Source organism: Actinomadura sp. 1N219 (genome assembly GCF_044326405.1).
Classification (GTDB): domain Bacteria; phylum Actinomycetota; class Actinomycetes; order Streptosporangiales; family Streptosporangiaceae; genus Spirillospora.
On record NZ_JBIRAY010000013.1, the window covers coordinates 170,134 to 281,476 of the forward strand.

The window sequence follows — 111,343 nt, forward strand, 5'->3', positions numbered from 1 at the left end:
CGCGCTCCTTCGGGACGGCGGACTCCCAGACCCCGAGCACCCGCACCGGATCGTGGAGCCCCCAGAACATCTCGCCGTACGGCTTCGGCGCGTGGACGCCGCGCGCGACGAGGTCGTCCGCGAACCGCTCGAACGTGATCGTGTGGCCGTGCCGGAGCTGCTCCTGCCAGTCCAGGATCAGCTGCCAGCCGAGGTCGCGGGTGGCGAACACCACGTGCACGTCGGCCGGTTCCAGTGCCGCCACGGCCCGCTTGACCTGCTGCTCGGTCGCTCCGCCCAGCAGGCCCTGGGAGAAGACCACCGCGGGGCCGTCCCACTCGCGGGCACGTTCGGCCATCCGGCCCCAGGCGCCGTCCCAGCTCGGCTCGCGCCGCCCGCCCCAGCTCATCTCGCGCAGGTCCATGACGGCGGCGAAGTGCTCCTGCGGACCGGCGACCGGGTAGTGGACGCCGGCGTCGGCGAGGCGGCGCCGGTTGTCCCACAGGGCCCGGTGGAGGAAGTCGGTCTCCGCCGCGGGCGCCCCGACGTGCAGGTAGACGGCCTTCCCGGGCTCCCCGCCGGCCACCGCGTCCACCTCGTTCACCTCGTTCCCGTCCCGGCGTCGGACCGGCCCGTCCCGCTCCGGAATCTCCGGTAGGCGCCGTGCAGCCGCCGTGCCGCCGGGTAGCGGTCGTTCACGTTCCGCACCGCCCGCTCGGTGAGCGGCGCGGCGTCGTGCGCGAGCCGGCCGGTGGTCTCGGCCAGGCCGGCGGAGCCCCTCCGCAGCAGGTCGACTTGATCGCGGAGCGGCAGCTCCGCGCCGGGCACGGCGTCGGCGCGATCCTCCCCCTCCAGGACGCGCCGCAGCAGCGCCGAGATGGCATCGACGCCGACATCGGCCATCTCCGCCCAGCGCGGCTCGTCGGGAGGGTGCGCGGGCACGGTCCCGAGGGCGGGGCCGGACGCGGCCGTGGGCATCAGCTCGTACAGGTCGCCCACCACGTTGTAGCCGGCCGCACGCAGGTCCTCCGCCATCTCGACGGCTCGTTCGGCCGCCCATGGGACGTGCTCGGCGGGCAGCTCGATCCGGACGGGCGACGGCCGCGCCGCGAGCACGTGCTGGGCGAGGAAGAGCTTGACGTCGTCGTTGTAGGCGTGCCAGCCGACCCGGTCGCCGAGCGCCTCGTTGAGCCGCAGCAGGAACTGGGTCTCCGGCAGGCCGAGCGAGGGGTTCGCGAACGTGGTGGACAGGTCGTAGTCGTCCGGGACGAGGCCGGTCGCGGTGCAGAAGCGCCGCCAGAGGAGGTCGTGCGGAGCGCCGGGTTTGGGCAGCGTGATCACGTGGACGCGCTCAGGCGGCAGGCCCGCGCCCCAGCGTCCGAGCACCGCGACCGGGTCCTGGAGGCCCCAGAACAGCCGGGCGCTCTCGAACGTGCGCCAGTTCCGCCGCCGCAGGGCCGCCACGAACTCGGAGAACGGCGTGGCGAACCGGTTCTTGACGTCCTCCTGCCAGTGCGCCGGGATCTGCCGGCCGAGGTCCCGCACGGTGAAGACCACGTGGACGTCGGCGAAGTCGAGGTCGGCCATGGCCTGCCGGACGTTGGCGGGCCGGGCGGGCGCGAACAGCTCCTGCGAGACGATCACGTCGCCGGGCCAGGCGCGGGCCTCGTCCACCAGCGCCCGCCACGCCCCGCGGGTCCGCGGGTCGGATGCGCCGGAGAAGAACGTCCTGCGCAGATCGAACGCCGCCCTGACATGGGCCGCGATGTCCTCGCCCGGGTAGAGGACGCCGCGCTCGCGCAGCCGGTCCCGGTTGTGCCACAGCACGTGCTGGAGGAACGTCGTGCCGCTCTTGGCGGCCCCGACGTGCAGGAAGACCGCGGGGCGCGGACTCTGCGCCGCACCACGCGCCGCACTGCGGGAAGTGGATGGGGCCACCGCGATCCCTGGACTCCTGCGCCGGTATCGATCGAACCCCGGGTATCTTAGCTGCATCCGGTACATACAGACCGGCCGGCGCCGGGTGCGCGGCCAGGTCTTCTCTCTCCCCCCGCACGGGATGGACGCCGTCCAGTGAATGTTGATCTCGTGGTGGCCGGTTCCGGCTTCTTCGGGCTCACGGTCGCCGAGCGCTGCGCGGCCGGACTCGGGCTGCGCGTGCTGGTGCTCGACCGGCGCCACCACATCGGCGGGAACGCCTACAGCGAGACCGAGCCGGAGACGGGCATCGAAGTCCACCGCTACGGGGCGCACCTGTTCCACACGTCCAACGAGCGGGTCTGGGAGTACGCGAACCGGTTCACCGCCTTCACCGGCTACCGGCACCGCGTGTACTCCACGTTCAAGGGCCGGGTCTACCCGATGCCGATCAACCTCGGCACGATCTGCGCGTACTTCGGCCGCGCCTTCACCCCGGACGAGGCACGCGCGCTGATCGCCGGGCAGGCCGCCGAGGTGAGGGACCCGGCGAACCTGGAGGAGAAGGCGATCTCGCTGATCGGACGCCCGCTGTACGAGGCGTTCATCCGCGGCTACACCGCGAAGCAGTGGCAGACCGACCCGCGGGACCTCCCGGCGGAGATCATCACCCGGCTGCCGGTGCGGTACACCTTCGACAACCGGTACTTCAACGACACCTACGAGGGGCTGCCGGCCGACGGCTACACGGCCTGGCTGGAGCGGATGGCCGACCACCCGAACATCGAGGTCAGGCTGAACACCGACTTCCTCGACCTGCGCGACGACGCCGTCGGCAACGTGCCCGTCGTCTACACCGGGCCGCTGGACCGCTACTTCGATTACGCGGAGGGCGAGCTCGGCTGGCGCACCCTGGACTTCGAGCTGGAGGTCAAGCCGACCGGCGACTTCCAGGGGACCCCGGTCATGAACTACGCCGACGAGGACGTCCCGTACACGCGGATCCACGAGTTCCGCCATTTCCATCCCGAGCGGGACGGCTACCCGTCCGACAAGACGGTCATCATGCGGGAGTTCTCGCGGGCCGCCGAGCGCGGCGACGAGCCGTACTACCCGGTCAACGCCGCCGCCGACCGCGCCCGCCTGCGCGCCTACCGGGAGCTGGCCGCGCGCGAGGACGGCGTCCTGTTCGGCGGGCGGCTCGGCACCTACAAGTACCTCGACATGCACATGGCCATCGCGAGCGCGCTCGGAATGGTCGACAACAAACTGCGTCCCCATTTCGGCGGTGGTTCGCGTCTAACCAATGCGCGTCTGACCGATGCGCGTCTGACAAAGGCAAGGCCCCGGGGGTCTGGGGAGTCGTCTTCCCAGAAGGAACATGGAGGTGTGGACGAGTGAGCCGATCCGCCGAGGCGGCCGAGCCGGGGGGCGCCGCCGGAGACCTGCGCGTCCTGCAGCGGGTCGTGATGCCCGTGGACCGCGACCTGGACGTCCTCAAGCTGTACGTGGAGGGGGACATCGTCCGGGGCGCGGAGGCGCTCGCCGCCGAGGCCGCCGTCGAGGCCGGTCTCCTGTCCGGCCCCGCCGACATCGTCGGCCGCCGCAGCGTGGTGGTGCCGGTGGGACGGCGGGCGTCGTTCGCCACCTACTTCAACGCGTTCCCGGCCAGCTACTGGCGGCGGTGGACGACGGTGCAGGAGGTGGTCCTGCGGGTCCGGCTGCGCGGCCAGGCCAGCGTGATCGTCTACCGGTCCAGCGCGAAGGGCCACATCGAGCGCGTCGACTCCGTCCGGATCGACTCGGAGGACTCCCGCGAGGAGACGATCCGGCTGACGCTGCGCCCGTTCATCGACGGCGGCTGGTACTGGATGGACGTCGTCGCCGGCGAGGGCACCGCCGTCCTGGAGCGGGCCGACTGGTGCGCGGACCTGAGCGCGGCCGGCCGCGTCCGGCAGGGGCGGGTCAGCCTGGGCATCACGACGTTCAACCGGCCTGGCTACTGCGTCGACCAGCTCGTCGCGCTCGCCCAGGCGCCCGAGGTCCTGGACGTGGTGGACGAGATCTACGTCGTCGACCAGGGCGCGCAGCGCGTCCGCGACGACGGGAACTTCGCGCGGGCGGCGGAGGCGCTCGGGCCGCGGCTCCGCCTGATCGAGCAGGGCAACCTCGGCGGTTCGGGCGGCTTCTCCCGGGCGATGGACGAGACGGTCCGGGCCGGGAAGAGCGACTACGTCCTCCTGCTCGACGACGACGTCGTCACCGAGACCGAGGGCGTGCTGCGCGCGGTCGCGTTCGCTGACTTCGCCCGTACGCCGACCATCGTGGGCGGGCACATGTTCAACCTGTTCGCCCGCTCCCAGCTGCACGCCTACGGCGAGACCATCGGACGGTACCGCTGGTGGTGGGAGGAGGCCCCGCACACCAAGCGGGAGCACGACTTCGCCGTCCCGCCGAACCCGTTCCCGGTCCTGAACCCGGACACGAACCGGCGCGTGAAGAAGAGCTCGGGGAGCCTGCGGCAGACGACGTGGCTGCACCGGCGCGTGGACGTCGACTACAACGGCTGGTGGATGTGCCTCATCCCCACCGACGTGGTCCGCAAGGTCGGCCTGTCCATGCCGATGTTCATCAAATGGGACGACGCCGAGTACTGCGTCCGCGCGGGCGAGGCAGGCTTCCCGACCGTGACCCTTCCCGGGATGGCCGCCTGGCACGTCCCGTGGCAGGACAAGGACGACGGCATCGACTGGCAGGCGTACTTCCACGAGCGCAACCGGCTGGTCACGGCGCTGCTGCACTCCCCGTACGAGCGGGGCGGCAACCTTCCCAAGGAGAGCTTCATCCTCTCGGTGAAGCACGCCCTGTCGATGCAGTACTCCACCGCCGAGCTGATGCTGTCGGCGATCGAGGACGTGCTCACAGGGCCGGCGCACCTGCACGCCGGGATCGCCACGAAGCTCCCCGAGATCCTGTCGTTCCGCGCGGCCTTCCCGGATTCGCAGAACCGCGGCAGCCACGAGGAGTTCCCGCAGGTCCGGATGACCAAGCCGCCGAAGCGGGGACGCGGGTTCAAGCCTCCGAAGGGGACGGTGAACGTGCTGGCGAGCGCGATGCTCGGCACCGTGCGGCAGCTCCGTCCCGTGGACGCGGCGGCGCTCGGCAACCCGCAGGCGGTGGTGCCGAGCATCGACCGGCACTGGAGCCTGCTGGCGCAGCTCGACAGCGCGCTGGTCTCGTCCGCCGACGGCACGAAGGTGGCCTGGTACCAGCGCGACCCGGAGCGGTTCAGGGCGCTGCTGAGGCGGACGTCGGTGCTGCACGCGCGGCTCAGCCGGGAGTGGCCCGAGCTGAGCCGCCGGTACCGGGAGGCCATGGCCGAGCTGACCTCGCCGGAGGCGTGGCGCGCGACGTTCGACGCGTCGCCGCCCGGCTCGGCGGCCGCTGCGGGCTCCGCGACCGCCGCCGACACCGCGACCGCCGCCGACACCGCGGACGCCGCCGGCTCCGGAGGCGGACGGGAATGACGGTCACGCCGATCCGCGCGGACGCGGGCCTCCGGCCGCCCGGACGCGACGGCGGGCTCCGGCAGACGTTCCGGAGCAAGTACCTGCTGCGGCTGCTGGTCCGCCGGGAGCTGCGGGCCCGCTACAAGGGGTCCCTGCTGGGCCTCGGCTGGTCCTACGTGCGGCCGGCGGTGCATTTCGCCGTCTACTACTACGTCATCGGCGTCTTCCTCGGCCTGGACCAGCTGATCGAGCACTTCCCCGTCTACCTGTTCTCGGGCATGGTGCTGATCAACCTGTTCACCGAGACGCTGCATTCGGCCACCCGCTCGGTGACCGGCAACGCCGCGCTCGTCCGGAAGGTGTTCCTGCCCCGCGAGCTGTTCCCGACGGCGTCGGCGCTGGTGTCGCTCGTGCACTTCCTGCCGGGCCTGACGATCCTGCTCGGCGCGGCCGTCGCCACCGGGTGGCGGCCGTCGCCGGAGGGGCTCGCCGCCGCCGCCCTCGGGTTCGCGATCATCGCCGTCCTCGGGCTCGGTCTCGGGCTGCTGTGCGCGGCCGTCAACGTGTTCTTCCGCGACCTGGAGCAGGTCGTGGACATCCTCATGATCGTCATCACCTGGTCGGCGCCGATGATCTACCCGTGGACGCACGTCCGGGAGCACGCGCCCGGCTGGGTCCTGGACGTGTACCTCGCCAACCCCCTCGTCAGCGCCGTGTCCCTGTTCCAGCGGGCGTTCTGGTTCCCCGGAACCCGCGGCGACTTCGCGTTCCCGCCCGACCTGTACGCCCGCGCGGGCATCTCCCTCGCCGCCAGCGCGCTGGTGTTCGCCGCCGGGCACGCGGCGTTCGCCCGCATGCAGAAGCGTTTCGCGCAGGAGCTGTAGCCGTGACCCCCTCGATCGTCATCGACCGCGTCACGAAGAACTTCACGCTGCGGCACGCGCGCTCGATCAAGGAGATGAGCGTCCGCGCGTTCCGCCGGCAGAGCCTCTCGGACCGGTTCCGCGCCCTGGACGAGGTGAGCCTCACGATCGGCCAGGGCGAGACCGTCGCGCTGATGGGCCTGAACGGGTCGGGCAAGAGCACGCTGCTCAAGCTCATCTCGGGCGTCATGCAGCCGGACGAGGGGTCGGTGCTCGTCCGGGGCCGCGTCGCGGGGCTGATCGACGTGGGCGCCGGGCTGCATCCGGAGCTGACCGGACGGGAGAACGTCTTCCTCAACGGGGCGATCCTCGGCATGTCCCAAGCGGAGATCACCCGGAAGTTCGACGCGATCGCGGAGTTCTCCGGCGTCGAGGACTTCCTGGACGACCAGGTGAAGTTCTACTCGTCCGGCATGTTCATGCGGCTGGCGTTCTCGATCGCCGCGCACACCGAGCCCGACGTGTTCCTGATCGACGAGGTGCTGGCGGTCGGCGACCCGCCGTTCCGGGAGAAGTGCCTCGACCGCATCCGCGAGCTGCGCGGCGAGGGCCGCACGATGGTCATCGTCGCGCACGACGTCCGGATGCTGGTCGGGCTCTGCGACCGCGGCGTCACGCTGCGCCAGGGCCGGGTGATCTTCGACGGCGCGACGGAGGAGGCCGGCCGGCTGGTGACCGAGGACCGTGCGGCGCGCCGTGCCGCCGCGGCGGGAACCGCGGTCCGGTCAGGCTTCACGAGCGGGCCCGCACACGGAGAAACCGGTGGATAGGGTGTCCCGAGCCGCGGCCGGGGGGCCGCGCGCGCCGGTGCGGGACCAGGGGAGAGATGCGGTGTTGACCAAGCAGGAGTCCGCGTGTCCGTTGCTCGACGACGTCCATCGCATCGTCGCCGACCGGGCGTGCTCCGTGCTGTCCCTGGACATCTTCGACACGGTGCTGTGGCGGCGCGTCCCGCGCCCGACGGACGCGTTCGCGCTGCTCGGCTCCCGGCTGCGGGACGCGGGGCTCTGCCCGCCCTGGGTGACGGACGCGACGTTCCGCCGGATGCGGATCGCCGCCGAGGAGGCGGCCCGCCGCGGACGCGACGCCCTCGGCACCGAGGTGTCCCTGTTCGACATCTGGCGCGCCATGCCGGCCGGGATCTTCGGTTCCGCGCCGCTGGAGCAGCTCGTCGGGGCGGAACTGCGGCTCGAGCGCGAGCTGACCGTCGTGGACCTCGACGTCGCCGAACTCGTGAAGGCCGCACGGAAACAGGACGTCCAGGTCGTCCTCGTCTCCGACACCTACTTCACCGAGGACCAGCTCGCGCACCTGCTCGACCGTCCGGAGCTCGGCCCGCTGGAGGACGTGCGGATCTTCCGGTCGAACCAGCACGGCGCCGCCAAGGCGTCCGGCCTCTGGGAGATCGTCCTGCGCGACCTGGGCCGCAGCCCGGAGCAGGTCGTGCACGTCGGCGACCACGAGGTCGCCGACCATGAGGTGCCGTCCGAGCTGGGCGTCCGCACGGTCCACTACCGCCGGTTCGACGTGCCGCACCTGGACGTGCTGAAGCGCGAGCGCGAGCCCGTCGAGCCGTTCGGCGACCACGCCCCCGACCTGGACGACCGGCACGGCGACTTCGGCCTGACCAGCCTGCGCGCCAAGGCCGTCCATTCGGGCGTCCCGTTCACCACGTCCGCGCTGGACGTCGCGTGGCGGTTCGGCGCCGGCGTGCTCGGCCCCGTGCTGACCGGCTTCGCCGAGTGGGCCGCGGCGAAGGCGCACGAGGCGGGCACCCGCAGGCTCTGGTGCTCGATGCGCGAGGGCGAGCTGCTGTCCCGGCTGATCAACGAGGCGGCGCGGGCGCGCGGCTGGGACGTCGAGGCCAAGCCCGTCTGGCTGTCGCGGTTCGTGACGTCGCTGGCGGCCCTCGACCCGCACGACACCGACGCGGTGCACGCGTTCATCCGCACCGGCTACCGGCTGACCGTCCGGCAGACGCTGTCGGTCCTGGAGCTTCATCCCGGCGACGTGCCGGGCCTGGCGACCGAGCTCGACACCGTCATCGACAACGGGGACGTCGCCGGCCGCGTGGCCCGCGCGCTGACCGAGACGCCGCACCTGTCCAACCGGCTCGCCGTGACGGTCACCGCCGCCCGCGAACGCATGATCAAGTCGCTGCGGGACGCCGGCGCGCTCGACGGCGCGGCGGCGCCCGGCCGGGCCGGCGACGCCGGTGAGCTGACGCTCGTGGACCTCGGCTGGGGCGGCACGATCCAGCGGCAGCTCGCCGCGGCCCTGAAGATCGCGCGCATCGGCGTCCGGGTGTCGGGCCTGTACCTGGCGACCGACGACCGCGCCGAGCGGGTGTACCTGGCCGGGCTGCGCGCCGAGGGATACCTCGCACAGGCCGGGCACCCGGCGCACATCGCCGCGACCGTCACCCGCAGCCCGGAGATCGTGGAGCAGTGCGTCAACGCGCTGTGCGGGTCGCTGATCGGCTTCACCGAGGACGGCGGGCCGGTCCTCGGGGAGACGTCCGACTCGCCGTCCCAGAACGCCGAGCGCCGGACGGTGCAGGACGGCATCCTGGCGTTCCAGCACATCTGGAACAGGTACGTCGCCGCGTCCGGCGGCGCCTGGCCGGACCTCACCCGCCCGGGGCCCGGCCGCGACCGGCTGGCGAGGATCCTGGTCGCCGCGCTGGAGTCGCCGACCGCCGACGAGGCCGCCGTGTTCGGCAACTGGACGCACGAGGACAACTTCGGCTCCTCGCTCGTCACGACCCTGCTGCCCGCCGACCTGAAGCCCGCCGTCCCGTACCTGTCGCCCGGCGACCTCGACGACCTGCACATGCGCGACTCGTTCTGGCCGGCGCTGATCGCCGCGTCCGACACCGGGCTCGGCGCCATGGCGCGGGCCATCGCCGACGGCGCGATCGACGCGGAGGCGTTCGAGCCCGCCGGCGAGCCGTACGAGACGCGGCTGCGCTACCGGACGGCGGACGGCCAGTGGCACGACCCCGTCCGCCGCCGCGTCAGGATCAACCACAACGGGCTGTCGTTCGCGCGGCTCGCGTTCGAGCACCACGACACCGTCGACATCTCCCTGGCGATTCCCGGCCGTCCCGCGATCGTGCGGGTCGACTGGATCGAGGCCAAGGTCATCGCAGGCGGCCGCCGCCGCGAGCAGGTGCTGCGCTGGGACCGGCCGGAGGACTTCGTCGGCCTCCACTACGCGGACTGCCGCTACCTCGGCGGCAACCTGATGGAGTTCGACGCCCCGTACGCGGCGGTGTGGCTTCCGCTCGCCCGCCGTGCCGGGGTCCCCGCGGTGTCGTCCGGGCAGGTCACCATCGCGTTCGCGGTGCTGCCGCAGTCGATGACCGGCATGGCGCCGCGGATGCCGGTCGACCGGAGGGCCGAGCGGTCCGCGCGGGCCGCGCGGCTCACCGAAAGGCTCCGCGAGGAGTACCGGACGGCCGGCGTCAAGGGCGTCGCGGTCGGCGCCGGACGAGTGGCCAGGAGGAAGCTCGGTGACACCCGATGAGTTCACGCGCGCGTCAGGCGCGGACCGGCCCGGGCATCAGGTGACCGGATCCCGCGAGGACCCGCACGCGCAGGCCCGCGCCGCCCGCGCGCAGCCGCTGCTGCTGCACTCGATGTCGCTGTTCCGGGAGCTGTTCGAGACGATCTTCGCGCACCGCGAGATCGCCACGGTGATCGAGGTCGGCGTGGAGTCCGGGCAGGTCAGCTCCGTGTACGCCGATCTCGGCGCGACGGTGCACTGCGTCGAGCCCGCGCCGGGCGACGAGCTGCGCGCCGCCCTCGCCGAGGACCCGAGGCTGAACCTGGTCGAGGGCCTGTCCCCGGCGGTGCTCGGCGAGCTGCCGGTCGCCGACCTGTACGTCCTGGACGGCGACCACAACTATGCGGTCACCCGCGCGGAACTCGCGTGGATCATGGCGAACGCCCCGGACGCGGTGGTCGCCATGCACGACGTGCTGTGGCCGTGGGGGCGCCGCGACCTCTACTACCAGCCGTCCCCCCTCGCGCCCGAGGACGCGCACCCCGCCACGACGGACGGACCGACGGTCTGGCACGACGACCTCACCCCCGCCGGATTCGTGGGCGACGGCGTGTTCACGGCCGCCGTGGACGCCGGCGGGCCGCGCAACGGCGTCCTCACGGCCGTCGAGGACGCGCTGGCCGATGCCGCCGCCGATGCCGATGCCGACGCCGCTGGCGGCTGGCGGTTCACGATCGTCCCCGCCGTGTTCGGGTTCGGCGTCCTGATGCGGACGTCCGCACCCGGCGCGGAGGAGATCCTCGAGGCGCTGCGTCCCCTGACGTCCTCGAACCTTCTCGCCGCCCTGGAGAACAACCGGATCGCGCTCTACACCCGCGTCCTGCAGCTGCAGTACGAGGCGGCCGCCCGGACGGACGAAGCGGACCGCCTGACCGAGACCGTCAACGGGCAGCAGCAGGAGATCGCGGGCCTGCGGGCCGAGCTCGACCGGGCCAGGGCCGAGAACGCGACGAGGCGTCAGGAACTGGACCGGTTGCGCGCCGCCTCCGTCCCGCAGCCGGTCCGGGAACCGGAGCTGAGCGAGGCCGTGTCGCACCTTGGACGGGCCCTGTCCGCCCGTATCCGCAAGCCCCCCGGGAGCGCGCGATGAAACCCGAGTCCGTGCTCCCCGAGAGGCGCCTCCGGCTGGTCGCGCTGCTCGCCTTCCTCGGCTTCTTCGCGGTCGGCGGCGGATGGGCGATCGCGATGCCGTGGGACGGCGGGACGGACGAGCAGCCGCACGTCACCCGGGCGGCGGGCGTCGTCAGCGGCGGGATGTTCGCTCCTCCGGAGGAGATCCGGGTGCCGAACATCAAGGATCCGATTCCCGGCGTCTTCCAGTCGGTCCCGGCGGGTGTGGCGCGTCAGTCGCCGGCCTGCTTCGCGTTCGATCCGAAGAAATCGGCCGCCTGCCTGGAGGACACCGCCACGGATTCGCCGCACGACCAGGTGAGGGTGTTCACCTACACGGGACGCTATCCGCCCACCTACTCCTTGGTCGTCGGGTGGCCGTTGAAGTGGTGGCCGAGCGAGACCGGACTCCTGCTGGCCCGGCTGATCAGCGCCGCGCTCTCGGCCGCGTTCCTCGCCGCCGCGGTGTACAGCGTGCTGGCGTGGTCCCGCAGGCCGTTCCTGCTCGCCGGGCTGCTCGTCGCCACGACGCCCATGACGATGCAGCTCGCGGGCATGGTCAACCCCAACGGCCTGGAGATCACCGCCTCCATCGCCATGTGGACGGCGGTGATCCCGCTCGTGCTCGGACGCGGCCCCGTCGATCGGCGGCTGCTGATCCTCTTCGCCGTCTCCGCCGTGACGGTCGCCTGCATCCGGCCCGCCGGTCCCATGGCCGTGGCGGTCGCGCTGGCGGTTCTGCTCGGGACGGCCGGCCGCGCCCGCCTCGGCGGGCTGGCACGCGACCGGCGCGTATGGGTGGCGGGCGGCGTCATCGCGGCCGCGTGCGCGGCCTCGGCGGTGTGGACCCTGGTCATGCACGCGACCGGGCTCGTCCCGACCCCCTACGAGTCCGGGCACGATGCGCCCGACGCGCTCAAGGTCATCGCCGTCTGGCGGGTCGCGTTCTACTGGAAGTCGATGGTCGGCATCTTCGGGTGGACGGACGTCGAGTTGCCGGACTCCTTCTACGCCCTCTGGTTCGCCGCGACGGGGTTCCTCCTCATCGCGGCGCTGGCCGCGGGGCGGCGCAGCGACCGGCTCCGGCTGGGACTGATCGTCGTGGCGGCCTTCGTCCTGCCGGTGGTGATGGACACCGTGGGCTCCAAGACCATGGGGATGATGGCGCACGGCCGGTACATCCTGCCCGTCGCCGCCGGGGCCGCCCTCATGGCGGCCTACACCGTCGACCGGCGCGGCCTGCTCGCGCCGCGCGTCGCGGGGTCGGCGGCGGGCTGGCTGGCGGTCGTCCTGCTGCCCGCGCACCTGATCGGGCTGGCGTGGACGATGGTCCGGTACCAGCACGGCTTGTACACCTGGGTCGTCCCGCCGGTGAACCCGCTCTCCGGTGACTGGCGGCCGCCGCTCGGCTCGGCCACGGCCCTGGTGACGGCGGTGGCCGGGCTCGCCGCGCTCGGCGCGATGGTCCGGCTGGCCAACGCCCCGGCGACCGCCGACACGGCGGCTCTGAGAGAAGGATCTGAAAATGACGGACTACGTCTCGACCGTGGCGATGCAGCGGGACACGTGGGGAACCTTCCTCGACCCTGATCCCCGCCTGGCCGACGCCGAGAATCCGCATGAGGCGCTGGAGATCCCGATCCAGGGCGGGCACCACGCCGACCTGGAGACCTTCGCCGGCAAAAACGCGATCTTCGACCGGACGGCTGCCAGGATCCGGGGCGTGGACCTCGCCTACGAGGACCAGTGCAGCGCCTACCACTACTTCGACCTCTTCGGCCGTGTCGAGCGCTGCCACGGCGAACTGTCCAGGCTGGTCGACGTGGGCGTCTTCATGGGCGGCTCCGCGGCCGTCCTGGCCGGCTGCGTCGAGCCCATGGGGCTGGAACTCGACCTCGTCGACGTCAACGACGCCTACCTGCAGTTCACCTACGAGCGCCTGCGCCGCGCCTTCCCGCGCGCCATGACCCGTGTCCGCATGTTCCACGGGGACCTGCCGACCTACGCGGCCGTCGTGCTCAGCTCCCAGCCGCAGACGCGGGCGCTCGTCCACCATGACGGGGCGCATGGCTTCGACCAGGTCATCCGGGACTTGAGCGCGCTGTTCTTCGTCCGCGACCGGGTGCACGGCCTGGCGATCCAGGGCACCCACCTGCGCGGCGACATCAGGTATCTCAACTTCGTGGACGCCGCCGTCTACGCGATGTTCGGCGTCGGCGTGAAGTACGAGCCGCTCGGCGCGAACTTCCCCGTGGACGCGCCGGTGACCGTCCCGAACGAGTGGGACGGGAACTACTTCCTGGCCGGGCAGCCCGAAGGCATGTACGTGCCGTTCGACGGAGTGGAGTGGAGGTACCCGCACCCGACGATGGAGCTGGACGACTTCCTCCCCGTGAAGGCCCCACCCGCCGGCTGACCGAATGTGGCCGGATGTGGACATAGGGGTGGAGAGGGTTGTCCGATCTTTCCCGCAGGTTGACCTGGTGACCGATTTGGCGAGGAGAGTCACGCATCTGGGGGCCTGTTCCATTGAATGAGACGCGGGGATGCCGCAAGCTCTTTACCCTGTGCTGTGTAGGCAGATGTAGGAAACCAACCCGGCCACCCCCAGGCGTTCCATACACTCCCGCGACTCCAGGGGTCTCTCGACGTGACGGACATGGCGAGCGGGTCCGCGATGGCGCGGCTCACGAAGCCCGACCGCGTCTATGTGGGCTGGCGCTACGCGCAGGTGCACCCCGATCCGGGGCCGCCTCCAGGGCGCCCCGAGCGGCCCGAACGGGCCCCGGCGGCGGCTTTGGCGCGGCGGCCGGGCGAGCACATGGCGGCGAGCCCGCTGCGGATCGTGTTCGGCGGGGCGCTCGTCTGCGTCGTCCTGTTCCTGCTGTGCGGCGCCGCGGGCGTGATCCCGTGGGCGTTCGCGGCCGTCGCGCTGCTGGCCTTCGCGATCGTGCTGGGCATCACCGGCGGCGCGCTGTGGCGGGACGAGCGAAACGTCCGTGAGCGGATCGCGCACGAGCGGGACATCGAGGAGCGCGAGCGGGCCGTCCGCGAGCGGGAGCTGGACGCGGCCGAGCAGGCGTATGCGAAGGCCCGCTCCGACTGGGAGCGCCGCAGGTCGGCCTACGAGGGGCAGCGCGAGTGGTATCCGGTCGCCGTCCCGCCCGGCGTCGACCGGGTGGACGTCGTCGGCGGGACGCTCGCAGGGTGGTCCGCGGCCGTCACGACGATGGGCGCGGCCCGGCTCGCGGTGGGGGCGCGGCTCACCGTCATCGACCTGTCGGAGGGCGCGGTCGCGCACGACCTGCTGCGGCTGGCCGCCGACCGCGGCGACGACCCGCTCGTGTGGGTCCTGCCCAACGACCTGCCGCGCCTGGACGTCACCCGCGGCCTGAACCCCGAGGCGCTCGCGGACGTGCTGTCGCTGGTCGTCAGCGCGGGCGAGGAGGAGGGCGGCACCCGCGACCTGTCGTTCGACAACTCGATCCTGGAGCGGATCATCGACGTCCTCGGCCCGGACGCGACGATCCCGCGGATCACCGCGGCGCTGCGCGTGCTGGCCCAGGTCGGCGACCCGCGCGACGATCTGCGCAAGGGCCTGCTCACCGACGACCAGCTGGAGCGGATCGCGACCCTGTTCGGCCGCGACGCCACCGACCGCATCGTCGTCCGCCGCGCCTGGGCCCTAGAAGCACAGCTCCGCAAGCTGGAGAAACTCGCCACCGAACCCGTGGGGCTACCGCCGTCCCGCCTGCACGTCGTCTCCATGGACAGGCGGGCGGGCGTCTTGACCAACCGGATCCTCGGGACGTACGTCACGACCGCGCTCACCCACCGGATCAGGGAGGCCCCGCCTGGTGGCCGCTGGGACCACACGCTGTTCCTCTGCGGCGCCGAGAAGCTGCGCGGGGACGTCCTGGACCGTCTCATCGACGCCTGCGAAGCCACCGGAACCGGACTCGTCCTGATGTACCGGTCGATCCCGGACCACGTCCGCGAGCGCCTCGGACGCCGCGGCCACGCCGCGGTCGGTTTCATGCGGCTCGGCAACCCCGAGGACGCCCGGGTCGCCGCCGAGCACATCGGCGCCGGCCAGCCGCTCCTGGTCGCGGAGATCACCGATTCGGCCGGTGAGACGCTGTTCGACGTCGCGGGGGAGAGCTACGCCAGCACGGTCGCCTACGCCCGCCCGACCGGCGACGGCCTCACCGACCCGGTCTGGTCGCCGCTCCCCGCCCCCGCCGCCGACGACTCGGCACTCGTCGAGGGCATCAGCTCGGCCACGGCATGGGGACGCACCGTCGCCGACCACCGCGACGACGGCGACACCAACGGCAAGCAGCGTTTCCGCGAGCTCATGGTGGAGCCCCCACAACTCCAGGAGTTGCCGCCGACCGCAATGGTCTTCACCCATTCGGGCACAACAGGCCGCCGCATCCTCCTCGTGGACGCCAACCCGGGCATCATCACCCTGCCGACCGCCCATTCAATGGAATTCGAGGAGTACCTCCGCGAACAGGAGACACACTCCCAGCCCGACGACGAGGCCGAAGTCGACGCCGAAGTCGACGCCCCGTCTCCCGCGCCCGTCCCCGAACCAGCGCCACCGGCAGCGCCGCCGGCCGCCCCCGCTCCGCGCCTCCTCCAACCCTCCCGCGCCCGCCACGCCCTCCCACGCGGCGCCGCGGCCCCTCGCCCCGTCCGGATAGTCCCACCTCTAAAGCCGAACGGCCGCCACAAAGCCGACCCCCCGTCCTCCCCCTGACGGCCCCATTCACGCCAGCGCGCAAGCACACGAGACCGCCCACCCGAGAGCGCGGCTGTGGTTGATCGTGGGGCTCGGCCAGGTGGGGGTGATTGGTCGACTCGGTGTCGGCGGTGGGGTGGTGGCCGGTTTCGGGTGGGCGGTGGCGGTGGGAGCTTGTGGCGCGGAAGGATGTCGGGGTGACGCCGTCTGCTGGTTCGCCGCCTCCTGGAATGCCGCCGTACCGGAGGGGGTCGGGGTCGCCGCCGATGGGGATGCGGGCGTCCGGTGGGCGTGGGGTTCCGGACGTGCCGGCTGGGGGGCGGGGGCAGGTATCGGGGGACGAGGCCGTCCTGCCGGGGCCCTGGTATCGGATTCAGGCCATACCGGCGCCGCAGCGGGACGCTTCGGCTGAGTGGGACTTTGTGAGTGTGCTGCCCGCGGCGTTGTCGGCGGCGCGGTTGGGGCGGCCGTTCGTTGTGGGGTGGTTGTCGGCGGGGGGTGGCGCGCCGCTTGAGCTGATCACCAATGCGGGGCCGATCAGCGGGGTGGGGGACGGGCTGCTGTTCCCGAGCGGTGCGCGTGGCGTGCCGATCGGGGACGGGTGGTTGCGGCAGGCCGAGCGGATGGCGTGGACGCGTTGCCCAGGGCGGCTCGCTCCGCAGGTTGGGCGTGCGGACGCCGGGCCTGGGTTGTTCGAGGCGACGCTTGTCACGTTGATGGAGCGGCCGTTCGGATGGTTCGTCGTCGCGGATCCGTGCGATGAGCGGTTGATCGATACCGAGATGCGGGAGCTGCATCACGAGTTGCGGATGTTGCGGCGGGGCGAGGACGAGCAGGCGCGGCTGGCGGTCGCGCGGGCCGATCAGCGGCTTGCGGAGTTGGACGCGTTCCGCGAGGCCGGGCTCTGGCGGGTCAGGGTGGTGGCCGGGGCGGCATCGCAGGCTGAGCTGGGGCAGATCGCGCCGGTGCTCGTCGGGTCGATGGAGCTGGGGCACCATCCCTACCGGTTGAGGTCGGGGCAGGGCGGCGGGTCGTTCGCCGGGACGTTGCGGCCTGGGGCCGAGGCCGCTCCGGCGCGGTCGGTCGTGGAGCCGGACGAGCGGTTCCCGTTCGTCGCCACTGCGGGGACGCTGGCGGCGCTGGCGGGGTTGCCTCGCAGGGAGGTTCCGGGGCTGCGGGTGCTGGACGCCGGGTACTTCGATGTGACGTCCGAGACCGATGGGCAGCCGGCCGAGAGGGCGGAGGACGCGCAGATCGAGCTGGGCGCGATCCTGGACGGGCAGGATCGGCAGGTCGGGCGGCTCACGGTCCCCCGGTCGACCATCAATCGGCATGTGTTCGTGACGGGGGCGACGGGCGCCGGCAAGTCGCAGACCGTCCGGCATCTGCTGGAGCAGCTGACGCGTGCGGGCATTCCGTGGCTGGCGATCGAGCCGGCGAAGTCGGAGTACGCGGCGATGGCGGGGCGCATTCAGGATCTCGGCGGGCCGGTCACCGTGGTGAATCCGTCCGACCCCGACTCGGTGCCGTTGTCGGTGAATCCGCTTGCGCCCGAGCCGGGATATCCGGTGCAGGCGCATATCGACATGGTGCGGGCGCTGTTCCAGGCCGCGTTCGACGCCGAGGAGCCGTTCCCGCAGATCATGGCGCAGGCGCTGCAGCGGGTCTACGAGAACAACGGGTGGGACGTGGTGACGGGCGCGGGCGTGCCCGGGTCGTTGATCGAACCGGCCGTCCCGACGTTGGAGCAGTTGCAGAACGCCGCGCTCCAGGTCATTTCCGATGTCGGGTACGGGCGGGAGCTGATGGCCGACGTCCAGGGTTTCGTGGACGTCCGGCTTCGCTCGTTGCGCATCGGCTCGGCGGGACGGTTCTTCGAGGGCGGCCATCCGGCCGACATCGGCGGGATGCTCCGCGACAACATCGTGCTCGCGATCGAGGATGTCGCGAACGATGAGGACAAGGCGTTCCTCATGGGGACGCTCATCATTCGGATTGTTGAACACTTGCGCATGCGGGAGCGGCGCCGCGACCGGACGGACGGGCCCGCGCTGCGGCACGTCATCGTGATCGAGGAGGCGCACCGGCTGCTGCGCAACCGCGGCCCGGAGCGCACCAGTTCGCATGCCGTCGAGCTGTTCGCCGGGATGCTCGCCGAGATCCGCGCGTACGGCGAGGGGATCATCGTCGCCGAGCAGATCCCGACCAAGCTCGTCCCGGACGTGATCAAGAACACGGCGCTGAAGGTCGTGCACCGGCTGCCCGCGTTCGACGACCGGCACCAGGTCGGCGCGGCGATGAACCTGGACGACGACCAGTCCCGCGAGGTGGTGTCGCTGCGTCCGGGCGTGGCGGCGGTGTTCGCGGACGGCATGGACCGTCCGCTGCGGGTCCGCGTCCCGCTGGGCGAGGGCCGCGAGTCGGAGCTGCCGGGCCCGCCGCCGCCCGTGGACGGCCGCCGGTCGGCCGCGTGCGGCTGCGAATGCCGGTCCGGACGGGCCTGCACGCTGTATGAGCTGCGTGAGGCCGACCTCGTCGCCGGGCATGCCGATTGGGCGTGGCTGCGGCTGTGGGCCGACACGCTGGTCCTCGCCCATGTCGTGAACCGTCCGATGCCCGCCGTCCCGCTTGAGCTGGGACGCGCCTGGTCGCGGCTGGCTCCGCGGCTGCGCGAATGCGCGCTCGCGACGGTGGTGGAGCGCGCTGTGTCGCGGCGGTCGCGGGCGCTGCGGACCGCGTACCCGCCGTCCGAGCTGACCGCCGCCGTCGCGAAGGTCGCCGGACGGCTCCTCGGCGGCGAAGCACCCGGGACGGCGCCCGGCCCGAACTGGGTCGTCCCGCAGGTCAGATGGCTGCACGAGCTCGACCGCCTCTTCCCCTACGGGGACGACCGCGTCCCGGACAAGCACGCGTCCGCCCCGCCGCTCGACTACCAGCTTCCCGGCCTGAAGCAGCCGCCGGACCCGAAGCTCGGCCACCGCCTCCGCGCGCTGCGCCGCCACCCGCTGTCGATGGAGCTCGAACGCAACCGTCCCGTCGCGCTCACCGCCCTCTACGGCGACGACGACCAGGCGGGCTTCTACCAGGACCTTCCCGTCGTCGCGATCGGCTTCGACGAGGAGGAGCAGATCGACCACGTCGCCGAGACGATGCGCGTCGGCGAATGGCTGGAGCCCGTCCTGAGCTGGTTCGACCGCTTCGTCGCCCCGTTCGAGGACCCGTCCGCCGGCCTTCCCTTCCTCGGCCGCGGCGCCGGCGCGGACGCAGAGTGACCGGACGAATCAATCACGTTCCGGAATAAACCCACAGGTTGCTACGATTGGGCGCTAAATTCTGCCCCGCACGGATCGTTCTGACCTCTGTGGAGGGACCGGCGTTGGACGTGCAGACCGGCAGCCCGCCGAGCACCGCGCTCTTCCACCACGGGCCCGGCGGGGACCCGCGGACCGGCCCCATGCAGAACCTCACCCGCTACTTATCTGCGGCGATGTACCTCGACAAGGGCATGTGCGACGCGGTCCTCAAGGAGTACGTGTACGAGTCGTACCGCGCGGTCGTCCCGTCCCACGGGTTCGACCTCGAACCGGTCATCAGGCATGCGCGTCAGGCCCGCCGGATGCGCATCGTCCGCGACGTCCTCATCGTCGGGCTCTGGCCGGCGCTGCTGACCCTGTCGCCCCTCTACGTGCTCTTTCACCTGGGAGTGCTGGGCTATCTGACCGCGCTGTTCCGCGTCCCGTGGCGGCGCCTGTCGTGGCGGGCGCGGATCGGGCTCGCCGTCGTCGTGCCCGCGCTCATCCTCGTCGCCGGACTGGCCCTGACCGCCGCCGCGCTCCAGCCGGGGGCGTCCGCGTCGGCGGGCGAATGGCTGGGCTTCCTGGTGGGCGGCCTCATCATCCTCGCGTTCGCCTCGGCCATGACGTCCGGGCTGTTCGCGGTCGTGGTCATCGGGCATCTGACGATCGTCCTGCGGCGGCTCGCCCGGAACCTCGGGCCGGGCGCGCGCGGCCCCGGGCCGGACGTCGGCGGCAGCGCCCGGTTCGGGCACGCGCTGGCGCACGTCCGGGCGTCCCAGGGCGGCAACATCACCCTCTACGCGGGCGACAACCCGTTCATCGGCGCCGGGCATCCGCACTCGCCGGACGCGAGGATCTGGTCGGTCGCCGTCGAACTGGACAGGAAGGCGGCGAACCCGCTCGGCACGCCCGCGCCGTCCGGCGCGGATGCGCGGCCCGCGATCGTCGATCCCGTGGTGATGCACGACCGCATCCGCGCCAAGCTCCATGAGATGCGGGACGAGCCGCCGCAGCACGGCGGCCACGGGCAGCGGTCGGCCGGCGACGACGGTGAGCGGCCGCTACCGCCCAACGAGCGCATCAACGGGCTCGTCACCGGCTGGCATGTCGTGGCGCGCGGCCGATGCGTCCAGCACCAGCGCCCGGTGGACGACTTCACCCCCGGCCACTACTCCGGCCACCCGCTCGTCGACCCGCATGGGCGCGTGCCCTTCTCGACGGCGTCCCAGGCGGCCGTCGAGGCGGCCGTCCGGCATCCGCAGGGCGGAATCCGCTGCTTCCAGCGCGTGTCGATCGGCGCGCAGGGCCAGTCGATCAGGACCCCGGACGGCGGCGTCGTCGCCCCGGCGGAGGACCAGGACGCCGTGATGTCGGCGTTCGTCCACCTGGCCGTCGAAGGACGGATGCTGTACGGGATGTTCGCCGCGACCGTGCTGCCGCCCGTCCACCCCGTCTTCAAGGTCGTGGACGAGCTGCCCGGCTGGAGCGGCGGGAAGGTGCTGTGGAGGGCGTTCCGCATCGGCCTCCCCAGCGTGTTCGTCGCGCCGCTGCTCGCCCCATCACGGCTTGCCGCCGCCTTGTGGCGGATCGCGCGGGAGACGTTCACCGCCGAGACGGCGCCCGATCCGGCGACCGAGTTCGCCCACGACTACGGGTCCCGGATCAGCGTCCGCGAGCTGGCGGCGAACGCCGACTTCGAGGATTTCGTCCAGGAGCTCGACGTCGACAAGTACACGCGGCTCGTCGAACGCCGCGTCAACGAGGCGCTGCTCGACTACCTGGGCGACGAGTGCGGCATCGACGTGTCCGCGTACCGGACGCAGGCCGGAGTCATCATGAACGAGGGCGTCATCATGACCGGCGGGACCGTGCACGGTCAGGTCGCCGCCGGGCAGCGCGTCCAGCAGCGGCAGAGCGGCACCGGCGGCGGCACCGGCGGTGGTGGACGCGGCGGCCGCATCAACCCGTGACCGAAGCGGAGGACGGCATGACCGAGCACGGTGACCGGGGCATCAGCATCGGCGGCAACGCCAATGTCTCCGGGCAGGTCGCCGCGGGCGACAGCGTGACCCAGAACCAGCAGATCAACGCCGCCGGGACGGCGCGGGAAGCGGCGGAGGCGTTCGCCCGCGTCGAGCGGCTGCTGGACGACCATGGCGCGGACGTTCCCGAACTCGGCCGGGCCCGGCGGGATCTCGCCGACGTCCAGGAAGAGGCGGAGAGCGAAGATCCGGATCCCGAGCGCATGGAAGGGGCCCTCGAACGCCTCGGACGGCGGGTCGGCGGCGTCGCGGTGCTGGCGGACGCCGTCCGGCAGCTCGGCGCCGCCGTGGGCGTCGGAGGCTGACCGCCGCCGACCGCTGCTTTTGGAGGCTGACCGGGGCTAGATGTCGTCGGCGGTGCGGGCGGGGAGGCCGGCCTGCTGGGCGATCGGCGTCCAGTAGCCGATGAACTCGTTCTTGGCGTCGCTGGCACGCTGGTTGACGTCGATGACCTCGCTGTCGGACGGGCAGCCGGGCGCGACGTCCAGGTAGCGCCGATTCGACTCGGAGGACGCCTCCAGCGCGCGGACCAGCGCGTCCTTCATCTGCTCGCCGTTGTCGAGGGCGGTCACGTCCAGGGCGCGGGCCTTCTCCAGCTGCGCGCGGCGGGCGTCCAGGATGCGTTGCAGGCCGCTCCGCTGGCAGCCGCCGACCACCACCGAGCCGAGGTCGGACCGGGTCGTGCCCATCTCGGCCAGCAGGGCGTCGACCGCCTTGGCCTGCCCGTCGAGGTCGCCGCTCGGCGTCCCGCTCTCGGGGACGACGTCCTGGGTCTGCTGCGCGGACGGTCCGCCGCCGCCGCTCGCGGGATCGGCGGACGTGCCCGACCCGCTCGGCCAGAACACGATGCCGAGCGCGAGCCCGAGGAGGAGGACGACGCCCGCCGCCACCAGGAAGTACGGCACCCTGCTCGTCTTCGGCGGCGCGGGCGGCTGCCAGATCGCGGGCTCGGACGACGACGGCCCGACCGGCGGCACGGCCCACGGCTCGGGCGAGAGCAGCGTCGACGTCTCATCGGACGACGGCGGCATCGGCGTCGTGTACTCGGGCGGCGGCGAGCTGGGTGGCGCGCTGGGCGGCGGCTGGCCGGGAGGCAGCTGGTCGGACGGCCCCTGGGCCTCCCACAGGACGGGGCCCTGCGGCGACGACGTCCACGGAGGCGCCGGGGGCTCGTCGGGAGTCGTCGCGTCACCGCCCGGAGGCGTCGCGCTGAGCGGCGCGTTGCAGCGTGTGCACCGGGGCAACGCCGACGTGGTGTCGCTTCCGCAGCCCGGACACCGCATGAGGGCCCCCTACCCATCGAATTCGACGGTGCCAAGATACTTGCGCGGTCACCGGTCGGGAACCGTCAGTATGAAGGTCGCAACCGGGTCGTGACCGGCCGTCACACCCTGCGCCAGCTCCGCAGCGGCTGGCCGGTCTTCTTCGCGACCGGGTTCCACAGGACGACGAACCGCTTCTTCGCCGCCGTCGCGCGCTGCTCGCTGGCCGCGCGTCCGGGAACCTGCGCGGCGCTCGGACGGGGCTTGCCGCGGCAGTTCGCCTGGTTCTGCTGCGCCCACCGCAGCAGGACCTGGTCGACCTGGAGCGACGCCGTCAGCGCCTGCGTCAGCGACCTGCGGAGACGCTCGCCGTTCGCGAGCCTGTCCACCTGGAGGTCGCGGGTGCGGGCCAGCTGGTTCTGGCGGTGCTGCGCGACCGTCTGGAAACCCTGGATGGCCTGCGGCAGCGTCTCGCACTTGCCGGCCCTGCCGAGCGCCCCGGCGAGGACGCGGCGCGTGCCGACGCTGTCGTTCAGCACCGCGTTCATCGCGGCGGCCTGCTCCTTCGTCGCCGCCGGGATCGGGTTCTTCTCCGCGACCTGCTTGTTGGACGGCGTTGGACTCGGGTCGCTGGGGGTGGCCGAGTCGTCCCCGGACGGCCACGCCACGAACACGATGGACCCCACCGCGACCGTGACCAGCGCGGCGACGGCGGCGATGAGCGGCTTGCTCGGCCCGCCGCCGCCCGGACGGCCGTCCCCCTGACCTGGCGGGTAACCGCCGTACGCGGGGCCGCCCGGACCGCCCTGCCCCATCGGCCCCATCTGCACGCCGCCGCTCTGGCCCATGTGCGGCGCGCCCATGGGAGGGGTGCCCATGTGGGGCGGGCCCATTTGAGGCGGGCCCAGCTGGGACGCGGGGTCCATCCGCGTCTGGCCGGGGTTGGCGCCGAAGCCCATCGGGGTCGGTTGCGCGCCGGGCATGCCGGGATTCATCGTCCCGGGGTTGGGCGCGTACTGGGTCGCGTCGGCGTCCAGCATCGTGGGCGGCTGCCCGCCGACCACCTGCGTCGCGTCCGCCTCCGCCTCCGCCGGGTCGGGCTTGCGCGGCCGCGCGAACCACGAGTCCGGGACGATCGGCTCATTGCGTTCTGGCAGCGGCTCCATCCCGAACGCGCTGGGTGCAGGGCCCGACGGACCGAACGCGTTGGGCGACGACTCGGACGGACCGGCGGCGGGCGGCGCGGGCGGGCTCGCCGACCAGGCGGGCGGCGCGGGCGCGTCGAAACCGCCGGAGGGATCGTCGTCCTCGTCGGGAACGAACGTCCAGGCCGCGGTGTCCTCGGGGTCGACGGGCGGCAGCGACCCGGCCTGCCCCACCGGCGCCGGCGGTGTCGAGGGCGTCGACGGCGTTGACGGCTCCACCGAAAGTTGAAGCGGCGGCGGCGCGGCGGCCGGGGGCTCGGGCGCCGTCCGCTGCGCCGACTGGGGCGGCTGGGTGGGCTGCGACTGGACGGGCTGCGGCTGCGCCGGCATGGCGAGGTCGGGTGTCACGGGCGGTGGCTCGCTCGGGGCCCAGGACGGTGTGGGCGGCGGCACCATCATCGTCCGCTCCCCGAACATGTCGGCCGTCCCGGCCGCAGGAGCCGCCGGGGCTGCCGGAGCGTCCGCGGGCGGTGCCGACAGGGGGACGACGGGGCCGACCGAGTACACGTCGATCGGCGCCTCACAGTGCGAACACTTGCCGAGCGTCCCGGGCGTGTCATTACCGCACGTCGGACACTGCATCGCTCAGACCTCGCCTTTTAGCCGCTTTGCCCACGCCTGCGAACGGATCCGCCGTCGCGGCGGGCGTCGCGTCCCCGCGAACCAGCAGGGCTCCCGACAAAAGTAGTGGGTGACGCCGTTCTCGGACGCGTGGTTGGCAATCTGGCGCACCGCAGTCGGAGGACGCACCGAATCACGACATGTCGGCACAGGTCAAGATTGTCCGGATTGGTTTACCGGCTCCGCTGTGATGATGGTCACATCATGCGCGGCCGCGTCCGGGCAGGCCCCGTAACCCGGGCGGCGAGCCCTGTCCGGTGCGCGCAGCGGCTAGGCTCGGAGCGGTTTCCCGGCGCATCCAGGAGAAGACGGAGTCCATGAGCGATCTTCCGCTGCGTTCGCAGCTGGCCGTCGCGCTCGGTCGTACGGCCGCCAAGATGTCCCGAATGGCGGGCCGCGGGGACGGCTCGGTGATCGGCGGGAAGGTCGGCCTCCGCCTCGACCCGGAGCTGCTGACCAGGCTCGCCAAGGACCGCAAGCTCGTCCTCGTCAGCGCCACCAACGGCAAGACGACGACGACCCGGCTGATCACCTCGGCGATGACGCCGCTGGGGGAGGTCGCCACCAACGCGTTCGGCGCGAACATGCCGACCGGCCACGTGTCCGCGCTCGCGGCGGCGCCGACGGCCCGCTACGGCGTGCTGGAGTGCGACGAGAAGTACGTCCCGATGGTCCTGCGGGAGACGGGCGCCAACATCGTCGCGCTGATGAACCTCAGCCGCGACCAGATGGACCGTGCCGCCGAGATCTGGTTGCTCGCCGGCAAGTGGCGCCGCGCGCTGGAGGCGTCCCCGCAGAGCCACGTCATCGCGAACTGCGACGACCCGCTCGTCACCTGGGGCGCGTCCACCGCGAAGAGCGTCACCTGGGTCGCCGCGGGCCAGCACTGGCGCGAGGACTCCTGGTGCTGCCCCGAATGCGGCGGCCCCCTCGACCGGCAGGACACCGACGAGGACAGCGACTGGGCCTGCCGCCAGTGCCAGTTCCGCCGCCCCCGCCCCGACTGGACGCTGCAGGGCGACCTCGTCACCGCGCCGGACGGCCGGACGTTCGGGCTCACCGACCTGTCCCTGCCCGGCCGCGCGAACCGCTCCAACGCCCTGATCGCGCTCGCGGTCGTCGCGCAGTTCGGCGTCCCGCCCGAGCAGGCGCTCCCGCTGCTGTCGCAGGTCACGTCCGTCGCGGGCCGCTACACCACGGTCGAGCACGAGGGCCGCTCGATCCGGCTGCTGCTGTCGAAGAACCCGGCCGGCTGGCTGGAGGCGTTCGACGTCCTGCAGCCCGCGCCCGGCCCGGTCGCGCTGTCGATCAACGCGCAGGGCCCGGACGGGCGCGACACGTCCTGGCTCTGGGACGTCGACTACCGCATCCTGCGGGGCCGTCCCGTCTGGGTCACCGGCGAGCGCCGCGTCGACCTCGCCGCCCGGCTGGAGGCCGCCGAGGTCTCGTTCACCGTCGTGGACGACATCGACCAGGCGGTGATGGCCGTCCCGCCGGGGCACCTCGACGTGATCGCCAACTACACCGCCTTCCAGTCCATCCGAACGAGGTACGGCCGTGTCGTCTGACCGAATCAAGATCGTCTGGATCTACCCGGACCTGCTCAGCACCTACGGCGACCAGGGGAACACGATCGTCCTGGAGCGCCGCGCCGCGCTGCGCGGCATCCCGACCGAGACGGTCAACCTCCGCTCGGACGAGCCCGTCCCCGCCGACGGCGACATCTACCTGCTCGGCGGCGGCGAGGACCGGCCGCAGATCCTCGCGGCGCAGCGCCTCGCGGGCGACGGCGGCCTCGCGCGGGCCGTCCAGTCCGGCGCGGTCGTCTTCGGCGTCTGCGCGGGCTACCAGCTCCTCGGCCACGAGTTCGGCGGCGAGGAGGGCCAGCCCGTCGCGGGCCTCGGCATCCTCGACATCCGTTCCGGACGCGGCGAGCAGCGCGCCGTCGGCGAGATCGTCGGGGACGTCGCGGGCGAGCTGGGCGTGCCGCGCATCACCGGTTTCGAGAACCACCAGGGCGTCACGCAGCTCGGCCCCAACGCCCGCCCGTTCGCGAAGGTCCTCCACGGGACCGGCAACGGCGACGGGTTCGAGGGCGCCTACAGCGGGCGCGTCCTCGGCACCTACATGCACGGGCCGGCGCTCGTCCGGAACCCGGGCCTCGCCGACCTGCTCCTGCGCTGGGCGGCCGGCCGCGACCTCCAGCCGCTGGACGACTCCTGGGCCGGCCGCCTCCGCGAGGAACGCCTCAACGCCGTCGCCGGCGGCTGATCCGCGCGCGCTTCATTCGGCGTCCGGCCGGCCGACCGGTCGCTCGCGAGCCGAGCGTGAGCGATGAGTTCGGGAGGTCGCGCGAGTCGTCACTCACACACCGAGTGAGGAGATGCTCATGGACTTTCCGCAGGGCGACGTACGCCTGCTCCAGACCGATGTCGCGCAGCGCCTGCTGCGCTCGACGATCCCGGCCCGCCTCGCCTACAACGCGACCGACGGGACGCCCCGCGTGATGTCGACGTGGTTCACCTGGACGGGCGACGAGCTGGTGATGGCGACGTACCTCTACTGCCCGCCGATGGGCATGCTGCGTCCGGCGCGCCGGGTGAAGGCCCTGCGCGAACGTCCCGACGTCGCCGTCACGATCGACACCGAGCCGCAGCCCCCGGAGGTCCTCCTGTTGCGCGGCCGCGTGTCGATCACCGAGGTGGACGGGATGGTGCCCGAGCAGGCGGAGTCGGCCCGCCGCTTCCTGGGCGAGGAGGGCGGCGCGGCCTACGTGGCCGGGGCCGAGCACCCCGAGACGCGCATGGCCCGCATCGCCCTGCGCCCCACCTGGGTGGGCGTCCTGGACTTCCAGACCCGGCTGCCCGACATCATGACCACCTGACGCGAAGCCGCCGCCCCCGCCGCCCGGCCGTTCCCGCCGTCCCCGGCGGTGGTCAGCCTTGCTGCTGCCAGGCGGCGAGGCCCTTTCGCAGGTCGTCCGCGTTCATCACCGGCTCGATCTCGATCTTCGCGCCCAGCTCCTGGAAGAGCGGCTCCCCGATGGTCGGCAGCATGGAGCTGTCCTGCATGTCGAAGACGAAGGTGCAGCAGCGTTCGCCCCGGTTGGGGCCGAAGTAGGCGGCCTCCGGATTGAGGCGTGCCATCAGCGACTCCACGACCTCCGCCAGCTTGCCGTTGGTGATCGCCTCGCTCGCCGTTGCGGCGTCCAGATGTGCTCTGAGCATGACTCTCATCGCGTTGCCCCCGTGCGGGCCGGGCCGAGCGCGGCACGTCCGCGCTCGCCGGAACCCGGCGCCGTTCCGGGTGAGTCCTCCCCGTGTGCGCCAGGCAAAACATCACCGGCCCATGCCGCGGGCGGACGGAGTAGTAGCAGGTCAGACACGCTCCGATGCCGCCTGTGTGTAGTGTCCGGCGTACGGAACGCGACCAGAGGGGTTCCTCTACGACTTCGTATTTGTTTTCATATACGGAGCTCCCCAGCAAGGCGCGCTTACCGAGGAGGCGCATCCGGATGCCCCGTCCCCCCGAACCCCCGCCCACCGGACCGGACACCGCCGAACACGACGCCGTGATCCAGCGGCACAAGCGCGTCGTGCTCGGCGCGGCGGCGGTCACCATCGTCGTCTTCATGGCGTTCCCGATCCTGGCCTCGTTCACCGGCGTCCTCGGCAGCGTCGCGGGCGGGGTCGGCGCCGGTTACGCCGCCGGCCTCGCCGTGATCCTGCTGCCCCTCGCCGGCGCGGTCGCCTACCGCCGCTGGACGTCCCGGATCGAGGACGGTGAGCGGCGGTGAACGGCACGGCCGTCGCGATCGTCGGCGCGCTGATCGCGGTCACGCTGGCGCTGACGACCTACGCGTCCCGGCGGAACAAGAGCACCGCGGAGCACTACGTCGCGGGCGGACGGATCGGCGGCCTCCAGAACGGGCTGGCGCTCGCCGGAGACCAGCTGTCCGCCGCGTCCTTCCTCGGCATCACCGGCGCGGTCGCGCTGACCGGGTTCGAGGGCTTCTACCTGGCCGTGGGCGTCCCCGCCGCCTACCTGCTGATGATGCTCGTGATCGCCGAGCCGCTGCGCAACCTCGGCCGGTACACCCTCGCCGACGCCGTCGCGGCGCGCTTCGACGGCCGCGGGCTGCGCGCCTCGATGGCGGTGGCGAGCCTGGTGATCAGCGTCATCTACATGGTGATCCAGTTCGTCGGGGCGGGGCTGCTCGCGCAGCTCCTGCTCGGCGTGGACTTCCCGGCCGCGGTGATCGTCATCGGCGCGCTGATGACCGTCTACACGATCCTCGGCGGGATGGTCGGCACGACGTACATCCAGGTGTTCAAGGCCGCCGTGCTGATCGTCACCGCGCTGGCGCTGCTGGTGCTCGTCGTGGCCGACAGCGGCGGCGACCCGCTCGGACCCATGCGGGACGCCGCCGACCGCTTCGGCGACGGGGTGATCGCGCCGCAGCAGGGCGGCCTCACCGCGTCGCTGGACACGGTGTCGCTGACGATGGGCCTGCTGCTCGGCATGATGGGCCTGCCGCACGTGATGGTGCGGTTCCTCACCGTCCGGGACGGCCGGGCGGCCCGCGACTCCGCCCAGGTCGCGATGTGGATCTTCGCCGCGTTCTTCGCGGCGCTGCCGATCTTCGGGTACGCGGCCCTGAACGAGGTGGGCAAGGCGTCCATCGTCGCCGACAACAAGGCCGGCAACCTCGCCGCGCCCCGCCTCGCCGAGGCCGTCGGCGGGAACCTGCTGTTCTCCATCGTCGCGGCGGTCGTGATGGTGACGATCCTGGCGGTGCTCGCTGGCCTGGCGATCGCCACGTCCGGCGCGATCGCCCACGACCTCTACACCGTCGCGCTCAAGCGCGGGGACGTCCCGCCCCAGCGGCAGCTCCTGGTCGGACGGTTCGCGGGGGCGGGCATCGCGATCGTCGCCATCCTGATCGCCCTGTGGGCCAAGACGCTCAACATCGCGTTCCTCGGCAACGTGGCCTTCGCCGTCGCCGCGAGCACGACGATGCCGGTCCTGGTCCTGACCATCTACTGGCGGCGCTTCAACCGGACCGGCGCGGTCGCGGGGCTGCTCGGCGGGCTGGCGGCGTCCATCGGGCTGGTGCTGGTCGGCCCGGACGTCATGGGCGACGCGCACCTGTTCCCGCTGACCATCCCGGCGCTGGTGTCGGTGCCGTTCGGGTTCCTGTGCGCCTGGGCGGGCAGCCTCGCAGGTCGCGGCAACCCCGACGCCGCGGGCCATCCGTACGACGAGCTGGCCAGACGCGCGTTCCCGGTGGGCGGACGGAGCCGTCCCGTCAGCGAGGCCCCTGTCTGACCGCTGGGGCGGGAGGCGGTCTCGCCCGCGGTTTGTAAGATCGCGAAATGAGCGTCGACCTGTTCGCGGGGATCCCGGTGGCCGACTACGCGGCCGCCCTGGCCTGGTACGAGCGGCTGCTGGGCTCCCGCCGACGTTCGTCGCGAGCGACACCGAGGCCGTGTGGGAACTCGCGGAGCACCGGTCGCTGGCCGTCGAGCACCGGCCCGAGCACGCCGGCCACGCCATGGTCACGGTCTTCGTCGGCGACTTCGACGCCCGCGTCGCGCGGATCGCCGACCGGGGGCTCGAACCCGCCGAGCGGGAGACCTACCCCAACGGCGTGCGCAAGGCGATCTACCGCGACCCCGAGGGCAACGAGATCGGGTTCGGCGGCGCGCCCGTGCAGGCCGGCTGATCAGCCGGCGGCGTCCCGCGGGGCGGCCGGCCGGTTGACCTGCTCCCTGGACGATCCGGAGACCTGGGCGTAGCCGGTGACGACGGCCTCCAGCGCGGCGGGGTCGATCACGTCCTCCAGGCGGGTGAAGCCGCCGGGGGCGCGGCGCTCGACCTCGTCGATCACGTTCTCCGGCCCGCCCTTCCGGTTGCGGAGCACCACCTCGGCGGTGATCGGCAGGCGTTCGTCCTGGTACGCCCTCAGCGCCTCGGCGGGGTCGGCGGCGTGCCGGGCCAGGTGCTCGCTGAGGCTGACGGCGTCCATGATGGCCTGGCCCGCGCCGTTGGAGCCCATCGGGTACATCGGGTGGGCCGCGTCGCCGAGCAGGGTCACGCGTCCTCGCGTCCAGTGGGGCAGGGGGTCGCGGTCGCACATGGGCAGCTCGTAGCAGTCCCGCGTGGACGTGACGAGCCCGGCGTGGTCGACGAGCGGCGTCCGGAAACGGGCCGCGTGCCGGCCGAGCAGGGACGGGTCGGCGCGGCGGGACCAGTCCTGGCGCTGCGGCGGCGGGTCGCCGGGCCGCCCGGTCCGCAGGCAGATCGCCCAGTTGGTGAGCCGCGTGCCGGGACGCTCTCCCGGCGCGATGGGATAGACGACCAGCTTGGCGTCGGTGCCGCCCGCGATGACCACCGAGCCGCCGGTGCCGAACTCCGGCCAGTCGGTGGCTCCCCGCCACATCATCACGCCGTTCCAGCGGGGCGGCCCCTCGTCCGGAAAGAGAATGGAGCGGACGGTCGAGTGGATTCCGTCGGCGGCCACCAGCACGTCGCCGTCCGCGGAAGCTCGCGGGTCCCCGGCGCGGTCGGTGAAGTGGGCGCGGACGCCTTCGGCGTCCTGCTCGAAGGCGGTCAGCCGGTGCCCCGTCCGGACCGCGCCGGGGCCGAGCCGCTCGCGCACCGCCCGCAGCAGGACGCCCTGGAGCCGCCCGCGATGCACGCTGAGCTGCGGATAGTCGAACCCCGCGTACCTGCCGCAGGGCCTGCGCGTGATCTCCTGCCCCAGCCGGTGGGCGTAGATGAGTTCGCGGGCCTGGATTCCCTCGTCCTCCAGCCGGTCGAGGAGCCCCACCCCGGCCAGTTCCCGCACCGCGTTGGGCAGCGTGTTGACCCCGACGCCCAGCTCGCGGATCTGCTCGCTCTGCTCGTAGATCTCGCAGCCGATGCCCGCGCGGTGCAGCCGCAATGCCGTGATCAGCCCACCGATTCCCGCGCCCACGATGACGACCTTCATGGCACTCCCGCCCGACCGGATTTCGGCTCTATCAGCCAAGTGCGCCCGCCTTCTCCCGGCAAGAGATGCCATTAGGGAAATGGTATGGGCATTTGATATGTGCATTGCGAGCCTTTATAAGGCTACGCTCCATCAGGTCGGCGTTGTCAAGCGCCGGCGGAACGGGGGGCAACCGGTTCACCGCAGCCTACGGGAAGGATCCGGAGTTGTTCCCAACCAGATTGATCGCCGCTGTTCTCGGCGGCATTGTCGCGCTCGTACTGGTCGGTGCTCCCAGCGCTGCCGCCGCCCCGCGGCGGACGGCCGCGCAGACGACGATCTACTACGACTCGACCCGAGCGGCCGAGCTCGCCCCCCTTGTCGATGAGGCGGCCGAGATCTGGAACACGCGAGTCACGAGCGTCAAGCTGGTGAAAGGGCCGGCCGGCATCACCGTGACCACCGCCCAGAACGGATCGGCCCCCGGGACGGCCAGCTGCGTCGGCTGCACCCGCGGGCAGATCTACTTCTACCGCAACCAGATCCAGTCGTCCGGCGCGGCGCCGCTGCGCGTGATCGTCCACGAGTTCGGGCACATCCTCAGCCTGCAGCACCCGCCGGACATCGGGAACTGCGACAAGGTGATGGCCGGCGGACGGTGTGAGAACGCCATTCCCAGCGCCGAGGAGATCGCGGCCGTCGAGCGTTTCTGGGCACGCGGCCAGCGTCCCGCCAAACCCGCCCCCCACCCCGCCGAAGAGCGCGAAATCTTCGGAGCTCCCGCCCTTGTGACCAGGTAACCGGTCACATCTTCCAGCACACGTGGCCGGGCCAGGGCAGAAAATCGCCCTGCCCGGCCACGCACGCGCTGAGGTGGAGCACCGTGGGGCCAGGTTCCTTGAAAGGCGCCGCGAACGTCTTCGTTGAAGGCGAACGAACCGTGGTCTTATCTGCCGATCGCCATTTTCGCGTGCTGATGTCGAACCACTGGACCCGGTATGTGCCCGGGGCGAGGGCGACGTCGATGTGGGGCGACTTCTCGGGCTGCAGGATCACGTACTCGCGTCCCGGACTTGCGAGCGCGTACCGGGTGGACGTGAGGTCGCCGCGCGGCTCCATTGCGAGAAGGTCCATCCGGCGTGCCTGAAGCGCGGCATCACCCTGGGCGTACCTGGCCGGTTCGAGGAAATCGAAGGCGGGATCGGGACGGGCCGGATCGCCGATGCCGCAGTCGAGCTGGCTTGAGTTCAGGCCGCGGGTGAACGACTTCCAGGCCCAGACGGCGTCGACGGCGCACGGCGCGTAATGGTCGGTGTCGGAGACGACGACCTTGGCCCCGGTCGCGGCGGGCGGGTCATGGAGGTAGTGGCCCGCGGCCGGAAAGCCCGGCATGATCCAGTCCGCGGGCGACGCGAACAGCCAGTCGTCGTTTCCGTCCGGCCAGATGGCGGACATGCCGACGGGGTGAGCGGAGAAACGCCTCGCGGCCTCGTACCGCTTCACATATCTGATCACGTCGTACTGCCAGGAGACCGAACCGTGCCACGATTCGTTGGCCACCTCGTACAGGACGTTGTCGAGGTCGCCGACGGTGTCGATCACCTTGCCGACATAGGCGCGCTGAAGCGCCAGGACGGCCCGCGGAACGGAATCGGACTGGTAGTCCCGGATCGAGTCGACGTCGATCCCGTTGACGTTGTTCCGGCCGTCGAACGGGTGCCCGGCCGTGATCGTCGCGGTGTCGCACATATGCGCGCAGAAGCCCTCGAAGAGCATGACGGAGACGTACATCCCGCGCTCGCGCGCCTTGACGACACGCGTCCGGAGGCGGTCGAAGTACGCCTGGTCGAAGGTGGAGAGGTCGAACTTCGGTCCACCGTCGTAGGCCTTGCCGGCGCCCGTCCGGGGCCACGGCTGAGGTGACACGCAGTAGGGGCCCGCGGTGTCGAGGTCCGGCGGCAGCCTGAATTTGAAATGCTCCCATCGCCAGGCGCGGATGAAGTTCAGCCGGCGGGATTTCAGGAAATCCAGGTACGCGGTCCAGTCGAATTCGGGTCCGGGACGGTCGCAGCCGCGGAAGCCCGCTCCGTCCTGCACGTTGTTCCACAGATTCGTCCCCGCGAGATAGACGGGCCTCTCCCGCCCGCCCCTCTTGACGGAGAAGTAGCGCGGGTTCACGGACGAAACGGCCAGCGGCCCGGCGGCAGCGCCGCCGGGATCGGGCGTTTCGGCTCGCGCGTCCGATGTGATGCCGCTGAAGCAGGAGACGGCGAGAACGGAAAGCGCGGCGATCCGGACGCGACGCCCGGCCACCACCTCTCGAATGGACTTCATCGGCCTCTTCTCTCGAATTCTCTCGAAGCAGCGCCGCCCGAGAACAGACTGGCCTCCGGGCTCCGGCCGCGACACCGACGAAAGTCGTGATGACCCGCCGCAGCGGGGCAGAATGGAGGGGTGGGGCAGGTGCATTCCGTGCTGGTGCGGGTGGGGACGGAGCGGTGCGCGTCGGTGGTCCGGCCGGCCGCGCCGTGGCTGCGTCCCTACGTCGCGGGGTACGGAGGCTTTCGCGCAGGGGCGACGGCGGACGTGGAGTCCCGCAGGGTGCTGCCGCTGAATCTGGTGACGCTGATCGTCGACTTCGAGGGATGCGGCTCGCTGGCCTTCGGGGCGCGGGCCGCCCCGGAAGTGCGCGAGGAAGCGGGCTGGCGGCGTGGGGTCACGATCGGGCTGACGCCCGCGGGGGCGCGGGCCGTCCTCGGCGTTCCGATGCGTGTGCTGACCGGGGCGACCGGCCCACTGGACGACCTCCTCGGACGCCGCGCCGACGAACTGGCGGAGCGGCTGGTCGCGGCACCCGGCTGGGGCGCGAGGTTCGCCGTCCTGGACGAACTGCTCACCCGATGGCTGCGTCCCGAAACGGGGCCGGACGACGAGGCGGGGCGCGGCTGGTGGCGCCTTCAGGAGACGGCGGGCCGGATCAAGATCGGGCAGCTGGCCGCCGACCTGGACGTCGGCCGCAGGCGGCTGGAGAGCGGCTTCCGGCGGGAGATCGGGCTGAGCCCGAAGACGGTGGCGCGCGTCGCGCGGTTCCAGCGGGCGGCGCAGGTGCTCAGCGCGCCGGCGGGCACGTTCGGCGCGGCGGCCGCCTGCGGGTTCGCCGACCAGCCGCATTTCAACCGCGAAGTGCGGGCGATGGCGGGGGTCACCCCGGGGGAGCTGCGCGCATTTCTTCAATACGCGGACCGGCTGAGCGACTAGCGTTCGGAGCCATGACGCTCAACGGGAAGAGCGCCCTGGTCACGGGCGGTTCACGCGGCATCGGGAAGGCGATCGTCCGGCGGCTCGCGCGGGACGGCGCACGGGTCATCTTCAGCTACCGGGAGAACAAAGACGCCGCCGACGCGCTCGCACGGGAGGTCGCGGGCGCGGTCGCCATCCGCGCCGATCAAGAGGATCTGGCGAGCCTGGACGCCCTGTTCCAGCACGTCGAAGACGGGCTGGACATTCTCGTCAACAATGCCGCCGTCAACCCGCCGACCGCCATTCGCGACGTCACCCCGGAACTGTTCGACCAGGTGATGACGGTGAACGCGAAGTATCCGCTGCTGGCGATGCGCCGGGCCGAGCCGCTGCTGCGCGACGGCGGACGCGTCGTCAACGTCTCGACGCTGAACACCGTCCTGCCGATGCCGGGCCTGGCGCTGTACTCGGCGAGCAAGGCCGCGCTGGAGCAGTTCACCGCGGTCGCCGCCCGCGAGTTCGGCGCGCGGGACATCACGGTCAACACCGTCTCGCCGGGCGCGACGGAGACCGACCTGCTGCGCGGCACCAACCCGCCCGAAGCCCTGGAGCAGACGACGGCGTTCACGGCGCTGGGACGGCTGGGCACGCCCGAGGACATCGCCGACGTGGTCGCGTTCCTCGCCGGGCCGGACGGACGCTGGATCACGGGCCAGAACATCCGCGCCACAGGCGGTCTCGTCCTCTAGGCAGCCTCTAGGGCGATCTCTAGGCGGTGTCCGACCTGGACCGAGATGTCACGTCGGCGAGGGCTATGTCGTCCTTGGCGTATGAGCATGGCAGCTGACACGGGGGCCGGGTCGTGAACGAGCTCGCGCAGGCCTTCGAGATGGAACGGCCGCGGCTGGTCCGCGTCGCGTACGCGACGCTCGGATCGCTGGCCGAGGCCGAGGACTGCGTCCAGGAGGCGTGGCTGCGGCTGCGCGGCCTGGACGACCCGGGGGAGATCCGCGATCTCCGCGCCTGGCTCGTCCGGACCGTCGGGCGGCTGGCGCTGGACGCGCTCGGCAGCGCGCGGGCCCGCCGGGAGCGCTACGTCGGGACGTGGCTGCCCGAACCCCTGGTCGGGGACGCCGCGCCCACCGCCGACCCGGCCGACCGGGTCACGATGGACGAGCAGGTCAGCATGGCCATGCTCGTCGTCATGGAGAGCCTGTCGCCCGCTGAGCGGACGGCGTTCCTGCTGCACGACGTGTTCGGGCTGCCGTTCGACGAGGTCGCGGAGGTCGTCGGACGGTCGACGGTGGCGGTGCGGCAGCTCGCGTCCCGGGCCCGGCGGCACGTGGCGGAGGGCCGGCCGCGCTTCCCGCCCGCGCCGGACGAGCAGCGGGCGCTGGTCACGGCGTTCCTGTCCGCCTGCCAGAACGGCGACCTCGACGGGCTCATGGACGTCCTGGCGCCCGAGGTCGTGCTCCGCGGCGACGGCGGCGGCAAGGTCAGCACGGTGCCGCGCGTCCTCCGCGGCGCGGACGAGGTGGCCGCGGCGATGCTCGCCTTCAGCGGCGCCCCGATCGCCGGGCTGCGGGTGGCCACGGTCAACGGATCGCCGGGGGTCGTCGCGCGCGGGATCGACGGCAACCTGTCCGTGGCGGCGATCACCGTCGACGCCGGACGGATCGTCGCGATCGACGTCGTCCGCAACCCCGACAAGCTCACCACCGTCCAGGAGCCGCACGCCGGCTGACCCTGCCCACCCGGCCCACGCTGCTCCACCGGTGATCCCGCACGCCCGCGTTCAACTACTGAGAGTAATCAACTGTGAGGGAAAAGTCATGACACTTACGGAGGAAACGCCGACCGAGGCGGTGCGCCCGCCCGCGGGGGTCTTCGCCCGCGTCGCCGGATTCGCTCATCGGCGGCGCTGGCTCGTCCTGGTGCTCTGGGTCGCCGTCCTCGCCGGGGTCTGGGGCGCCGCGTCGGTGACCGGCACCGACTACCGCAACGACTACTCGCTGCCCGGCACCGAGTCCCAGGAGGCCGCCGACCTGCTGGCCGAGCACGGTCTCGGCCGGGCGGGCGACACGATGCAGATCGTCCTGAGCAGCGACGCCGGGCTGAACGACCCCGCCACCAGGCGGCAGGTCGAGGCGATGCTGGCCGAGGTCGCCGCGGTCCCGAAGATCGCAGAGGTGCGCAGCCCGTACGCCGACCCGTCCGCCATCGCGCCCGGCGGCCGGATCGGCTACGCCACGGCGGTGCTGGAGATCCCGTCCAAGCAGATGACCAAGCCCGACAGCGAGCTGGTGTACGAGGCGGCGGCGAAGGCGTCGCGCGACGGGCTCCAGGTCGAGCTGGGCGGCGAGGCCGCGCGGCTGCTCGCCGCGAGCGAGGGCGGGGCGGCCGAGGGCGTCGGGCTGCTCGCCGCGATGGTCGTCCTGGTCCTGATGTTCGGCACGTTCATCGCCGCCGGGCTGCCGATCATGACCGCGGTGTTCGCCGTCGGGTCGACGCTCGGCGCGATCGTGCTGGCGTCGCACGTGTTCACGATCGCCGAATGGACGCCGTACGTGATGATCCTCGTCGGGCTCGGCGTCGGCATCGACTACGCGCTGCTCGTCTTCGCCCGGTATCGGGGCGAGCTGGTGAAGGGCACCCCGCCGGGCCAGGCGGCCGTCGCCGCGCTGGACGTCGCGGGCCGGACGGTGTTCTTCGCGGGCTGCACCGTGATCCTCGCACTGCTCGGGCTGGTGGCGCTCGGCCTCGGGTCGCTGCAGGGCATGGCGCTGTCGGTGGCATTGACGGTGCTGGTGACGATGCTCGCGTCCCTCACCCTGCTGCCCGCGCTGCTCGGCGTGTTCGGGAAGCGGTTCGCGCGCCAGTTCACCGAGCGGGCCGCGCGGCGGGCCGCCAAGGGCAAGGCGGAGGAGGGTGCGCTGTGGCGGCGCGTCGGCGTCCTGGTGCAGCGGCGTCCGATGGCGGCGCTGCTGGTGGCCGGCGTGCTGCTGGGGGCGCTCGCCGTCCCGGCGCTGGGCATGCGGTTCGGGTTCGCGGACGCCGGCAACGACCCGCGCGACACGACGAGCCGCGAAGCCTACGACCTGCTGTCGCAGGGGTTCGGGCCCGGATTCAACGGGCCGCTCCTGCTGGTGGTGCAGGGCGGCGAGGGAGGCCCCGCGCAGGCGGGCGCGGCGGTCTCGCAGGCGCTCCGGGACGTCGGCGGCGTCAAGGCCGCGGGCGCGCCGGTCGCCGCGCCGGACGGGCGGATCGCCACCATGCTCGTCTTCCCTGCCTCGTCCCCGCAGGCGGAGGAGACGACCGAGCTCGTCTCGGCGCTCCGCGACGACGTCCTGCCCGGGGTGTCGGCGCAGACCGGCGCGAACGTGCTCGTCGGCGGGGCGACCGCCGCGGCCGAGGACTACTCGGCGAAGGTCGCGGACCGCATGCCGCTGTTCATGGCGATCGTCGTCGGGCTGTCGGTCGTCCTGCTGATGGCGGTGTTCCGGTCCGTGCTGATCCCGCTGAAGGCGGCGCTGCTGAACCTGCTGAGCATCGGCGCGGCGCTCGGCGCGATGAAGCTGGTCTTCCAGGACGGGCGGTTCGGCGCCGACGCCGCGCCGATCGAGGCGTACCTGCCGGTGATGGTGTTCGCGATCGTGTTCGGGCTGTCCATGGACTACGAGATCTTCCTGGTGTCCCGGATGCGGGAGGAATGGCTCCGGACCGGGGACGCGGCGCACGCCGTCCGCGAGGGGCTGGCCCACACCGGGTCGGTGATCACCGCGGCCGGGGCGATCATGGTCGTCGTGTTCGGCGCGTTCATGCTCAGCCCCGAGCGGCTGCTGCAGCAGACCGGCTTCGGGATGGCCGTGGCCGTCTTCGTGGACGCCGTGATCATCCGCTGCCTGATCGTGCCGGCGGTGATGCGGCTGCTCGGCCGGCACGCCTGGTGGTTCCCGCGCCCACTGGACCGCCTGCTGCCCAACGTCCAGGTCGAGAAGGCCTGACAGAACGGGCACACGAGCCCGCCGCCCGGACGCGTCACCGGGTGGCGGGCTCCTCCTCTTCGCGCTTCTTCTCGCGGCGCTTGCGCAGGGTCCCGGGGCGGGCCTTCTCCTCCGGGTGGTGATGGACGCGGACGAGGCTGGCCCCCGTGGTGAACAGCAGGATCGCCAGGATCACGCCCAGCGACAGCGGCGTCGGGATCTCCGGGATCGACTCGGTGACGTCCTCGTGCAGGAAATGCAGGATCAGCTTGACGCCGATGAACCCCAGGATCGTCGACAGCCCGATCGTCAGGTAGACGAGCCGTTCCAGCAGCCCCTCGATGAGGAAGTACAGGGCTCGCAGGCCGAGGAGGGCGAACGCGTTGGCGGTGAAGACGATGAACGGCTCCTTCGTCACGCCGAACACGGCGGGGATGGAGTCGAGCGCGAACAGGACGTCCGTGCTGCCGATCGCGACGAACACCAGCAGCAGCGGCGTCGCCACGCGGCGGCCGTCCTCGTGCGCGAGCATCCGGCCGCCGTGGAAGTCGGTGCTCACCGGGAACAGCTTGCGGGCGCGCCGGACGAAGAAGGTGTCCTCGACGTCGGGCTCCTCGTTGCGGTGCCGGACGAGCTGGACCGCCGTCCAGATCAGGATCAGCCCGAAGAGCAGGAACGTGAACGAGAACAGGTTGATCGCCGCAGCGCCGACCGCGATGAGAATGGCCCGCAGGATGAGCGCCGCCGCGATGCCGAACAGCAGCGTCTTCTGCTGGAACTCCGCGGGCACCGCGAACCGCGCCATGATGATCACGAAGACGAAGAGGTTGTCGACCGACAGGCTCTTCTCGACGACCCAGCCGGAGAAGTACTCGGTGCCCGCCGTCGTCCCGGCGAGGATCCACACGGCGAGGCCGAACAGCAGCGCGACGGTGATGTAGAACACCGACCAGAACGCGGCCTCCCGGAGCCCGACCGCGTGCGGGCGCCGGACGGCGACGAGAAGGTCGAACACGAACAGCGCGATGATCAGGGCGATCGTCGCGCCCCAGGCCCATGCGGGTATGTCGACCATCCGGCGGCTCCACTCGGTAGGGGCGTCGGCTTCCCGAGACCGCGCCCTCGGAGGGCGCGCCCTCGCCTCCGTCCAGTGGATCTATATCCGTTCTGCGGCGCTTATACCTTCGCCCCGGCCGCCCCGGCACTCACGCGGATCTGAGTATCCGCGCCGATGCGGCCGCCACCTGCGGACGGTCAGGATGCGGGCATGAACACGTCCCGATGGCTCCCCTTCGCGCTCCTGGCCAAGGCGGCCCTGGCCGCCCTGCTCGCCCTCGCCGTCGCCTTCCCCGAATGGGACCGGTTCGCGGACAAGGCGATGGGCGCCCGCGTGGCCGCCTACCCCGCCGCCGTCATGCTCGTCACCCTGATCTGGGCGCTGCGCGGACGGGCCAGGGCGTTCCCGTGGGACGTCGACCTCCTCGTGACCGCGCCGTTCCTCATCGACGTCGCGGGCAACGCCGCCGACCTCTACGACACCATCGGATGGTTCGACGACGCCTGCCACTTCACGAACTGGGCCCTGCTGTGCGCCGCCGCCGGGCTGGCCCTCCGCCGCTCGGGCGGCCTCACCGGCTGGACGCTGGCGCTGACCTGCGCCGGGACCGGCGCGATCGCGGCGATCGTCTGGGAGTTCATCGAGTACGGCGTCTTCATCCTCGACACCCCCGAGGCCGTCACCGCCTACCGCGACACCATCGGCGACCTCACGCTCGGCCTCAGCGGGGCCGTGGTGGCGGGCCTGGCAGTCGCCGCCTCCACCCGCAGGGGCGGGTCAGTAGACGAGCGCCTGTCAGTAGACGAGCGCCTGGACGCCGTCCGTGGTGATCTCCTCGACGAACGTCGGCGCCCCGGCGATGCGGACGCCGGGCAGGACGTCGTCCGGGCCGATGTCGCGGCGGGCCGCGCACTGCGTGCAGAGGGTGACGCGCCCGGCGCTGAGGACGACGGTCAGAAGGTCGTCCAGGGGAGTGGCGTGCGGCAGTGAGAACTCGGCCGCGCGTCCCGGCAGCGCGAACCACGCGGACTCGCCGGTCAGCCAGAGGGACACCGGCACCCCGCTCGCGGCGGCCGCCGCGGCCACGGTGAACGCCTGGTTGCAGCGCTCGGGGGCGTCCGCGCCCGCCGTCACCTTGATCACCAGCGGTCTCGCCATGGTTGAACTGTAGCCCGGCGGGGCGCGTAGCATCCTGCGGTATGGGTGGGATGCTGAACGCGGGGATCCTCGTCGTCTTCCTGGGGCTCGTGGTGGTCTCCGCCGTCCTGCTGGTGATCCGCCTCAGCCGCCTCAAGTGATCGTCGGACGCCCTTGGATGATCGGACGCCGCTACGCTCGGTGCCCATGGATCCTGAGCTGCATCCGGACCTCGAGCCGCTGAAGTTCCTCCTCGGCACCTGGGAGGGCGCCGGAGTCGGCGGCTATCCCACGATCGAGTCGTTCAACTTCGGGCAGGAGCTGTCCTTCACCCACATCGGGAAGCCGTTTCTGAGCTACGCGAGCCGGACCTGGCTGATCGAGGAGGACGGCACGCTCGGGCGTCCGCTGGCCACCGAGACGGGCTACTGGCGGCCGCGTCCCGACAACCAGGTCGAGGTGACGCTGGCCCACCCGACCGGCATCGTCGAGATCTACGTCGGCACCGTCGCGTTCAGCCGGATCGAGTTGCGGACGGACGTCGTCGCGCGCACCGAGTCGGCCAAGGAGGTGACGGGCGGCCACCGGCTGTACGGCATGATCGGCGAGGACCTCGGCTGGGCCTACGACATGGCGGCCGTGGGCCAGAAGCTCCAGTCCCACCTGTCCGCGCAGCTCAAGAGGGTCGGCTGAGCCGCCCACGAAGGTCGCCTGAGCAGCCGAGAAGGTCGCCTGAGCGGCCCGAGAAGGTCGCCGGACATGAACGATCCCCGGACCTTCCCGCATGGGCGGGCGATGGACAGGACGGGTCCATCGGTCCGGGGACCGGGTAACTGCCTGGGATTCGCCGGTCACCGTCGCGACCGGTTGCCACCGCCGATGGCGGCGGCGCCGAGGCGGAACGGCGACTAGCGGACAGTCACCTCGCGAGTCCTACAAGAAACCATTGTTTAGGACCACCTCCTTTCGCGCGTACCTCGCACGCTATGTGAGCCCCCCGCGGCGGGGCAAGCAGGTTTTCCGCGGGCTGAACGCGAGCCGCGGCGGGCGTCCGGCATGGGGAGCCGCTCGGCGGGACGGGCGGCGGCGCTCGGGATCTAGACTCGGGGCATGGTCGATTCGTGGCAGGAGGAGCTGCGGGCGAAGGGGTACCGGGTCACCCCCCAGCGCCAGCTGGTCCTTGAGGCGGTCACCAACCTGGAGCACGCGACCCCCGAAGAGATCTGCACGGAGGTGCAGCGCACCGCCCGCGGCGTGAACATCTCCACCGTCTACCGGACGCTCGAGCTGCTCGAAGAGCTCGGGCTGGTCAAGCACGCGCATCTCGGGCACGGCCCGCCGAACTACCACGTCGCGGCCGAGGCCGAGCACATCCATCTCGTGTGCCGGGGCTGCCACACCGTCCAGGACGTCGACCCGAGGGCCGCGTCCGGACTGGCCGAGGGCCTCCTGCGCGACTTCGGCTTCGAGACGGACGTGCACCACCTCACGGTCTACGGACGGTGCAAGGACTGCCGCGCGACATAACCTGGGTGCATGGAGAGCCCGCTGCTGCAGTCGCCCGGAGCCGTCCCCGCCGATGCGCCCGACCAGGAGGTCGCCGCGCACTACGGCGAACCCGCGCAGGAGCAACGCGCGCTGGAGGACGGGACGGCGTTCGCCGACCGGAGCAACCGGGGCGTCGTCCGCGTCTCCGGCCCGGACCGGCTGAGCTGGCTGCACAGCCTCCTCAGCCAGCACCTGGACGCCCTGAAGCCGTTCGACCCGACCGAGGCGCTGCTGCTCGGCCCCAACGGCCACATCGAGCACCACCTCTTCTTGATCGACGACGGCGAGGCCGTCTGGGCGCACGTGGAGCCCGGCGCGGCGCCCGCCCTCGTGGAGTTCCTCGACCGGATGCGCTTCATGCTCCGCGTCGAGGTCGCCGACCTGTCTGACGACTACGCCGTGATCACCGTCCCGGGGCCCGCCGGGCAGGGCGAACTCGCCTGGCCGGACGTCGCCGGAACCGTCACCCGGATCGTCCCGCGAACCGAGTTCCCGGAGGGCCTGCGGCCTGCCGGGCTCTGGGCGTACGAGGCGCTCCGGATCGCCGAGCACCGCCCCCGCCTCGGCCTCGACACCGACCACCGGACGATCCCGCACGAGGCGGGCTACGTCGAGACGGCCGTCCACCTGAACAAGGGCTGCTACCGGGGGCAGGAGACCGTCGCCCGCGTCCACAACCTCGGGCGCCCGCCGCGCCGCCTGGTCTTCCTCCATCTGGACGGAAGCGTCGACCGGCTGCCCGCCCAGGGCGCCCCCGTCGAGATCCCCGGCGGGCGGACGGTCGGTTTCGTCGGCTCGTCGGCCCGCCACCACGAGCTGGGCCCGATCGCGTTGGCGCTGGTCAAGCGGAACGTCCCGGTGGACGCCGAGCTTCTGGCGGACGGCGTCGCGGCGGCGCAGGAGGTCGTCGTGTCGCCGGAGACCGGCGCGAACGCGCAGATCGATCTTCGGCGGCGGCCCGCGAAACACGGGTAGAACTCCGACCTCTGGGGCAAAATCGTCTGAGTCAGCCGATTTCTGACCGGCCGTGCCCAGGGGAAGGCGGATTTCTACCGATGGTCCCGAACCTGGGGAAAGAGCCACCGGCGGCCAGAAAGGGAGCCCGGCGCCTGCCGCGCAGGGAGTCCGCACTGGTGTGGTGGGCCCTGTTCGCCGCGTTCGCCGGTATCGCCCTGTGGTTGCAGTCATGGCGCGTCGCGCTGCTCGGGCTGCTGACGTGGTGCCTGTACGAGTTCGTCCTCGTCCCGACGCTGTGCCGGGTGCTGAAACGAGAGGGCTATCCCTGCGCGGAACGCGTCCGCGGACGCCTCTTCGCCTGCGGCCCAGGCCACCAGCAGCTGAAGAACGACGCGCTGTGGCGGCTCGTAGGCCTCCGCGACCCCTTCCAGAAGAACGACGAGGACCCCGAGACCGGCGGCGTCGTCCACTCCCCGTACGTCCGCGGACGCCTCACCCAGGCCGACCGCGCCCTCATCCTCCTCGCCGCCCTCGGCACGCTCGCGGCCCTGATCGGCACGATCTACGGCTTCCGCTGACCACCCCGCCCGGCTAGACGTCCACGATCAGCGTGATGGGGCCGTCGTTGACGAGGGCGACCTTCATGTCCGCGCCGAACTCGCCCGTCTCGACCTTCGCGCCGAGGGCCCTCAGCTCGTGGACGACCGCGTCCACCAGCGGCTCCGCGACCGGCCCGGGAGCAGCAGCGGTCCACGTCGGGCGGCGCCCCTTACGGGCGTCCCCATAAAGCGTGAACTGGCTCACGACAAGCAGCGGCGCGTTCACGTCCGAGCACGATTTCTCGTCCTGCAGAATCCGCAGGCCCCACAATTTCGCCGCCAGCCTGCGGGCCTTCCCGGTGTCATCGTCATGCGTCACGCCGACGAGGACGAGGAGCCCCGGCCCCTCGATCGCCCCGACGACACGTCCGCCCACGGACACGCTGGCCTGGCTCACCCTCTGGACTACCGCACGCATGACCATGCATTCTGCCGCCATGGGAGCAACGACGCTCATCACGGTGGCGCCGACGGGGGCGGAGTCCGCGAAGGCGGACGTTCCGGGCCTGCCCGTCACCCTGGATGAACTGGTCCAGACGGCCAAGGAGTGCGAGGCGGCCGGCGCGGCCGTGATCCACGTGCACATCCGCGACGACGACGCGCGGCCCACCCTCGACCTGTCCCGGCTGCGGGACACGGTGCGGGCGCTGCGGGAGAGCACGGGGCTGATCGTCCAGCTGTCCACGGGCGGCGCGGTCACCGACCCGTACGAGGACCGCCTCCGCGTCCTGGACGCCGAACCCGACATGTGCTCGCTCACCTGCGGGACGGTCAATTTCGGAGACGACGTGTTCATGAACCCCTGGCCGTTCATGATGGAGCTCTACCAGCGCACCCAGGCGATGGAGGTCGTCCCGGAGTTCGAGCTGTTCGATCTCGGCCATGTCTCCGCGCTGCACCGCCTCTTGGACAAGTACGGGCTCCCGTATGGCGGGCACGTCCATTGCGACCTGGTGATGGGCGTCCCAGGCGGCATGCCCGGCGACGCACAGACGCTCGTCGCCGCCGTCGAGGCCCTCCCGGACGGAGCGACGTGGTCGGCCACCGGCATCGGCCGCACGTCCCTGCCCGTCCTCCTCGCCGCCCTCTCGGCGTGCGGGCACCTGCGAGTCGGCATGGAGGACACGGTCACGTACGCGAAGGGCCAGCCGGTCACGGCGAACGTCCAACTCGTAGAACGCGCCGCCCAGGCCGCTCACCTGGCACAACGCCCACCGATGCCGTCCGCGGACGCTCGCGTTCTTCTCGGGGTCGGATCGCGGTGAGCTGAGAAGAATCTACCGACGATCTACTACTGATCGTAATTAAATCACTACTCTTCGCACATATTCCGAGTGCACGAATTCGCCGACACTCGGAAGGAATCACCTGTCATGCGCTTCACTCGACGCCCCGTCGCCTCGCTCGGGGTTCTGGCCGCCGCGGCTGCCACCGGTCTGATGACGGCCCCTGCCGCCAACGCTCATACCGACGCCGGGCAGGGGACCGCCGTCCAGGCCCCCGCCGGCAGCCTGCACGCCTGGAGGGGCTACCCGGGAGGGCCGCCCGACCAGGTCTTCGACGGCTTCGAATGCCAGAAGACCGACTACCGGTACCAGGCTTGGAAGGTCGTCAGCGACGGGCCGCCCGAGCTGTGGATGGGCTTCAACGACCCCAACTGCGAGGATGCCAGCGGGTTCTTCAACCCCGGCGGCGAGCCGGAGTTCCGTCACGGCGTCGGTTCCGTCCAGCGGTTCCGCTGACCATCTCGGGCCGTCCGGACGCCTGATCGGCTGACGGCGCCCCGGCGACCTGCACGCGCAGGACGCCGGGGCGTCGTGGTCGAGGTTCTCTGGGCGGGGCTGGGTAGTCGACCATGGAGGCAGCCGGACGCGGAGGAGGGGCAGTGGTGGAGATCAATCCTGTGCTGGTCGAGGTGGAGCGGTCGGGGTTCGTGGAGTCCCGGCATCGCGGGGCGGCCATCGGGTTCGGTGCCGACGGGACGGTCACGGTGCGGGCCGGGGACCCGGACGTGCCGATCTTCCCGCGCTCGGCGAACAAGCCGATGCAGGCCGTCGCGATGCTGCGGGCCGGGCTCGACCTGGACGGCGAGCTGCTCGCGCTCGCCGCCGGCAGCCACTCGGGCGAGGACTTCCACGTCGAGGGGACGGAGAAGATCCTCGCCGGCGCCGGGCTGGTGGCCGACGACCTGCGCTGCCCGGAGAGCTGGCCGCTCGACCCCGAGACGCAGCAGGACGTCGCACGGAGCGGCGGCGGGGCGTCACGGCTGCGGATGAACTGCTCCGGCAAGCATGCCGCCATGCTCGCCACGTGCGTGGCGGTCGGCTGGCCTACCGCGTCCTACCTCGACGTTGACCATCCGTTGCAGGTCGCCGTCCGGGAGACGGTGGAGGAGCTGGCCGGTGAGCCGGTCACGGCGGTCGGGGTCGACGGGTGCGGCGCGCCGCTGTTCGCCGTGTCGACGTCCGGGGTGGCGCGGGCGTTCCGCGCGCTCGTCCTGGCCGGTCCAGGGACGCCCGAATGGCAGGTCGCGGAGGCGATGCGGACGCATCCGCAGTGGACGTCCGGCACGCGGCGCGAGGAGCGGCGGCTGATGGACGCCGTCCCCGGCCTGCTGGTCAAGTGCGGTGCGGAGGGCGTCGACGTGTTCGCGCTGCCCGGCGGCCGGGCCGGCGCCGTCAAGATCGACGACGGGGCGATGCGGGCCCGGACGCCCGTCACCGTCGCGCTCCTGCGCGCCCTCGACGTCCACGAGGGCGTGCCGGAGCTGGACGCGGCGGCGCTGGACGAGCTGGCCGTGGTCGAGGTGCGCGGGGGAGACGGCGTCGTCGGCGCCATCCGTCCGGCTCCGGGCGTCTTCGGCCGGTAGGCGGCCAGCCCGGGCTAGCCCGGTAGCGGCCACCCCGGGGCTAGGCGGGGCCGCCGCTCCGGGTCTCCTTGCCCTTGGCGGCCTCTTCGTCCTTGAGCTCCTCGAACTCCGCCTTGAAGATCGTCTGCTCGTACATGACGCCGTCCGGCCACGGGTTCTTCGGCTCCCGGCCTGGCTGGGGGTTGTCGCGCCGGAACTCCTCGTGCTGCGACTCCCGGCTCGGCGGGTAGCTGTGCGAGAACATGCCGGGCCGGTAGGTGTACGTGCCGCCCTGCTCCATCCCGCGATGGTTGTGCTGGTCGTTCCTGCGCTCGGGGTGGATCTTCCGGGACGACGCCAGCACCGTCATGGAGAGCCGTCCGACCAGCGCCACCACGGCGACGACCGGGATGATCCACGCCCACCAGTGGGCGCCGCGCGGGGCCGTCTCCGCCAGCACGGGGTCGGCCAGGATCGTGGCGAGCATGTCGGACCACCTCCCGGTGGTGTATCGGCCTGGGCACGGGGTCAATTAGGGATGTGTCCGCTTATTTCCGCGTTAACCCCATCGGTGGCCGGTTCGCCCGTCCCGCGGGCGGTCCCGCCGATCGTGCGGTTGCGTCCCGCCGCCAGTCCGGGCAGCGCCATCAGGGCGCAGACGAGCAGCACCGCGGCCATCGGAACGGTCCAGCCGTCCGTGGCGTCGTGCAGCGCGCCGATCGCGAGCGGGCCGAGCGCCGCGATGACGTAGCCGATTCCCTGCGCCATCCCGGACAGCTGCGCCGCGACCTGGGCGTCGTGCGCCCGCAGGCCGATGAACGACAGCGCGGACGCGAACCCGAGGCCCTGCCCCAGCCCGAGGACGACCGTCCACCCCCAGACGGACTCGATCGGCGCCCACGTGGCGCCGGCGAACCCCAGCATGGACAGCGCGACCGTGGCGACCACCAGCGGGCGCTGGTCGCGCGTCCGCCGGGCCAGCACCGGGACGGCCAGCGACCCGACCGCCTGGAGCCCCGCCGCGAGGGCCAGGACGTACCCGGCCGTCGTCTCGTCCATCCCGCGGTCCTGGCACAGGGTCGGGAGCCAGCCGAGGACGACGTACGCCAGCAGCGACTGCATTCCCATGAACACCGTGACCTGCCAGGCCAGCCTGGAGCGCCACAGCCGCGCCGCCATCCCGCGCGCGGACGTCACCGGCGGGGCGGACCGCGCGGCGTGCGCGGCCCGGCGCGCCCTCGGCAGCCAGACCAGCCCCGCGAGCGCGGCCGGGATCGCCAGCAGGCCCAGCGGCAGCCGCCAGGACGCGTCGAAGGCGTCCTCGATCGGCACGGCGAGGCCGGACGCGACGGACGCCCCGGCCGACACGGCGACCGTGTACACCGCCGTCACCGTCGTGATCCGCGCCGGATGGTCCCGCTTGATGATCGCGGGCATCGCGATGTTGCCGACGCTGATCGCGATCCCGGCGAGCAGCGAGCCGGCGAACAGCGGGAACGGGGCGTCCAGCAGGCGCAGCACGAGCCCGGCGACGAGCAGCGCCATCGCGGTGACCAGCAGCGTCTCGCTGCGCGGCGGGCGGCGCAGGAACGCCGCGACGAGCCCGTACGAGCCGAAGAAGGCCAGCGGCAGCGTGGTGAGGGCCCCGGCCGCCGTCCCGGACAGGCCGAACGCGTCCCTGATCTCGGTCAGCACGGGCCCGACCGCCGCGATCGCCGGACGGAGGTTGACCGCCACGAAGACGATCATCAGCAGGGCCCCGGCGAGCCCGGCCCGCCGGTGCCGGCCGGTCCGCGCCTCCGTCACCGTCCCGCCCCGGCGTCGGCGTTCGCGGCCGGCGCCTCGGCGTTCGCGTCCGGCGTCTCGCGGGCGGCCAGCGTTTCCAGGACGACCAGGGTCGGCTCGACCACAGCCGCCGCCGCCGACGCCGCGGCCTGCGGGTCGGCGGCGGCGATCGCGTCCAGGACGGCGCGGTGCGCGGCGGGACCGGCCTCCGGCACCTCGCGGTCGAGCCTGATCGCGCGCATCGACTCGTGGAGCCGGTCGATGAAGTAGCGCATCGCCTCGATCAGCACCGGGTTCCCGGACGCCTCGGCGATGCCCAGGTGGAACGCCGCGTCGGCGGCTCCGAACGCGTCCGGCTCGGTGGCCTCGTCGCGGGCGCGGAGCAGCTCTTCGAGGCGCGCCAGATCGGCGTCGGTGCGGCGCCGCGCCGCGAGCCGCGCGGCCTGGACGTCGTAGGCGAGCTGCAGCTCGAAGAAGTCCCGGATGGACGCGCGGGCCAGCCGGCGCAGCAGCGGACGAGGGTTGGCCGTGCTGCGGACGTACGTCCCGTCCCCGCGCCGCACCTCCAGCACCCCGACGTGCGTCAGCGCCCGGATCGCCTCCCGGACCGCCGGACGGCTCACGCCGAGCTGCGCGGCCAGGTCCAGCTCGGCGGGGATGCGCCGTCCGACCGGCCAGGAGCCGTCGCTGATCTGGGCCTGGAGCTGATCGAGCACGGCGTCGACCGTCGACCCGCCGGGAACGGGACTCAAACCCACAAAAGCCTCCAAAGTAAGACGTCAGACATCTTACTTAGAGGAATTCGGAGATTTCGGGCGGGTTCGGGTTGGAACCCGCGGCGACCGCCGGGAGGGGTCTCGGCGATCACCGCGGGCGCGGACGACGCCCGCCGGACGGGGTGTGGGGCGTGGGAACCGATCCGGCGGGCGTCGCATCCTTGCCGGCGCTTTGATCGTCTACGGCATCAGCGGGGCGGGTGTCAGCGGGGGGACGGTGTCAGCGGGGCGCGGGCGGGACCGGGTCGCGGCGCGTCCGCTGCGACGGGCTGCCCGAGAGCACTCCGCCCTGCACGGGCCCGCGATGCGGCAATCCAGAGGACCTCCCCTTGGGGCGATGCGGCGGCCGGCGCGATGCGAGCAGCGTTGCCACGACCCAGAGGATGACGGCCACGAAGATGACCGCAGGCCCGATGGCCAGGAAGTACGCGTCCCCGAGGCGGGTGGAGTCGGCGAGGACGGGGCTGGGGAGCATGAGGAACACCTCCTCGCCCCAGCCCCTACCCGCCGTCAGATCTTTAACCGTCCGGCCGCTTTTCGGTCGCCGTCCCCGGAGGAAACGGGCCTCACAGGCCGCGGGACTGGGAGATGGAGCCGGAGGTCGCGAGGGTGAAGGTCCGCATCGACTCGGCGAACTTCGACAGGTCCCATTCGGCTGGGCCCTCGTACCAGTAGAGGTTGTCGGCGCCCTCGGCCCGCTCGCCCGCGTCCTTCACCGTCTCGGCCCACTTCGGGACGGCGTCGAACACCACCGCGTACGGCAGGAACCGCGAGAACAGCGCGATCCGCTGCTGGGACGCGACCGCGTCGCCGTCCGGCATGGCGCCGCGCTCCAGGAACGCGCGGAATCCGATGGTGTGCGCGAGGACCGTGGCGCCGCGCGCCGTCTTCGCCGGCATGTACTGGCCGCCGAACGCCAGCGCCGCGCCCGCGATGATCAGCGCGAGCCCGGCGAGGGCCCATTCGGTGGTGAGGGCGAGCGCGACGGTCCCGGCGACGCCGAGCAGGGTGATCAGGACGCCCGCGACCGTCCACCGGGACCGGACCGTGTCGGGCCGCCGCGCGAACCAGCCCTGCTTCACCACGTCGTCGTACATCGCGGACCTGACCTGGGCGAGCTTCGTCGCGAACGTCCCGCCGAGCTGCGACAGCTTGACCGCGTCGCGGCCGCTGCCGTCGGGGGCGGTGAGCAGCGCGTCCAGCAGGATCCGCTCGTAGGGCAGCAGGTCGACCTGCGGGCGGCCCAGGCGGCGCAGCGTCCAGTCGAGGCGGCCGGTGCTGGCCCTGTCCTCCTCCTCGATCAGCAGGTAGCCGCGGACCGCGAGGTCCACGATCGTCGCGGTCACGTCGATCACGTCGGCCTGCTCGTCGATCAGCGTGCCGATCTGGCCGGGACGCACCCCGTCCGGCGGCTCGAACTCCGCCCCGGCGAGCGGCGCGTGATCGCCCTCGACGGCGTGCTTCCCCACGACCCGGGCGTCGCGCCCGCGGAGCATGTACAGCGCGGCCAGGCCGCCGCCGAGCAGCACCAGCAGGCCGATCAGCGCGCCGCCGGTGACGGCGTTGACGGAGAACGCCGTCGCGATCGTGTGGCGCCGCTCGTAGATCGCCCGGCCGCCGGTCGTCCCGGCCGGGAGGCCCGCGACGACCGTGAGGTACTCGCCGGGCAGCATCCCCTGCTGCGCGTAGACGCCCTGCGTGTGCGTGTGGTTCGTGTAGTACTGCGTGCAGCCGATCGTGCTGCCGATCGGCCCGGTGAAGCAGTTGACGTTGCGGATCGTCGCGCCGCCGTCGACGGTCGCGCGCGCCTCGTCCACCGGGACCTTCCAGCCGCCGATCACCGGCCAGCGCAGCTCCTCCGCCGCGCCCATCGGCGTGATCGCGCCGCGCACGTCGTACTCCAGCACGATCGTGCGGTTCCCGGTCAGCTTCTGCCCGCCCGTCACCGAAACCGTCGTGCTGGTGTCCTTGCTGGACGAGCCGACCTTGGTAGGCCCGCCGTCCGGGCTACTCGCCCGCAGGTTCTCGATCTTGTAGACGCGGTCCTCGGTGAGGCTCTCGTGGCTGCGCGTCGGGAACGTCCGGTCGAAGCCCTTGCCGCCGTCGAACCGGTAGACGATGGTCTCCTTCACCCGGGTCACACCACCCTTGCCCGTGGTGAGCACGGCCTCGTCCTTCAGGACGCGTTCCGGCGCGGCGATCCGCCCCCGCGCGGCCTCCGCCGGTTCCGCCGCCGAAGCGGAAACGCAGGTCGACGCGGACAGAACGGCCGTTGCCGAAAGAGCACCCGACAACACCGCAACCACCGGCCGCAACCGGAACATCGCCGCAAGAGCAGACATGGCCGCAAATGGTATCGGCAATGCGTGCGATGATTCTCTGCTGTGACTCCTCCGCCCCCTGAAGGGGGCGGCTTCTCGCTAAGCCGCTTCCGCAGCCTCACGAAGGGCAAGCCCTGCCCTGAGGATGTTGATCGCCGCGTTCACGTCGGCGTGCGAGGTGTTGGCGGGGTTCACCGCGATGAGCTCTCGACCGGCGCTTTCAGCCTTGTGCGCGAGGACCGTCAGGATCACCCCCCAACCCGCATCCAGGATCGAACGGTTCAGCCCCGATTTGGCCGCGACACGACGCCCGGGCTCGTCGATGGTGCCGGAGGCCGAGCGGATCATGTTCGCGATCCGCAGGTCCTCATGCACGATCACGTCGTGGTCACGGACCAGCCGCAGAGCGGTCTTGTGGGCGGTGTCGAGGCGCTGACGGCGGACTCTGGCGTGCAACGCGGCGACACGGCGGACCGCCCTGCGGCGCCGGTTCGACCCGCGTTCGCAGCGCGCCAGGTCGCGCTGCGCAGCGGCGAGCCGGTCGGCCGCCGACCGCAGGTGGCGCGGGTTGGCCAGGTGCTTACCGCCACTGGTCGTCACCAGGGACGCCACACCCAGGTCGACGCCTACGGCAGCGCCGGTCGCGGGCAGCGGCTGCGCAGGCACGTCTTCACACGAGAGGATCACGAACCAGCGTGCCCCTTCCCGCTTCACCGAGATCGTCTTCACCGTTCCGGCGACGGGCCGGTGCTGGTGGACGCGGACGTGCCCGACGCCCAGCAGGTATACGCGGGTGGCGGGTTCGTGGGGCCGGGAGTCCCAGCACGCGCCGTTCTTACGGGCGGGCCATTCGATGGTGTCGAACCGGCCCCTGCCCTTGAAACGCGGGTAGCCGGGGCATCTCCCGTCCTTGACACGGCGGAAGAACGCGGCGAACGCCCGTTCGAGACGCCGCAGCGTCTGCTGTTGGGAACCGGCCGACCAGCGGCCCTGTCCGCCGGGGTCGGCGCGGCGGACCTCCTTCAGTTCGGCGGACTGGTCGCCGTACCGGACCGTGACCCCGGCCGCCCGGTAGGCGGTCCGGCGGTGTTCGAGGGCGGCGTTGTAGAGCTGCCGGTGGTCCTCCAGGCACGCGGCGAGCGTCCCGGCCTGACGGGCGGTCGGGCGCAGCAGGAACCTGAACGACCGCCTCACCGTCTGCGTCGCCGGTCTTCGGTGCGCAGCCCCTCGCCCAGAAGAAGACACGCGGCTGCGTTGATCGAGACGCCCGCCTCTTCGGCGTACTCCTCGATCCGCCGTTTCAGCGCGGGCGGAACCCGAAGGTTCAGCGACTCGCGGGGTGCCCCTCTAGCCACAACCATGATGCTTCCACTTTTCGAAGGGAGGGAGCGCGGACGCGCTCACGGCCTCAGGCCCAGTGCACCCTCCGCGCAACCGTGATGGCTGGTCAGTACCCTCCCCCGCCACCGCGGCGTCCGGCGCAGCCGTACGGCGGTCCCGGCTACGGCCACGGTCCGTCCGGCTACGGTCCGCCCCCTGTCTACGGGCGGCCGGGACCGCCCCCGCCGCCCGGGCCGCCCTATCCGCCGCGTCCGCCCGGGCCGTACGGGCAGCCGCAGTATCGGTATGTTCCGGTGCGGCCGCGGCCGCGGCGGAGTGCCGGGGGGACGATCGCGGGGATCTTCGGCGGCCTCACCGCGATGATCGTCCTCGGGATCCTCGGGCTCACCCTGTTCGCCGGGCAGGACGGCGTGTCCGGCACCAGGACCACCACCTCGTCCGGCGGCGGGTCGTCCCCGCGCGAGCAGGCCACCGACAGCAGGCTCTACAAGACGGGCGCGCTGACGCCGGTGAGCTGCGCGCTGCCCCAGATCCAGCAGAGCGCCGCGTCCATGCGCCGGTTCATGGACGTGCTGAGCGACTGCCTGGACGTCGCGTGGTCGAAGCAGTTCGAGAAGGCCGGGATCCCGTTCGAGAAGCCCGACCGCGTGTTCTGGCAGGAGCCGGGACGCAGCCCGTGCGGCACCTACCCGGCGCCCGGCGCGTCCGCGTTCTACTGCCCGGCCAACAACACCATGTACGTGGGGCTCCGGCATGTCGTCGAGACGTCGGGCGGCGAGCCGCTCTCCCACTACGCGGTGTTCGCGCGGGTCATCGCCCACGAGTACGGGCACCACGTCCAGGACCGCGCGGGCATCCTGCTGTACGCCGACCGGCGGATGGAGTCCGCCGACACCGGCACCCGCAACGAGGCGAGCCGCCGCATCGAGCTGCAGGCGCAGTGCTTCGCCGGCGCGTTCCTCGGCTCGGAACGCGCCACGCTGCCGATGACGCGGGAGCAGTACATCGCGATGATCAGCGACCTGCGCGGCCGCGGCGAGGACCGGCTGCCCCCGGACGAGCGCGACCACGGCCTCGGACGCCACTACGCGGGCTGGGTCGTCGCGGGCTACGACGGCCGCCGCCTGACCGTGTGCAACACCTGGACGGCCCCGTCCTCCAAGGTCAGCTAGCCCCGAAGGGTCAAGCGGCCGCCATGTGAGGGGACTCACCCGGCAAGTGCTAGCTATGCTGCTTGCAATTGCAAGCAGCATGACGCAGGGTGGGAGACATGGCTGGTTCGAAGGTCGGCTCGATCGGGGAGTACATCCGGGAACAGCGGACGCGGGCGAAGATCTCGCTGCGTCAGCTCGCGGACGTCTCGGGCATATCCAACCCGTACCTGAGCCAGATCGAGCGCGGCCTGCGCAAGCCGAGCGCCGAGATACTGCAGCAGATCGCGAAGGGGCTGCGGATCTCCGCCGAGGCGCTGTACGTGCAGGCCGGAATCCTGGAGGCCCGCGAGGCCGACACGGATCTGCAGGCCGCCGTCCGCGCCGACGTCCTCCTCACGGAACGGCAGAAGCAGGTTCTGCTCGACATCTACGCGTCGTTCCTCAAGGAGAACGAGGCCGACGGCGTCGCCGCGGCGGAGGCGGAGTACGCGGAGCCCGACCAGGCCGCGGCGGACGAGGCCGCACCCGAACCAGCCATGTCAGAACGGATCAGACCAATACGGAACGGAAAGGAAGAGGTCGGATGACGCTGGCCAGCAACCTGCGAGAGAACAAGGCCGTGTACGCCGTGGCCGGCGCGGGCGACTTCGCGGTGGCGAAGCTCCGCGAGATGCCCGAGCAGATGACCAGGTACCAGGGGCGCGCCCGCGAGACCGCGACGAAGTACCAGGGCGAGGTCCGCGAGACCGTCGGCCGCTACCGCGGCCAGCTCCGCGACAGCGTGGAGCGCTACCGCGGCGAGGTCTCCCGGTACCAGGAGCGCGTGGACGCCAAGGACCTGCCGGGCGCCGCCGTCGCCTACGCGACGCACGTCGGCACCCGGGCGTTCGAGTTCATCGACGAGCTCGCCGAGCGCGGCAAGAAGGTCGTCAACCGCGAGGCCGTCGAGGTCGCCGAGATCACCGACGCGAAGCCGGCCCCGAAGCCCCGCGCCGGGCAGACCCGTACCGCGCAGACGCGCGCCGCGCAGCCGAAGCGGAGCGGCACGCGGACGCGGTCCACGACCAAGAAGAACGGCGCCTGAGCGCGACGTCCGTCAGGGCCCGGCCGGAACACCCGGCCGGGCTCTTTCGTCCTCTCCGGGGACGGCGGCCGGCTGGGGCGGGCTCATGGGTGGACGGCGCGCATAGGGTTGGGGTAGTGAGGCCCCGTGTGGGCGACGAGGAGTCGCCGTCCGAGACGAGCAGGAGCGCTGAACGCCGATGTCGGACTTCAATGTGCTGGACTACTTCTTCTGGCTGCTGTTGATCATCGCTTTCGCGATGGAGGCGTGGGCGCTGATCGACTCGCTGACCGTCCCGGAGAGCGCGTTCAGCGCCGCGGGCAAGTGGCGCAAGAAGATGTGGACCATCGTCCTGATCGTCACGGCGGTGGTCGGCGGGGCCTACGCGGTCGCGCCCGCGGCCCTCGGCGCCAGCCCGATCGCGCTGCTGCTCGGCATCCTCCCGGTCGCCGCGTTCATCGGCGCCGCCGTCTACCTCGCGGACGTCCGACCGGCGGTCGCCCCGTTCAAGAAGAAGAACGGCGGCAGTTCCCACTCCGGCCCCTACGGCCCCTGGTGACCCGCGGGGCGCTTCCGTCGCCTTCGCGTCAAGCTCCGTCAAGCCGCTCCGTCTAGCTCGAAGACCTGGGTGCCGGGCACCGTCGGCGGGCGCCTCCGCCGGCGGTGCCCGGCGGTCTAGGGGGACGGACGCGACAGTGCGTCGACCGAGGTCAGGCCGTGTTCGACGATGTCCAGGGCGCGGTCCAGGGCGGTCCGCATCGAGAGCGGGTCGTAGCCCTCGCGGCGGCAGTGCGCGATGACCGCCTGCATGCCGCCGACCGCGATGCCGGCCGCGGCGACCGCGTCGATCTCCGCGATGCCGGGGCACAGGTCGCGCAGCAGCGACTCGATGGCCTCCTGCGTGTCCGTCATCCGCTGGAGCGCGCGGGCCTGGAGGCCGGGGCGCTCCAGGATCAGGGAGATCTGCACGGCGCCGTACTCGCCGTGCTCGGTCACGATCGCTTCCAGGACGTCCACGACGCTGCGCCGGATCGTCTCCAGCGGCGTCTCGCCCGGGGTGCGGCGCAGCCGTTCGGCGACCTCGGCGAGGCGGTCGTCGACCTCCGCGAAGACGACGTCCTCCTTGGACGGGAAGTAGCCGAAGAACGTCCGGGGGGAGATGTCGGCAGCGGCGGCGATGTCGGCGATCGTCGTCTCCTCGTAGCCGCGCTCGGCGAACAGGCGCAGCGCCGCGGACGCGATCGCCTGGCGGGTGCGCCGCTTCTTGCGCTCCCGCAGTCCGGTGGGTCCGTCCGCCATGCGGCGAACGCTACCACGACTGCAAACTTGCATCCAGTGCAAGGTCGTCCTGGGTCTGGACGCCTTGATCATCTTTCGTTACGTTGCGGCCTATGAAGCCGATGCGGGCGCTCGCCCGGAAGCTGTCGCTCACCGGGGTGTGCGCGGCGATGATCGCGGCCCCCCTCGCCGTGCCGGGCGCCGCGCACGCGGAGACCGCCGACAACGTGCGCGTCTGGACGGGCGGGCTCGGCTGGCGGGTCACGCCGACCGGGTCCGAGGCGCGGTTCCGCGGCCTCGCCGCGGTCGGACGGAAGGTCGCCTGGCTGGCGGGCAGCGGCGGAACCGTTCTGCGGACCACGGACGGCGGCGCCACCTGGCAGAACGTCGCCCCGCCCGACGCCGCGGGCCTGGAGTTCCGCGACGTCGAGGCGTTCGACGCGAACCGGGCCGTCGTGCTGGCCATCGGCGAGGGCGAGGCGTCCCGCGCCTACAGCACCTCGGACGGCGGCCGCACCTGGACGCTCGGCTTCAAGAACGACGACCCGAAGGCGTTCTACGACTGCATGACGTTCTTCGACTCCCGCAACGGCCTGGCCATGAGCGATCCGGTGGACGGCCGTTTCCGCATCATCTCCACCAAGGACGCGGGACGCACCTGGCGCGTGCTGCCGTCCGAAGGAATGCCGGCCGCCCTGGAAGGCGAGTTCGCGTTCGCAGCCAGCGGCCAGTGCCTCGTGAGCCAAGGCAAGAAGGACGTCTGGCTCGCCACAGGCGGAGCGTCCCGCGCACGGGTCTTCCACTCCAGTGACCGCGGCCGCACCTGGACGGTCGCCGATACACCGCTGCCGTCAGGAGCGTCCCAGGGCGTTTTCTCGGTGGCGTTCCGCGACTCCCGGCACGGCATCGCGGTCGGCGGCGACTACCGTCCAGGCGAGCCGTCCCCGAACGCCGCCGCCACGACCAGCGACGGCGGCCGCACCTGGCACCCCGCGCAGCGTCCGCCCGCCGAGTACCGCTCCGGCGCCGTCTGGCCCGGCTACACGGGCCCGATCGCGATGGCCGTGGGCCCCACGGGCACCGACCTGACCTTCAACGCTGGCCGTACCTGGACCCAGTTCGACAATGGCAGCTTCGACACCGTCGACTGCACCCCGGACGCCTCCTGCTGGGCCGCCGGCGAAAAGGGCCGAGCCGCCCGCCTCACCACCGACCACTCCGACTGAACCGTCACCGGACGCACCGGCATGTGACCTTTGGTCAAGGAGGTCAGGCCAGGACGGAGTCGTGCGGCGCGCGCTCCGTCCCCCCGCGGACCCGGAAGACCCCTTCACCGATCTCCTCAGAGTGCCGTTCGACCAGCTCACGCATGTTCGAGGGCCAGGTGGTGGCCCGGTTCCACACCGCGCCTGCGAGCACTTCGAGATCCAGGTCCCGCACATGTGAGACGTCCACGCCGGACAGGTCCACAGACTCCGCCTCAAGCGCCGAGGCCACCGCCTGCACCAGGGCGAAAACGCTCTTCGACGTCCAGACGAGCCTGCCGGTGAGGTCGTCGGCGATGACGCCGGTGACCTCGCGGGGGCAGTGCGCGGGGCCGCGGACGGGGTCGATCGCGTGGCGGAGGGCGCGGTCGAGTGCGTGGTAGAGCCCGGGGATGCGGCCGACCGCGCGCGAGGTGCCGGGGTTCCGGGCGAGGTCCCGGGCGATGGCGCGGGCGGAGTCGAGGTCGGTGGCCAGGTCGAGGGCTCGGGCGACGGCGCGGGCGGAGTCGAGCTCTCGGGCGAGGTCCCGGGCGGCGGCGCGGGCGGTGTTGGGGTAGCGGTCGTTGACGGTGATGAGGGCCTGCGTGAGCGTCATCAGGTAGGTCAGGTGCTGCAGGTTGGGATCGGAGAGGTCCGCGCGGAGCAGCGCGTCACGGAGTTCGGGGACGCCCTCCGGCATCCGCTTCTGCGTGCGGTGCGTGAGGGCGCGGAGTTCGAGGATGATCAGGTCGTCGCCGCGGTCGTCCATGAAGGCCAGCAGGCCGGTCGTGGGATCGGTGTGCTCTCGGGCGTGCCTGAGCAGGTCGTCGTGCGCCTCCGTCAGCAGGCGGTCGAGTTCGGTGTCGGTGAGTGCGGCCGGATCGTGGTCGCTCATCGGGCCGCTTCTCCTTCCTGCGCGCGGCCGGCGGCCAGGTACCGGCGCAGCAGCCTGCGGGCCTTCGTGCGCAGGTTGCGGACCTTCTGAGGATCGAGGTCCAGGTGGGCGGCGATGACGCTGTCCGGGTGGCCGTCCAGGGTGAAGGCCATCACCGCACGCGCCTGGTCGTCGTGGACGGCGTGCAGAGCTTCCAGCACTCTCATCGTCCCGGTCGCGACGTCGGCCGGATCAGGCCGAGGACAGGAGCGGTCGGCGAGGAGGCCCTCCAAGCCCGAGACGGCGGGCGGTTCACGGCGGCGAGTGCCACCGGGGCGGTCGTGGCGACGCAGTGCGATCCTGCGAATCCATGCCTCCCGGTTCTCGATCCTCTCCCAGGCTCCGGGCTTGTGGGCGGTGTGCCAGGCCTCGATGAACGCCTCCTGGGCGGCGTCCTCAGCGGTTTCGAGGGTGGCGCGGCGGGCGAACATCACGAACCGCACCACCTGCGGGTACTGATCGGCGTAGAAGTCCAGGAAACACGTGCGCACGTCGGACACTTTGGCCCTGCGCCCGGGGACGGAGCCCGGCGAACGCCGCAACTGGTCTGCGCCGGCCCGAGGCGGTGGCGGGTCGTCGCGGGTTTCATCGGGGGTCATCGCCGTCCCGCCCGTTCCGGGCACGGCCGAATCCGGCTGCGAAGGGCAGTAAGGCGCTGACCAATCCCAGCGCTGCCGTCAGGAGGTTGATCGCGGTGGTGGTGTTCATGGGGCCCTTCCGCTCACGAGGTGTGTCATCCACCTAGTGGGCGGGGGCCGCCATGATCGGTAAGTCTGGTTACTTCTTGCGGGTCTTCTTCTTTTCCGGGGGCTTGGGGAGTGGGGGCGTGGGAGCCGCGCCTTGGGTTCTCACGGCCTCTATCGCGGCCTTGGCGGCGGCCGGGTCCAGGTATTCGCCGCCGCGTTTGAGGGGGGCGAAGTCGTCGTCCAGTTCGTAGACGAGAGGGATGCCGGTGGGGATGTTCAGGCCGACGATCTGCTCGTCGGAGACGTCGTCGAGGTGCTTGACGAGGCCGCGGAGGGAGTTGCCGTGCGCGGCGACGAGGACGGTCTTTCCGGCGGCCAGGTCGGGGACGATCGAGTCGTACCAGTAGGGCAGCATGCGGTCGACGACGTCGGCGAGGCATTCGGTCCGGGGGATGAGCTCGGACGGGAGTTCGGCGTAGCGGAGGTCGTTGACCTGGGAGAGGGGGTCGTCGTCCTTGATGGGCGGCGGCGGGGTGTCGTAGGAACGGCGCCAGGTCATGAATTGCCGCTCGCCGAATTCCTCGCGGGTCTGGGCCTTGTTCTTGCCCTGGAGAGCGCCGTAGTGGCGTTCGTTGAGGCGCCAGGAACGGCGGACGGGGATCCAGAGAAGGTCGGCGACGTCCAAGGCGATGTTGGCGGTGCGGATGGCCCGCTTCAGCAGGGAGGTGTGCAGCACGTCGGGGGTGATGTCGGCGTCCAGGAGCAGGTCGCCGCCTTTGGTCGCCTCGCTTTCGCCCTTCGCGGACAGGTCGACGTCCACCCATCCGGTGAACAGTCCTTCCGCGTTCCAGACGCTTTCGCCATGCCTGAGCAATACCAGGGTCGCCATGGGATCAGAGCCTAGCGGCACGGCGATGGTCAGCCGCGGTTGGCCGGGTCGGCGAAGGACGCGAAGGCCTGGAGGTTGGCGAGGCTCTCGCCGCGCTTGACGCGCCAGTCCCATTCACGCTGGATGGACGATTTGAACCCGCGTTCCAGCGCCTTGTCGAAGTTCTCGTCGGAGTAGGTGAGGACGCAGCCGAGGAGGCGGTCGATCTCGTCCGGCGATATCGACGCGAGGGCGAGCCTGCCGACGAGGTGGACGTCGCCGACGTCGTCAAGCGCGAACGCGACCCCGTACATGCGGCCGTTCTTCTCCAGGAGGAAGCGGTAGAAGTCGGCGTGGTTCTCGTCGGGACGGCGGCAGAAGAACGCCTCGACGTGCAGGCTGTGCTCGCCGACGATCAGCCAGGTCATGGTGGCGAGCTTGTGCTGGCCGGGGAGCTTGACGAAGAACGCGTTCGGGCGGGGCTCGTCGAACTCCAGCTCGGCGGCCTGCAACGTCGTCCTGATGGTGCCGACGGGGTCCGGGGCGCTCATGCGGTGACCTCCGCGGCGCCGCGGGCGGCCGGGATCGGCGAGGTGCGGATGTCCACGGCTCCGGTATACACGTCCAGGAGGTTGTCGACCGTGGCGTCCCAGCCGAAGGTGTGGGCGTGGCGGACGGCGCCGCGGGCGAGGCGGGCGTGCAGGCCGGGTTCGGCGTGGAGGCGGCGCAGGACGGCGGCGTAGCCGGCCGGGTCGTGGCCGGAGATCAGGAGGCCGGACTCGCCGTCGGCGACGGCGGTGCGGAGGCCGCCGACGCGGGACGCGACGACGGGCGTCCCGCAGGCCTGGGACTCTACGGCGACGAGCCCGAACGACTCGCTGTGGGACGGGACGACGGTCACGTCCGCGGCGCGGTACCAGTCGGCGAGCTCGGCCTGCGGGCTCGGGGGCTCGAAGCGCATGACGTCGGAGATGCCGAGGTCGGCGGCGAGGTTCTGCAGGCCCTCGGGGCGGCAGCGTCCGGATCCGCTGGGGCCTCCGACGACGGCGACGACGAGCTTGCGGCGCAGGGACGGGTCGTCGGCGAGCATGCGGGCGACGGCGCGCAGGAGGACGTCGGGGGCCTTCAGCGGCTGGATGCGGCCGACGAACAGCAGCACGTATGCGTCGCGGGGGAGCCCGAGGCGGCGGCGGGCCGGGCCGGTGCGGTGCGGGAGGAGGCCGGTGCTGCGGGCCAGGGACGACTCGGGGTGGAACATCGACAGGTCCACGCCGGGGCTGACGGTCGCGACACGCGAGGGGTCGGCGTCGTACAGGTCGACGAGCTGGCGGGCTTCCTCGGCGGTGTTGGCGACGAGCTGGTCGGACGATGCCACGACCTGCTCCTCGCCTAGGACGCGCTCTGCCGGTTCGGGTTTGTCGCCGTCCGCGAGGGCCGCGTTCTTGACCTTCGCCATGGTGTGCATGGAGTGGACGAGCGGGACGCCCCACCGTTGCTTCGCCGCCCACCCGGCCTGACCGGACAGCCAGTAGTGCGTGTGGAGGAGGTCGTAGTGGCCGGGCTCGTGGGCCGCCTCGGCGCGCAGGACGCCGGACGTGAAGCCGCACAGATGCCGGGGGAGTTCTGTCTTGTCCAGCTCCTCGAACGGCCCGGCGACGACGTTGCGGACGAGGACGCCCGGGGCCAGGTCCACGACGGGCGGCATCGCGCGGCAGGTGGCGCGGGTGAAGATGTCGACCTCGACGCCCCTGGCGGCGAGGCGCTTGGCCACCTCGACGATGTAGACGTTCATGCCGCCCGCGTCGCCGGTACCCGGTTGATCGAGGGGGGAAGTATGAACACTGACCGTCGCAACTCGGCTGATACGACGCGACACCGGACACCACCTCCGGTAGTGCAACCTACCGACCGCGTTACCTGTTCCCTCAACTTGGGGGACAATCGTGACTTCTCGCCGCAGTGACGGACCTCACCCGCGCCCCCGCCGCCCGCCTGGAACGCCGGTACCTGGGAGGCTTGGGGCATGCGCAAGACCGCGATAGTGACCGGAGCGAGCAGCGGGATCGGAGCCGCCACGGCAAGGCGCCTGGCGGCGGAGGGGTTCAACGTCGTGCTCGCCGCGCGAAGGCGGGACCGCCTGGACGCCCTCGCCAAGGAGATCGCCGAGACCGTGCCGGGCGCCGGGAAGATCGCGCCCGTCACCCTGGACGTGACGTCGCAGGAATCGGCGGACGCGCTCGCGGCGGCCGTCACCGGCTGCCACGTGCTGGTCAACAACGCCGGCGGCGCGCTCGGCCTCGACACCGTCGCGACCGCCGATCTGCGCGAGTGGCAGGCGATGTACGAGAGCAACGTCATCGGGCTCGTCCGGGTGACGCAGGCGCTGCTGCCCAAGCTGATCGAGAGCGGCGACGGCCATGTCGTCAACATCACCTCGCTGGCGGGGCACGTCCCGTACGAGGGCGGCGGCGGGTACAACGCGGCCAAGTTCGCCGCCTACGCGGTGAACGACGTGCTGCGGCTCGAACTGGTCGCCGAGCCCGTCCGCGTCACCGAGATCGCGCCGGGGCTGGTGAAGACGGAGGAGTTCTCGCTGGTCCGGTTCCACGGGGACGAGGAGAAGGCCGCCAAGCCGTACGAGGGCGTCCCGGAGCCTTTGGTCGCCGACGACGTCGCCGATTGCGTCGCGTGGGCGGTGACGCGTCCGTCGCATGTGAACATCGATCGCATCGACGTCCAGCCGCGCGTCCAGGCCGCGCCGCACAAGCTCCATCGCCAGTGATCACCGGGAATTCGGGGCGACCGCCGTCCAGGGAAGGGTGATCTCACCGAGACGCCAGCGGTTTCTGCCGCCGTGGGGCGGACGGGTGACGACGGGATGGGTCCGGGCGAGGAGGGCGACCGCCTCGACCCAGCGGGCGCGCGGGCCGAACGCGGAATGCGGGGCGGCCGTCGCCCAGCAGCGGTCGAACGCGGCCAGCAGGGTGTGGACCGGCTCGCCCGGCACGTTCCGGTGGATCAGCGTCTTCGGCAGCCGTTCGGCCAGGTCGGACGGGCGTTCCAGGGTGGGCAGATGGGCCGCGAACGTGATCGTCCGCGGGCCCTCCCGGGTGATCGCCGCCCAGACCGCGCGGCGGCCGATCTCGTCGCACGTCCCTTCGACGAGGACGCCGGACGGGGCGAGGCGCGCGGCGAGCTCGTCCCAGGCGCGCCAGGCCGCCGCCTCGTCGTACTGCCGCAGGACGTTGAACGCCCTGATCAGCACGGGCGGCCGCGCGACCGGCAGCTCGAAGCCGCCACGCCGGAACGACAGCCCGTCGAGGGGGCCTTTCCGGGCGAGAAGGGCGTCCCCGGCGGCGACCCGGCCGGGGTCGATCTCGATGCCGACGACCTCCAGGCGCGGTGACACGGCGCGCAGCCGGGTGTAGAGCTCGACCGTCGTGACCGGGGACGCGCCGTAGCCGAGGTCGACGGCCAGCGGGCGCGGGCCCGAGCGCAGGGGGCGGGTCTGGGTGGCGGCGATCCAGCGGTCCACGCGGCGCAGCCGGTTGGGGGCGGTGGTGCCGCGGGTCGCCTCCCCCCGCGGCCGCTGCTTGGGGGGCACCGGCCAATTCTTCCGTGTCGCCCGCCATGCCCGGTACGCCCCACCTGCCGGAACGAAATTCCGTTCGGGTCTGTACGGGGCCCGGCGGGACGGGAGATCCTGGCGAAATGCCGGACATGCACGCCCTCCTCTCCGACCTGGCCGCCGAGGGCGACTCCCTCGACGCCCTGGTCGCGCCGCTGCCCGCCGCGCGCTGGGCGGAGGCGACCCCGGCCGAAGGCTGGACGATCGCGCACCAGATCGCCCATCTCGCCTGGACGGACGCGCAGGCCGCCGTCGCCGCCACCGACCCCGTCGCGTTCGCCGGGCTCGTCGAGCAGGCCCTGGCCGCCCCGGACGACTACGTCGAGGCGGGCGCCCGCGAGGGCGCGACCGAGGACCCCGCCCGCCTCCTCACCCGCTGGCGGGACGGACGGCACCGCATGGTGGACGCGCTCGCCGCCGTCCCGTCCGGGCAGCGGCTGCCGTGGTTCGGCCCGCCGATGGGCGCGGCGTCGATGGCGACCGCCCGGCTCATGGAGACATGGGCGCACGGCGAGGACGTCGCCGACGCCCTGGGCGAACGGCGCAAGCCCACGCACCGCCTCCGGCACGTCGCGCACATCGGCGTCCGGACGCGCGACTTCGCGTTCCAGAACCGTGGTCTGGAACCTCCTGCCGATGCGTTCCTCGTCGTCCTGGAAGGCCCGGAGGGCGACGAGTGGACGTGGGGCCCGGCGGACGCGCCGCAATCCGTTACCGGCCCCGCGCTCGACTTCTGCCTTCTGGCAACGCAGCGGCGGCACCGCGACGACCTCGCGCTCACCGCCGCCGGCGCGGACGCCGACCGCTGGCTGGACGTGGCCCAGTCCTTCGCAGGCCCGCCCGGCCCCGGCCGCCCGCCCGCGACCTCCTGAGCGCAGCCGGTCACGTTCAGGCGGCTCGATCGCGGACACATCCCCCGGCATGACGATTCTCATCGCTTATGACGGGTCCGACGACGCGCGGGCCGCGGTCGAATACGCCGCCCGGCATGTCAGGCCCGAGCCGGCCGTGGTCATGACGGTGTGGGAGCCGCTGCTGTCGCAGATCGGCTGGGGGCCGCTGGCGGCGGCGACGCCGGTGGTCGCCGAGCCGGAGCCCGGCGACAAGTTCGAGGAGGAGCGGCAGGCGGAGCGGCTCGCCCGGCAGGGCGCCGACCTCGCCGTCGCGGGCGGGCTGGCGGACGTGGCGACCCGCGCCGAACGCGGCGGCGGACCGGTCTGGGCCGCCATCGTGGACGTCGCCGAGGAGCTGGACGCGTCCCTGGTCGTCACCGGTTCCCGCGGCCTCGCGGGCGCCCGCTCCGTGATCCTGGGGAGCGTCTCGACCCGTGTTCTTCATCACGCCGGCCGTCCGGTCCTCGTCGTCCCGCCCCCGAAGGGCGAGGACTGACCGGCCGTCAGGGCGTGCCGACGGCGCGCTCGAAAGCGGCGTAGGCGTCCGGCGTGAACAGGATGAACCGCGCGTCGGTCACCTTGGTCGGCGTCGCGCGGACCGTGCCGACGGCGATGCGGGCGGCGTCGTCCATCGGCCAGCCGTAGATGCCCGCCGACACCGCGGGGAAGGCGATCGACTCGACGCCCAGCTCGTCCGCCACCCGCAGCGCCTCCCGGTAGCAGGAGGCGAGCTGGTCGGAGCGGTCGTCGGCGGCCGAGTAGACGGGGCCGACGGTGTGGATCACCCATTCCGCGGGCAGCTTCCCGGCGGTCGTCGCGACGGCCTGCCCGGTCGGGAGGCCGCCGCCGTACTGGGCGGCGCGCAGCTTGCGGCAGTCGTCCAGGATCTCCGGGCCGCCCTTGCGGTGGATGGCGCCGTCCACCCCGCCGCCGCCGAGGAGCGTGGAGTTGGCCGCGTTGACCACCGCGTCCACCTTCTGCTCGGTGATGTCGCCCCGGACGAGAGTGATCTTCATGTCCGCCGTTCCTCCGCTGTGGCCGAACCCGTCAGAAGAGAAGAATTCTCACCCACGCCGTGCGCGAAACGCGTTCGGTTGCTTCCCGGCGGTACGCTCATGGCGGACGGGACTACCGGGGCGGGCACGCCCGTCCGATTCGTCCGGCTGATGCCGTGGGGGGCGCCCGAACGGGAGGGCCGGGCGTGACCGCCGAATGAGTGACTGCCTATCCTGCCGTCGAGACGACCACAAAGGCGTGCAAGTCGTGGAGGTACCCCCTTGAAGATTCTCCTCGCCGGAGCGACCGGAGTCGTCGGTCGCCGGCTGATCCCGCTGCTCGTCCAGGCGGGCCACGAGGTCGCAGGGACGACACGCCGATCCGAGCGCGCCGGTCCGCTCCGCGACCTCGGCGCCGCGCCGGTCGTCGTGGACGTGCTCGACGCCGCCGCCGTGCGCGAGGTCGTCGCCGCCGAACGTCCGGACGCCGTGATCCACCAGCTCACCGATCTCAGCGACGAGGACTTCGAGGCCAACTCGCAGCTGCGCATCGAGGGCACCCGGAACCTGGTCGACGCCGCCAGGGCCGAGGGCGTCGAGACGATGATCGCGCAGAGCATCGCGTGGCTGTACGTCGCCGGGGACGCCCCGGCCGTCGAGACCGACCCGCTGGACGCGGCGCTGCCGCCGTACGCGGGCGTCGCGGCGCTGGAGGCGGCGGTCGGCGAGATGCCGCGCGGCGTGGTGCTGCGGTACGGCGCCCTGTACGGGCCGGGCACGTGGTACGCCCCGGACGGCGCCATCGCCGAGCGGGTGCGCGCGGGCACCATGCGTCCGGCGCCGTCGTGGACGTCGTTCGTGCACGCCGACGACGCGGCCTCCGCCGCGCTCGCGGCGCTCGACTGGCCCGCCGGCGCGGTCAACGTCGTGGACGACGAGCCCGCGACCACGGCCGACTGGCTGCCCGTCTACAGCGCGGCGATCGGCGCGCCCGACCCGGGCAACGCCGGGAAGCACGCGGCCACGATGGGCCGTCCGGTGTCGAACGCGAAGGCGCTGGATCTCGGCTGGAAGCCGCAGGTCGCGTCCTGGCGCACCGGCTTCTCGCAGAGCAGCGCCGCCGCGAACGGCTCCGGCGCGAAGGCCGACGGCACGGGGTCGGACGGTTCGCGCGTGAACGGCGCCGCCCGGACGCGCTGACCCGACGAACCGGATGCTTCCGGACGGAACGTGACAACCGTCAGCCGAACTGGAACGAGCGCTTCGCGAGCCCGAACCAGTAGCCGTCGATGACGGACCGCCGTTCCGACGGATCGCCGGTGTGGCTTTCCACGCCTGCGCCGAGCGCCATGAACAGGGGCGCGAAGTGTTCCGTCCGCGGGTGGGCGATGCGGGCCGCCGGTGCCTTGGCGCGGAAGTCGAGGAGGGCGTCGACGTCGCCGTCCTGCACGGCGTTGTCCGTCCACGCGTCGAACTCCGCCGACCAGGCGGGCGGCGGAGCGTCCGCTCCGCGCGGCAGCTCGTGCAGGTTGTGCGTCGTGAATCCGCTCCCGACGATGAGGACGCCCTGGTCGCGCAGCGGCGCGAGGGCCCGTCCGATCTCGAAGAGCCGCGCGGGCTCCAGCGTCGGCATCGACATCTGCAGCACGGGGACGCCGGCGTCCGGATACATCTCCACGAGCGGCACGTAGGCGCCGTGGTCCAGGCCGCGCGTCTCGTCCCGATGGACGCCGGGGATGAGTTTGCTCACGTCATCGGCGAGTTCAGGGGCGCCGGGCGCGTCGTAGCGGACGCGGTAGTAGCGCTCCGGGAAGCCCCAGAAGTCGTACAGCAGCGGCGTCCGGCGGGTGGCGCCGATGCTCAGCGGCGCCTCTTCCCAGTGCGCCGACACGATCAGGATCGCCTTCGGTTCCGGTAGTTTCGCCGCCCAGCGCGCGAGCTCGTCCGTCCAGACGGGGTCGTCGGCCAGCGGCGGGGCCCCGTGGCTGAGATAGAGCACGGGCATCCTGGACATGTGACCCCCCTTATTTCACATTTGAACCATAGGCGATCCTAGTTGAAGATTCAAGTCTTGAGGGTTCAATTACTTGGGTAGAGTGTCCGGTATGACGGATCCGAGGTGGCTCGACGCCGACGAGCAGGAGACCTGGCGCGCCTTCCTGTGGACGTCGCGTCTGCTCAACGAGGCCCTCGACCGCCAGCTCCAGCGCGACTCCGGCATGCCGCACACCTACTACATGATCTTGGCGATGCTGTCGGAGTCGCCGGGCCGCGCCCGCACCATGACCGAGCTGGCCGAGATCGTCCACTCGTCGCCGAGCCGCCTCTCGCACGCCGTCAACCGGCTGGAGGAGGCGGGCTGGGTGCGGCGGACCAAGAACGGCGCCGACCGCCGCACCACCGTCGCCGAGCTCACCGACGCGGGCCTCGCCGTCCTCGCCGAGGCCGCTCCCGGCCATGTCGCCGAGGTCAGGCGGCACCTGTTCGACCCGCTGAGCCGCGAGCAGATGCTGGAGTTCCGCGAGACGCTCCACGCCCTCCTCGCCTCCCTCGACCCGAACCGGGAGGCCCCCTGCGCCCGAGGCGAGGGCTGACCGCCCTGTCACCGGGTGAACTCGACGCGGTGCGTCTTCGCGTCGGGGTGCGCGGCGGCTAGCAGTCGCAGGCCCTCCTCCTCCAGCGCGGCGCGGTCCCGCTGCGGGACGGGGTCGAACGGGTCGATGCGCAGCGCCGCCTCGCCGCGCTTCTTCTCGATCTTCCACATGCCGTGGACGAAGCCGTCCACCAGGAACGTCGCCCGGATGATGCCGTTGACGGTGAAGATCCGCTTGCGCTGCTCCTCGGTGACGATCCGGGCCCGGTCGGCGTGGGACAGCAGCAGGTTGTCGAAGTCCGGGACGAACCGCACGGGCGCCGGGACGTCCGGATCCGGACGCGGCGCGCCGGGCAGGTCGTACAGCGTGCGGCCGTTCTCGTCCTGGAACACGAGCAGCCGGGGGAGGAGCCGTTCGACGACCTCGCCGAGCCGGGTCATGCCCGACCACTGCTGGACGTCCTGCACGCTCGCCGGCCCGAACGCGCCCAGATAGCGCAGCACGAGATCGTCCAGCGAGAGGGCAGGCGGGGCGCCGCCGTCCGACCGCGTGTCGTCGTCCAGCGGGGTGCCGCCGTCCAGCCAGGTGTCCAGCGTGGTGTGCCTGGCCATGCCCGACGCGCCCCAGATCCCGCGCGGCGGAACCTGGACGAGCGGCAGCCGGCACCGGACGGCCCAGCCGAGCAGCGCGGCGTCGTCGTCCGGCCACCGCTCGGCCAGCAGCGTCCGCAGCTCCTTGTCGGTGCGCGGCTCGTCCGCCAGCAGCCGCCGCGCCTCGGCGACGACCGCGTCCAGGTCGACGCCGTCGAGGTCGCCGGCCTTGGTCTTCACGTAGTTGTCCAGGATGACCTGCGTGTGCGGCCGCAGCGCGCGGGCGTCGCGGGCGCTGACCAGGTGCAGCGTGCCGCGCATCACGACGATCCGGAGCGCGCGGCGGGCCGTCATCAGCTCGCCGACCTCGTCGAAGTCGAAGTCCGCGAGGCGGCTCCACAGCCCGATGTACGGCGGGTTCGGCGCCTGCGACTGCATGCCGACGAGATGCTCGATCGCGTCCAGCGGGGGCATCGCGTGCCGTTCGAGCAGCAGCTGCCGAGCCAGCAACGCCCGGTTGAGCGCCCGCCGTCCGAGCACGGCCGGATCAGCCGTCATAGCGCCCCCGCAGCTCCTGCCACGTGGGAGGAGGGCCCGGGAGCTCCTCCCTGCCGGTCAGGTGCAGGGCGTCGAGCATGAGCGCCAGGTAGCGGTGCTGGAGCCGGTTCATGCGCTCATCGTCGCCGATCCGGATGGAGTGCAGGTACTCCAGCGTCACCGAGACGTCCCCGACCTCGATCTCCGGACGCAGCGCCCCCGCCTCCTGGGTGCGCTCCAGCAGCCGCTTCGTCGCGAGGTGGATCGCCTGCCCCTTGCGGCTCATCTCCTCGGTGACCTCGAAGCTGCCCGCGAGCCGCATGGTGAGCGATCCGGCGCCGATGTCCAGGCAGCGGCGCATGAAACCGGCGAACGCGTCCCAGGGGTCGCCGTCCTCGTCCAGCGCGGCCTCCACCTGGGCGAGGTAGCGGTCCATCCCGTCGTCGGCGAGCTTCTGGAGCAGGTCCTCCTTGCTCTTGTAGCGGCGGTACAGCGCGCTGATCCCCACCCCGGCGTGCTCGGCGACCGCGGAGATCGGCGCGCCGGGGTCGGCGGTGAACACCGCCCGCGCCGCCTCCCGGATCAGCTCGTCGTTGCGTGCCGCCTGCGCTTTGCGCCCGCTCATGGGCGCCGGTGCCGTGGTCTCCATGCCGCCAGTCTAAGGGAACGAACAATTCCGTTCTATCCTCGCCTGGTTTCGCGTCCGCCCTTGACGGCCCGCACGTTGTGAACGTACGTTCATGAACATACGTTCACAACCGGGGAGGGCGAGATGGCGGAGATCGTCAATGTCCATCAGGCGGAGGCGTGGAACGGGTACGAGGGACGGCACTGGGCCGATCACCACGACCGGTACGACGCCGTCAACGGCGGCGGCAACGAGGCCCTGCTGGACGGGGCCGCGATCGGGCCGCGCGACCGCGTCCTCGACATCGGCTGCGGAAACGGGCAGGTCACCCGGCTTGCCGCGCGGCGAGCCCGGCTCGGCGGCGCGACGGGCGTGGACCTGTCCGGCCCGATGCTCGCCCGCGCCCGGGCCCTCGCCGAGGAGGAGGGCGTCCAGAACGTGACGTTCGAGCAGGGCGACGTGCAGGTGCACCCGTTCGGCGACGGCGTCTTCGACGTGGCGGTCAGCCGGGCCGGGGTCATGTTCTTCGCCGACCCGGTGGCCGCGTTCGCCAACGTCCGGAGGGCGCTGCGGGAGGGCGGGCGGCTGGCGTTCCTGTCGATGGCGCCGCTCGGCGAGACCGACCTCGGGACGGTCCTCGCCGCGCTTCCCCGACGCGAAGAGCCCCCGGTCGGGCATGACGGGCCGCTGTCGCTGTCCGATCCCGGCCGGGTGCGCGAGATCCTGGAGGGGGCCGGTTTCGGCGACGTCGCCAGCCGCCGTGTCGAGGCCGAGCAGGTCTGGGGACGGGACGCCAGGGACGCCGCCGAGTTCTTCGCCGCCTGGGGCCCCATCCGCTACAACTACGGCGAGAGCGACGCGATCGTGGACGCCGTGGCGGACGCGATGCGCCCCTTCGAGCGGGCCGGCGCCGTCCGGCTGCGCGGCAGGTCCCTGCTGGTCACAGCACGCCGGTGAGCGTGATGTCACCTCGAAAAGCGGCCGCGCTGCGCGCCGGAGACCGCACCCTGCGCCAGCATCTGATCGCCACCGCCGAGCGGATGCTCGCCGAGCGCGGGGCGGCGGTGCCGACCGTGCGGGAGATCGCCCGCGCGGCCGGCGTCGCCGACGGCGTGCTCTACAACCACTTCGCCGGCAAGGAGGAGCTGCTGGCGCACGCGCTGCGCGCCCGCGCGGAGTCGGTCGGGGCCGGGCTCGGCCCGCTGCCCGAGCCCGGCGCCGGGACGGTCGAGGAGAACCTGCGCGGCTACGTCCGGCACGGGCTGATCGTGCACAACGCGCTGCTGCCCGCGCTGGCCGGGCTGCTCGCCCAGCCGGACGTCCTCGCCCGGTTCGCCGAGCTGAGCGGCGGCGAGGAGGACTGGAACCGGCGGCTCGCCGCCTACCTGCGGGCCGAGCGCGACCTCGGCCGCCTCGCCCCGGACGCCCGCGTCGACGCCGCCACCTCCATGATCGTCGGAGCCTGCCACGAGTCGGTGCTGTCGGTCCTGTTCCAGGGCCGGGGCATCGCGCGGGAGGTCTCCGTGGACGTCGTGGACGACCTCGTGGCAGCCGTCCTGCACGGCCTGGCCCCGCCCCACGACCGGCCGCCCCACGACCGGCCGCGCCACGGCGGCTAGGAGGCCATTGCGGCTCTGACCTCCTCCAGGGTGCGGTCCGCGATGGCGTTGGCGCGCTCGTCGCCCTCGGCGAGGACGCGGCGCAGGTGCGTCCGGTCGGCGGTGAGCTCGGCGCGGCGGACGCGGATCGGGCGGAGGAACTCGTTGACGGAGTCGGTCACGACCTTCTTGAGCGCGGCGGCCCCGCCGTCCCCGATCTCGGCGGCGACGGCGTGCGGGTCGCGGTCCTGGCACAGCGCGGCGATCTGCACGAGGGTCGACACCTGCGGACGCGTGTCCGGCGCGTACGTGATGTGCCGGTCGTCGTCGGTCACCGCGCGCCTGATCAGCCGGGCGGTCTCGTCCGGTCCGGCGGACAGGGCGATGGCGTTGCCGCGGCTCTTGCTCATCTTCTGGCCGTCCGTGCCGAGGAGGCTCGGCGCGGCGGACAGCAGCGCGTCCGGGACGGGGAAGACGGGCGCGTACCGCTCGTTGAAGCGGCGCGCGATCGTCCGGGTGATCTCCTGGTGGGGGAGCTGGTCCTTGCCGACGGGGACGAGGTTCGCCTTGCAGAACAGGATGTCGGCGGCCTGGTGGACGGGATAGGTGAACATCAGCCCGCTGACCGACGCCTGCCGCGACGACACGATCTCGTCCTTCACGGTGGGGTTGCGGTTCAGCTCGGCGATCGAGACCAGCGACAGGAACGGCAGCATGAGCTGGTTCAGCGCGGGCACGGCGCTGTGCCGGAAGATCGTCGCCGTGGACGGGTCGATCCCCGCCGCGAGGTAGTCGGCGACCAGCCCTTCGACGTGCTCGTCCAGATGGTCGGCGACGTCCCGGTCGGTGAGGACCTGGTAGTCGGCGACCAGCACGAACAGCTCCACGCCCGCGCGCTGGAGCCGCACCCGGTTGGCGAGGGTGCCGAAGTAGTGGCCGAGGTGCAGCGGCCCGGTGGGACGGTCGCCGGTCAGGATCCGGAACGCGCCGGGCTCGGCGGCGATGCGTTCCTCAAGTTCGCGGGTCCGGATTTCGGCGGCGCGCAGGCCGCCGCCGTTGTCGCCGCCGTTGTCGCTGTCGGGGGTGTTCTCCATGGTTTCGCTCCTCGATCGGTCGGTCCGGCCGTCCCGCCGGACCTGGCCGCGTCACCGAGGAAAGCGAAAGGGCCGTCCGGTGGACGGCCCGATGGCGTGCGTGGGTGTCGGCCGTCCTAGGACGGCCACCAGCCCTGACACGCGGTACGGTTCACGCCGTCCAGGATAGACCATCAGATGCGGCTGGTCGCAGATAATCTAGAACGAAACCATTGGGTAGGCTGGGCGGCATGACGTCGATGGCCCCCGCCCGCACCAGCCCCGACCTGTCGTTCCTCCTCGACCGGACCAGCTTCGTGCTGCGCAGCCGCATGACGGCGGCGCTGGCCGAGATCGGGCTGACGCCGCGGATGCACTGCGTCTTGGTACACGCGCTGGAGGAGGAGCGCACCCAGATCCAGCTGGCCGAGATCGGCGACATGGACAAGACGACGATGGTCGTCACCGTGGACGCCCTGGAGAAGGCCGGCCTCGCCGAGCGGCGCCCGTCGTCCAGGGACCGGCGGGCCCGGGTCATCGCGGTCACCGACGAGGGCGCCCGGGTCGCCGCGCGCAGCCAGGAGATCGCGGACGGCGTCCACGAGGCGGCCCTCGGCTCCCTTCCGCGCGAGGATCGGGAGGTGCTGCTGCGAGCGTTGAACGCGCTGGTCAGCGGGCATCTGGCGACGCCGTCCGAGAGCTCGAAACCGGCGCGCAGGGCACGCGAGCGCACAAAGTAGGTCCGATAAGGATCGTCTGCAACAAAACTATCTGCTACGGTCTCTCCTATGACCGTGCCTGCACCGCTCCGATCCCGCTGGGCCGCACTCGGCGTGCTGTCCGCCACGATGCTGATGACCATCCTGGACGGCTCGATCGTCACCGTCGCCATGCCCGCCCTCCAGGACGACCTCGGCTTCACGCCCGCCGGCCTCAGCTGGACGATGAACGCCTACCTGATCCCGCTCGGCGGCCTGCTCCTCCTGGCCGGACGCCTCGGCGACCTCATCGGCCGCCGCACGCTCTTCCTCGCCGGGAACGCCCTGTTCACCGCCGCGTCCGTGCTCGCGGGCGCCGCGACGACGTCCAGCCTGCTGATCGCCGCGCGGTTCCTGCAAGGCGTCGGCAGCGCGCTCGCGTCCGCCGTCGTCCTCGGCATCCTCGTCACGCTCTTCACCGACGCCCGCGAACGGACGAAGGCCATCGGCGTCTTCAGCTTCACCGGCGCCGCCGGCGCGTCCATCGGGCAGGTGCTCGGCGGCGTGCTCACCGACGCGCTGAGCTGGCACTGGATCTTCTTCATCAACCTGCCGATCGGCGTCGCCACGATCCTGCTCGCCCTCCCGGCGCTCCCGCGCGACCGCGGCCTCGGGCTCGCGGCGGGCGCGGATCTCGCGGGCGCGCTCCTCGTCACGGCGGGGCTCATGCTCGGCATCTACACGATCGTCAAGGTGGAGAGCCACGGATGGATCTCCGCGCACACCCTCGGCCTCGGCGCGGTGTCGCTCGCCCTCCTCGCCGGGTTCGTCGCCCGCCAGGCCCGCGCCGCGACCCCGCTGATGCCGCTGCGGATCCTGCGCTCCCGCAACGTAGCCGGCGCCTACGCCGTGCAGCTGCTGACCCTTTCGGCGATGTTCGCGTTCCAGGTCGTCGTCGCCCTCTACATGCAGAAGGTCCTCGGCTACGACGCGCTCGGCACCGGCCTGGCGATGCTCCCGGCGGCCGTGCTGATCGGCGCGGTGTCGCTGCTGGCGTCCGCGCGGCTGTCGAACCGCTTCGGCGAGCGCGCCGTGCTGATGGCGGGCCTCGTGCTCCTCATCGGCGCGATGGCGTGGCTCACGACCGTCCCGGTGGACGCCGACTACGTCACCGACCTGCTTCCGGTGTTCGTGCTGATCGCCGGGGGCGGGCTCGTCCTGCCGTCGCTGACCGGGCTCGGCATGTCCAGCGCCCGCCCGGACGACGCGGGCCTCGCCTCCGGGCTGTTCACCACCGTCCAGCAGGTCGGGATGGCGCTCGGCGTCGCGGTCCTGACCACGCTCGCCGCGTCCCGCACCGAGACCCTCCGGCTGGACGGACGGGACGCCGCCACCGCGCTCACCGGCGGCTACCACCTGGCGTTCGGCGTCTCCGCGGGCCTGCTGGTCGCCGCGCTCGCCGTCTCGGCCCTCGTCCTGCGCCGACCGCCCGCGGCGCCGCCCGCCGACGCCGCCGCCGAGCCGTCCACGACGACCGTGAAGGCGTGAAACGGGAAGGCGTGAAATGGGTTTGTCCGCCATTCGGGCGCGGCATTACGGTGCCGAAGTGGATCTCTTCTCGCGCTCCTGGACGGCGCTCCGCGCGGCGGTCGAAGACCTCTCCGACCAGGACATGGAACGTCCATCCGGCTGCACTGGCTGGCTCGTCCGGGACCTGGTGTGCCACCTGATCATCGACGCCCAGGACGTCCTGATCACCCTGGTCACCCCGTCCGACGCCGAACCCACCGCCGACGCGGTCACCTACTGGGACCTGGTCGAGCCCCCGACCGGCGACGACCCGCTCGACGCGCTGATCCCCAGGCTGGCCGCCGCGTACGGGGAGCCGAGGCTGCTGAAGTTCCACCTCGACGACGTCGGGTCCGCCGCCGGGCGCGCGGCCGAGCTCGCCGACCCGTCCGCCCGCGTCGCCACCCAGGACAAGGTGCTGATGGCGGGCGACTATCTGGCCGCCTACAACATGGAATGGACGCTCCACCACCTCGACCTCATCGCGCACCTGCCCTCGCCGCCGGACCGCCCGCCGAGACCCTCGCGGCGGCCCGTGCGTCCCTGGAGAAGATCGCGGGCGCGCCGTTCCCCGCGTCGTTCTCCGACGCGGACGCGCTCCTGATCGGCACCGGCCGCCGCGCCGCCGCGGACGCCGAGAAGGCCGCGCTGGACGGCGACCTGGCCGCCAAGCTCCCGCTCGTGCTCGGCTGACCCCGCCGGAACGCGCCGGAACGCGGCGATCGTCTAGTGGGGCAGGACGACGAGGAGCAGCGGAACCCCGGCGATGACCGGGACGGCGACCGTCGCGGCGAACCGGGACACGCGCGGCAGCTGCTGCGGCTCCAGCAGCCGGTTCACCCGCGCCATCACCGGGATGTCGCCGCGGGACGCGACGCCGAGCGTGCCGGACGGCGCGGCGGCCGGACGGGCGGCGGCGAACCGCAGCAGCGCGGTCGCCAGCTCGCGCGCCGGGCGGCCGTGCCTGGCCCGGTCGTCGGCGGCCATCTCGATCAGCAGCTCGACCGCGTCCAGGCACCGTCCGACCAGCCGGAGCTGCGGGAACACCTGGCCCAGCGACGCGAACGGCAGCAGCACCAGATCGTGCCGGGCGCGCGCGTGGGCGCGCTCGTGCGCGAGGACCGCGGCCAGCTCGCCGCGGTCGAGGAGCTCCATCGTCCCGGCGCTGACCACGACCTTGGACGAGCGCACGCCCGGCACGCAGTACGCCGCCGCGCCGGGGTGATCGAGGACGAGCGTGCCGGGGACGGCCGAGTCGTAGCGCGACACCAGCGCCAGCAGCGCCCGGTGCCGCCGCCGGGCCCGGACGACCCGCACGACCGCGTACATCAGCATGACCAGCAGCACGCCGGTCAGGCTGACGGCGGCGAGCAGCGCCGCGACCTGCACGGCGTTCAGCCGGGCGGCCTGGTCGTCGTACAGGCCGGGCAGCCCGCCGAGGACGCCCTTCCCGTACGGCAGCAGCGCGAGCCCGAGCAGCGCGCCGATCGTCGCGACGCCCCAGCACAGCCCGAGGGCCTGCCAGAGCGCGATGCCGAGGCGCGGGGTGCGCCACGTCCACCGGGCCTGGGCCAGCCAGTGCGCCCCGCCGACGGTCCCCAGTGAGATCAATGCGAGCAGGGCGGTGCCGGTCATGCCGGATGTTCCTTGCCTGTGAGGCCGGCGAGGGCCTGCCGGATCACGTCGATCTCGTCCTCGGACACCGACTGGACGAAGTGGACGAGCGCCGCGTCGCGGTCGCCCGTCTCGTTCAGCGCGCCGAGCATCAGCTCGGTGACGTAGCCCTCCCGGCTCGCGACCGGGCGGTACCGCCACGCGCGGCCGTCGCGCTCGCGCGCGAGGAAGCCCTTCTTGGCGAGCCTGTCCAGCACGGTCATGATCGTAGTGTGCGCGAGGTCGCGGTCGTTGGCGAGCGCGCGGCTCACGTCACGGGCCGTCGCCGCGTCGTGGCCGGCGTCCTCCCGCGCCCACAGGACCTCCATGACCGTGCGTTCAAGCTCTCCCAGACCCTTCACGCCAGCCAGATTATCCGACGCTTCGGACACTGACCACGTCAGGTAGTACTACCGCCGGTAGAGGGCGTGACGAGGCCCATCTCGTAGGCGATGATGACGAGCTGCACCCGGTCCCGGGCGTCCAGCTTGGCGAGCAGCCGCGCCACGTGCGCCTTCGCGGTCGCGACGCTGATGAACAGCTCCTTGGCGATCTCCTGGTTGGACATGCCGCGCCCGACCAGGGTCAGCACCTCCCGCTCCCGCTCCGTGACGCCGTCCGCCGGACGCGGCGACTTCGGCGCGGCCCTCGGACGCGGACCGGGGCCGGCGGCGAACTCCTCGATCAGCCGCTTCGTGACGCTCGGCGCGATCAGGGCGTCCCCCGCGGCCACGACGCGGATCGCCGCGAGGATCTCCTCCAGCGCCATGTCCTTGACGAGGAACCCGCTCGCGCCCGCCCGGAGCGAGCCGTACACGTACTCGTCGTCGTCGAACGTCGTCAGCATCAGCACGCGGGCCGCGGTGATCCGCCGGGCCGCCTCGATGCCGTCCATGCCGGGCATGCGGATGTCCATGACGACCACGTCCGGGCGGACCTCCTCGACCAGCCGGACCGCCTCGGCGCCCGTCCCCGCCTCCCCGACGATCTCCAGGTCGGGGGTGTCGGCGACGAGCACGCGCAGCCCGGCCCGGATCAGCGGCTGATCGTCCGCCAGCACGATGCGGACGGTCATGCCATCGCCGCCACCGGCGCGGGGATCCGCGCCGCCACCCGGAACCCGCCGCCCGGACGCGGCCCCGCCGCGAACTCGCCGCCCAGCAGGCCGACCCGCTCCCGCATGCCGACGATGCCGTACCCGGTGCCGACCACACCGCCGCGCCCGTCGTCGTCCACCTCGACGGACAGCTCCTCGTCCCCGTACTCGATCGTCACCCGGCACTCGGACGTGCCCGCATGACGCACCACGTTCGTGACCGCCTCCTGGACGATCCTGTACGCGGACAGGTCGACGTCCGGCGGCAGCGGCCTCCGCTCGCCCTTCCAGCGGACGTCCACCCGCACGCCCGCGTCGTTCGCCGCGTCCGCCAAGCGGTCCAGCTCGTCCAGGCCGGGGGACGGTCCGAGCGGCGCGGCGCCCGGGTCGTCCTTGCGGAGCGCGGTGAGCATCCTGCGCAGGCCGGACAGGACGTCGCGGCTGGTGGCCTCGATGGCGTCCAGCGCGTTGCGGGCCTCCGCCGGCTGCGTGTCGATCACCCGTCCGCCCACGCCCGCCTGGATCGCGATGATGCCGATGCTGTGCGCGACCATGTCGTGCAACTCGCGCGCGATCCGCAGCCGCTCGGCCGCCACGGCCTGCGCCGTCGCCTGGACGCGCATCATCTCGGCGTTCGCCCGCCGCACCCGGACCGAGTTCCCCGCCAGCCAGGTGACGGCGACCGCCAGCACGACGGTCGTGATCAGGACCTCGTCGGCGCTCACGAACACGACGGCGGACAGGCCCTGGACGGCGAGCGTCCCGGCCGCGACCGGAAGCGAGACCCTGCGTCGCCGCGTCGCCGCGATGTAGCCGACGCCGAGATCGGTGATCACTATCTGCAGGGCGGCGATGCCTCCGATGGGCATCTGCAGAAGGGACCATGTCCAGGCCAGCAGCAGAATTCCCTGGCCGGGCAGCGGATGGCGCTGCAACAAGGCGGCAACCAGCAGCGTGAACAAGGCCGACACGAAGATTTCCACGCCGGCGAAACCGTTCCTGCCGTCCATCACCGTGGCGATCAGGACGAACGGGTACAGGACGGCCGCCGACCAGAGCAGGACCGTCCAGGCGACGCGGCGCACCCGGCGGACGCGGCTCAGCGGCAGGGCGGACATGCGCCGATCGTAACCGCCGCCCCTTCCGCGCACATTAGCCCGCGGGCCTAATCCCACGGGCTAACACGCCTTTCGCGAATGTATTCGGAGGCCCGATGCCGTCCCCGCACAGCCGCCGCCACCGTTATCCGCATGAAGCGCTGGCTGGCATTTGTTCTGGCAATCGAAGTTCTGGGAATTGTGGCCTTCACCCTCACCTACGACTCGCTAGACTTCCGCATCTACCGCCTGGGCGGCCACGCCATAACGGACGGCACGAGCCTCTACGAAGAACAGCTGGCCGAGCACTGGTACACCAACACACCGTTCATGGCCGCGCTGTTCATGCCACTGGCCGCGCTGCCGCTGACCCTCGCCCGGCTCCTCTGGCAACTGGCCTCGCTCGCGGCATTCATCTGGGCGTGCGCGACGACATTGAAACTGAGCGGCCACAATGCGTCCCTGAAAGCCGTGGTAGTCGGCGGCCTCCTCCTGGCGCCGGTCTGGCACACCTTTTTCCAGGGCCAGGTCAACCTCTTCCTCCTCGCCCTGATCCTCGCCGACATGCACCGCGTCGCTCAGGGCCGCCCCGCCGGGATCGGCATCGGCATAGCGACCGCGATCAAGCTGACCCCGGCCATCTTCGTCGTCCTCCTCCTAGCGACGAGACGCACCAAGGAAGCTTTCACAGCAGCCGCGACCTTCGCTGTCTGCACCCTCCTCGCCTACGCCATAGCTCCCGACGCGTCCCGGCTCTACTGGCTGCACACCTTCTACGACACGTCCCGCGTCGGCGTCCCGTACATCAGCAACCAGTCCCCGTACGGCATGCTCAACCGCCTCCTGAGAGGAACCGCCGAAGTAGGCGACTGGTACAACGCCGTCCCATTCACCATCGGCATTCTCGGCCTGACACTCGCAGCCCTATGGGCGAGACGCGGCGACTGGCTGGCCGCCATTGCCGTAGCAGGCGTGACCGGCCTCCTGGTCTCTCCCATTTCCTGGGCGCACCACTGGGTATGGATCGTCCCGGCCCTGGCGGTGCTGATCCGCAACAACAATCGAGTCATCGCAGCGTGCGCTTACGTTCTCTTCGCCCTAGCGCCCATGTGGTGGACGCCGCACAACGGCCACCCGCTCCAATACGGCTTCCACCCGCTCATCACACCAGTGGCCAACTGCTATCTGCTGGCGGGCCTGTTCTTCATGATCCACATGGCCGTCCGCCTCCGCGTCCACCGCGAGCCGCCCGAGCCCGTCCCGGGCGGGCCGAGTACACACTGGAAGGGTCTTGAGTGTGTATCGTGAGGGCATGGCGAGAATCAACATCACGCTCCCGGACGAGCTCGCCGCCACGTTGCAGGGGCTGGCCGAGGAGAAGAAGATCGCCTCGGTGTCCGGGTTCCTCGCGGACGGGGCACGGCTCAAGCTGGCCTTCCTGCGGGACGCGTCCACCATCGACGACCTGTTCGGCCCGCCGAGCCCGGACGAGCAGGCCATGGTCGACCGGCTCGTCGAAGGCGGCACCCCGAACCGCCGGGACGTCGCGTGATCACCGGTCACGTCTTCGACGCGACCGCACTCCTCGACCTCGCCACCGGCAAGACGATCTACGTCCGCGCCCGGCTGCGCGCCTCGATCGCCCAGCACGCCACGATCGTCATCCCCGCCACCGCGCTCGCCCGCGCCTGGCAGCTCGTCCCCGACCACGGGCGCGCCGTGCTGGAGCGCCTGCCCCGCATGCAGGTCGTGCACGTGGACGACCTGGACGACGTGATCGCCCAGCAGACCGGCCTGCTCGTCACCGCGAACCCGTCCCTCGGCATGGACGCAGCGCAGGCCGCCTGGTCGGCGCGCTGGCGGCGCTGGCCGCTGATCACCGCGGAGCCGGGCGTCTACGAGGACGTTCCCGGCGTCCGCGTCGAGCAGATCCCGTAGGCCCTGCTCAGGCGTCAAGTCCTGCTCAGGCGTCGTTGATCTCTTCGGGGCGCTGGCCCGTGACGAGGTAGACGACGTTCTCCGCCACGTGGACGGCATGGTCGGCGAACCGCTCGAAGTAGCGGCCCGCGAGCGAGATGTCCACGGCCGGCTCCACGCCGTGCCGCCACTTGGGGGAGAGCATCATGTCGAAGAGGCGGCGGTGCAGGCGGTCCATCTGGTCGTCGTCGGCGTCCAGCTCGAGGCCCATCTCGACGTCCTGGGACGCGATCACGCTGCCCGTCTTGGCGATCATGCGCTCGGCGATCTGGCCCATCTCCAGGACGGTGGCCTGCAGCTCGGGCGGCACGGCCGAGTCGGGGTGCCGGCGGCGCGCGGTCTTGGCGATGTGGACGGCGAGGTCCCCCATCCGCTCGAGGTCGCCGCTCATCCGGAGCGCGGTGATGAGGGTGCGCAGATCGCCCGCGACGGGCTGCTGGCGGGCCATCAGATCGAACACGGTCTCCTCGATCTCCGCGTCGATCTTGTTGACCAGCTCGTCGCCGCTGATGACCTCCTCGGACAGCCGCAGGTCGGCGTCCAGGAGCGCGGTGACCGCGCGGGACATCGCGGAGCGGACGAGGCGGGTCATCTCCACCAGCCTGTCGGAGAGGGAGTCGAGCTCCTCGTGGTAGGCGTCGCGCAATTCGGGGTTCCTTCGGTGCTGAGAACGGACTGTGCTGAGGACGCGGCGTGCGGAGGCAGCCGGGTGCCGGAGATCGTGCAAACAGGGGCGAAACGGGCGAGGTTCGGGGTGTCCGGGCGGACTCGCCCACGCCACAGCATGCCGTGATGCCATGAACGCGTCCGGGAAACGAGGTGAACTTTCGGGGAACGGGACCGCGATGACCAGGGCCTCCGGGTGGACCTGCGCCGGAGGCCGCTTACGATCCGTGGTGTGGAGGTCGAACTTGTCGCGAGCCTGACCGGGCTTGCCGGGCTCGCGATCGGGCTCGCGACTGGATTGGCGGTGCGGGTGAGCGAGCGTGCCCAGCAGGCTGCGGTTCCGGCGGCGCCGGTGGGCGGCCTGCCGCCCGGCGTCGCGTCCGTGCTCAGCGTCCTTCGGTCGTCGGCCGTCGTGGTGGACGCCGAGGACCGCGTGCTGCGCGCCAGTTCCGCCGCGCGGGCCTTCGGCATCGTCAGCGGCGACCGCCTCGTCGTGGACGAGGTGCTCGCGATGGCCCGGCTCGTCCGCCGGGACGGGGAGATCCGCGAGACCGAGATCCAGGTCGGGCCGCAGAGCGTGCGGAGCCGGGCCGACGGGCGCTGGTTCGCGGTCCGGGTGGCGCCGCTCGGCTCGCACGGGCTCGTCCTCGTCCTCGCCGAGGACCTCACCGACATGCACCGCACGGAGGCGATCCGCCGCGACTTCGTGGCCAATGTCAGCCACGAGCTGAAGACGCCCGTCGGCGCGCTGTCGCTGCTGGCCGAGACCGTCGAGGTCGCCGCCGAGGATCCGGAGGCCGTCCGGCGGTTCGCGGGACGGATGCAGTACGAGTCGGTGCGCCTGACCAACCTCGTCCAGGACCTGATGACGCTGTCGCGCGTCCAGGGCGACGAGCCGCTGCCCGCGCTGCGCCCCGTCCTGCTGGACGAGGTCACCGCGGAGGCGCTGGAACGCTGCCAGACCAAGGCGTCCGGCAGGGACATCGAGCTGACCTCCGGCGGCGAGGAGGGCCTGCGGGTGCGGGGCGACCAGGAGCTGCTGGTCACCGCGCTGCGCAACCTGGTCGACAACGCCGTCGCCTACAGCCCCGAGAACACCCGCGTCGTCGTCGCCACCCGGCGGCGCGACGACGGGCACGTCGAGGTCAACGTCACCGACCAGGGCATCGGCATCCCGGACGGCGAGATCGAGCGGATCTTCGAGCGCTTCTACCGGGTCGACCCGGCCCGGTCCCGCCAGACCGGCGGCACCGGCCTCGGCCTCGCCATCGTCAAGCACGTCACCAGCAAGCACGGCGGCGACGTGACCGTGTGGAGCAAGGAGGGCCACGGGTCGACGTTCACGATCCGGCTGCCGCTGCTCGACGCACCGCCCCGTCCGTCCGGCGCGACCGCCAGCAGGATCGCGACCGCCGGCAAGCGGCCCCCCGCCGACCCCCCGGACGGAAAGGCCGGCGCGGACGGGAAGGCCGGCGCGAACGCGAACAGAGAGGCAGCGGAAGAGACCGGCGCGGACGCGGGCAAAGACGCGGACGCGGGGAATAACACAGCTGACACCGCCCAGGAGGCAACACCGTGACCCGCGTGCTCGTCGTGGAAGACGAGGAGTCGTTCAGCGACGCACTGTCCTACAACCTCCGCAAGGAGGGCTTCGAGGTGGCCGTGGCCGCCACCGGCCCTGACGCGCTGGACATTTTCGAGCGCAACGGTGCCGACCTCGTGCTGCTCGACCTGATGCTCCCCGGGCTGCCCGGCACCGAGGTGTGCCGGGAGCTGCGCGCCAAGTCGAGCGTCCCCGTCATCATGCTGACCGCCAAGGACAGCGAGGTCGACAAGGTCGTCGGGCTGGAGCTCGGTGCCGACGACTACGTCACCAAGCCGTTCTCCACCCGCGAGCTGATCGCCCGGATGCGGGCCGTCCTGCGCCGCCAGGGCGAGGTCGAGGAGATGGCCCCGGCGACGCTGGAGGCCGGGCCCGTCCGGATGGACGTGGAACGGCACGTCGTCAGCGTCGGCGGCGAACCCGTCCAGCTGCCGCTCAAGGAGTTCGAGCTGCTGGAGGTGCTGCTGCGCAACGCGGGCCGCGTCCTGACCCGGATGCAGCTGATCGACCGCGTCTGGGGCGCCGACTACGTCGGGGACACCAAGACGCTGGACGTCCACATCAAGCGCCTGCGCGCCAAGATCGAAGAGGTGCCGTCCTCGCCGCGGTACATCGTCACCGTCCGCGGCCTGGGCTACAAGTTCGAGCCCTGATGACATGACAGAACGGCCCGTCCCAAGCGGGACGGGCCGTTTCTTTTTGCGCTGGGCCGGGTTCAGTGGCCGCCGGAGCCTCCCGGGGACGCGCCGCCGCCGGCGGGCGACTGCGTCGCGCCCGGCTGGGGCGTGCCGTGTCCGGGCTGCGCGGGCGTGGACGGCTGAGAAGTGCCGCCCGGGGTCGGCGATCCGGGCGCCTGCCCGGCCGGGCCCGCCAGCGGATGGGTCATGAACTCGCCCTGCTGCGGCACGATCGGCACCTGGAACTGGACGGCGCCCGCCTTCTCGAACTGCATCTGCACGGGCACCCTGGAGCTGGCGAGCAGCTCCTGCTTGAGGCCCGTCAGGATGACGAGCGGCTGCTCGCCGCTCGGGGTGGTGGCCTGCGGAGCGCTCTGCTGCGCCGGGCCGGCGGTGTTCTCCGGTGTCGCGCCCGCGCCGGTCGGCTCGGGCGTCGCGCCCGCGCCGCCGCCGGTGGGTTGCGGGGTCGCGCCGCCGCGTGGGGTTGCGTCGTCCTGCGGCTGCCCGGACGGCGTCGTCCCCGGCCGCTTGGTCTGGTTGCCCGCAGGCGGCGCGGCGGGCGGGGCGGCCGGTTTGGACGGCTTGCCCAGCAGGTTCACCGGGCTGCCCATCCCGTCCGGCGCGGCGGCCGGCAGCACCAGCCCGCCTCCGTCGATCTTGGCGGGGCTGTCGAAGAGCGGGGAGCTGACCGAGACCAGGCGGTCCTGCCGGCCCTTGACCTGGTTGATCAGCACGCCGTACAGCGCCAGCGACGACCCGGCGGTGATCGGCCGGCCGGGCGGCGGGGCCAGCACGAACACGTTGCGCAGGGCGATCTGCGGCTCCGCCGGCTTGTCCAGCGGGACCGAGACGTTGACGCCGTCGGTCAGCTGCGTCGGAGCGGCGGACTGGGGCTCCTCGCCGGCGCCGCAGCCGGAGATCACCGGCGCGATGGCGACGGCGCCCGCGACGGCGAGCGTGACCATTCGTCGGCTGTTACGGATCACGGCGTCGGTCTCCTCGCGAAATGGCACGGAAGTTGGTGAGAGCGGCGTCGCAGACGCCAGGGGAAGCGTAGCGACACCCGGCCGGAAGTCCCGCCCCGGGGTGCTTGACACGCCCGCGCCCGTCCGGTGACGCGGGCGGTGATCCGTCAGCCGGTCCGCAGCGCCCTGACCTTCCCGGTGAGCTCCGGCCCGGCCTGCGGCGCCCGGACGACCTCCTTGACCACGCCGTCCAGCTGGACGAACACGGCGGTGAGGCCGGCGGCGGCCGGGTCCGGCGTGGCGGCCGGTCCAGGCGTGGCGGGCGGTCCCGGCGGGGCGGGCTGGGGCGCGTAGGCCGCGGCGAGCAGGCCCCCGCGGTCTTCGAGGAGCCGCGGCACCCCGTTGTGCGCGGTGCCCGCGCACGCCTTCAGTTCCTTCAGCGGCGTCCCCTTCTTGCCGCCGGACGGACGGGGGTCGGCGACGAGATAGAACTTCAGCTCGTTCTCCTGCGTCCTGCCCGCGAGCTCCGCGACCACACTCTCGCATTCGTACGCGGGCGGGACGATGCCGATGACGCCCGGACGCAGGTCGCGGATCGGCATGGACGCGCGCTGCCCGGTCACCTCGTCGACGCTGCCCGCGGGGAGCAGCCCGCCGATCTCGCCGGGGCTCGCGGACGGCCGCGGCGCGAGCCTGGCGCCCGTCTGGGGCGGCGCGGGACGCGGCCCGAACGTGGTCATCAGGACGCCGCTGAGCAGCGCGACCAGCAGCGCGCCCGCGATGATCGGGATGGCGACGCCGAACCGGGTCAGCGGGCGGCCGGCGCGGTGGAACCGGTCCCGGCGCCGGCGGCGGCGCTCCTCGCGGCGGTAGGCCGCCACGTCGCGCTCCAGCTCGCGGGCGTCATCGGGCACGACGACGTCAATGCGGGGAAGCCCGTAATCGTCGGGCTCCGGGTCGCCGCCGTCCGGCCTCACGCCGCACCTCCCGTCCTGGCCTCGCCGAAGCGCTCCCGGCCCGGCCGTGGTCCTATTCGGACCCTTCCGGGCGCTTCGTACCCGGACCGCCCGGCATGTTCACCTCCAGTATGGAACGCATCTCGGCGGCCGGGAGGGGGATGCTTGTAACCGGGACGCCCTTACCGGTAATGGCGGCCGGGCAGGATCAGAGTGGTCCGTCGGCTACCCTGAGTACGGGGAACTGGTCGAAGATGCACCATTAAAGGGCTTTGTCAATACCCCAATATGCAGCTTGACCTGGGCATTTGTCTGGAACGTCGGTTCAGCCACCCTCGTTTCCGTGGTACCCTGGTTCTAGCGGAAGGGGTACTTGTCACATGACTTTCCAGGTCGGCGACACCGTCGTCTACCCCCACCATGGGGCTGCTCGGATCGAGGCCATCGAGACTCGCACCATCAAAGGTGAGGAAAAGACCTATCTGGTCTTGAAGGTCGACAAGGGCGACCTGACAGTGCAGGTCCCGGTCGAGAACGTCGAGGACGTGGGCGTCCGAGACGTCGTCGGCCAGGAGGGTCTGGAGAAGGTGTTCGAGGTGCTGCGCGCGCCCTACACCGAGGAACCCACCAACTGGTCCCGCCGGTACAAGGCGAACCTCGAGAAGCTCGCCTCCGGCGATGTGAACAAGGTCGCCGAGGTCGTTCGCGACCTGTGGCGGCGCGACAAGGAGCGCGGCCTGTCGGCCGGCGAGAAGCGCATGCTCGCCAAGGCGCGGCAGATCCTGGTCAGTGAGCTCGCGCTCGCGGAGAAGACCAACGAGGACAAGGCAGAGGCCCTGCTCGACGAGGTCCTGGCCAGCTGATAGGCCGGACGGATTGAGCGCAAGGCTTCCACGGGTGGGCGTCGGAACCGACGTCCACCCGTTCTCGTCCGAGCCGCGCCCGCTGTGGGTCGCCGGGCTCGAATGGCCCGGTGAGGGCCACGGCCTCGCCGGCCACTCCGACGGCGACGTCGCCGCGCACGCCGCCTGCGACGCGCTCCTGTCTGCCTGCGGCCTGGGCGACGTCGGCGCCGTCTTCGGCACCGCCGACCCCCGCTGGTCCGGCGCGTCCGGCATCGTCCTCCTCCGGGAGGTCGCCCGCCGCGTCGACGAATCCGGCTTCACCGTCGGCAACGTCGCCATCCAGATCATCGGCAACCGCCCCAAGATCAGCAAACGCCGTGCCGAGGCGGAGAAGATCCTCAGCGAGTCCCTCGGCGGCGCCCCCGTCAGCGTCTCCGCCACCACCACGGACGGCCTGGGCCTCACCGGCCGAGGCGAAGGCCTCGCCGCCATCGCCACCGCCCTCGTCCTCCCAAGCTGACGCCTCCTCGATCACTCGAATCGCCCAACTTTGGGTAGCCGGCGATGGAGTTGTTGCATTACGGCTGTCCGACGCTGAATCTCAAGACCAATGTGCGTACGCGTCCGGTCGGGGCGCGGGCTTTGCGGAGGTCGAGTCGGCCGATCATCCGCTCGCCGTCGGGCAGTCGGACGGGTGACCGGGCGACTCAAAGCTTGGCGGGGCGGATCGGGAGGTCGTAGTAGCGGCGGGCGCTGGAGCCGATGCGGTTGAGGTCGGTGCCGTAGATGTGCAGGGAGACGGCGACGGTGTCGCTGTCGTTGCGGACGCGGTGGATGTCGCCGGGCGGGGCGAAGCCGCTGACCTCGCCGGTCGGCGCGTGGTTGCTGCCGACCTCGATCAGGGCGGTGCCGTCCTCGGAAAGCGTGTAGAGGTCCTCGTACTCGACGCCGGTCAGGGTGCCGAACACGCACCAGGTCACGTGGTCGTGGACGAGGGTCACCGCGCCCGGCTGCCAGACGATCGCCACCATCGAGAACGAGCCGTCCGGCTCCACATGCAGGCGGTGGCTGCGGAAGGTGCCGGGCTCACCGGTGAGCTGGTCCGGGGTGAGCAGCTCGGGTGACGGCATGTGCTCGCGCAGCGCGTCCGCCACGTGGGACGCGGTGCCGCGCCAGTCGGCGGGACGGGCGACGGCCGCGCGGACGGCGATGACCAGTTCGTCCAGGCCCGTGGTGGGGGGCGCGGTTAGGGTGTTCATGGTGTCCTCCTCGTGAGCCGGGGGCGGTGCCCTCGGGGTGTGTCTCCAGCGTCCGATCTGAGGGGCGGCGCGGTCATCCGTGGCGCCCGCAGAGCACCACGGACGCCGCCACGGAAAGGGGCCGACGGTGGCGGAACGGATATCCGGGCGGGAGGCCGAGGTGCTCGCCGCGCTCGGCTCGCGGCTGTCCAACGCGCAGATCGCGAACCGGCTGCACGTCTCCGTCCGGACGGTGGAGAGCCATGTGTCGTCGCTGCTGCGCAAGTACGGCGTGGCCGACAGGTGGGCGCTGGCGGAGCTGGCCCGCTCCGAGGCGCCGGAGCTGGGACGCGTCGTGGGGCTGCCGGCGTCCGGGACGACGTTCGTCGGACGTGACGCCGAGCGCGCCGACGTGCTGGCGGCGCTGGCGGAGGCCCGGCTCGTGACCTTGCTCGGTCCGGGCGGGGTGGGCAAGACCCGGCTGGCGGCGGCGGTCGCGGCGGTCGCGGGCGCGCTGTTCCCGTCCGGCGGGGCGTTCGTGGACCTGGTGCCCGTGCGCGACGGGTTCGTGGCGCGGGCGGTCGCGACCGCGCTCGGGGTGACCGAGGGGTCGCACCAGCCGCTGGCGGACGCGGTCGCGGCGCGGCTCGGCGCCGGGCGGTCGCTGCTCCTGCTGGACAACTGCGAGCACGTGATCGACGAGGCGGCCGCGTTCGCCGAGCGGATCCTCGCCGCGTGCCCCGGCGCCCGGGTGCTCGTGACCAGCCGGGAGCGGCTGGGCGTCCCGGGCGAGCGCAGCGTCCCGATCTCCCCGCTGCCCGGCTCGGACGCCGAGGCGCTGTTCCACGACCGGGCGCTCGCCGCCGATCCGCGGTTCGTCGCGGACCCCGAGGTGATCGCCGACCTGTGCGCGCGGCTGGACGGCATGCCGCTCGCGATCGAGCTGGCGGCGGCCCGGGGCGCGTCGCTGGGCGCCACGGGGCTGCTCGCCGCGCTGGAGGACGCCCTGCGCCTGCTGTCCGGCGGCCGCGGCGGCGACGAGCGGCACCGGTCGCTGCGCGCGGTGCTGTCCTGGAGCCACGATCTGCTGGACGAGGAGGAGAGGGCGCTGTTCCGCAGGCTCGCGGTGTTCGCCGGGGCGTTCGACCTGGACGCCGCCGTCGCGGTCGGCGGGGACCGGGCGGGCGTCGCCGACCTGCTCGGACGGCTCGTCGACAAAAGCCTCGTGGTGCACCTGCGCGGGCGGGTCAGCCGGTGGCGGCTGCTGGAGACGGTGCGGGCGTTCGCGCGGGCCCAGCTGTCCGCCGCCGGCGAGGAGGACGAGACCGGGGCCCGCCACCTGCGCTGGGCGGCGGCCGCCGCGTCCGGTCTGGAGGGACGGCTCGGCGATCCGGCGTGGCGGGAGGACTTCGACGCGATGGCCGCGGATCTGCGGTCCGCGCTGGCCACTCCCAGGAGCCCGTGCGAGGTGACGCATCGGCTGGCGAGCGCGCTGGCGCATCTGACCTTCGCCCGCCGCCACCTGATGGAATCGTTCGCGCACTACCGGACCGCCGCCACGGTCGCGCCGGACGCGGCTTCCGCGGCCGCCGATCTGCGGGCGGGGGCCGGGTGCGCGCATGTGAGCACCACGTCCAACCAGCATGTGTTCGAGCTGCTGCTGGAGGCGGCCGAGCAGGCGCGGCGGGCCGGGGACCAGCGCGGCCGTGCGATCGACCTGGCGCGTGCGGTGGAGACGGCGTGCCGGTTCCCCGAGGCGTTCGAGACCGACGTCTCGCGCGAGCGCCTGCACGGGCTTCTCGGTGACGCGGTCGAGGCCGCCGGGCGCGGGGATGGTCCGGACGATCCGGGGGTGGCGGCGTGCCTGGCCGTGGCGCGGGCCTGGCTGGACGGCCCTGACCGGGGCGCGCCGGACGCGGAGTCGGCGCCCGCCGCCCTCGCCGCCGTCCGGGCGACTGCTGATCCGGTGCTGATCAGCTCCGGGCTGTGCGCGGCGGCGACCGCGGCGCTGCGCGCCGGGCGGCTGCGAGAGGCCAACCGGATCACCCGGGAACGGCTGGAACTGCTGCCGTCCATGGACCGCGACGACCCGTACTGCGCGCCGGAGATCTGCAACACCTACGGCCGCGCCTGCGTCTACGCGATCATGGCCGGCGATCTGCCCGGCGGGATGGCGGCGGCCCGCGCGGGCATGGACGACGATCTGCTGCGCGACACCCACATCACGGCGAGCCGCCTCGTCCAGCCGCTGGCGCTGACCGGACGGTTCCGCGACGCGATCGGGCACGCCGAGCGGATGTGGGACCAGTGGGAGAGGGCGGGCCGTCCCGCGCCGCTCTGGATGCTGCCCGCGGTGTGCACGACGGTGCTGGCGTGCGGAATGCTCGGAGAGGCGGAGCCGGTCGCGTTGTGGCGGGCCAGGGCCGGGGAGGTGGCGGGCGGCACGCTGCTCGCGACGGCGGCTGTCGCGGTGTTCGTGGATGCTCGGCTGGCCGTCCACGATGGGCGGTTCGACGATGCCGAGGCGCTTGTGCGTCGGGCCTTTTCCGTCGGCACGCCATTGGATCCTTATCTGGCGTACGCGCGGGCTGCGGGTGCGGAACTGGCCGTGGCGGCGGGGCTTCCCGAGGCGGCGGAGCTGCTGGCGTCCGCGTCCGCCTCCGCGTTCGCCGAGGAGAACGGGTGGGCGGCGGCCTGCCTCGCCCGCGCCCGCTGGCGCCTGCACGGTGATCGTGACGAGCTCGCCCGAGCGCTTGAGGGCTGGGAGCGTCTCGACGCGCAGGCGGAGCGCGACCGCACGCGAGCGCTGCCGGCGCAGGCGGGCTAGGGCTAGGCGCGGGTCGGGTGGACGGTGCCCGTCACCTCGCCGAACGTGATGCGTGAGCCGGACGCGCCCGGGGCCTGGGCCCGGATCGTGACGGTGTCGCCGTCCTCCAGGAACGAGCGCCGGGTGCCGTCGTCCAGGTCCAGGGGTTCCTGGCCGTTCCAGCTGAGCTCCAGCATGCAGCCGCGCTGGTCGCGCTCGGGGCCCGAGACCGTCCCGGACGCGAACAGGTCCCCGGTGCGCAGCGGGGCGCCGTTGACCGTGGCGTGGGCGAGCTGCTGCGGCGACGTCCAGTACATCGAGGCGAAGGGGGGACGGCTGACGACCCGGCCGTTGATCAGGACCTCCAGGCGCAGGTCGAGGCCCCACGGCTCCTCGCACTGCAGGTAGGGGAGTGGGGCCGGGTCCTGGACGGGCGGCGGCACGCGCGCGGGCTCCAGCGCGGCGACCGGCACGACCCAGCAGGAGATCGACGTCGCGAACGACTTGCCGAGGAACGGGCCGAGCGGCCGCGACTCCCACGCCTGCAGATCGCGGGCGCTCCAGTCGTTCAGCAGGACGAACCCGAACACGTGGTCGCGGAACGCGCCCGTCGGCACGCCGCGTCCCGCGGGGGACGGGACGCCCGCGACGAACGCGACCTCGGCCTCGAAGTCCAGCCGGAGCGACGGGCCGAACGACGGCTCCGGCTCGCCGGGCGCCCTGCGCTGCCCGGACGGCCGGATGACCGGCGTCCCGGACGGGTACACGGTGCCGGCGCGCCCGTGGTAGCCGATCGGCAGCCGTTTCCAGTTGGACGGCAGCGGCTCGTCCCGCGGGCGGAAGATCCGTCCGGTGTTCCTGGCGTGGTGCTCGGACGAGTAGAAGTCGACGTAGTCCGCGACCTCGAAGGGGCGCTGCAGTTCCACGTCCGAGACAGGGATCAGGTGGGGTTCGACCTGGTCGCGGTACGACTCGTCGGTGAGGACCTCGACGAGCCGCGCGCGGTTCGCGTCCCAGGCGGCGCGTCCGGCAACCATGAAGGCGTTCAGCGAGCCGGAGGCGAAGTAGCGGCGGTCCTCGACCAGGCCCGCCGCGGACATCGCCGCGAGGTCGAGCACCTGATCGCCGATGGCCGCGCCGACGCGGGGAAGCTCGCCCGGACGCGAGAAGATCCCGTACGGCAGGTTCTCGACGCCGAAGCCGCCGTCCGTATTGCCGTCAACCCACGAATCGGTCGTCATGCCGCCATATCTTCCCCGGTGCGTCTCCGTTCATCCGGTGGCGCGGCCCGAGTCGGGCCGCCGGTCGGGCGGCGGGTCAGGCGGCGGGTCAGGCGGCGGGCGGTCTGATCAGGGACAGCGCGGACAGGGCGGCGTCGACGCCCGGCGCGCCGAAGGAGAGCAGCAGGCGGCGCGTCGCCCGCACCTCGTCGTCGGTCAGCGCCAGCAGGTCGGCGGCGAGACCGGACGGGTCGGTGCGTTCGAGCGTCCGCCGGACGTCGTCTCCGCGCGCCGCGCTGGCCGTGGCGAGCAGGACGTTCAGGAAGCCGTGGCCGTCCTGGCGCCGGACGGCGCGATCCGCCCCGGCCGTGCACGTGAAGGGCAGGCCGCGCTCGGCGCACGCCGAGAGGAACGCCGCCACCTCTGCCGCCGGGCCGCCCGCGCGGTAGGCGGCGCCCAGCAGGACGCCGTGCTCGCGTGCCGCGGACATGCGGTCGAGCGCGTCCCGCCATCCGGGCGAGCGCCGCACCTCGATGTGGGCGGGTACGTCGGACGGGAGCCGGGCGATCGTCACAGCGACGGCCCGCGCCTGGTCGGCGTCCTGGGGGAGCGCGATCCGCACCGCCGACGGGCGGACGCGCGGCTCGGCGCGGACGGCGTCCAGCGCCCCCGGCAGCTCTTCGATCCCGGCGTCGGCGATCAGGCCGAGGTCGAGAAGGTCCTCTGGGACGAGAAGCGCCCGCAATTCGGTGAATCGCGACGCCGGGCACAGGAACCGTCCGGCGGCCGGATCCCGGGCGGCCTCACGGTGCGCCGCCAGCGCCCTGTCCATCGGAATGCGGTCCAGCGTGACGGGGTCCGGTGCGTCGAGCGCGGCGTCGTCGATCAGCCGAGCGATTAGGGCGCTCATGGCGCCTAGGTACCCCGCCGCAGGGCCGCGTCACGCCGTTCGGCACGGCGTTCGGCACGGCGTTCGGCACGGCGTTCGGCGGGGCGTTCAGTCGGCGGGCGGGGTGGGGCCGCTGCGGAAGTTGCTGGACGGCGGCGGATTCACGTCCTCGGCGTCGGGGTCTTCGGCGCGGTCGGCGGGCTGGACGTCGTCATCGTCGGCGTCCGGAGCAGGGGCGGCGCCGGGCATCATGATGTCGGGACGGGTCGTCGACGCGACCGGACGGTCCTCCGCGTCCGGACGATCACGCTTCCTGACCAGCTCGACATCGGTGGGCAGCAGCGCGGGCGCCGCGTCGAGGGGCGGGCGCGGCTCCGGGAGGATGTCCAGCGGCGGCGGCTCGGACGACAGGCTCGGCGCGGGCGATGATCCGGCGCCGTCGCCGTCCTCGAACCGGGGGTCGGCGGGTTCTTCGGGGGCGAAGGGGATGAGCGGCTCGGTCTCGTCCAGGAAGGCGAAGGGCGACTCCCCTTCCGGCTCGGCCGCCTCTGCCGGGGCCTCCAGGGCGAGCTGTTCTGGCGCGGCGGGTTCCAGGACCTTCACGTGGCCGCGCTGCGGCTCGATCGGCGCGGCCTCCTCGGCGGCGGGACGGGACACGCGGATCTGCTTGAACATCGTCAGCCACAGCCACACGGCGAGCACCAGCATGATGTGCGGCGCCACGGCCACGCCCGCGCGGACCGAGTCGCGGGGCAGCTCCGCCATGCCCCAGACCGAGTCCTGGACGGACACGGCCGCGCCCCCGGCGGCCAGGAGCAGCAGCAGCGTCCAGCGCAGCAGCCGCGTCCACCAGCGGGCGTTCCGGGTGATCACCAGGGACAGGATCGTCAGCGCGGTGAGGGTGTCCGCGATCGCCGGGTAGAGCGGCGCCCAGCGGTCGCCGACGCCGCCGTAGCGGGCGAGGTCGCGGAGCACGTCGTAGGTCAGCGCGTACGCGGCGCCCGCCAGCGCCGCGACGATGAGGCCGGCGAGCGCGGTGAGCAGCCGCCGCTGCACCGGGGTGAAGGCCGGCCGGGTCGGGTCAGATGGCATGTCTCTCGTTCCGGGGGAAGTGGCGCCAGAGGGGTCCTCAGGCGAGATTAGCCAGCGCGGACGGCGACGGCTCGTCCATTCCGGATGATCACATCACGCTGCGAGCGATATGGGCGGCGACGTACGGTATGGGCGAGGACAGCCGAGAGGAGGCTCGATGACCGCAGCGAAGCGAGGATCATCGAGCCGACTGCTCGGGGGTCTGGGGGGCGCCCCCCAGAAAGGCGGGCCCGTGATTCCGGGGGATCGCCTCGGCGAGCCGGTCCGGGCGTTCGACGGACGGCCCGCCGGCCACCGCATGTGGGCCCTGCTCGCGCTGATGGGCCTGGCCGCGCTGTCGCTCGTGCCGGTGGCCGTCGTCTACCTGCGCGTCCGCGTGTGGGCGGTGGGCGTCCCGGCGCTCCTGATCGCGATGGGCTACGCGGGCGCGGTCGGCTGGATCATGGACCGCCGCCGTCCGCGGCTCCGCGGCCGGGTCGTGGTCCTCCACACCGGCGGCCTGTCGGTCTCCGGGCCCGGCGGCGGGACCCGACACACGTGGGACGAGCTGACGTCGGTCACCGTCTCCGGCGTGCGGAACGAGCCGGACGACCGCACCCGCTGGTCGTTCACGATCGTCGCGGAGGACGGGACCGTGCTGCGGCTCGGCGACGACATCCCGGACGTGCGGGACCTCGGGATCGCCGTCGCCGAGCAGGTCACGGCGCGGATCGTGCCGCGCCACCTGGCGGCGGTGAAGGCGGGGGAGACCGTCCGGATGGGGCCGTTCACCGTCGACCTGGGCGGCGTCGAGAAGGACGGCGAGCGGCTGCCCTGGCCCGTCGTCCGCGAGGTCGAGATCGACAACGGCCTGGTGACGGTGCACGCGTCCGCCGGCTGGACGGATCTGCTGACCGTGGCCTCCCAGGTGCCGGACGCGCTGGCGTTCACGGCACTATGTGACCAGGTCAGAGAGCTGACCGAACTTCCCTGAGAATTTTCTCGGGGGGATTTCGCGGGGGATGTCGAGAACGCCTCCGCCGCTCCGATCCATGAGTGACGGCGGCCCGCTCAGGGCGCGCATCAACGACACGAGGAGACACGACCGTGAAATACATGCTGTTGATCTTCAACCGGCCCGGTTTCGTGGAGGAGCTGACGGAGCAGGAGCGCGACGCGCTGTTCGCCGAGGTCGACGGGCTCATGCAGGAACTGTCCGAGTCCGGCGAATGGGTCGCGGGGGAGGCGCTGGCCGACGCGTCCACGACCAAGACCGTCACGGCGAAGGGCGGGCAGCCCGCCGTGACCGACGGGCCGTTCCTGGAGGCCAAGGAGCACTTCGCCGGCTACCTCACCGTCGACTGCGAGTCCGAGGAGCGGGCCGTGGAGATCGCCAAGCGCTGGCCGGACGTCCGGTTCGGCGGGCGCATGGAGGTCCGGGCGATCATGGACGAGTCCGGGACGGAGATGTGACGGTCCCGGCCGCCGTCGAGGACCTGCTGCGCACGCTCGCGCCGCAGGTCCTCGGCACGCTCGTCCGGCGGCACGGGGCGTTCGACGCGTGCGAGGACGCCGTCCAGGAGGCGCTGCTCGCCGCGGCTGTCCAGTGGCCGGAGGACGGCGTCCCGGAGAACCCGCGCGGCTGGCTGCTGACCGTCGCGACGCGGCGGCTCACCGACCAGTGGCGCAGCGAGCGCGCCCGCCGCGACCGCGAGGCCGCCGTGTTCACGAAGGAGCGCGGCGGCGAGGCGGGCCCGGCCCCGGACGAGGACGACCGTCCAGGCGACCGCGACGACACGCTGACCCTGCTGTTCCTGTGCTGCCATCCGGCGCTGTCGCCGCCGTCGCAGGTCGCGCTGACGCTGCGCGCCGTCGGCGGCCTCACCACGGTGCAGATCGCCCGCGCGTTCCTCGTGCCGGAGGCCACGATGGCGCAGCGGGTCAGCCGGGCCAAGCAGAAGATCAAGGCGAGCGGGGCGCGGTTCGCGCCGCCCCCGCCGGCCGAGCGGGACGAGCGGCTGCGGGCCGTCCTGCACGTCCTGTACCTGATCTTCAACGAGGGCTACACCGCGTCCAGCGGCCCCGACCTGCAGCGCGCCGACCTGACCGCGGAGGCGATCAGGCTGGCCCGCGCGCTGCACCGGCTGCTGCCGGACGACGGCGAGGCCGCCGGGCTGCTCGCCCTCATGCTGCTGACCGACGCCCGCCGCGCCGCCCGCAGCGGCGACGGCGGCCTGCTGATCCCGCTCACCGAACAGGACCGGACGCTCTGGAACCGGCCCGCGATCGACGAGGGCACGGCGCTGGTCACCGACGCGCTGACCTGGTCGCCGCCCGGCCCGTACCAGCTCCAGGCCGCGATCGCCGCCGTCCACGCGGAGGCGGCGCGGCCGGAGGACACCGACTGGCCGCAGATCCTCGCCCTCTACCGGCTCCTGTCGCATCTGTCGCCGAACCCGATGGTCACCCTGAACGAGGCGGTCGCGGTCGCGATGGTGGACGGCCCGTCCGCCGGGCTCGACCTGCTGCGGCCCCTCGCCGCCGACGACCGCATGTCCGGGCATCACCGGCTCGCCGCCGTCCGGGCTCATCTGCTGGAGATGGCGGGCGACGCGGACGCGGCGCGGGAGGCGTACCGGCAGGCCGCCCGCACCACGACCAGCCTCCCGGAGCGGCGCTATCTCGAATCCCGCGCCGCCCGGCTCACCCGATAAGGAAATTCCGTTGGAAACGACAGTGCGAGCGAGCCGCCGCACCGGGCCGCGCACGCGCTGGCCGAACGGCTGGGGACGGCGGCCGAGACGTACCCCGGCGACCACGGCGGCTTCGGGACGGAGGCGGAGGCATTCGCCGCCAGACTGCACGCCGTGTTCTCCGCGTCCTAACTCAATGGCATGGGGCGCTATTACCAACTGGCATAACGCCCATGTGGCGCTAGGCGCTCCGCTGTACACGCGATTCCAATAACCTGGGTTCGTGAGTCTGCGCTTCTACGACACCGGCACCCGTAGCGTCCGCACGTTCGAGCCTCTCGAAGAGGGCCGTGTGGGGATGTACGTGTGCGGTGCCACCCCGCAGGCGTCCCCGCACATCGGGCATCTCCGCTCGGGCGTGATCTACGACGTCCTGCTGCGCTGGCTGCGCGCGTCCGGCTACGAGGTGACGTTCGCGCGCAACGTCACCGACATCGACGACAAGATCATCGCGGTGGCGGCGGACCAGGACGTGCCGTGGTTCGCGGTCGCCGAGGGCAACCAGCGCGTCTTCACGCAGGGCTACGACCTGCTCGGCTGCCTGCCCCCGACGATCGAGCCGCGCGCCACCGGGCACGTCCCGGAGATGATCACGCTGATGCGGCGGCTGATCGAGAAGGGCCACGCGTACGCGGTCGGCGGCGACGTGTACTTCGACGTCAAGTCGTGGGCCGACCAGTACGGGGAGCTGTCGAACCAGCGGCTGGAGCACATGCGCTCCGCCGGCGACACCCCCAACGAGCAGCTCAAACGCGACCCGCGCGACTTCGCGCTGTGGAAGGGCGCCAAGCCCGGCGAGCCGTTCTGGGAGACGCCGTGGGGGGACGGGCGTCCCGGCTGGCACCTGGAGTGCTCGGCGATGGCGACCAAGTACCTCGGGTCCGTGTTCGACATCCACGGCGGCGGCGTCGACCTGATCTTCCCGCACCACGAGAACGAGATCGCCCAGTCCCGGGCGGCGGGCGACGGCTTCGCCCGCTACTGGCTGCACAACGGGCTGCTCACCGTGGACGGCGAGAAGATGAGCAAGTCCGTCGGCAACGTGGTGCTGCTGCCCGATCTGCTCGGCAAGGCCCGTCCCGTCGAGGTTCGCTACTACCTGGTCTCGGCGCACTACCGGTCGCTGATGGACTACACGGACGCGTCCCTGGCCGAGGCCGTCTCCGCCTACCAGCGCATCGAGGGCTTCGTCACGCGCGCGTCGGAGATCGTCGGCGTGGTCGCGCCCGCGGCCGCCGTCCCGGCCGAGTTCGCCGCCGCGCTGGACGACGACCTGGGCGTCCCGCATGGGCTGGCGGTGCTGCACGAGACCGTCAGGGAAGGGAACAGCGCGCTCGCGTCCGGTGATCGCGACGCGGTGCGGGCCCGGCTCGCGGAGGTCCGGGCGATGGCGGACATCCTCGGCGTCGACCCGCTGTCCCCGCAGTGGAGCCGCGCCGGGGAGGACGACCTGCGTCCCGTCGTGGACGCGCTCGTCGCGGTGGCGCTGGAGCAGCGGCAGGCGGCGCGCGCGCGCAAGGACTACGCGTCCGCCGACGCGATCCGTGACAGCCTGTCCGAGGCGGGCATCGTCGTCGAGGACACCCCGCAGGGCGCCCGCTGGGAGCTCAAGCGCGGCTGACGCCCGCGTGGGCGTTCGAGGTGCGCACGGCGGATAAAATCAGACGTTCGCGGGGGTTCGCCGCCGTCCCGCCGAGAGCCGAGCCGCCCAGCAGCCGCGAGGGCGGGCGAACCGCAACCGTCGCCAGGAGCGTACCGATCATGGCCAAGAGCAAGGGCAAGGGACCGACTCCCAAGGCCGAGGACCGGCACTGGCACGGCAAGCGCCAGAAGGCCCGCGCCGTCAAGAGCGCCAAGCGGACCGGCACCCCGACGCTCGGCCCGGGCGCCCGCGCGAAGTCTGCCGCCGAGACCCGGGACGGCGCCGCCGGGCGTTCCGGCCGTCCCGCCGGGGCGCGGCGCGCGAACGGCGAGATCCCGGAGCTGGTCACGGGACGCAACCCGGTCGTCGAGGCGCTCCGCGCCGGGGTCCCGGGGACGACGCTGTACGTGATGTCCAGCAGCGACGAGCGCGTCCGCGAGGCGATCCAGATCGCCGCCGACCGGCGGATCCCGCTGCTGGAGAGCGGGAAGAACGAGCTGGACCGGATGACGGACGGCGCCGTCCACCAGGGCATCGCGCTGCAGGTCAGGCCGTACCGGTACGCGCACGCCGACGACCTGCTCACGGGGACGGCGCCGCTGGTCGTCGCGGTCGACGGGATCACCGACCCGCGCAACCTCGGCGCGATCGTCCGGTCCGCGGCCGCGTTCGGCGCCGCCGGAGTCGTCGTGCCGGAGCGGCGCGCTGCCGGGGTCACCGCCGGGACGTGGAAGTCGTCCGCGGGCACGCTCGCCGCCGTGCCCGTCGCGCAGGTCACGAACCTCAGCCGGCAGCTCAAGGCGTACCAGAAGGCGGGCTGCTTCGTCGCCGGGCTGGACGCGGACGGCGGCACCGCCGTCGCCGACCTGGAGGTCGCGTCCGGCCCGTTCGTGCTGGTCGTGGGCTCGGAGGGCAAGGGTCTCGGACGCCTGGTCGCCGACACCTGCGACCTGCTGGTCACGATCCCGATGCCGGGCCGGGCCGAGTCGCTCAACGCGGGCGTCGCCGCCGGCATCGCCCTCTACGAGATCAGCCGCCTCCGCACTCTCTAGTTTTTCCTCAACGGGAGTTTTTCCTCAACGGGAATAATCTCAACGTTCGTAGACTTGACGCTCAGGTAACCGCCGTCAGGCACCCCCGAACGTCGAGGTGATCACGTTGACCGCCGCCCTGGCCCTGCCGCAGGCCCAACGGACCCGCTACACCACCGACCTGGCCCTCGCGGCGTTCGCGCCCGCGAGCTGGGGCACCACCTACGTGGTCACCACGACGCTGCTTCCCGCCGACCGCCCGCTGCTGGCCGCCACGCTCCGCGCGCTGCCCGCCGGGCTGATCCTGCTCGCCGTCACCCGGCGCCTCCCGCGCGGCGAGTGGTGGTGGAAGTCGGTCGTCCTCGGCATGCTGAACTTCGGGGCCTTCTTCCCGCTGATCTTCTTCGCCGCGTACCGGCTGCCCGGCGGGGTCGCCGCCACCATCGGGTCCGTCCAGCCGCTGGTCGTGGCGCTGCTGTCCCTCGGCGTCCTGCGGGTCCGCCCCGCCCGCGCCGTGCTGTACGCCGCGCTCGCCGGCACCGGCGGCGTCGCGCTGCTGACCCTGAGCTCCGACGCCCGCCTCGACCCGCTCGGCATCGGCGCCATGCTCACCGCGACGTCCCTGATGGCGACCGCGATCATCCTGGCCAAGAAGTGGGGACGCCCCGAATCGCCGGACGGACGCCCCGAATCGCCGCTAGTGATGACCGGCTGGCAGCTCACCGTCGGCGGCGTCGCCCTAGCCCCGTTCACCCTGGCCGTCGAGGGCGTCCCGGCCACGATCACCGGCGAGAACGTCCTCGGCTTCGCCTACCTCGGCCTCGTCGGCACCGCCATCGCGTACGCGCTGTGGTTCCGCGGCATCGACCGGCTGCCCGCCACCTCCGTGTCCCTGCTCGGCCTCACCAACCCGATGATCGCCACCATGGCCGGGCTGCTGATCCTCGGGCAGACGCTCACGCCCTGGCAGATCGTCGGCTTCACCATCGCCCTCGGCGCGCTCGTCGCCGGCCAGACCTTCAACCGGACACGCTGAGCCGCCGTTTGTTGAGGAAGGCCAGCTCGGCCTCGTTCTCCGTCCGTTCCATGGCCTCGTCGTAAGCCGCCGCGGCCTCGACGCCCCGCCCGAGCCTCCGCAGCAGATCGGCACGGATCGCATGGAACAGGTAGTACTGGCCGAGGTCGAGCCCGTCCACCACGCCCAGCGCCTCCTCGACGCCCTCGACCTCGGCCACCGCCACGGCCCGGTTGAGCGCGGCCACAGGCGTCGGCGCGACCGCCATCAATTGGTCGTACAACCGCAGTATCTGACGCCAATCAGTGTCTTCAGCCCGCGCCGCGTCGCTGTGCACCGCGTTGATCGCCGCCTGGATCTGGTACGGCCCCGGCCGGTTCCGCCGCAGACACCGCCGGACGAGCGCCTGCCCTTCCTCCACAAGTCCCCGATCCCACAACCCCCGGTCTTGATCGGCCAGCAGAACAAGCTCGCCGTCCCGCCTCCGAGCGCCCCTACGTGACTCGATCAGCAGCATCAACGCCAGCAACCCCAGCACTTCGGGCTCGTCCGGCATCAGCTCCGCTAGCACCCGCCCCAGCCTGACCGCCTCCGCCGCCAGCTCGTCCCGCCCGCCGTACCCCTGGTTGAAGACCAGATAGACGACCGCCAGCACCCCCGGCAACCGCCCCGGAAGATCAGCCTCCTCCGGCACCCGGTACGGGATGCCCGCGTCCCGGATCTTCCCCTTGGCCCGCACCAGCCGCTGCGCCATCGTCGCCTCCGGCACCAGGAACGCCCGCGCGATCTCCGCCGTCGACAGCCCGCCCAGCAGCCGCAGCGTCAACGCCACCCGCGCCTGCAACGCCAGCGCCGGATGGCAGCACGTGAACATGAGCCGCAGCCGCTCGTCCCGCACAGGCCCCTCCTCGACCGGCTCCACGACGCCGACCAGCGCGGCCTGCGCCTGCTTGCCCTCCCGCGCCGCCTCCCGCCGCAGCCGGTCGATGGCCTTGTTCCGCGCCGTCGTGATGATCCACCCGGCCGGGCTCGGCGGCGCCCCATCGTCCGGCCACCGCTTCACCGCCTCGGCGAACGCGTCCTGCACCGCCTCCTCGGCCACGTCGACATCGCCGAAGACCCGGACCAGGACGGACACCGCCCGCCCATGCTCCTCCCGGAAGACCCGCTCGATCAGGCTTCGCCCTGGAACGGCCGCACCTCCATCGGCAGCCCCGTCACCCGCGCGTACCGCGCCGCCACCTTGAGCGCCGCGTCCAGGTCCTCCGCCTGGATGATGATGATCCCGCCGACGAACTCCTTGCCCTCCGTCCAGGGCCCGTCCGTAGCGATCACCTCCTCGTCCCTGAGCCGCACCACGGTGCTCGCCTCGGGCTGGTGCAACCCCCTCCCGAAGACCCACTCCTCCGACGCCTCCAGGTCCCGCCGGATCTCTGCGAGCTCCGCCATCACCGGCTCCAGCACCTCCGGCGGCGGCACCTCACCCACGGGCTGGATCATGTTGAGCGCGTACAGCTTCATGCTTCCTCCCTGCCCCGATACGTCGCGATCACGACCCCGGTCGTCGTCACCACCGAATCCACGAGCCGCAACTCCGCCTCGACCCCGTCGAACAGCCTGCGTCCCGTCCCCAGCACCAGCGGATGGACCATCAGCAGCCATTCGTCCACAAGCCCCCGCCGCATCAGCTCCCGCGCGAGTTCCCCGCTCCCGAGCACCGTGAGCCCCTCGTCCTCCTTGATCCGGGCGACCTCTCCCACGTCCGTCACCAGCACCGAGTTCTCCCAGGGCAGTTCCCGCCGCGTCCTGGACACCACATACTTCCGCGCCCGATTGAGCGCGTCCGTATACGGATTGTCGGTCTGATGCGGCCAGAACCCGTAGAACTGCTCGTACGTCCACCGTCCGAACAGCATCGCCCCACCACGCCCGATGCCCTTCCCCAACACAGACCGCATGACCTCGTCGTTCCCCGCAACGCCCCACCCACCGCGAACGAACCCGCCCCGCGTATCCTCATCAGCCGCCGCGGGCCCCTGCATGACCCCGTCCAACGTCAGATGCTCCACCAGGATCAACTTCCCCACGACCCCTCCTCACGAACGACGTCCTCTCACCCTCTACACGAACGCCCCCCACCCACATCGACACCCGCCCCGAAAAAACTTCCCCCACCCCCACACACCCCCGCACAAGCCCCCCACCAAGTCGACTACGATGCGGACGAGCCCGCCGGCGTAGCTCAATTGGCAGAGCATCTGTCTTGTAAACAGAAGGTTAGGGGTTCAAGTCCCCTCGCCGGCTCCCACACCAGAGGCCCCTTCCGACTTCGGAAGGGGCCCTTTTGCTAAGGGGTTTGCTAACAACGGCTTCTGCACCGCGCCGTCGATCCTTTGGCGTAGCTCGTCGCCGCTTCGGCGACCTACTCGCTGACCACGTGCACGTAGACGCGAAGCGTGACGGCAGGGCCGGCGTGCCCAAGTCGAGCCGCCACCACATGGACGGCAACGCCCGCCAGCAGCATCGTCGTTGCGTGAACGTGCCGAACGTCGTGAAGCCGAGCGTGCGGCAGCGGCTCAGCCGGAGGCTCCCCGCTCTTCGAAGCATTGTGAGCCATGATCAGAGACGAGACGGTGTCGAGGTGGACGGCTGCGCAAGGGCATCGCCGCGGGGCGGTACCCGATTGGGGAGGCCCTGCCGTCGATCGCGAAGTTGGGGAGCGGTTCAGCGTGGCCGGGCCACGGTAGAGGCAGGCAGGGCACGCCGAGCATCGTGACGGGGCGACCAGCGGATGAGGTGCCCGACGAGGGCGCGGAGGACGCGGTCGAGGGCCTGAGCGAGGCGTTCACGCTTCCTTGGAACTAGCTTCAGGAGGCCAAGGAACACCTACGACGACAGAGCGCCCGGCTTGACGAACTCGACAAGCGGACACGGGACCTGTGAACCGCGCAGCCGTGTCAGCCGGAGGGACCGCTGCCACTCGCCTCGAGCGCCCCAATGGCGCCTCTTCTTCCAGCCGCCATTGCACACCCCGATTCCAGCGAGTGACCGGCACCCCCTGTGCCCACGAAGAGTAGGGTCGGACGCGTGGCAACTAGCAATGTTCGGGCACGTCCAAGACGTCTTAAAGAACCCGTGGCCCCCAAACTCCCCAATCCACTGGCAGAGGCCGGCGCTTCGGACGCCAATCTAGCCGACGACGGTGTTTACCTGTCCGCGCTGTACGGGAACCTAGATCTATCCGCGCATGATGTTGAAGACGTGGAGTTCGAGCGCTGCCGATTTCAAGAGACGCGCTTTGCCGGGACGGTGATGCGCCGGGCGGGCTTCGCCGATGTCGAGTTCACGTCGTGCGACCTGGCGAACCTGAAGCTCATCGACTCGCGGATCTTCAACGCCGTGATCGATGGCAGCCGACTGACCGGGACATCTATGAGCGAGTGCGGCCTCCGTGATGTTCTGTTCACCAACTGCCGCGCTGACTTGTCATCATTCCGCTTTAGTCGCTTCAAGAGTGTTGTGTTCCGCGACTGCAATCTCACAGATGCGAACTTCCAGGGTGCGGAGCTTGGCAGCGTCCGATTCGAGCGTTGCAAACTGGCCGGTGCGCAGTTCAGTAACGCCAATATGAAGGGCACTCGACTCTCAGAGTGCGACCTCTACGGGGTCAACGGCATCCAGAGCTTCCAAGGTGCAATAGTGCCCACCGCCGACGCGCAAGGTCTGTTGTTCGCCCTGGCGTCAGCGATGGGCATCACCATTGAGGACTAAGCGGCGAGATCCGCGCAAGTGAACGCCTTTTCCACCAAGCTGCAGTCCAGCGTCCGCGCAAACTCCGCCAGCTCGTCCAGAGGGGCCCGGTCGTAGGGGCGTGAACAGGTCGCGCTTGGCTTCCAGACCCGTGCAGCAGTCCGGGAGCGCTGTCTCCCCGCGGCGGTGTTGCATGAACATCAGCGGGACGGCCGCCGCGGCGGAGTGGAACGCCTTATCGAACGGCCGAAGTTCGCCCACCTTGACCGCACTGACGACGCGGTGCTCATGCTCGGAGAGTTCAGCAGCGGGCAGTTCGTACAGCCCGTAGACCGCATCCAGCCGTGAGTTCCGACCGCACGGTGCCGATGGTGCTCAACGGGGCTCAGATCTACCGGGACGTGCCAGAACGTTGTGAAGGTTGACGGGGGAAGGTGTCCGGAGCTACGCCTGGCAACCTTAAATGGATCTAACCTAGATCGACGGCGGGGAATCTGTCGCCAATTATAATCATGCGTACAAAGTACAAGTAGGTTATCGCATACATTAGCCAGCCGAATGCGAGAGCATACCCCAGCCAGAGTGAGGTGATAACATTGGGATTCGGTGGGGTGGCGAAAATCCTAACCGTGGTGGTGTTGTACCTCTTGTCGATGGAAGCATGGTGGGTCTTGCCGTTGTTGTCGACATACTTCACATCGGTAAATTCTATGTCGAGTCCGCAATTCCCTTGAGGGCATTTGATCTCCCGGTGATGGCCAATGACGGTTGCCGTGTACCAGTCGCCCTGGATCATGAAGCGGACTGTGTCGAACGCCGCGTAGGTACTTAGAACCAAGAGGACAAGTCCCACGAATACGAGCCACACCTTTAGCATTTTCCCTCTGTGGGTGACAGGCCGTCAAACGGACGCAATTGCCAGCGTAACAAACTTCCAGCACTCTCTGCAATGGACCCGTTGCTTACAGTGGCCTCGAAGCCTCCAGGCGGGCTAACAACGGGTTCGGATGACCTTGGACGGGGTGTGGACCCGCCGAAGGTTGCCACGCAGGTCAGGAGACGTGTGGAGACGTGCCTGGATAAGGCTGATCTTGTTTGTAAGCAGAAGGTCAGGGTTCAGGTCCCCCTCGCCAGCTCCCATCCCAAGGCCCCCTTCCGACCGTGGAAGGGCTGATTGCTAACAGGTACAGAATCTGCGTCGCCGCACAAGGGTGGATGTCGAGTGCGGCCAGCGTCTTGCCGACGTCCTGTCCTGGAGCGTCGTTGACCAGTCCGGGGATATGGATGGGTTGCTGAGCCGGATCCGGAGATGTGGTTGGTGGGCCGGTTTCGGTCGTGGAGGGTGTTTGCATCCGAGAGCGGGGGTGGTGCCTCTAACCTCCTCCTGGTGACGGACGGTGGCTGCGCGATCACTGTTGATCGTTTAGTGGAGGACGCGAGGATGTCTGGGGATCTGGTGCAGTTGGCCGGGGATGTGACGTACTACGTGACCGCCGCGGCGGGCGCCTGCGGCGGTGCGTTGTTGGCGCGCACGCAGGACCAGGCGACCGATGCCACGGTGAGGTTGGGGCAGCGGTTCGCACAGAGAATCTTCGGTGTCCGCGCCGAGGGCGAAGAGGTGCCCGAACCGCTGGCCGATGTGATCGACGATCCCGACGACGGTGACAGTCAAGCCGCGTTGCGTAAGGCCGTCCGCAAGGTCCTGGCCGCCGATGCCGAGCTGGCTGCGCAGGTCCAGCAGTGGGTCCAGGACGCGTACAAAACGGGGGTGGTGATGACGTCCGGGATGCGGTCCCCGGCGGTGCACACCAACCACGGCATCATCGCCGTCGGCGACGGCAACACCTTCCGGCGGTGACCGGCCATGACCGACGACACCACGGGGGCCGAGCAGCGGGTCAGTTCTTCACCTGCCGCCCACCTGCAGACTTCGGGGCCCCGGTCGCCAGGGGTCGGTGTCAACTTCGGCAGCGTCAAGACCGGCGATGAGATCACCCAGGCTGCGGTGTCGCTTCCAGCGCCGGAGACGGTGCGGCCCGCCGCGCGGATCGTCGGGTTGCCGCGTCCGGCCACGCCTGTGTTCCTCGGACGTCACGACGATTACCAGCGGCTTGAACAGGTGTTGGCCGCCGCCGGTGAGACGGTGGTGGTGACGCAGGCCCTGTATGGCATGGGCGGAGTGGGCAAGTCGGAGCTGGCGCTGCAGTACGCCCACCGCACCCGGGCGCGGTACGAGGCGGTGTGGTGGGTGACCGCCGAGAGCCCGCAACATGTCGAGGCCGGGTTGGCCGAGTTGACCCGTCACCTTGTCCAGGACGCCGCGCGGGCAGCGACCACCGAGGACGCCGCCGCGTGGGCGGTCGGCTGGTTGCGGGCGCATCCGGGGTGGCTGCTGCTGTTGGACAACGTCACCGACCCCACCCATGTCGCCGGGTTGCTGGGGCGTCTGGAGGGTGGGCACGCGCTGATCACCAGTCGTCGGGATGTGCGCTGGCCCGGCACCACCTGCACCCTGCGGCTGGGGTTGCTCGACCCGGGGCCGGCCGCGGAACTGATCATCACCATTACCGGGCACACCACTCCACCCGATCGGCAGGCGGCCGCGGCGATCGCCGAGGAACTCGGCTATTTGCCCTTGGCGTTGGACCAGGCCGCCGCCTACGTTCGTCAGACCCGCATCACGTTGGGGCGCTATTTGAGGTTGCTGCAGCAGCATCCGGCCCGCTACCACGCCAAGGCCGCCGACGGCGACAAGGCCCAGGCCACCATCGCCCGCCTGTGGGACATCACTCTGGAAACCCTCCAAGAGCAGGCCCCGGAGGCGGCCGAACTCGCTCGGGTACTGGCGCAGTACGCGCCTGCGGACGTTCCTCGGTTGATGCTGGGCGGCGGGGACGAGGAGGCCATCGAGGCCGCCGACGCAGCGTTAGGCGTCCTGGCCTCCCACAGCATGATCGACTTGACCGATGAGGTGGTGGCGATGCACCGCCTCACCCGGGCCGCCGTCCTGACCCAAGTCCAGGACGCCAGCGAAGATCACGCGCACGGTGCGGCTCGTGACCTTGCCCTGACCTGGCTCCAGAGCACCATGCCCGACGAACCCGACTCCGATGTGTCCGGTTGGCCGGTTTGGCGATCTCTGGTCGTCCATGTGGAAGCGATCGCCGCCGCACTCGCCTCGTCCCGCCCGTCAGCGCGGTTCAGCCAAGTGCTCAACCAGACGGGACTGTTCCTGATCGCGCAGGGCGAGTATCAACGCGCCAACGAGGTGCTCACCACCGCGGCCACCGTCGCCGAAGCCGCGCTGGGCTGCGACCACCCCGACGTCGCCGGCCCGCTGCGCAACCTGGCCTCCACACTCCGCGCAATGGGGCGGGCCGCTGAAGCGCTGCCATTGGAGCAGCGGGCGCTGGCCATCGTCGAGGCCGCGCTGGGCCCGATTCACCACCACGTCGCCCTCGGGCTGGCCAACCTGGCCGCCACATACCGCGCGCTGGGCCGGGCCGCTGAATCGCTGCCGTTGGAGGAACGGGCGCTGGCCATCGCCGAGGCGGTGCGGGGTCCTGACAGTCTCTCCGTCGCGCTTGCGCTGGGGAACATGGCCGTCACACTCCGCGCGCTGGGACGGTGGGCTGAGACGCTGCCGATGGAGCAGCGGGCGTTGGCCATCGCCGAGTCGGTGCTGGGCCCGGATCATCCCGACGTCGCTATCGGGCTGGGGAACCTGGCGGCCACACTCCGCGCATTGGGGCGGGCCGCTGAAGCGTTGCCGTTGGAGCAGCGGGCGTCGACCATCGCCGAGGCTGCGTTGGGTCCTGGCCATCCCGATGTCGCTACTCGGCTTGCCAATCTTGCCGCGACTCATCGGGCATTGGGGCGGGCCGCCGAAGCGCTGCCGTTGGACGAGCGGGCTCTGGTCATCACCGAGGCTGCGCTGGGCCCCGGCCATCCCGATGTCGCCACTCGGCTTGCCAATCTTGCCGCCACACACCGCGCACTGCGGCGGGCCGCCGAAGCGCTCGCAGCGATCACCCGAGCTGAGCAGTGCGCATTGGCCGCGCTTGGGACCCAGCACCCCACAACGCGGTCGCTGCAGCAGTACGCCGACCATTTGAAAGACCTCTTCGGAGTCCCGGACTGAACCAGGGCCATCAGCACACAAACGCAGCAACACGGGCACAAACGCGTACGTGTTCTTCAATTGGCCCATGTCACAGCCCGGGAAATGGAACGACTTCGGCAATGGCGCAGACGAAGACGCCGAGGACACGGACAGCGTGAGCGGTGGCGGCGAGGTGCGAACCGTTCGGTCATCAGGTGGACGACGGGTGGTGCGCCGAGGTGGCTTCTCTGTGATCTTGCCTCGCCGGTGGGCAGGGCGCAGTAATGCGTCATGACGCAACGATGCGAATGCCCGGGTTGAGCGCCGACTAGCACCAGAGTGATTTCGCTACCCGTGTCCTTATCTGGACGCACGCCGTCTCGGCGTCCCGTGGGGTGGGTGGGGCGGTCACCTGGGGTGGGTGGGGATGTGGACAAGGGGGTGTTGACGGGTTTGTCGAAGATGACCTTGTTTGGGTCTACTTGGTGGGCGGTGTCGAGATGAGAATGATCGGCAAGCTTCCACACTCCGACGGGACGTGCCCCCCATGAACCTGCGCGACGAGATCGAGACCCTCATACGGGCCTGGGACGCCTACGAGATCGGCCACGGTGGATCACCGATCGTCGATTTCGACTGTGCCCCGGGCCGCAACGCGTCCGAGCCGGCCTCCGACCGGCTGAGCGTCTACCGCCGGTTCGCTGAGCTGCGCGCGGACGCGACGGGGGTACTGGCGGATCGGCTTGATGCTGATCTGGCCTATCTCGGAGCGCTCATCGGAGAACGCCGTCCTCTCAACGACTACGTGCGGGCGACGCAGGGGTGTGACACGGCGGGGTGGCCCGACGAGTACTTGGAGGAACGCGCTGAGCAGGCACGGGCCGCGTGCGCCGACCTCGGCATCGGCTGGGGCGCTCGCACAAACGCCGAGTTGCGGGAGGCCGAGGGGCTCCTTGACGTGAGCGAGGCCCCGGACGCGATCCGCCAGGCCACCGAGGAGTTGGAGCCCGTCGTCCGCGAGGCGACCGGGAGTACCGCGCCCTACCGCCTGACGATCGAGACCGCCGAGGTGGACGCCTACTGGGCGTACTGGCTGGACGGAGCCGGACAGGACGTCCGCCTACGCCTCAACCTCCCGAACGTCGAGTTCACCCAGACGGGCGCCCGGCAGTTCGCCCTGCACGAGGTACTCGGGCACGGTTTGCAGAGCGCCAGCTACACCGCGCAGGCGGAGGCTGAGGACGTCCCCTGGGTGCGGTTGTTCAGCATCCACGCGCCGTTGCAGGTCATGTCCGAGGGCATCGCCCAAGCGTGGCCGTTGTTCTTGCTGCCCGAGGACAAGGTGCTGATCGCCCGCAGCCGGCTTTCCCACTACAGCCAGTTGATCCTCGCGGAGGTGCATCGGGCCCTCAACGACGGCGCGCCCGTCGGCGAGTGCGCCGACTACGTGCGGACCGCCGTCCCGTGGTGGACGGACAAGCACGTCGCCCGCTACCTCACCGACCGCGGAGCCGACGTCCAGCACCGTAGTTATATGTGGTCCTATCCGGCCGGGTTCGATTGGTTCGCGGCCCTCGCCGAGGCCGATGCCGACGTTTCGCGAAAGGTGCTCCAGGCCGCGTACCGCGCCCCGCTCACCCCGACCGACCTCGCCAATCTGTGGCCGGAGGGACCGGCGGTGGGTGGGCCGGGAAGCCCCATTCGGTTGGGGAAGCCTCCAGTTTTCTGAAGCAATGTCGCGCGCCTAGCTTGGTGGGGATCGCCCGCGCGTGGTGGGCGGGGGATTTACGGTTGAGGGCATGAGATTTCCGGCGTATCAGCGGAGCGTGGCCGGGCCGAGGGCCGGAGTGGAGGCTGCTCGGTGGTGGGGGCGGATGGCTCGGGATCCGCTCGGGACGTACGGCGCGCTTGCCCGGACGTACGGGGACGCAGTTCAGGTGCCGTTCGGCGTGCGGCGGGCGTTCTTTCTTCTGTCCCGGCCTGAGCATGCGGAGCACGTTCTGGTGGCTAACCAGGACAACTATGTGAAGGCGTTCACGTACCGTCCGCTGCGGGTTTTCCTCGGGGACGGGCTGCTCACGAGCGAGGGAGAGACGTGGCGGCGGCATCGGCGGCTCGTGCAACCGGTGTTCGCGCAGCGGCATATCGTCGCGTTCGCGCCGCAGATGGTGGAGATCACCCGCGGGGCCGTCCAGCGGTGGCCCGACGGCGTGCTGCTCGACGCGGCGGAGCAGTTGCGGCGGCTCACATTGGACGTGGTCGGACGCGCGCTGTTCGGCAGCAAACTGGCAGGTGAAGCCGCCAGGACCGGACGGTCGCTGGAGGCGCTCCAGCGGGCGGCCGTGGTCGGGACGTTCCTGCCGAGTGTCGTGGCACGGCGCGGGGTGTACGCGCGAATGCCGTGGTTGAAGGACGGCATCGCGCATCTCGAAGGCATGGTCGAGACGGTCGTCAAAGGGTCCGGTGGGGAACTGCTGGATCTGCTGAAAGAGGGCGGCGGCCTTTCCGAAGAAGAATTGCGCGACGAGGTTCTGACGCTCCTGCTGGCCGGGCACGAGACGACGGCAGCCTCGCTGGCGTGGACATTCGTGCTGCTTTCCCGATATCCCGCGGCACGGGAACGGCTGGAGAAAGAGGTCGACGAGGTGCTCGGCGGACGGGACCCGCAGGCAGAGGACGTCGATCGGCTCCCCTGGACGCGGGCCGTTCTCTCCGAGGCCATGCGTCTCCACCCTCCGGCATGGACGATCGAACGCGATGCGGTCGAGGACGACGACGTCGCGGGAGTGCGGATCCCGGCCGGGTCGACGCTGGCGATTCCGCCATATCTGCTGCACCGGAACGTGGAATTCTGGCCCAACCCCGAAGGCTTCCAGCCGGAGCGGTTCATGGGGGAGACGGACCGTCCCAGATATGCGTATTTGCCGTTCGGAGGCGGCCAGCGCATTTGTGTGGGCGCCGGTTTCGCGATGCTGGAGGCGACGCTGCTGCTCGCGACGATCAGCCGCACGCACCGGCTCGATCTGGCGCCCGGCATGGACGTGCCCGGACGGGCGGAGGTCACCTACCGCCCGGCCGGGCCCGTCCCGATGCGCGTGTCACACAGATAGTTACTTGCGCGGGAGCAGCAGCGCGGGGATCACCGCCAGCGCGCCGATGACCAGTGCGATCCAGAAGGCGTGGCCGAAGGCGGTCGCCAGCAGGGGCGCCACCTGGACGCGCGCCTCGTCCGGCAACGGAGCCAGCGCCGACCCCGCCAGCCCCGGGGACTGCGCGGTGATCTCGTGCTGCAGGATCACCGCCAGCGCCGTGGTCCCGACGGACGCGCCCATCCGCTGAAGGGTGTTGATCGCGCTGGTCGCACGCGGGATCAGCGGACCGGGCAGGGCCTCGTAGGCGGCCGCCATCGACGGCATGATCGTCGCGCCCAGGCCGAGGCCGATCACGAACAGCGCGACCCCCAGCAGCAGAGGCGAGGTGTCCGCGTGGATCTGCGTGTAGGCGGCCGTGCCCAGCAG

The 111,343-nt window shown here is 71.8% G+C and carries 109 protein-coding genes, 1 tRNA gene and 1 pseudogene (2 of these 111 running past the window's edge); 65 read left to right on the plus strand and 46 right to left on the minus strand.

What is annotated here, in order from left to right:
• A protein-coding gene (locus tag ACH35V_RS33220) for a hypothetical protein (protein WP_395978599.1) crosses the window boundary here: on the minus strand, positions 1 to 574 show its beginning. It extends 629 nt beyond the left edge of the window; the window shows 574 of its 1,203 coding nt (coding positions 1-574); the start codon lies at positions 572 to 574; its stop codon lies beyond the left edge, outside the window.
• Between the two features lie 5 nt (positions 575 to 579).
• On the minus strand, positions 580 to 1,917 hold the full coding sequence (locus tag ACH35V_RS33225) for a hypothetical protein (RefSeq protein WP_395978601.1): 1,338 nt from the start codon (positions 1,915 to 1,917) through the stop codon (positions 580 to 582).
• 135 nt (positions 1,918 to 2,052) lie between these two features.
• Between ACH35V_RS33225 and glf the strand changes: the two genes are divergently transcribed.
• From glf to ACH35V_RS33285, 12 genes are all read left to right on the plus strand, one after another.
• A complete protein-coding gene (glf, locus tag ACH35V_RS33230; protein WP_395978603.1) occupies positions 2,053 to 3,297 on the plus strand; it encodes a UDP-galactopyranose mutase in 1,245 nt (414 codons plus the stop codon).
• The gene (locus ACH35V_RS33235; RefSeq protein WP_395978605.1) at positions 3,294 to 5,423 is read left to right on the plus strand and encodes a glycosyltransferase; all 2,130 of its coding nucleotides are present in this window, start codon (positions 3,294 to 3,296) and stop codon (positions 5,421 to 5,423) included. The genes glf and ACH35V_RS33235 overlap by 4 nt, the downstream gene beginning before the upstream one ends.
• Positions 5,420 to 6,289, plus strand: a complete 870-nt coding sequence (locus tag ACH35V_RS33240; RefSeq protein ID WP_395978607.1) for an ABC transporter permease — start codon at positions 5,420 to 5,422, stop codon at positions 6,287 to 6,289. The genes ACH35V_RS33235 and ACH35V_RS33240 overlap by 4 nt, the downstream gene beginning before the upstream one ends.
• A 2-nt stretch (positions 6,290 to 6,291) precedes the next feature.
• Entirely contained in the window at positions 6,292 to 7,098 is an 807-nt protein-coding gene (locus ACH35V_RS33245; protein WP_395978609.1) for an ABC transporter ATP-binding protein, read from the plus strand.
• 61 nt (positions 7,099 to 7,159) lie between these two features.
• Positions 7,160 to 9,856 carry an HAD family hydrolase gene (locus tag ACH35V_RS33250; RefSeq protein WP_395978611.1) on the plus strand — a complete coding sequence of 899 codons (2,697 nt, stop codon included), beginning with the start codon at positions 7,160 to 7,162 and terminating at the stop codon, positions 9,854 to 9,856.
• Positions 9,843 to 10,985 carry a class I SAM-dependent methyltransferase gene (locus ACH35V_RS33255; protein WP_395978613.1) on the plus strand — a complete coding sequence of 381 codons (1,143 nt, stop codon included), beginning with the start codon at positions 9,843 to 9,845 and terminating at the stop codon, positions 10,983 to 10,985. Before ACH35V_RS33250 ends, ACH35V_RS33255 begins: the two co-directional genes overlap by 14 nt.
• Positions 10,982 to 12,595, plus strand: coding sequence for a DUF2142 domain-containing protein (locus ACH35V_RS33260; protein ID WP_395978615.1), 1,614 nt, complete (start codon positions 10,982 to 10,984; stop codon positions 12,593 to 12,595). The genes ACH35V_RS33255 and ACH35V_RS33260 overlap by 4 nt, the downstream gene beginning before the upstream one ends.
• Positions 12,531 to 13,421 (plus strand): class I SAM-dependent methyltransferase, encoded by an 891-nt coding sequence (locus ACH35V_RS33265; RefSeq protein WP_395978617.1) that lies wholly within the window; start codon positions 12,531 to 12,533, stop codon positions 13,419 to 13,421. The genes ACH35V_RS33260 and ACH35V_RS33265 overlap by 65 nt, the downstream gene beginning before the upstream one ends.
• Before the next feature lie 243 nt (positions 13,422 to 13,664).
• Positions 13,665 to 15,770 carry a hypothetical protein gene (locus ACH35V_RS33270; protein ID WP_395978619.1) on the plus strand — a complete coding sequence of 702 codons (2,106 nt, stop codon included), beginning with the start codon at positions 13,665 to 13,667 and terminating at the stop codon, positions 15,768 to 15,770.
• Between the two features lie 764 nt (positions 15,771 to 16,534).
• Positions 16,535 to 19,024 carry an ATP-binding protein gene (locus ACH35V_RS33275; protein WP_395978621.1) on the plus strand — a complete coding sequence of 830 codons (2,490 nt, stop codon included), beginning with the start codon at positions 16,535 to 16,537 and terminating at the stop codon, positions 19,022 to 19,024.
• Positions 19,025 to 19,128: 104 nt separating this feature from the next.
• Entirely contained in the window at positions 19,129 to 21,018 is a 1,890-nt protein-coding gene (locus tag ACH35V_RS33280; RefSeq protein ID WP_395978623.1) for a hypothetical protein, read from the plus strand.
• Between the two features lie 17 nt (positions 21,019 to 21,035).
• Complete coding sequence (locus tag ACH35V_RS33285; RefSeq protein ID WP_395978625.1) at positions 21,036 to 21,395, plus strand: DUF5955 family protein; 360 nt, start codon at positions 21,036 to 21,038, stop codon at positions 21,393 to 21,395.
• Between the two features lie 36 nt (positions 21,396 to 21,431).
• Here ACH35V_RS33285 and ACH35V_RS33290 read toward each other — a convergent pair whose 3' ends face one another.
• Positions 21,432 to 22,334 (minus strand): hypothetical protein, encoded by a 903-nt coding sequence (locus tag ACH35V_RS33290; protein WP_395978627.1) that lies wholly within the window; start codon positions 22,332 to 22,334, stop codon positions 21,432 to 21,434.
• A gap of 140 nt (positions 22,335 to 22,474) precedes the next feature.
• The gene (locus tag ACH35V_RS33295; protein WP_395978629.1) at positions 22,475 to 24,139 is read right to left on the minus strand and encodes a hypothetical protein; all 1,665 of its coding nucleotides are present in this window, start codon (positions 24,137 to 24,139) and stop codon (positions 22,475 to 22,477) included.
• A gap of 356 nt (positions 24,140 to 24,495) precedes the next feature.
• Between ACH35V_RS33295 and ACH35V_RS33300 the strand changes: the two genes are divergently transcribed.
• From ACH35V_RS33300 to ACH35V_RS33310, 3 genes are all read left to right on the plus strand, one after another.
• Complete coding sequence (locus tag ACH35V_RS33300; RefSeq protein WP_395978631.1) at positions 24,496 to 25,746, plus strand: MurT ligase domain-containing protein; 1,251 nt, start codon at positions 24,496 to 24,498, stop codon at positions 25,744 to 25,746.
• Positions 25,736 to 26,449, plus strand: a complete 714-nt coding sequence (locus ACH35V_RS33305) for a type 1 glutamine amidotransferase (RefSeq protein ID WP_395978633.1) — start codon at positions 25,736 to 25,738, stop codon at positions 26,447 to 26,449. The genes ACH35V_RS33300 and ACH35V_RS33305 overlap by 11 nt, the downstream gene beginning before the upstream one ends.
• Before the next feature lie 118 nt (positions 26,450 to 26,567).
• Complete coding sequence (locus ACH35V_RS33310) at positions 26,568 to 27,062, plus strand: pyridoxamine 5'-phosphate oxidase (RefSeq protein WP_395978635.1); 495 nt, start codon at positions 26,568 to 26,570, stop codon at positions 27,060 to 27,062.
• A gap of 52 nt (positions 27,063 to 27,114) precedes the next feature.
• Here ACH35V_RS33310 and ACH35V_RS33315 read toward each other — a convergent pair whose 3' ends face one another.
• Positions 27,115 to 27,405, minus strand: a complete 291-nt coding sequence (locus tag ACH35V_RS33315; protein ID WP_395978637.1) for a hypothetical protein — start codon at positions 27,403 to 27,405, stop codon at positions 27,115 to 27,117.
• A 287-nt stretch (positions 27,406 to 27,692) separates the two neighbouring features.
• Here ACH35V_RS33315 and ACH35V_RS33320 point away from each other — a divergent pair, with 287 nt between their 5' ends.
• The 3 genes from ACH35V_RS33320 to ACH35V_RS33330 all read left to right on the plus strand — a co-directional run bounded on the left by ACH35V_RS33320 (position 27,693) and on the right by ACH35V_RS33330 (position 29,903).
• Positions 27,693 to 27,974, plus strand: a complete 282-nt coding sequence (locus tag ACH35V_RS33320) for a DUF485 domain-containing protein (protein WP_395978639.1) — start codon at positions 27,693 to 27,695, stop codon at positions 27,972 to 27,974.
• Entirely contained in the window at positions 27,971 to 29,506 is a 1,536-nt protein-coding gene (locus tag ACH35V_RS33325) for a cation acetate symporter (RefSeq protein WP_395978641.1), read from the plus strand. The genes ACH35V_RS33320 and ACH35V_RS33325 overlap by 4 nt, the downstream gene beginning before the upstream one ends.
• A gap of 160 nt (positions 29,507 to 29,666) precedes the next feature.
• Entirely contained in the window at positions 29,667 to 29,903 is a 237-nt protein-coding gene (locus tag ACH35V_RS33330) for a VOC family protein (protein WP_395978643.1), read from the plus strand.
• Here ACH35V_RS33330 and ACH35V_RS33335 read toward each other — a convergent pair whose 3' ends face one another.
• Positions 29,904 to 31,172 (minus strand): flavin-dependent oxidoreductase, encoded by a 1,269-nt coding sequence (locus ACH35V_RS33335; RefSeq protein WP_395978645.1) that lies wholly within the window; start codon positions 31,170 to 31,172, stop codon positions 29,904 to 29,906.
• Between the two features lie 206 nt (positions 31,173 to 31,378).
• Between ACH35V_RS33335 and ACH35V_RS33340 the strand changes: the two genes are divergently transcribed.
• The gene (locus tag ACH35V_RS33340; RefSeq protein WP_395978647.1) at positions 31,379 to 31,951 is read left to right on the plus strand and encodes a snapalysin family zinc-dependent metalloprotease; all 573 of its coding nucleotides are present in this window, start codon (positions 31,379 to 31,381) and stop codon (positions 31,949 to 31,951) included.
• 4 nt (positions 31,952 to 31,955) lie between these two features.
• Here the strand turns inward: ACH35V_RS33340 and ACH35V_RS33345 are convergent, their stop codons facing one another.
• A complete protein-coding gene (locus tag ACH35V_RS33345) occupies positions 31,956 to 33,485 on the minus strand; it encodes a DUF6298 domain-containing protein (protein WP_395978649.1) in 1,530 nt (509 codons plus the stop codon).
• A gap of 120 nt (positions 33,486 to 33,605) precedes the next feature.
• Between ACH35V_RS33345 and ACH35V_RS33350 the strand changes: the two genes are divergently transcribed.
• The 4 genes from ACH35V_RS33350 to ACH35V_RS33365 all read left to right on the plus strand — a co-directional run bounded on the left by ACH35V_RS33350 (position 33,606) and on the right by ACH35V_RS33365 (position 38,395).
• Positions 33,606 to 34,409, plus strand: coding sequence for a helix-turn-helix domain-containing protein (locus tag ACH35V_RS33350; RefSeq protein WP_395978651.1), 804 nt, complete (start codon positions 33,606 to 33,608; stop codon positions 34,407 to 34,409).
• 11 nt (positions 34,410 to 34,420) lie between these two features.
• Complete coding sequence (locus ACH35V_RS33355; protein ID WP_395978653.1) at positions 34,421 to 35,140, plus strand: SDR family oxidoreductase; 720 nt, start codon at positions 34,421 to 34,423, stop codon at positions 35,138 to 35,140.
• A 113-nt stretch (positions 35,141 to 35,253) separates the two neighbouring features.
• Complete coding sequence (sigJ, locus tag ACH35V_RS33360) at positions 35,254 to 36,135, plus strand: RNA polymerase sigma factor SigJ (protein ID WP_395978655.1); 882 nt, start codon at positions 35,254 to 35,256, stop codon at positions 36,133 to 36,135.
• A gap of 88 nt (positions 36,136 to 36,223) precedes the next feature.
• Positions 36,224 to 38,395 (plus strand): MMPL family transporter, encoded by a 2,172-nt coding sequence (locus ACH35V_RS33365; RefSeq protein WP_395978657.1) that lies wholly within the window; start codon positions 36,224 to 36,226, stop codon positions 38,393 to 38,395.
• Between the two features lie 34 nt (positions 38,396 to 38,429).
• Here the strand turns inward: ACH35V_RS33365 and ACH35V_RS33370 are convergent, their stop codons facing one another.
• Complete coding sequence (locus ACH35V_RS33370) at positions 38,430 to 39,449, minus strand: TerC family protein (protein ID WP_395978659.1); 1,020 nt, start codon at positions 39,447 to 39,449, stop codon at positions 38,430 to 38,432.
• 777 nt (positions 39,450 to 40,226) lie between these two features.
• Positions 40,227 to 40,589, minus strand: a complete 363-nt coding sequence (locus ACH35V_RS33375) for a DsrE family protein (protein WP_395978661.1) — start codon at positions 40,587 to 40,589, stop codon at positions 40,227 to 40,229.
• Positions 40,590 to 40,775: 186 nt separating this feature from the next.
• Here ACH35V_RS33375 and ACH35V_RS33380 point away from each other — a divergent pair, with 186 nt between their 5' ends.
• From ACH35V_RS33380 to ACH35V_RS33395, 4 genes are all read left to right on the plus strand, one after another.
• Complete coding sequence (locus ACH35V_RS33380) at positions 40,776 to 41,261, plus strand: FABP family protein (RefSeq protein ID WP_395978663.1); 486 nt, start codon at positions 40,776 to 40,778, stop codon at positions 41,259 to 41,261.
• Positions 41,262 to 41,678: 417 nt separating this feature from the next.
• A complete protein-coding gene (locus ACH35V_RS33385) occupies positions 41,679 to 42,095 on the plus strand; it encodes a Fur family transcriptional regulator (protein ID WP_395978666.1) in 417 nt (138 codons plus the stop codon).
• A 9-nt stretch (positions 42,096 to 42,104) separates the two neighbouring features.
• A complete protein-coding gene (locus ACH35V_RS33390; RefSeq protein ID WP_395978668.1) occupies positions 42,105 to 43,091 on the plus strand; it encodes a YgfZ/GcvT domain-containing protein in 987 nt (328 codons plus the stop codon).
• 158 nt (positions 43,092 to 43,249) lie between these two features.
• Positions 43,250 to 43,651, plus strand: coding sequence for a hypothetical protein (locus ACH35V_RS33395; RefSeq protein ID WP_395978670.1), 402 nt, complete (start codon positions 43,250 to 43,252; stop codon positions 43,649 to 43,651).
• 13 nt (positions 43,652 to 43,664) lie between these two features.
• On the opposite strand, the gene dtd is transcribed toward ACH35V_RS33395, so the two are convergent.
• Positions 43,665 to 44,090: a D-aminoacyl-tRNA deacylase gene (gene dtd / locus ACH35V_RS33400; RefSeq protein ID WP_395978672.1), complete on the minus strand. Its 426-nt coding sequence runs from the start codon at positions 44,088 to 44,090 to the stop codon at positions 43,665 to 43,667.
• Positions 44,091 to 44,109: 19 nt separating this feature from the next.
• Between dtd and ACH35V_RS33405 the strand changes: the two genes are divergently transcribed.
• The 3 genes from ACH35V_RS33405 to ACH35V_RS33415 all read left to right on the plus strand — a co-directional run bounded on the left by ACH35V_RS33405 (position 44,110) and on the right by ACH35V_RS33415 (position 46,541).
• Positions 44,110 to 44,937, plus strand: a complete 828-nt coding sequence (locus ACH35V_RS33405) for a 3-keto-5-aminohexanoate cleavage protein (protein WP_395978674.1) — start codon at positions 44,110 to 44,112, stop codon at positions 44,935 to 44,937.
• A gap of 108 nt (positions 44,938 to 45,045) precedes the next feature.
• A complete protein-coding gene (locus ACH35V_RS33410) occupies positions 45,046 to 45,414 on the plus strand; it encodes a hypothetical protein (RefSeq protein ID WP_395978676.1) in 369 nt (122 codons plus the stop codon).
• Between the two features lie 146 nt (positions 45,415 to 45,560).
• Entirely contained in the window at positions 45,561 to 46,541 is a 981-nt protein-coding gene (locus tag ACH35V_RS33415; RefSeq protein ID WP_395978678.1) for an asparaginase, read from the plus strand.
• 40 nt (positions 46,542 to 46,581) lie between these two features.
• On the opposite strand, the gene ACH35V_RS33420 is transcribed toward ACH35V_RS33415, so the two are convergent.
• The 7 genes from ACH35V_RS33420 to ACH35V_RS33450 all read right to left on the minus strand — a co-directional run bounded on the left by ACH35V_RS33420 (position 46,582) and on the right by ACH35V_RS33450 (position 52,763).
• Complete coding sequence (locus ACH35V_RS33420) at positions 46,582 to 47,007, minus strand: hypothetical protein (RefSeq protein WP_395978680.1); 426 nt, start codon at positions 47,005 to 47,007, stop codon at positions 46,582 to 46,584.
• A gap of 41 nt (positions 47,008 to 47,048) precedes the next feature.
• Entirely contained in the window at positions 47,049 to 48,326 is a 1,278-nt protein-coding gene (locus ACH35V_RS33425) for a CynX/NimT family MFS transporter (RefSeq protein ID WP_395978682.1), read from the minus strand.
• Positions 48,323 to 49,021: a FadR/GntR family transcriptional regulator gene (locus ACH35V_RS33430; RefSeq protein ID WP_395978684.1), complete on the minus strand. Its 699-nt coding sequence runs from the start codon at positions 49,019 to 49,021 to the stop codon at positions 48,323 to 48,325. The genes ACH35V_RS33425 and ACH35V_RS33430 overlap by 4 nt, the downstream gene beginning before the upstream one ends.
• Before the next feature lie 280 nt (positions 49,022 to 49,301).
• On the minus strand, positions 49,302 to 49,556 hold the full coding sequence (locus ACH35V_RS33435; protein WP_395978686.1) for a hypothetical protein: 255 nt from the start codon (positions 49,554 to 49,556) through the stop codon (positions 49,302 to 49,304).
• A gap of 91 nt (positions 49,557 to 49,647) precedes the next feature.
• Positions 49,648 to 51,423 carry a DUF2207 domain-containing protein gene (locus ACH35V_RS33440; protein ID WP_395978688.1) on the minus strand — a complete coding sequence of 592 codons (1,776 nt, stop codon included), beginning with the start codon at positions 51,421 to 51,423 and terminating at the stop codon, positions 49,648 to 49,650.
• Between the two features lie 78 nt (positions 51,424 to 51,501).
• Positions 51,502 to 52,596 (minus strand): RNA-guided endonuclease InsQ/TnpB family protein, encoded by a 1,095-nt coding sequence (locus tag ACH35V_RS33445; protein ID WP_395978690.1) that lies wholly within the window; start codon positions 52,594 to 52,596, stop codon positions 51,502 to 51,504.
• A complete protein-coding gene (locus tag ACH35V_RS33450; RefSeq protein ID WP_395978692.1) occupies positions 52,593 to 52,763 on the minus strand; it encodes a toxin-antitoxin system HicB family antitoxin in 171 nt (56 codons plus the stop codon). Before ACH35V_RS33450 ends, ACH35V_RS33445 begins: the two co-directional genes overlap by 4 nt.
• Before the next feature lie 273 nt (positions 52,764 to 53,036).
• Between ACH35V_RS33450 and ACH35V_RS33455 the strand changes: the two genes are divergently transcribed.
• The 4 genes from ACH35V_RS33455 (at position 53,037) to ACH35V_RS33470 (ending at position 55,519) form a co-directional block, all read left to right on the plus strand.
• Positions 53,037 to 53,915, plus strand: coding sequence for a neutral zinc metallopeptidase (locus tag ACH35V_RS33455; RefSeq protein WP_395978694.1), 879 nt, complete (start codon positions 53,037 to 53,039; stop codon positions 53,913 to 53,915).
• A 98-nt stretch (positions 53,916 to 54,013) separates the two neighbouring features.
• On the plus strand, positions 54,014 to 54,484 hold the full coding sequence (locus ACH35V_RS33460; RefSeq protein ID WP_395978696.1) for a helix-turn-helix domain-containing protein: 471 nt from the start codon (positions 54,014 to 54,016) through the stop codon (positions 54,482 to 54,484).
• Positions 54,481 to 54,981, plus strand: a complete 501-nt coding sequence (locus tag ACH35V_RS33465) for a hypothetical protein (protein WP_395978698.1) — start codon at positions 54,481 to 54,483, stop codon at positions 54,979 to 54,981. The genes ACH35V_RS33460 and ACH35V_RS33465 overlap by 4 nt, the downstream gene beginning before the upstream one ends.
• A gap of 178 nt (positions 54,982 to 55,159) precedes the next feature.
• Positions 55,160 to 55,519: a DUF2516 family protein gene (locus ACH35V_RS33470; protein ID WP_395978700.1), complete on the plus strand. Its 360-nt coding sequence runs from the start codon at positions 55,160 to 55,162 to the stop codon at positions 55,517 to 55,519.
• 116 nt (positions 55,520 to 55,635) lie between these two features.
• Here the strand turns inward: ACH35V_RS33470 and ACH35V_RS33475 are convergent, their stop codons facing one another.
• Positions 55,636 to 56,259 carry a TetR family transcriptional regulator gene (locus ACH35V_RS33475; protein WP_395978702.1) on the minus strand — a complete coding sequence of 208 codons (624 nt, stop codon included), beginning with the start codon at positions 56,257 to 56,259 and terminating at the stop codon, positions 55,636 to 55,638.
• Positions 56,260 to 56,351: 92 nt separating this feature from the next.
• On the opposite strand from ACH35V_RS33475, the gene ACH35V_RS33480 reads away from it, so the two are divergent.
• Positions 56,352 to 57,464: a WD40/YVTN/BNR-like repeat-containing protein gene (locus ACH35V_RS33480; RefSeq protein WP_395978704.1), complete on the plus strand. Its 1,113-nt coding sequence runs from the start codon at positions 56,352 to 56,354 to the stop codon at positions 57,462 to 57,464.
• A 43-nt stretch (positions 57,465 to 57,507) separates the two neighbouring features.
• Here ACH35V_RS33480 and ACH35V_RS33485 read toward each other — a convergent pair whose 3' ends face one another.
• From ACH35V_RS33485 to mshA, 5 genes are all read right to left on the minus strand, one after another.
• Positions 57,508 to 58,377, minus strand: coding sequence for a hypothetical protein (locus tag ACH35V_RS33485; protein ID WP_395978706.1), 870 nt, complete (start codon positions 58,375 to 58,377; stop codon positions 57,508 to 57,510).
• Positions 58,374 to 58,907 carry an RNA polymerase sigma factor gene (locus tag ACH35V_RS33490; RefSeq protein ID WP_395978708.1) on the minus strand — a complete coding sequence of 178 codons (534 nt, stop codon included), beginning with the start codon at positions 58,905 to 58,907 and terminating at the stop codon, positions 58,374 to 58,376. The genes ACH35V_RS33485 and ACH35V_RS33490 overlap by 4 nt, the downstream gene beginning before the upstream one ends.
• A gap of 286 nt (positions 58,908 to 59,193) precedes the next feature.
• A complete protein-coding gene (locus ACH35V_RS33495; RefSeq protein WP_395978710.1) occupies positions 59,194 to 59,991 on the minus strand; it encodes a phosphoglyceromutase in 798 nt (265 codons plus the stop codon).
• 29 nt (positions 59,992 to 60,020) lie between these two features.
• Positions 60,021 to 60,521 carry a YbjN domain-containing protein gene (locus ACH35V_RS33500; protein ID WP_395978712.1) on the minus strand — a complete coding sequence of 167 codons (501 nt, stop codon included), beginning with the start codon at positions 60,519 to 60,521 and terminating at the stop codon, positions 60,021 to 60,023.
• On the minus strand, positions 60,518 to 61,846 hold the full coding sequence (gene mshA, locus ACH35V_RS33505) for a D-inositol-3-phosphate glycosyltransferase (protein ID WP_395978713.1): 1,329 nt from the start codon (positions 61,844 to 61,846) through the stop codon (positions 60,518 to 60,520). The genes ACH35V_RS33500 and mshA overlap by 4 nt, the downstream gene beginning before the upstream one ends.
• Positions 61,847 to 61,993: 147 nt before the next feature.
• Between mshA and ACH35V_RS33510 the strand changes: the two genes are divergently transcribed.
• Entirely contained in the window at positions 61,994 to 62,752 is a 759-nt protein-coding gene (locus ACH35V_RS33510) for an SDR family NAD(P)-dependent oxidoreductase (protein ID WP_395978715.1), read from the plus strand.
• Here ACH35V_RS33510 and ACH35V_RS33515 read toward each other — a convergent pair whose 3' ends face one another.
• A complete protein-coding gene (locus ACH35V_RS33515; protein WP_395978717.1) occupies positions 62,753 to 63,574 on the minus strand; it encodes a class I SAM-dependent methyltransferase in 822 nt (273 codons plus the stop codon).
• 107 nt (positions 63,575 to 63,681) lie between these two features.
• On the opposite strand from ACH35V_RS33515, the gene ACH35V_RS33520 reads away from it, so the two are divergent.
• Together ACH35V_RS33520 and ACH35V_RS33525 are read left to right on the plus strand one after the other, a co-directional pair.
• Positions 63,682 to 64,470, plus strand: coding sequence for a TIGR03084 family metal-binding protein (locus tag ACH35V_RS33520; RefSeq protein WP_395978719.1), 789 nt, complete (start codon positions 63,682 to 63,684; stop codon positions 64,468 to 64,470).
• Positions 64,471 to 64,519: 49 nt separating this feature from the next.
• Positions 64,520 to 64,987 (plus strand): universal stress protein, encoded by a 468-nt coding sequence (locus tag ACH35V_RS33525; protein WP_395978721.1) that lies wholly within the window; start codon positions 64,520 to 64,522, stop codon positions 64,985 to 64,987.
• A gap of 7 nt (positions 64,988 to 64,994) precedes the next feature.
• Here ACH35V_RS33525 and ACH35V_RS33530 read toward each other — a convergent pair whose 3' ends face one another.
• Positions 64,995 to 65,507, minus strand: coding sequence for an O-acetyl-ADP-ribose deacetylase (locus ACH35V_RS33530; RefSeq protein WP_395978723.1), 513 nt, complete (start codon positions 65,505 to 65,507; stop codon positions 64,995 to 64,997).
• Positions 65,508 to 65,768: 261 nt separating this feature from the next.
• Between ACH35V_RS33530 and ACH35V_RS33535 the strand changes: the two genes are divergently transcribed.
• Complete coding sequence (locus ACH35V_RS33535; protein WP_395978725.1) at positions 65,769 to 66,686, plus strand: NAD-dependent epimerase/dehydratase family protein; 918 nt, start codon at positions 65,769 to 65,771, stop codon at positions 66,684 to 66,686.
• 40 nt (positions 66,687 to 66,726) lie between these two features.
• Here the strand turns inward: ACH35V_RS33535 and ACH35V_RS33540 are convergent, their stop codons facing one another.
• Positions 66,727 to 67,500, minus strand: a complete 774-nt coding sequence (locus ACH35V_RS33540) for a dioxygenase (protein ID WP_395978727.1) — start codon at positions 67,498 to 67,500, stop codon at positions 66,727 to 66,729.
• Between the two features lie 91 nt (positions 67,501 to 67,591).
• On the opposite strand from ACH35V_RS33540, the gene ACH35V_RS33545 reads away from it, so the two are divergent.
• Positions 67,592 to 68,080, plus strand: coding sequence for a MarR family winged helix-turn-helix transcriptional regulator (locus tag ACH35V_RS33545; protein ID WP_395978729.1), 489 nt, complete (start codon positions 67,592 to 67,594; stop codon positions 68,078 to 68,080).
• Between the two features lie 8 nt (positions 68,081 to 68,088).
• Here the strand turns inward: ACH35V_RS33545 and ACH35V_RS33550 are convergent, their stop codons facing one another.
• Both ACH35V_RS33550 and ACH35V_RS33555 read right to left on the minus strand, forming a co-directional pair.
• Complete coding sequence (locus tag ACH35V_RS33550) at positions 68,089 to 69,228, minus strand: winged helix DNA-binding domain-containing protein (protein WP_395978731.1); 1,140 nt, start codon at positions 69,226 to 69,228, stop codon at positions 68,089 to 68,091.
• Complete coding sequence (locus ACH35V_RS33555; protein ID WP_395978733.1) at positions 69,218 to 69,856, minus strand: TetR/AcrR family transcriptional regulator; 639 nt, start codon at positions 69,854 to 69,856, stop codon at positions 69,218 to 69,220. The genes ACH35V_RS33550 and ACH35V_RS33555 overlap by 11 nt, the downstream gene beginning before the upstream one ends.
• A gap of 123 nt (positions 69,857 to 69,979) precedes the next feature.
• Between ACH35V_RS33555 and ACH35V_RS33560 the strand changes: the two genes are divergently transcribed.
• Entirely contained in the window at positions 69,980 to 70,792 is an 813-nt protein-coding gene (locus tag ACH35V_RS33560) for a class I SAM-dependent methyltransferase (RefSeq protein ID WP_395978735.1), read from the plus strand.
• Positions 70,793 to 70,797: 5 nt separating this feature from the next.
• Entirely contained in the window at positions 70,798 to 71,454 is a 657-nt protein-coding gene (locus ACH35V_RS33565) for a TetR/AcrR family transcriptional regulator (protein ID WP_395978737.1), read from the plus strand.
• Here the strand turns inward: ACH35V_RS33565 and trpS are convergent.
• Positions 71,451 to 72,527, minus strand: a complete 1,077-nt coding sequence (trpS, locus tag ACH35V_RS33570) for a tryptophan--tRNA ligase (RefSeq protein WP_395978739.1) — start codon at positions 72,525 to 72,527, stop codon at positions 71,451 to 71,453. The genes ACH35V_RS33565 and trpS overlap by 4 nt on opposite strands.
• A 230-nt stretch (positions 72,528 to 72,757) precedes the next feature.
• On the opposite strand from trpS, the gene ACH35V_RS33575 reads away from it, so the two are divergent.
• The 3 genes and pseudogenes from ACH35V_RS33575 (at position 72,758) to ACH35V_RS33585 (ending at position 75,466) form a co-directional block, all read left to right on the plus strand.
• Positions 72,758 to 73,246: a MarR family winged helix-turn-helix transcriptional regulator gene (locus ACH35V_RS33575; RefSeq protein ID WP_395978741.1), complete on the plus strand. Its 489-nt coding sequence runs from the start codon at positions 72,758 to 72,760 to the stop codon at positions 73,244 to 73,246.
• Between the two features lie 48 nt (positions 73,247 to 73,294).
• On the plus strand, positions 73,295 to 74,752 hold the full coding sequence (locus ACH35V_RS33580) for an MFS transporter (protein ID WP_395978743.1): 1,458 nt from the start codon (positions 73,295 to 73,297) through the stop codon (positions 74,750 to 74,752).
• A gap of 58 nt (positions 74,753 to 74,810) precedes the next feature.
• Positions 74,811 to 75,466, plus strand: a pseudogene (locus ACH35V_RS33585) (maleylpyruvate isomerase N-terminal domain-containing protein).
• A gap of 33 nt (positions 75,467 to 75,499) precedes the next feature.
• Here the strand turns inward: ACH35V_RS33585 and ACH35V_RS33590 are convergent.
• From ACH35V_RS33590 to ACH35V_RS33605, 4 genes are read right to left on the minus strand one after another with little or no spacing between them, the layout of a single operon-like run.
• The gene (locus tag ACH35V_RS33590) at positions 75,500 to 76,408 is read right to left on the minus strand and encodes a M56 family metallopeptidase (RefSeq protein ID WP_395978745.1); all 909 of its coding nucleotides are present in this window, start codon (positions 76,406 to 76,408) and stop codon (positions 75,500 to 75,502) included.
• Positions 76,405 to 76,788 (minus strand): BlaI/MecI/CopY family transcriptional regulator, encoded by a 384-nt coding sequence (locus ACH35V_RS33595; RefSeq protein WP_395978747.1) that lies wholly within the window; start codon positions 76,786 to 76,788, stop codon positions 76,405 to 76,407. The genes ACH35V_RS33590 and ACH35V_RS33595 overlap by 4 nt, the downstream gene beginning before the upstream one ends.
• Positions 76,789 to 76,826: 38 nt before the next feature.
• Positions 76,827 to 77,501, minus strand: a complete 675-nt coding sequence (locus tag ACH35V_RS33600) for a response regulator (RefSeq protein WP_395978749.1) — start codon at positions 77,499 to 77,501, stop codon at positions 76,827 to 76,829.
• Positions 77,498 to 78,640: a sensor histidine kinase gene (locus tag ACH35V_RS33605; RefSeq protein ID WP_395978751.1), complete on the minus strand. Its 1,143-nt coding sequence runs from the start codon at positions 78,638 to 78,640 to the stop codon at positions 77,498 to 77,500. Before ACH35V_RS33605 ends, ACH35V_RS33600 begins: the two co-directional genes overlap by 4 nt.
• Before the next feature lie 132 nt (positions 78,641 to 78,772).
• On the opposite strand from ACH35V_RS33605, the gene ACH35V_RS33610 reads away from it, so the two are divergent.
• Genes ACH35V_RS33610 through ACH35V_RS33620 form a run of 3 tightly spaced genes read left to right on the plus strand, consistent with a single transcriptional unit; the run spans position 78,773 to position 80,557 of the window.
• Positions 78,773 to 79,927 (plus strand): glycosyltransferase 87 family protein, encoded by a 1,155-nt coding sequence (locus ACH35V_RS33610; RefSeq protein WP_395978753.1) that lies wholly within the window; start codon positions 78,773 to 78,775, stop codon positions 79,925 to 79,927.
• 4 nt (positions 79,928 to 79,931) lie between these two features.
• Positions 79,932 to 80,171 carry a ribbon-helix-helix domain-containing protein gene (locus ACH35V_RS33615; protein ID WP_131966931.1) on the plus strand — a complete coding sequence of 80 codons (240 nt, stop codon included), beginning with the start codon at positions 79,932 to 79,934 and terminating at the stop codon, positions 80,169 to 80,171.
• Entirely contained in the window at positions 80,168 to 80,557 is a 390-nt protein-coding gene (locus ACH35V_RS33620; protein WP_395978755.1) for a hypothetical protein, read from the plus strand. The genes ACH35V_RS33615 and ACH35V_RS33620 overlap by 4 nt, the downstream gene beginning before the upstream one ends.
• 25 nt (positions 80,558 to 80,582) lie before the next feature.
• Here the strand turns inward: ACH35V_RS33620 and phoU are convergent, their stop codons facing one another.
• Positions 80,583 to 81,242, minus strand: a complete 660-nt coding sequence (phoU, locus tag ACH35V_RS33625) for a phosphate signaling complex protein PhoU (RefSeq protein WP_395978757.1) — start codon at positions 81,240 to 81,242, stop codon at positions 80,583 to 80,585.
• 252 nt (positions 81,243 to 81,494) lie between these two features.
• Between phoU and ACH35V_RS33630 the strand changes: the two genes are divergently transcribed.
• Positions 81,495 to 82,841 carry a sensor histidine kinase gene (locus ACH35V_RS33630; RefSeq protein WP_395978759.1) on the plus strand — a complete coding sequence of 449 codons (1,347 nt, stop codon included), beginning with the start codon at positions 81,495 to 81,497 and terminating at the stop codon, positions 82,839 to 82,841.
• A complete protein-coding gene (locus ACH35V_RS33635) occupies positions 82,838 to 83,518 on the plus strand; it encodes a winged helix-turn-helix domain-containing protein (protein ID WP_395978761.1) in 681 nt (226 codons plus the stop codon). The genes ACH35V_RS33630 and ACH35V_RS33635 overlap by 4 nt, the downstream gene beginning before the upstream one ends.
• Before the next feature lie 62 nt (positions 83,519 to 83,580).
• On the opposite strand, the gene ACH35V_RS33640 is transcribed toward ACH35V_RS33635, so the two are convergent.
• Both ACH35V_RS33640 and ACH35V_RS33645 read right to left on the minus strand, forming a co-directional pair.
• Entirely contained in the window at positions 83,581 to 84,528 is a 948-nt protein-coding gene (locus ACH35V_RS33640) for a hypothetical protein (protein WP_395978763.1), read from the minus strand.
• A 146-nt stretch (positions 84,529 to 84,674) separates the two neighbouring features.
• Positions 84,675 to 85,484 (minus strand): hypothetical protein, encoded by an 810-nt coding sequence (locus ACH35V_RS33645; RefSeq protein WP_395978765.1) that lies wholly within the window; start codon positions 85,482 to 85,484, stop codon positions 84,675 to 84,677.
• A gap of 359 nt (positions 85,485 to 85,843) precedes the next feature.
• Here ACH35V_RS33645 and ACH35V_RS33650 point away from each other — a divergent pair, with 359 nt between their 5' ends.
• On the plus strand, positions 85,844 to 86,326 hold the full coding sequence (locus ACH35V_RS33650) for a CarD family transcriptional regulator (RefSeq protein ID WP_067459337.1): 483 nt from the start codon (positions 85,844 to 85,846) through the stop codon (positions 86,324 to 86,326).
• Positions 86,327 to 86,360: 34 nt separating this feature from the next.
• Positions 86,361 to 86,828, plus strand: coding sequence for a 2-C-methyl-D-erythritol 2,4-cyclodiphosphate synthase (gene ispF, locus ACH35V_RS33655; protein ID WP_395978767.1), 468 nt, complete (start codon positions 86,361 to 86,363; stop codon positions 86,826 to 86,828).
• Between the two features lie 187 nt (positions 86,829 to 87,015).
• Here ispF and ACH35V_RS33660 read toward each other — a convergent pair whose 3' ends face one another.
• Positions 87,016 to 87,567: a cysteine dioxygenase gene (locus tag ACH35V_RS33660; protein WP_395978769.1), complete on the minus strand. Its 552-nt coding sequence runs from the start codon at positions 87,565 to 87,567 to the stop codon at positions 87,016 to 87,018.
• A gap of 127 nt (positions 87,568 to 87,694) precedes the next feature.
• Here ACH35V_RS33660 and ACH35V_RS33665 point away from each other — a divergent pair, with 127 nt between their 5' ends.
• Positions 87,695 to 90,373, plus strand: coding sequence for an ATP-binding protein (locus ACH35V_RS33665; protein WP_395978771.1), 2,679 nt, complete (start codon positions 87,695 to 87,697; stop codon positions 90,371 to 90,373).
• Between the two features lie 2 nt (positions 90,374 to 90,375).
• On the opposite strand, the gene fahA is transcribed toward ACH35V_RS33665, so the two are convergent.
• The 3 genes from fahA to ACH35V_RS33680 all read right to left on the minus strand — a co-directional run bounded on the left by fahA (position 90,376) and on the right by ACH35V_RS33680 (position 93,553).
• Positions 90,376 to 91,593 carry a fumarylacetoacetase gene (gene fahA / locus ACH35V_RS33670; RefSeq protein ID WP_395978773.1) on the minus strand — a complete coding sequence of 406 codons (1,218 nt, stop codon included), beginning with the start codon at positions 91,591 to 91,593 and terminating at the stop codon, positions 90,376 to 90,378.
• Between the two features lie 88 nt (positions 91,594 to 91,681).
• Entirely contained in the window at positions 91,682 to 92,482 is an 801-nt protein-coding gene (locus ACH35V_RS33675) for a hypothetical protein (RefSeq protein WP_395978775.1), read from the minus strand.
• Between the two features lie 87 nt (positions 92,483 to 92,569).
• Positions 92,570 to 93,553: a DUF2637 domain-containing protein gene (locus tag ACH35V_RS33680; RefSeq protein WP_395978777.1), complete on the minus strand. Its 984-nt coding sequence runs from the start codon at positions 93,551 to 93,553 to the stop codon at positions 92,570 to 92,572.
• 232 nt (positions 93,554 to 93,785) lie between these two features.
• On the opposite strand from ACH35V_RS33680, the gene ACH35V_RS33685 reads away from it, so the two are divergent.
• From ACH35V_RS33685 to ACH35V_RS33710, 6 genes are all read left to right on the plus strand, one after another.
• Positions 93,786 to 94,526, plus strand: a complete 741-nt coding sequence (locus tag ACH35V_RS33685; RefSeq protein ID WP_395978779.1) for a DUF6585 family protein — start codon at positions 93,786 to 93,788, stop codon at positions 94,524 to 94,526.
• Positions 94,527 to 94,648: 122 nt separating this feature from the next.
• Positions 94,649 to 95,005 (plus strand): YciI family protein, encoded by a 357-nt coding sequence (locus tag ACH35V_RS33690; RefSeq protein ID WP_395978860.1) that lies wholly within the window; start codon positions 94,649 to 94,651, stop codon positions 95,003 to 95,005.
• Positions 95,002 to 96,246, plus strand: coding sequence for an RNA polymerase sigma factor (locus tag ACH35V_RS33695; RefSeq protein WP_395978781.1), 1,245 nt, complete (start codon positions 95,002 to 95,004; stop codon positions 96,244 to 96,246). Before ACH35V_RS33690 ends, ACH35V_RS33695 begins: the two co-directional genes overlap by 4 nt.
• A 262-nt stretch (positions 96,247 to 96,508) precedes the next feature.
• Positions 96,509 to 97,906 carry a cysteine--tRNA ligase gene (cysS, locus tag ACH35V_RS33700; RefSeq protein WP_395978783.1) on the plus strand — a complete coding sequence of 466 codons (1,398 nt, stop codon included), beginning with the start codon at positions 96,509 to 96,511 and terminating at the stop codon, positions 97,904 to 97,906.
• A 140-nt stretch (positions 97,907 to 98,046) separates the two neighbouring features.
• Complete coding sequence (gene rlmB / locus ACH35V_RS33705; protein ID WP_395978785.1) at positions 98,047 to 98,979, plus strand: 23S rRNA (guanosine(2251)-2'-O)-methyltransferase RlmB; 933 nt, start codon at positions 98,047 to 98,049, stop codon at positions 98,977 to 98,979.
• Between the two features lie 106 nt (positions 98,980 to 99,085).
• Complete coding sequence (locus tag ACH35V_RS33710; RefSeq protein ID WP_395978787.1) at positions 99,086 to 99,994, plus strand: EamA family transporter; 909 nt, start codon at positions 99,086 to 99,088, stop codon at positions 99,992 to 99,994.
• Here ACH35V_RS33710 and ACH35V_RS33715 read toward each other — a convergent pair.
• Genes ACH35V_RS33715 through ACH35V_RS33725 form a run of 3 tightly spaced genes read right to left on the minus strand, consistent with a single transcriptional unit; the run spans position 99,978 to position 102,060 of the window.
• Complete coding sequence (locus ACH35V_RS33715) at positions 99,978 to 101,150, minus strand: RNA polymerase sigma factor (RefSeq protein WP_395978862.1); 1,173 nt, start codon at positions 101,148 to 101,150, stop codon at positions 99,978 to 99,980. The genes ACH35V_RS33710 and ACH35V_RS33715 overlap by 17 nt on opposite strands.
• Positions 101,147 to 101,494, minus strand: a complete 348-nt coding sequence (locus ACH35V_RS33720) for a YciI family protein (protein ID WP_395978789.1) — start codon at positions 101,492 to 101,494, stop codon at positions 101,147 to 101,149. The genes ACH35V_RS33715 and ACH35V_RS33720 overlap by 4 nt, the downstream gene beginning before the upstream one ends.
• Complete coding sequence (locus tag ACH35V_RS33725; protein ID WP_395978791.1) at positions 101,491 to 102,060, minus strand: dihydrofolate reductase family protein; 570 nt, start codon at positions 102,058 to 102,060, stop codon at positions 101,491 to 101,493. Before ACH35V_RS33725 ends, ACH35V_RS33720 begins: the two co-directional genes overlap by 4 nt.
• A 144-nt stretch (positions 102,061 to 102,204) precedes the next feature.
• Here ACH35V_RS33725 and ACH35V_RS33730 point away from each other — a divergent pair.
• Positions 102,205 to 102,277, plus strand: a tRNA-Thr gene (locus tag ACH35V_RS33730).
• 118 nt (positions 102,278 to 102,395) lie between these two features.
• On the opposite strand, the gene ACH35V_RS33735 is transcribed toward ACH35V_RS33730, so the two are convergent.
• Positions 102,396 to 102,590 carry a tyrosine-type recombinase/integrase gene (locus ACH35V_RS33735; RefSeq protein WP_395978793.1) on the minus strand — a complete coding sequence of 65 codons (195 nt, stop codon included), beginning with the start codon at positions 102,588 to 102,590 and terminating at the stop codon, positions 102,396 to 102,398.
• Between the two features lie 518 nt (positions 102,591 to 103,108).
• On the opposite strand from ACH35V_RS33735, the gene ACH35V_RS33740 reads away from it, so the two are divergent.
• On the plus strand, positions 103,109 to 103,744 hold the full coding sequence (locus ACH35V_RS33740; RefSeq protein ID WP_395978795.1) for a pentapeptide repeat-containing protein: 636 nt from the start codon (positions 103,109 to 103,111) through the stop codon (positions 103,742 to 103,744).
• A 448-nt stretch (positions 103,745 to 104,192) separates the two neighbouring features.
• On the opposite strand, the gene ACH35V_RS33745 is transcribed toward ACH35V_RS33740, so the two are convergent.
• A complete protein-coding gene (locus tag ACH35V_RS33745; RefSeq protein ID WP_395978797.1) occupies positions 104,193 to 104,591 on the minus strand; it encodes a hypothetical protein in 399 nt (132 codons plus the stop codon).
• A gap of 519 nt (positions 104,592 to 105,110) precedes the next feature.
• On the opposite strand from ACH35V_RS33745, the gene ACH35V_RS33750 reads away from it, so the two are divergent.
• The 4 genes from ACH35V_RS33750 to ACH35V_RS33765 all read left to right on the plus strand — a co-directional run bounded on the left by ACH35V_RS33750 (position 105,111) and on the right by ACH35V_RS33765 (position 110,935).
• Positions 105,111 to 105,581 carry a hypothetical protein gene (locus ACH35V_RS33750; RefSeq protein ID WP_395978799.1) on the plus strand — a complete coding sequence of 157 codons (471 nt, stop codon included), beginning with the start codon at positions 105,111 to 105,113 and terminating at the stop codon, positions 105,579 to 105,581.
• A 6-nt stretch (positions 105,582 to 105,587) separates the two neighbouring features.
• Complete coding sequence (gene fxsT / locus ACH35V_RS33755; RefSeq protein WP_395978800.1) at positions 105,588 to 107,864, plus strand: FxSxx-COOH system tetratricopeptide repeat protein; 2,277 nt, start codon at positions 105,588 to 105,590, stop codon at positions 107,862 to 107,864.
• Positions 107,865 to 108,372: 508 nt separating this feature from the next.
• Positions 108,373 to 109,554 carry a hypothetical protein gene (locus ACH35V_RS33760; RefSeq protein ID WP_395978802.1) on the plus strand — a complete coding sequence of 394 codons (1,182 nt, stop codon included), beginning with the start codon at positions 108,373 to 108,375 and terminating at the stop codon, positions 109,552 to 109,554.
• Between the two features lie 145 nt (positions 109,555 to 109,699).
• Positions 109,700 to 110,935 (plus strand): cytochrome P450, encoded by a 1,236-nt coding sequence (locus ACH35V_RS33765; RefSeq protein WP_395978804.1) that lies wholly within the window; start codon positions 109,700 to 109,702, stop codon positions 110,933 to 110,935.
• On the opposite strand, the gene ACH35V_RS33770 is transcribed toward ACH35V_RS33765, so the two are convergent.
• Positions 110,936 to 111,343, minus strand: partial view of a DHA2 family efflux MFS transporter permease subunit gene (locus ACH35V_RS33770; protein WP_395978806.1) — the 3' end only. It continues 1,041 nt past the right edge of the window; the window shows 408 of its 1,449 coding nt (coding positions 1,042-1,449); the start codon falls outside the window, past its right edge — the gene reads right to left on this strand; it ends in the stop codon at positions 110,936 to 110,938.

What these genes read in the sequence shown, in the direction of transcription:
- ACH35V_RS33380 (WP_395978663.1), top strand. Translation starts at nt 40,776, where the DNA reads ATGGATCCTGAGCTGCATCCGGACCTCGAGCCGCTGAAGTTCCTCCTC.
- ACH35V_RS33480 (WP_395978704.1), top strand. Translation starts at nt 56,352, where the DNA reads ATGAAGCCGATGCGGGCGCTCGCCCGGAAGCTGTCGCTCACCGGGGTG.
- ACH35V_RS33765 (WP_395978804.1), top strand. Translation starts at nt 109,700, where the DNA reads ATGGCTCGGGATCCGCTCGGGACGTACGGCGCGCTTGCCCGGACGTAC.
- ACH35V_RS33315 (WP_395978637.1), bottom strand. Translation starts at nt 27,405, where the DNA reads ATGCTCAGAGCACATCTGGACGCCGCAACGGCGAGCGAGGCGATCACC.
- ACH35V_RS33275 (WP_395978621.1), top strand. Translation starts at nt 16,535, where the DNA reads ATGCGGGAGCTGCATCACGAGTTGCGGATGTTGCGGCGGGGCGAGGAC.
- ACH35V_RS33610 (WP_395978753.1), top strand. Translation starts at nt 78,773, where the DNA reads ATGAAGCGCTGGCTGGCATTTGTTCTGGCAATCGAAGTTCTGGGAATT.
- ACH35V_RS33390 (WP_395978668.1), top strand. Translation starts at nt 42,105, where the DNA reads ATGGAGAGCCCGCTGCTGCAGTCGCCCGGAGCCGTCCCCGCCGATGCG.
- ACH35V_RS33265 (WP_395978617.1), top strand. Translation starts at nt 12,531, where the DNA reads ATGACGGACTACGTCTCGACCGTGGCGATGCAGCGGGACACGTGGGGA.
- ACH35V_RS33760 (WP_395978802.1), top strand. Translation starts at nt 108,373, where the DNA reads ATGAACCTGCGCGACGAGATCGAGACCCTCATACGGGCCTGGGACGCC.
- ACH35V_RS33405 (WP_395978674.1), top strand. Translation starts at nt 44,110, where the DNA reads ATGGGAGCAACGACGCTCATCACGGTGGCGCCGACGGGGGCGGAGTCC.
- ACH35V_RS33285 (WP_395978625.1), top strand. Translation starts at nt 21,036, where the DNA reads ATGACCGAGCACGGTGACCGGGGCATCAGCATCGGCGGCAACGCCAAT.
- ACH35V_RS33560 (WP_395978735.1), top strand. Translation starts at nt 69,980, where the DNA reads ATGGCGGAGATCGTCAATGTCCATCAGGCGGAGGCGTGGAACGGGTAC.
- ACH35V_RS33675 (WP_395978775.1), bottom strand. Translation starts at nt 92,482, where the DNA reads ATGAGCGCCCTAATCGCTCGGCTGATCGACGACGCCGCGCTCGACGCA.
- rlmB (WP_395978785.1), top strand. Translation starts at nt 98,047, where the DNA reads ATGGCCAAGAGCAAGGGCAAGGGACCGACTCCCAAGGCCGAGGACCGG.
- ACH35V_RS33660 (WP_395978769.1), bottom strand. Translation starts at nt 87,567, where the DNA reads ATGAACACCCTAACCGCGCCCCCCACCACGGGCCTGGACGAACTGGTC.
- ACH35V_RS33345 (WP_395978649.1), bottom strand. Translation starts at nt 33,485, where the DNA reads ATGAAGTCCATTCGAGAGGTGGTGGCCGGGCGTCGCGTCCGGATCGCC.
- ACH35V_RS33470 (WP_395978700.1), top strand. Translation starts at nt 55,160, where the DNA reads ATGTCGGACTTCAATGTGCTGGACTACTTCTTCTGGCTGCTGTTGATC.
- ACH35V_RS33465 (WP_395978698.1), top strand. Translation starts at nt 54,481, where the DNA reads ATGACGCTGGCCAGCAACCTGCGAGAGAACAAGGCCGTGTACGCCGTG.
- ACH35V_RS33435 (WP_395978686.1), bottom strand. Translation starts at nt 49,556, where the DNA reads ATGCTCCCCAGCCCCGTCCTCGCCGACTCCACCCGCCTCGGGGACGCG.
- ACH35V_RS33495 (WP_395978710.1), bottom strand. Translation starts at nt 59,991, where the DNA reads ATGGCGACCCTGGTATTGCTCAGGCATGGCGAAAGCGTCTGGAACGCG.
- ACH35V_RS33365 (WP_395978657.1), top strand. Translation starts at nt 36,224, where the DNA reads ATGACACTTACGGAGGAAACGCCGACCGAGGCGGTGCGCCCGCCCGCG.
- ACH35V_RS33355 (WP_395978653.1), top strand. Translation starts at nt 34,421, where the DNA reads ATGACGCTCAACGGGAAGAGCGCCCTGGTCACGGGCGGTTCACGCGGC.
- ACH35V_RS33375 (WP_395978661.1), bottom strand. Translation starts at nt 40,589, where the DNA reads ATGGCGAGACCGCTGGTGATCAAGGTGACGGCGGGCGCGGACGCCCCC.
- ACH35V_RS33310 (WP_395978635.1), top strand. Translation starts at nt 26,568, where the DNA reads ATGGACTTTCCGCAGGGCGACGTACGCCTGCTCCAGACCGATGTCGCG.
- ACH35V_RS33525 (WP_395978721.1), top strand. Translation starts at nt 64,520, where the DNA reads ATGACGATTCTCATCGCTTATGACGGGTCCGACGACGCGCGGGCCGCG.
- ACH35V_RS33320 (WP_395978639.1), top strand. Translation starts at nt 27,693, where the DNA reads ATGCCCCGTCCCCCCGAACCCCCGCCCACCGGACCGGACACCGCCGAA.
- ACH35V_RS33545 (WP_395978729.1), top strand. Translation starts at nt 67,592, where the DNA reads ATGACGGATCCGAGGTGGCTCGACGCCGACGAGCAGGAGACCTGGCGC.
- ACH35V_RS33540 (WP_395978727.1), bottom strand. Translation starts at nt 67,500, where the DNA reads ATGTCCAGGATGCCCGTGCTCTATCTCAGCCACGGGGCCCCGCCGCTG.
- ACH35V_RS33590 (WP_395978745.1), bottom strand. Translation starts at nt 76,408, where the DNA reads ATGACCGGCACCGCCCTGCTCGCATTGATCTCACTGGGGACCGTCGGC.
- ACH35V_RS33650 (WP_067459337.1), top strand. Translation starts at nt 85,844, where the DNA reads ATGACTTTCCAGGTCGGCGACACCGTCGTCTACCCCCACCATGGGGCT.
- dtd (WP_395978672.1), bottom strand. Translation starts at nt 44,090, where the DNA reads ATGCGTGCGGTAGTCCAGAGGGTGAGCCAGGCCAGCGTGTCCGTGGGC.
- ACH35V_RS33510 (WP_395978715.1), top strand. Translation starts at nt 61,994, where the DNA reads ATGCGCAAGACCGCGATAGTGACCGGAGCGAGCAGCGGGATCGGAGCC.
- ACH35V_RS33460 (WP_395978696.1), top strand. Translation starts at nt 54,014, where the DNA reads ATGGCTGGTTCGAAGGTCGGCTCGATCGGGGAGTACATCCGGGAACAG.
- ACH35V_RS33735 (WP_395978793.1), bottom strand. Translation starts at nt 102,590, where the DNA reads ATGGCTCACAATGCTTCGAAGAGCGGGGAGCCTCCGGCTGAGCCGCTG.
- ACH35V_RS33270 (WP_395978619.1), top strand. Translation starts at nt 13,665, where the DNA reads ATGGCGAGCGGGTCCGCGATGGCGCGGCTCACGAAGCCCGACCGCGTC.
- ACH35V_RS33295 (WP_395978629.1), bottom strand. Translation starts at nt 24,139, where the DNA reads ATGCAGTGTCCGACGTGCGGTAATGACACGCCCGGGACGCTCGGCAAG.
- ACH35V_RS33335 (WP_395978645.1), bottom strand. Translation starts at nt 31,172, where the DNA reads ATGAAGGTCGTCATCGTGGGCGCGGGAATCGGTGGGCTGATCACGGCA.
- ACH35V_RS33520 (WP_395978719.1), top strand. Translation starts at nt 63,682, where the DNA reads ATGCCGGACATGCACGCCCTCCTCTCCGACCTGGCCGCCGAGGGCGAC.
- ACH35V_RS33720 (WP_395978789.1), bottom strand. Translation starts at nt 101,494, where the DNA reads ATGAAGCTGTACGCGCTCAACATGATCCAGCCCGTGGGTGAGGTGCCG.
- ACH35V_RS33440 (WP_395978688.1), bottom strand. Translation starts at nt 51,423, where the DNA reads ATGTCTGCTCTTGCGGCGATGTTCCGGTTGCGGCCGGTGGTTGCGGTG.
- fahA (WP_395978773.1), bottom strand. Translation starts at nt 91,593, where the DNA reads ATGACGACCGATTCGTGGGTTGACGGCAATACGGACGGCGGCTTCGGC.
- ACH35V_RS33450 (WP_395978692.1), bottom strand. Translation starts at nt 52,763, where the DNA reads ATGGTTGTGGCTAGAGGGGCACCCCGCGAGTCGCTGAACCTTCGGGTT.
- fxsT (WP_395978800.1), top strand. Translation starts at nt 105,588, where the DNA reads ATGACCGACGACACCACGGGGGCCGAGCAGCGGGTCAGTTCTTCACCT.
- ACH35V_RS33690 (WP_395978860.1), top strand. Translation starts at nt 94,649, where the DNA reads ATGCTGTTGATCTTCAACCGGCCCGGTTTCGTGGAGGAGCTGACGGAG.
- ACH35V_RS33575 (WP_395978741.1), top strand. Translation starts at nt 72,758, where the DNA reads ATGACGTCGATGGCCCCCGCCCGCACCAGCCCCGACCTGTCGTTCCTC.
- ACH35V_RS33530 (WP_395978723.1), bottom strand. Translation starts at nt 65,507, where the DNA reads ATGAAGATCACTCTCGTCCGGGGCGACATCACCGAGCAGAAGGTGGAC.
- ACH35V_RS33615 (WP_131966931.1), top strand. Translation starts at nt 79,932, where the DNA reads ATGGCGAGAATCAACATCACGCTCCCGGACGAGCTCGCCGCCACGTTG.
- ACH35V_RS33240 (WP_395978607.1), top strand. Translation starts at nt 5,420, where the DNA reads ATGACGGTCACGCCGATCCGCGCGGACGCGGGCCTCCGGCCGCCCGGA.
- trpS (WP_395978739.1), bottom strand. Translation starts at nt 72,527, where the DNA reads ATGGAGAACACCCCCGACAGCGACAACGGCGGCGACAACGGCGGCGGC.
- ACH35V_RS33500 (WP_395978712.1), bottom strand. Translation starts at nt 60,521, where the DNA reads ATGAGCGCCCCGGACCCCGTCGGCACCATCAGGACGACGTTGCAGGCC.
- ACH35V_RS33680 (WP_395978777.1), bottom strand. Translation starts at nt 93,553, where the DNA reads ATGCCATCTGACCCGACCCGGCCGGCCTTCACCCCGGTGCAGCGGCGG.
- ACH35V_RS33410 (WP_395978676.1), top strand. Translation starts at nt 45,046, where the DNA reads ATGCGCTTCACTCGACGCCCCGTCGCCTCGCTCGGGGTTCTGGCCGCC.
- ACH35V_RS33580 (WP_395978743.1), top strand. Translation starts at nt 73,295, where the DNA reads ATGACCGTGCCTGCACCGCTCCGATCCCGCTGGGCCGCACTCGGCGTG.
- ACH35V_RS33605 (WP_395978751.1), bottom strand. Translation starts at nt 78,640, where the DNA reads ATGTCCGCCCTGCCGCTGAGCCGCGTCCGCCGGGTGCGCCGCGTCGCC.
- ACH35V_RS33420 (WP_395978680.1), bottom strand. Translation starts at nt 47,007, where the DNA reads ATGCTCGCCACGATCCTGGCCGACCCCGTGCTGGCGGAGACGGCCCCG.
- ACH35V_RS33485 (WP_395978706.1), bottom strand. Translation starts at nt 58,377, where the DNA reads ATGAGCGACCACGATCCGGCCGCACTCACCGACACCGAACTCGACCGC.
- ACH35V_RS33555 (WP_395978733.1), bottom strand. Translation starts at nt 69,856, where the DNA reads ATGGAGACCACGGCACCGGCGCCCATGAGCGGGCGCAAAGCGCAGGCG.
- ACH35V_RS33550 (WP_395978731.1), bottom strand. Translation starts at nt 69,228, where the DNA reads ATGACGGCTGATCCGGCCGTGCTCGGACGGCGGGCGCTCAACCGGGCG.
- ACH35V_RS33565 (WP_395978737.1), top strand. Translation starts at nt 70,798, where the DNA reads ATGTCACCTCGAAAAGCGGCCGCGCTGCGCGCCGGAGACCGCACCCTG.
- ACH35V_RS33600 (WP_395978749.1), bottom strand. Translation starts at nt 77,501, where the DNA reads ATGACCGTCCGCATCGTGCTGGCGGACGATCAGCCGCTGATCCGGGCC.
- ACH35V_RS33370 (WP_395978659.1), bottom strand. Translation starts at nt 39,449, where the DNA reads ATGGTCGACATACCCGCATGGGCCTGGGGCGCGACGATCGCCCTGATC.
- ACH35V_RS33385 (WP_395978666.1), top strand. Translation starts at nt 41,679, where the DNA reads ATGGTCGATTCGTGGCAGGAGGAGCTGCGGGCGAAGGGGTACCGGGTC.
- ACH35V_RS33260 (WP_395978615.1), top strand. Translation starts at nt 10,982, where the DNA reads ATGAAACCCGAGTCCGTGCTCCCCGAGAGGCGCCTCCGGCTGGTCGCG.
- ACH35V_RS33300 (WP_395978631.1), top strand. Translation starts at nt 24,496, where the DNA reads ATGAGCGATCTTCCGCTGCGTTCGCAGCTGGCCGTCGCGCTCGGTCGT.
- ACH35V_RS33475 (WP_395978702.1), bottom strand. Translation starts at nt 56,259, where the DNA reads ATGGCGGACGGACCCACCGGACTGCGGGAGCGCAAGAAGCGGCGCACC.